The organism is Allobosea sp. CS1GBMeth4 (genome assembly GCF_900185715.1).
In the GTDB taxonomy this organism is placed as follows: domain Bacteria; phylum Pseudomonadota; class Alphaproteobacteria; order Rhizobiales; family Beijerinckiaceae; genus Allobosea.
On record NZ_FYAS01000055.1, the window covers coordinates 1 to 110,868 of the forward strand.

Annotated in this window: 107 protein-coding genes and 1 tRNA gene (1 of these 108 only partly in view); 54 read left to right on the forward strand and 54 right to left on the reverse strand. The window is 67.3% G+C overall.

Going from position 1 to position 110,868, the window contains the following annotated elements; all coding sequences use genetic code 11:
* The 6 genes from CS1GBM4_RS23725 to CS1GBM4_RS23750 form a co-directional block, all read right to left on the reverse strand.
* Positions 1-209: ATP-binding cassette domain-containing protein (locus CS1GBM4_RS23725; RefSeq protein ID WP_186421234.1), on the reverse strand; the 209-nt coding region annotated here is incomplete at its 3' end.
* 335 nt (positions 210-544) lie between these two features.
* Positions 545-823: a copper-binding protein gene (locus tag CS1GBM4_RS23730; RefSeq protein ID WP_186421235.1), complete on the reverse strand. Its 279-nt coding sequence runs from the start codon at positions 821-823 to the stop codon at positions 545-547.
* Positions 824-846: 23 nt separating this feature from the next.
* A complete protein-coding gene (locus CS1GBM4_RS23735; RefSeq protein ID WP_186421236.1) occupies positions 847-1,332 on the reverse strand; it encodes a cupredoxin family protein in 486 nt (161 codons plus the stop codon).
* Positions 1,333-1,359: 27 nt separating this feature from the next.
* Positions 1,360-2,796: a copper oxidase gene (locus tag CS1GBM4_RS23740; RefSeq protein ID WP_186421237.1), complete on the reverse strand. Its 1,437-nt coding sequence runs from the start codon at positions 2,794-2,796 to the stop codon at positions 1,360-1,362.
* A 15-nt stretch (positions 2,797-2,811) separates the two neighbouring features.
* The gene (locus tag CS1GBM4_RS23745) at positions 2,812-4,278 is read right to left on the reverse strand and encodes a TolC family protein (RefSeq protein WP_244607381.1); all 1,467 of its coding nucleotides are present in this window, start codon (positions 4,276-4,278) and stop codon (positions 2,812-2,814) included.
* Positions 4,279-4,331: 53 nt separating this feature from the next.
* Entirely contained in the window at positions 4,332-4,547 is a 216-nt protein-coding gene (locus tag CS1GBM4_RS23750; protein ID WP_186421238.1) for a hypothetical protein, read from the reverse strand.
* A 229-nt stretch (positions 4,548-4,776) separates the two neighbouring features.
* Here CS1GBM4_RS23750 and CS1GBM4_RS23755 point away from each other — a divergent pair, with 229 nt between their 5' ends.
* Complete coding sequence (locus CS1GBM4_RS23755; RefSeq protein WP_244607382.1) at positions 4,777-5,490, forward strand: response regulator; 714 nt, start codon at positions 4,777-4,779, stop codon at positions 5,488-5,490.
* Complete coding sequence (locus CS1GBM4_RS23760; protein WP_186421239.1) at positions 5,487-6,872, forward strand: ATP-binding protein; 1,386 nt, start codon at positions 5,487-5,489, stop codon at positions 6,870-6,872. Before CS1GBM4_RS23755 ends, CS1GBM4_RS23760 begins: the two co-directional genes overlap by 4 nt.
* On the opposite strand, the gene CS1GBM4_RS23765 is transcribed toward CS1GBM4_RS23760, so the two are convergent.
* Genes CS1GBM4_RS23765 through CS1GBM4_RS23780 form a run of 4 tightly spaced genes read right to left on the reverse strand, consistent with a single transcriptional unit; the run spans position 6,867 to position 11,024 of the window.
* Positions 6,867-7,619, reverse strand: coding sequence for an SDR family oxidoreductase (locus CS1GBM4_RS23765; RefSeq protein WP_186421240.1), 753 nt, complete (start codon positions 7,617-7,619; stop codon positions 6,867-6,869). The genes CS1GBM4_RS23760 and CS1GBM4_RS23765 overlap by 6 nt on opposite strands.
* Positions 7,619-8,908 (reverse strand): extracellular solute-binding protein, encoded by a 1,290-nt coding sequence (locus tag CS1GBM4_RS23770; RefSeq protein WP_186421241.1) that lies wholly within the window; start codon positions 8,906-8,908, stop codon positions 7,619-7,621. Before CS1GBM4_RS23770 ends, CS1GBM4_RS23765 begins: the two co-directional genes overlap by 1 nt.
* 51 nt (positions 8,909-8,959) lie before the next feature.
* On the reverse strand, positions 8,960-10,261 hold the full coding sequence (locus CS1GBM4_RS23775; RefSeq protein ID WP_186421242.1) for an extracellular solute-binding protein: 1,302 nt from the start codon (positions 10,259-10,261) through the stop codon (positions 8,960-8,962).
* Complete coding sequence (locus CS1GBM4_RS23780; protein WP_186421243.1) at positions 10,233-11,024, reverse strand: FadR/GntR family transcriptional regulator; 792 nt, start codon at positions 11,022-11,024, stop codon at positions 10,233-10,235. The genes CS1GBM4_RS23775 and CS1GBM4_RS23780 overlap by 29 nt, the downstream gene beginning before the upstream one ends.
* A gap of 97 nt (positions 11,025-11,121) precedes the next feature.
* Here CS1GBM4_RS23780 and CS1GBM4_RS23785 point away from each other — a divergent pair, with 97 nt between their 5' ends.
* From CS1GBM4_RS23785 to CS1GBM4_RS23805, 5 genes are all read left to right on the forward strand, one after another.
* Positions 11,122-12,246, forward strand: a complete 1,125-nt coding sequence (locus tag CS1GBM4_RS23785) for a mandelate racemase/muconate lactonizing enzyme family protein (RefSeq protein WP_244607383.1) — start codon at positions 11,122-11,124, stop codon at positions 12,244-12,246.
* Positions 12,247-12,343: 97 nt separating this feature from the next.
* Positions 12,344-13,219 (forward strand): sugar ABC transporter permease, encoded by an 876-nt coding sequence (locus CS1GBM4_RS23790; protein ID WP_186421245.1) that lies wholly within the window; start codon positions 12,344-12,346, stop codon positions 13,217-13,219.
* Complete coding sequence (locus CS1GBM4_RS23795) at positions 13,212-14,039, forward strand: carbohydrate ABC transporter permease (protein WP_186421246.1); 828 nt, start codon at positions 13,212-13,214, stop codon at positions 14,037-14,039. Before CS1GBM4_RS23790 ends, CS1GBM4_RS23795 begins: the two co-directional genes overlap by 8 nt.
* Before the next feature lie 5 nt (positions 14,040-14,044).
* Entirely contained in the window at positions 14,045-14,929 is an 885-nt protein-coding gene (locus tag CS1GBM4_RS23800; RefSeq protein ID WP_186421247.1) for a DUF6772 family protein, read from the forward strand.
* Positions 14,929-15,264, forward strand: a complete 336-nt coding sequence (locus CS1GBM4_RS23805; RefSeq protein ID WP_186421248.1) for a hypothetical protein — start codon at positions 14,929-14,931, stop codon at positions 15,262-15,264. The genes CS1GBM4_RS23800 and CS1GBM4_RS23805 overlap by 1 nt, the downstream gene beginning before the upstream one ends.
* A 39-nt stretch (positions 15,265-15,303) precedes the next feature.
* On the opposite strand, the gene CS1GBM4_RS23810 is transcribed toward CS1GBM4_RS23805, so the two are convergent.
* The 5 genes from CS1GBM4_RS23810 to CS1GBM4_RS23830 are packed head-to-tail and all read right to left on the reverse strand — an operon-like array spanning position 15,304 to position 21,109.
* Entirely contained in the window at positions 15,304-16,785 is a 1,482-nt protein-coding gene (locus CS1GBM4_RS23810) for a M81 family metallopeptidase (RefSeq protein WP_186421249.1), read from the reverse strand.
* A 23-nt stretch (positions 16,786-16,808) separates the two neighbouring features.
* Positions 16,809-17,654 carry an ABC transporter permease gene (locus tag CS1GBM4_RS23815; RefSeq protein ID WP_186421250.1) on the reverse strand — a complete coding sequence of 282 codons (846 nt, stop codon included), beginning with the start codon at positions 17,652-17,654 and terminating at the stop codon, positions 16,809-16,811.
* The gene (locus CS1GBM4_RS23820; protein ID WP_186421251.1) at positions 17,651-18,583 is read right to left on the reverse strand and encodes an ABC transporter permease; all 933 of its coding nucleotides are present in this window, start codon (positions 18,581-18,583) and stop codon (positions 17,651-17,653) included. Before CS1GBM4_RS23820 ends, CS1GBM4_RS23815 begins: the two co-directional genes overlap by 4 nt.
* 31 nt (positions 18,584-18,614) lie before the next feature.
* Entirely contained in the window at positions 18,615-20,183 is a 1,569-nt protein-coding gene (locus CS1GBM4_RS23825) for an ABC transporter substrate-binding protein (RefSeq protein WP_186421252.1), read from the reverse strand.
* Between the two features lie 47 nt (positions 20,184-20,230).
* Positions 20,231-21,109 (reverse strand): MurR/RpiR family transcriptional regulator, encoded by an 879-nt coding sequence (locus CS1GBM4_RS23830; protein ID WP_186421253.1) that lies wholly within the window; start codon positions 21,107-21,109, stop codon positions 20,231-20,233.
* Between the two features lie 147 nt (positions 21,110-21,256).
* On the opposite strand from CS1GBM4_RS23830, the gene CS1GBM4_RS23835 reads away from it, so the two are divergent.
* Positions 21,257-22,507, forward strand: a complete 1,251-nt coding sequence (locus CS1GBM4_RS23835) for an FAD-binding oxidoreductase (protein ID WP_186421254.1) — start codon at positions 21,257-21,259, stop codon at positions 22,505-22,507.
* A 217-nt stretch (positions 22,508-22,724) separates the two neighbouring features.
* Positions 22,725-24,392 carry a 2-isopropylmalate synthase gene (gene leuA, locus CS1GBM4_RS23840; RefSeq protein ID WP_210201631.1) on the forward strand — a complete coding sequence of 556 codons (1,668 nt, stop codon included), beginning with the start codon at positions 22,725-22,727 and terminating at the stop codon, positions 24,390-24,392.
* A 34-nt stretch (positions 24,393-24,426) separates the two neighbouring features.
* Here leuA and CS1GBM4_RS23845 read toward each other — a convergent pair whose 3' ends face one another.
* The 5 genes from CS1GBM4_RS23845 to CS1GBM4_RS23865 are packed head-to-tail and all read right to left on the reverse strand — an operon-like array spanning position 24,427 to position 29,820.
* A complete protein-coding gene (locus tag CS1GBM4_RS23845; RefSeq protein ID WP_186421256.1) occupies positions 24,427-25,923 on the reverse strand; it encodes a tripartite tricarboxylate transporter permease in 1,497 nt (498 codons plus the stop codon).
* Positions 25,920-26,423 (reverse strand): tripartite tricarboxylate transporter TctB family protein, encoded by a 504-nt coding sequence (locus tag CS1GBM4_RS23850; protein WP_186421257.1) that lies wholly within the window; start codon positions 26,421-26,423, stop codon positions 25,920-25,922. Before CS1GBM4_RS23850 ends, CS1GBM4_RS23845 begins: the two co-directional genes overlap by 4 nt.
* The gene (locus CS1GBM4_RS23855) at positions 26,414-27,376 is read right to left on the reverse strand and encodes a tripartite tricarboxylate transporter substrate binding protein (protein ID WP_186421258.1); all 963 of its coding nucleotides are present in this window, start codon (positions 27,374-27,376) and stop codon (positions 26,414-26,416) included. Before CS1GBM4_RS23855 ends, CS1GBM4_RS23850 begins: the two co-directional genes overlap by 10 nt.
* Positions 27,377-27,388: 12 nt before the next feature.
* Positions 27,389-28,852 carry an NAD(P)/FAD-dependent oxidoreductase gene (locus tag CS1GBM4_RS23860; RefSeq protein ID WP_186421259.1) on the reverse strand — a complete coding sequence of 488 codons (1,464 nt, stop codon included), beginning with the start codon at positions 28,850-28,852 and terminating at the stop codon, positions 27,389-27,391.
* The gene (locus CS1GBM4_RS23865; protein WP_186421260.1) at positions 28,849-29,820 is read right to left on the reverse strand and encodes a LysR family transcriptional regulator; all 972 of its coding nucleotides are present in this window, start codon (positions 29,818-29,820) and stop codon (positions 28,849-28,851) included. Before CS1GBM4_RS23865 ends, CS1GBM4_RS23860 begins: the two co-directional genes overlap by 4 nt.
* A 114-nt stretch (positions 29,821-29,934) precedes the next feature.
* Between CS1GBM4_RS23865 and CS1GBM4_RS23870 the strand changes: the two genes are divergently transcribed.
* Both CS1GBM4_RS23870 and CS1GBM4_RS23875 read left to right on the forward strand, forming a co-directional pair.
* Positions 29,935-30,438 carry a hypothetical protein gene (locus CS1GBM4_RS23870; RefSeq protein ID WP_186421261.1) on the forward strand — a complete coding sequence of 168 codons (504 nt, stop codon included), beginning with the start codon at positions 29,935-29,937 and terminating at the stop codon, positions 30,436-30,438.
* A complete protein-coding gene (locus CS1GBM4_RS23875; RefSeq protein WP_186421262.1) occupies positions 30,435-31,010 on the forward strand; it encodes a peroxidase-related enzyme in 576 nt (191 codons plus the stop codon). Before CS1GBM4_RS23870 ends, CS1GBM4_RS23875 begins: the two co-directional genes overlap by 4 nt.
* Positions 31,011-31,016: 6 nt before the next feature.
* On the opposite strand, the gene CS1GBM4_RS23880 is transcribed toward CS1GBM4_RS23875, so the two are convergent.
* Entirely contained in the window at positions 31,017-32,084 is a 1,068-nt protein-coding gene (locus CS1GBM4_RS23880; RefSeq protein WP_186421263.1) for an NAD/NADP octopine/nopaline dehydrogenase family protein, read from the reverse strand.
* Between the two features lie 330 nt (positions 32,085-32,414).
* Between CS1GBM4_RS23880 and CS1GBM4_RS23885 the strand changes: the two genes are divergently transcribed.
* From CS1GBM4_RS23885 to CS1GBM4_RS23910, 6 genes are all read left to right on the forward strand, one after another.
* Positions 32,415-33,290: a sugar phosphate isomerase/epimerase gene (locus tag CS1GBM4_RS23885; RefSeq protein WP_186421264.1), complete on the forward strand. Its 876-nt coding sequence runs from the start codon at positions 32,415-32,417 to the stop codon at positions 33,288-33,290.
* Positions 33,287-34,801: a sugar ABC transporter ATP-binding protein gene (locus tag CS1GBM4_RS23890; RefSeq protein WP_186421265.1), complete on the forward strand. Its 1,515-nt coding sequence runs from the start codon at positions 33,287-33,289 to the stop codon at positions 34,799-34,801. The genes CS1GBM4_RS23885 and CS1GBM4_RS23890 overlap by 4 nt, the downstream gene beginning before the upstream one ends.
* Entirely contained in the window at positions 34,798-35,778 is a 981-nt protein-coding gene (locus CS1GBM4_RS23895; RefSeq protein ID WP_186421266.1) for an ABC transporter permease, read from the forward strand. The genes CS1GBM4_RS23890 and CS1GBM4_RS23895 overlap by 4 nt, the downstream gene beginning before the upstream one ends.
* On the forward strand, positions 35,775-36,758 hold the full coding sequence (locus CS1GBM4_RS23900) for an ABC transporter permease (protein WP_186421267.1): 984 nt from the start codon (positions 35,775-35,777) through the stop codon (positions 36,756-36,758). The genes CS1GBM4_RS23895 and CS1GBM4_RS23900 overlap by 4 nt, the downstream gene beginning before the upstream one ends.
* Positions 36,759-36,839: 81 nt before the next feature.
* On the forward strand, positions 36,840-37,964 hold the full coding sequence (locus tag CS1GBM4_RS23905) for an ABC transporter substrate-binding protein (RefSeq protein WP_186421268.1): 1,125 nt from the start codon (positions 36,840-36,842) through the stop codon (positions 37,962-37,964).
* A 119-nt stretch (positions 37,965-38,083) separates the two neighbouring features.
* Complete coding sequence (locus tag CS1GBM4_RS23910) at positions 38,084-39,109, forward strand: LacI family DNA-binding transcriptional regulator (protein WP_244607384.1); 1,026 nt, start codon at positions 38,084-38,086, stop codon at positions 39,107-39,109.
* A 4-nt stretch (positions 39,110-39,113) separates the two neighbouring features.
* Here the strand turns inward: CS1GBM4_RS23910 and CS1GBM4_RS23915 are convergent, their stop codons facing one another.
* The 7 genes from CS1GBM4_RS23915 to CS1GBM4_RS23945 all read right to left on the reverse strand — a co-directional run bounded on the left by CS1GBM4_RS23915 (position 39,114) and on the right by CS1GBM4_RS23945 (position 48,821).
* Positions 39,114-41,045 carry a PAS domain S-box protein gene (locus CS1GBM4_RS23915; protein ID WP_280177747.1) on the reverse strand — a complete coding sequence of 644 codons (1,932 nt, stop codon included), beginning with the start codon at positions 41,043-41,045 and terminating at the stop codon, positions 39,114-39,116.
* A gap of 114 nt (positions 41,046-41,159) precedes the next feature.
* Positions 41,160-42,044 (reverse strand): EamA family transporter, encoded by an 885-nt coding sequence (locus CS1GBM4_RS23920; RefSeq protein WP_186421270.1) that lies wholly within the window; start codon positions 42,042-42,044, stop codon positions 41,160-41,162.
* A gap of 87 nt (positions 42,045-42,131) precedes the next feature.
* On the reverse strand, positions 42,132-43,421 hold the full coding sequence (locus tag CS1GBM4_RS23925) for an ArgE/DapE family deacylase (protein ID WP_186421271.1): 1,290 nt from the start codon (positions 43,419-43,421) through the stop codon (positions 42,132-42,134).
* A gap of 132 nt (positions 43,422-43,553) precedes the next feature.
* Positions 43,554-45,161 carry an ABC transporter ATP-binding protein gene (locus tag CS1GBM4_RS23930; protein WP_186421272.1) on the reverse strand — a complete coding sequence of 536 codons (1,608 nt, stop codon included), beginning with the start codon at positions 45,159-45,161 and terminating at the stop codon, positions 43,554-43,556.
* On the reverse strand, positions 45,161-45,997 hold the full coding sequence (locus CS1GBM4_RS23935) for an ABC transporter permease (RefSeq protein WP_186421273.1): 837 nt from the start codon (positions 45,995-45,997) through the stop codon (positions 45,161-45,163). Before CS1GBM4_RS23935 ends, CS1GBM4_RS23930 begins: the two co-directional genes overlap by 1 nt.
* 181 nt (positions 45,998-46,178) lie before the next feature.
* The gene (locus CS1GBM4_RS23940) at positions 46,179-47,156 is read right to left on the reverse strand and encodes an ABC transporter permease (RefSeq protein WP_186421274.1); all 978 of its coding nucleotides are present in this window, start codon (positions 47,154-47,156) and stop codon (positions 46,179-46,181) included.
* A gap of 108 nt (positions 47,157-47,264) precedes the next feature.
* Positions 47,265-48,821: an ABC transporter substrate-binding protein gene (locus tag CS1GBM4_RS23945; RefSeq protein ID WP_186421275.1), complete on the reverse strand. Its 1,557-nt coding sequence runs from the start codon at positions 48,819-48,821 to the stop codon at positions 47,265-47,267.
* Between the two features lie 220 nt (positions 48,822-49,041).
* Here CS1GBM4_RS23945 and CS1GBM4_RS23950 point away from each other — a divergent pair, with 220 nt between their 5' ends.
* Positions 49,042-49,845, forward strand: a complete 804-nt coding sequence (locus CS1GBM4_RS23950; RefSeq protein WP_186421276.1) for an IclR family transcriptional regulator — start codon at positions 49,042-49,044, stop codon at positions 49,843-49,845.
* Between the two features lies 1 nt (position 49,846).
* Here CS1GBM4_RS23950 and CS1GBM4_RS23955 read toward each other — a convergent pair whose 3' ends face one another.
* The gene (locus CS1GBM4_RS23955; RefSeq protein ID WP_186421277.1) at positions 49,847-50,278 is read right to left on the reverse strand and encodes an Lrp/AsnC family transcriptional regulator; all 432 of its coding nucleotides are present in this window, start codon (positions 50,276-50,278) and stop codon (positions 49,847-49,849) included.
* A 119-nt stretch (positions 50,279-50,397) separates the two neighbouring features.
* Here CS1GBM4_RS23955 and CS1GBM4_RS23960 point away from each other — a divergent pair, with 119 nt between their 5' ends.
* The 8 genes from CS1GBM4_RS23960 (at position 50,398) to aroQ (ending at position 60,088) form a co-directional block, all read left to right on the forward strand.
* A complete protein-coding gene (locus tag CS1GBM4_RS23960) occupies positions 50,398-51,525 on the forward strand; it encodes a saccharopine dehydrogenase family protein (protein ID WP_186421278.1) in 1,128 nt (375 codons plus the stop codon).
* A 146-nt stretch (positions 51,526-51,671) separates the two neighbouring features.
* A complete protein-coding gene (locus CS1GBM4_RS23965) occupies positions 51,672-53,159 on the forward strand; it encodes a M81 family metallopeptidase (protein WP_186421279.1) in 1,488 nt (495 codons plus the stop codon).
* A gap of 76 nt (positions 53,160-53,235) precedes the next feature.
* Positions 53,236-54,867, forward strand: a complete 1,632-nt coding sequence (locus tag CS1GBM4_RS23970) for an amidohydrolase (protein WP_186421280.1) — start codon at positions 53,236-53,238, stop codon at positions 54,865-54,867.
* 128 nt (positions 54,868-54,995) lie between these two features.
* Positions 54,996-56,585 (forward strand): ABC transporter substrate-binding protein, encoded by a 1,590-nt coding sequence (locus tag CS1GBM4_RS23975; RefSeq protein ID WP_244607389.1) that lies wholly within the window; start codon positions 54,996-54,998, stop codon positions 56,583-56,585.
* 221 nt (positions 56,586-56,806) lie between these two features.
* Positions 56,807-57,742, forward strand: coding sequence for an ABC transporter permease (locus tag CS1GBM4_RS23980; protein ID WP_186421282.1), 936 nt, complete (start codon positions 56,807-56,809; stop codon positions 57,740-57,742).
* 8 nt (positions 57,743-57,750) lie between these two features.
* Positions 57,751-58,572 carry an ABC transporter permease gene (locus tag CS1GBM4_RS23985; RefSeq protein WP_186421283.1) on the forward strand — a complete coding sequence of 274 codons (822 nt, stop codon included), beginning with the start codon at positions 57,751-57,753 and terminating at the stop codon, positions 58,570-58,572.
* A 28-nt stretch (positions 58,573-58,600) separates the two neighbouring features.
* The gene (locus tag CS1GBM4_RS23990; RefSeq protein WP_186421284.1) at positions 58,601-59,563 is read left to right on the forward strand and encodes a succinylglutamate desuccinylase/aspartoacylase family protein; all 963 of its coding nucleotides are present in this window, start codon (positions 58,601-58,603) and stop codon (positions 59,561-59,563) included.
* Between the two features lie 75 nt (positions 59,564-59,638).
* Complete coding sequence (gene aroQ / locus CS1GBM4_RS23995) at positions 59,639-60,088, forward strand: type II 3-dehydroquinate dehydratase (RefSeq protein ID WP_186421285.1); 450 nt, start codon at positions 59,639-59,641, stop codon at positions 60,086-60,088.
* Positions 60,089-60,105: 17 nt separating this feature from the next.
* Here the strand turns inward: aroQ and CS1GBM4_RS24000 are convergent, their stop codons facing one another.
* On the reverse strand, positions 60,106-60,978 hold the full coding sequence (locus tag CS1GBM4_RS24000; RefSeq protein WP_186421286.1) for a MurR/RpiR family transcriptional regulator: 873 nt from the start codon (positions 60,976-60,978) through the stop codon (positions 60,106-60,108).
* 97 nt (positions 60,979-61,075) lie between these two features.
* Between CS1GBM4_RS24000 and CS1GBM4_RS24005 the strand changes: the two genes are divergently transcribed.
* The 6 genes from CS1GBM4_RS24005 to CS1GBM4_RS24030 are packed head-to-tail and all read left to right on the forward strand — an operon-like array spanning position 61,076 to position 67,467.
* The gene (locus CS1GBM4_RS24005) at positions 61,076-62,701 is read left to right on the forward strand and encodes an ABC transporter substrate-binding protein (protein ID WP_186421287.1); all 1,626 of its coding nucleotides are present in this window, start codon (positions 61,076-61,078) and stop codon (positions 62,699-62,701) included.
* A 30-nt stretch (positions 62,702-62,731) separates the two neighbouring features.
* Positions 62,732-63,709 (forward strand): ABC transporter permease, encoded by a 978-nt coding sequence (locus CS1GBM4_RS24010; protein ID WP_186421288.1) that lies wholly within the window; start codon positions 62,732-62,734, stop codon positions 63,707-63,709.
* Positions 63,706-64,614 (forward strand): ABC transporter permease, encoded by a 909-nt coding sequence (locus CS1GBM4_RS24015; protein ID WP_186421289.1) that lies wholly within the window; start codon positions 63,706-63,708, stop codon positions 64,612-64,614. Before CS1GBM4_RS24010 ends, CS1GBM4_RS24015 begins: the two co-directional genes overlap by 4 nt.
* Positions 64,611-65,594, forward strand: coding sequence for an ABC transporter ATP-binding protein (locus CS1GBM4_RS24020; protein WP_186421290.1), 984 nt, complete (start codon positions 64,611-64,613; stop codon positions 65,592-65,594). The genes CS1GBM4_RS24015 and CS1GBM4_RS24020 overlap by 4 nt, the downstream gene beginning before the upstream one ends.
* Positions 65,591-66,598: an ABC transporter ATP-binding protein gene (locus tag CS1GBM4_RS24025; protein WP_186421291.1), complete on the forward strand. Its 1,008-nt coding sequence runs from the start codon at positions 65,591-65,593 to the stop codon at positions 66,596-66,598. Before CS1GBM4_RS24020 ends, CS1GBM4_RS24025 begins: the two co-directional genes overlap by 4 nt.
* Entirely contained in the window at positions 66,595-67,467 is an 873-nt protein-coding gene (locus CS1GBM4_RS24030; RefSeq protein ID WP_186421292.1) for an alpha/beta hydrolase, read from the forward strand. The genes CS1GBM4_RS24025 and CS1GBM4_RS24030 overlap by 4 nt, the downstream gene beginning before the upstream one ends.
* 434 nt (positions 67,468-67,901) lie before the next feature.
* On the opposite strand, the gene CS1GBM4_RS24035 is transcribed toward CS1GBM4_RS24030, so the two are convergent.
* From CS1GBM4_RS24035 to CS1GBM4_RS24045, 3 genes are all read right to left on the reverse strand, one after another.
* On the reverse strand, positions 67,902-68,831 hold the full coding sequence (locus tag CS1GBM4_RS24035) for a dihydrodipicolinate synthase family protein (protein WP_186421293.1): 930 nt from the start codon (positions 68,829-68,831) through the stop codon (positions 67,902-67,904).
* Positions 68,832-68,891: 60 nt separating this feature from the next.
* The gene (locus CS1GBM4_RS24040; RefSeq protein ID WP_186421294.1) at positions 68,892-69,578 is read right to left on the reverse strand and encodes a fumarylacetoacetate hydrolase family protein; all 687 of its coding nucleotides are present in this window, start codon (positions 69,576-69,578) and stop codon (positions 68,892-68,894) included.
* Between the two features lie 303 nt (positions 69,579-69,881).
* Positions 69,882-70,364, reverse strand: coding sequence for an Lrp/AsnC family transcriptional regulator (locus tag CS1GBM4_RS24045; protein ID WP_186421295.1), 483 nt, complete (start codon positions 70,362-70,364; stop codon positions 69,882-69,884).
* Positions 70,365-70,502: 138 nt separating this feature from the next.
* On the opposite strand from CS1GBM4_RS24045, the gene CS1GBM4_RS24050 reads away from it, so the two are divergent.
* The 5 genes from CS1GBM4_RS24050 to CS1GBM4_RS24070 all read left to right on the forward strand — a co-directional run bounded on the left by CS1GBM4_RS24050 (position 70,503) and on the right by CS1GBM4_RS24070 (position 74,929).
* A complete protein-coding gene (locus CS1GBM4_RS24050) occupies positions 70,503-71,531 on the forward strand; it encodes an ABC transporter substrate-binding protein (RefSeq protein WP_186421296.1) in 1,029 nt (342 codons plus the stop codon).
* A gap of 160 nt (positions 71,532-71,691) precedes the next feature.
* The gene (locus CS1GBM4_RS24055) at positions 71,692-72,444 is read left to right on the forward strand and encodes an ABC transporter permease (RefSeq protein ID WP_186421297.1); all 753 of its coding nucleotides are present in this window, start codon (positions 71,692-71,694) and stop codon (positions 72,442-72,444) included.
* Positions 72,420-73,196: an ABC transporter ATP-binding protein gene (locus CS1GBM4_RS24060; RefSeq protein ID WP_186421298.1), complete on the forward strand. Its 777-nt coding sequence runs from the start codon at positions 72,420-72,422 to the stop codon at positions 73,194-73,196. The genes CS1GBM4_RS24055 and CS1GBM4_RS24060 overlap by 25 nt, the downstream gene beginning before the upstream one ends.
* 99 nt (positions 73,197-73,295) lie before the next feature.
* Positions 73,296-74,489, forward strand: a complete 1,194-nt coding sequence (gene metZ, locus CS1GBM4_RS24065; protein WP_186421299.1) for an O-succinylhomoserine sulfhydrylase — start codon at positions 73,296-73,298, stop codon at positions 74,487-74,489.
* A gap of 74 nt (positions 74,490-74,563) precedes the next feature.
* Positions 74,564-74,929, forward strand: a complete 366-nt coding sequence (locus CS1GBM4_RS24070) for a hypothetical protein (protein WP_186421300.1) — start codon at positions 74,564-74,566, stop codon at positions 74,927-74,929.
* A 4-nt stretch (positions 74,930-74,933) separates the two neighbouring features.
* On the opposite strand, the gene CS1GBM4_RS24075 is transcribed toward CS1GBM4_RS24070, so the two are convergent.
* From CS1GBM4_RS24075 to fabA, 5 genes are all read right to left on the reverse strand, one after another.
* Positions 74,934-75,179: a DUF2188 domain-containing protein gene (locus CS1GBM4_RS24075; RefSeq protein ID WP_186421301.1), complete on the reverse strand. Its 246-nt coding sequence runs from the start codon at positions 75,177-75,179 to the stop codon at positions 74,934-74,936.
* Between the two features lie 105 nt (positions 75,180-75,284).
* Positions 75,285-76,118: an enoyl-ACP reductase FabI gene (gene fabI / locus CS1GBM4_RS24080; RefSeq protein WP_186421302.1), complete on the reverse strand. Its 834-nt coding sequence runs from the start codon at positions 76,116-76,118 to the stop codon at positions 75,285-75,287.
* 61 nt (positions 76,119-76,179) lie between these two features.
* Positions 76,180-76,452 carry a DUF3303 family protein gene (locus CS1GBM4_RS24085; protein WP_186421303.1) on the reverse strand — a complete coding sequence of 91 codons (273 nt, stop codon included), beginning with the start codon at positions 76,450-76,452 and terminating at the stop codon, positions 76,180-76,182.
* An 11-nt stretch (positions 76,453-76,463) separates the two neighbouring features.
* A complete protein-coding gene (gene fabB, locus CS1GBM4_RS24090) occupies positions 76,464-77,690 on the reverse strand; it encodes a beta-ketoacyl-ACP synthase I (RefSeq protein ID WP_186421304.1) in 1,227 nt (408 codons plus the stop codon).
* Between the two features lie 117 nt (positions 77,691-77,807).
* Positions 77,808-78,320 (reverse strand): 3-hydroxyacyl-[acyl-carrier-protein] dehydratase FabA, encoded by a 513-nt coding sequence (gene fabA / locus CS1GBM4_RS24095; RefSeq protein WP_186421305.1) that lies wholly within the window; start codon positions 78,318-78,320, stop codon positions 77,808-77,810.
* Between the two features lie 376 nt (positions 78,321-78,696).
* Here fabA and irrA point away from each other — a divergent pair, with 376 nt between their 5' ends.
* A complete protein-coding gene (gene irrA / locus CS1GBM4_RS24100) occupies positions 78,697-79,161 on the forward strand; it encodes an iron response transcriptional regulator IrrA (protein ID WP_186421306.1) in 465 nt (154 codons plus the stop codon).
* 28 nt (positions 79,162-79,189) lie between these two features.
* On the opposite strand, the gene CS1GBM4_RS24105 is transcribed toward irrA, so the two are convergent.
* On the reverse strand, positions 79,190-79,726 hold the full coding sequence (locus CS1GBM4_RS24105) for an SH3 domain-containing protein (RefSeq protein ID WP_186421307.1): 537 nt from the start codon (positions 79,724-79,726) through the stop codon (positions 79,190-79,192).
* A gap of 294 nt (positions 79,727-80,020) precedes the next feature.
* On the opposite strand from CS1GBM4_RS24105, the gene CS1GBM4_RS24110 reads away from it, so the two are divergent.
* Positions 80,021-81,016: a D-glycerate dehydrogenase gene (locus tag CS1GBM4_RS24110; protein WP_186421308.1), complete on the forward strand. Its 996-nt coding sequence runs from the start codon at positions 80,021-80,023 to the stop codon at positions 81,014-81,016.
* 27 nt (positions 81,017-81,043) lie between these two features.
* On the opposite strand, the gene CS1GBM4_RS24115 is transcribed toward CS1GBM4_RS24110, so the two are convergent.
* Entirely contained in the window at positions 81,044-81,430 is a 387-nt protein-coding gene (locus CS1GBM4_RS24115; protein ID WP_186421309.1) for a helix-turn-helix domain-containing protein, read from the reverse strand.
* Between the two features lie 102 nt (positions 81,431-81,532).
* Here CS1GBM4_RS24115 and CS1GBM4_RS24120 point away from each other — a divergent pair, with 102 nt between their 5' ends.
* Positions 81,533-82,522, forward strand: a complete 990-nt coding sequence (locus tag CS1GBM4_RS24120) for a zinc-binding dehydrogenase (RefSeq protein ID WP_186421310.1) — start codon at positions 81,533-81,535, stop codon at positions 82,520-82,522.
* Positions 82,523-82,525: 3 nt separating this feature from the next.
* On the opposite strand, the gene CS1GBM4_RS24125 is transcribed toward CS1GBM4_RS24120, so the two are convergent.
* On the reverse strand, positions 82,526-83,530 hold the full coding sequence (locus CS1GBM4_RS24125; protein ID WP_186421311.1) for a complex I NDUFA9 subunit family protein: 1,005 nt from the start codon (positions 83,528-83,530) through the stop codon (positions 82,526-82,528).
* 182 nt (positions 83,531-83,712) lie between these two features.
* Between CS1GBM4_RS24125 and CS1GBM4_RS24130 the strand changes: the two genes are divergently transcribed.
* Positions 83,713-83,799, forward strand: a tRNA-Leu gene (locus CS1GBM4_RS24130).
* Between the two features lie 231 nt (positions 83,800-84,030).
* Here CS1GBM4_RS24130 and CS1GBM4_RS24135 read toward each other — a convergent pair.
* From CS1GBM4_RS24135 to CS1GBM4_RS24150, 4 genes are all read right to left on the reverse strand, one after another.
* Positions 84,031-85,467 (reverse strand): serine protease, encoded by a 1,437-nt coding sequence (locus tag CS1GBM4_RS24135; RefSeq protein ID WP_186421312.1) that lies wholly within the window; start codon positions 85,465-85,467, stop codon positions 84,031-84,033.
* Between the two features lie 310 nt (positions 85,468-85,777).
* A complete protein-coding gene (locus tag CS1GBM4_RS24140) occupies positions 85,778-86,464 on the reverse strand; it encodes an ABC transporter ATP-binding protein (RefSeq protein WP_186421313.1) in 687 nt (228 codons plus the stop codon).
* On the reverse strand, positions 86,457-87,683 hold the full coding sequence (locus CS1GBM4_RS24145; RefSeq protein ID WP_186421314.1) for an FtsX-like permease family protein: 1,227 nt from the start codon (positions 87,681-87,683) through the stop codon (positions 86,457-86,459). Before CS1GBM4_RS24145 ends, CS1GBM4_RS24140 begins: the two co-directional genes overlap by 8 nt.
* Positions 87,680-88,960 carry an efflux RND transporter periplasmic adaptor subunit gene (locus tag CS1GBM4_RS24150; RefSeq protein ID WP_244607386.1) on the reverse strand — a complete coding sequence of 427 codons (1,281 nt, stop codon included), beginning with the start codon at positions 88,958-88,960 and terminating at the stop codon, positions 87,680-87,682. Before CS1GBM4_RS24150 ends, CS1GBM4_RS24145 begins: the two co-directional genes overlap by 4 nt.
* A 279-nt stretch (positions 88,961-89,239) precedes the next feature.
* On the opposite strand from CS1GBM4_RS24150, the gene CS1GBM4_RS24155 reads away from it, so the two are divergent.
* Together CS1GBM4_RS24155 and prs are read left to right on the forward strand one after the other, a co-directional pair.
* A complete protein-coding gene (locus CS1GBM4_RS24155) occupies positions 89,240-89,677 on the forward strand; it encodes a universal stress protein (RefSeq protein WP_186421316.1) in 438 nt (145 codons plus the stop codon).
* Positions 89,678-89,733: 56 nt separating this feature from the next.
* Positions 89,734-90,702, forward strand: a complete 969-nt coding sequence (gene prs, locus CS1GBM4_RS24160) for a ribose-phosphate diphosphokinase (RefSeq protein ID WP_186421317.1) — start codon at positions 89,734-89,736, stop codon at positions 90,700-90,702.
* Here the strand turns inward: prs and CS1GBM4_RS24165 are convergent.
* On the reverse strand, positions 90,689-91,687 hold the full coding sequence (locus CS1GBM4_RS24165; RefSeq protein ID WP_244607387.1) for a hypothetical protein: 999 nt from the start codon (positions 91,685-91,687) through the stop codon (positions 90,689-90,691). The genes prs and CS1GBM4_RS24165 overlap by 14 nt on opposite strands.
* Before the next feature lie 200 nt (positions 91,688-91,887).
* Here CS1GBM4_RS24165 and CS1GBM4_RS24170 point away from each other — a divergent pair, with 200 nt between their 5' ends.
* Positions 91,888-92,532 (forward strand): phosphoribosyltransferase family protein, encoded by a 645-nt coding sequence (locus CS1GBM4_RS24170; protein ID WP_186421318.1) that lies wholly within the window; start codon positions 91,888-91,890, stop codon positions 92,530-92,532.
* Between the two features lie 441 nt (positions 92,533-92,973).
* Here the strand turns inward: CS1GBM4_RS24170 and CS1GBM4_RS24175 are convergent, their stop codons facing one another.
* Positions 92,974-93,117 carry a hypothetical protein gene (locus CS1GBM4_RS24175; protein WP_186421319.1) on the reverse strand — a complete coding sequence of 48 codons (144 nt, stop codon included), beginning with the start codon at positions 93,115-93,117 and terminating at the stop codon, positions 92,974-92,976.
* Positions 93,118-93,471: 354 nt separating this feature from the next.
* Between CS1GBM4_RS24175 and CS1GBM4_RS24180 the strand changes: the two genes are divergently transcribed.
* Positions 93,472-94,248, forward strand: a complete 777-nt coding sequence (locus CS1GBM4_RS24180; RefSeq protein WP_210201626.1) for a hypothetical protein — start codon at positions 93,472-93,474, stop codon at positions 94,246-94,248.
* Between the two features lie 523 nt (positions 94,249-94,771).
* Here CS1GBM4_RS24180 and CS1GBM4_RS24185 read toward each other — a convergent pair.
* Genes CS1GBM4_RS24185 through CS1GBM4_RS24195 form a run of 3 tightly spaced genes read right to left on the reverse strand, consistent with a single transcriptional unit; the run spans position 94,772 to position 97,831 of the window.
* The gene (locus CS1GBM4_RS24185; RefSeq protein ID WP_186421320.1) at positions 94,772-96,064 is read right to left on the reverse strand and encodes a hypothetical protein; all 1,293 of its coding nucleotides are present in this window, start codon (positions 96,062-96,064) and stop codon (positions 94,772-94,774) included.
* Complete coding sequence (locus tag CS1GBM4_RS24190; protein ID WP_186421321.1) at positions 96,061-96,852, reverse strand: hypothetical protein; 792 nt, start codon at positions 96,850-96,852, stop codon at positions 96,061-96,063. The genes CS1GBM4_RS24185 and CS1GBM4_RS24190 overlap by 4 nt, the downstream gene beginning before the upstream one ends.
* Positions 96,853-96,871: 19 nt before the next feature.
* Positions 96,872-97,831, reverse strand: coding sequence for a putative phage abortive infection protein (locus CS1GBM4_RS24195; RefSeq protein ID WP_186421322.1), 960 nt, complete (start codon positions 97,829-97,831; stop codon positions 96,872-96,874).
* Between CS1GBM4_RS24195 and CS1GBM4_RS24200 the strand changes: the two genes are divergently transcribed.
* Positions 97,818-98,831: a DUF3800 domain-containing protein gene (locus CS1GBM4_RS24200; RefSeq protein WP_186421323.1), complete on the forward strand. Its 1,014-nt coding sequence runs from the start codon at positions 97,818-97,820 to the stop codon at positions 98,829-98,831. The two genes, CS1GBM4_RS24195 and CS1GBM4_RS24200, sit on opposite strands and share 14 nt — an antisense overlap.
* Here CS1GBM4_RS24200 and CS1GBM4_RS24205 read toward each other — a convergent pair.
* A complete protein-coding gene (locus CS1GBM4_RS24205) occupies positions 98,828-99,436 on the reverse strand; it encodes a hypothetical protein (protein WP_186421324.1) in 609 nt (202 codons plus the stop codon). The genes CS1GBM4_RS24200 and CS1GBM4_RS24205 overlap by 4 nt on opposite strands.
* A gap of 447 nt (positions 99,437-99,883) precedes the next feature.
* Here CS1GBM4_RS24205 and CS1GBM4_RS24210 point away from each other — a divergent pair, with 447 nt between their 5' ends.
* The 6 genes from CS1GBM4_RS24210 (at position 99,884) to CS1GBM4_RS24235 (ending at position 106,814) form a co-directional block, all read left to right on the forward strand.
* The gene (locus CS1GBM4_RS24210; RefSeq protein WP_186421325.1) at positions 99,884-100,735 is read left to right on the forward strand and encodes a hypothetical protein; all 852 of its coding nucleotides are present in this window, start codon (positions 99,884-99,886) and stop codon (positions 100,733-100,735) included.
* Positions 100,736-101,518: 783 nt separating this feature from the next.
* The gene (locus tag CS1GBM4_RS24215) at positions 101,519-101,761 is read left to right on the forward strand and encodes a hypothetical protein (RefSeq protein WP_186421326.1); all 243 of its coding nucleotides are present in this window, start codon (positions 101,519-101,521) and stop codon (positions 101,759-101,761) included.
* Complete coding sequence (gene hxsB / locus CS1GBM4_RS24220) at positions 101,758-103,167, forward strand: His-Xaa-Ser system radical SAM maturase HxsB (RefSeq protein WP_186421327.1); 1,410 nt, start codon at positions 101,758-101,760, stop codon at positions 103,165-103,167. The genes CS1GBM4_RS24215 and hxsB overlap by 4 nt, the downstream gene beginning before the upstream one ends.
* A complete protein-coding gene (hxsC, locus tag CS1GBM4_RS24225) occupies positions 103,164-104,270 on the forward strand; it encodes a His-Xaa-Ser system radical SAM maturase HxsC (protein WP_186421328.1) in 1,107 nt (368 codons plus the stop codon). The genes hxsB and hxsC overlap by 4 nt, the downstream gene beginning before the upstream one ends.
* Positions 104,267-104,890: a His-Xaa-Ser repeat protein HxsA gene (hxsA, locus tag CS1GBM4_RS24230; RefSeq protein WP_186421329.1), complete on the forward strand. Its 624-nt coding sequence runs from the start codon at positions 104,267-104,269 to the stop codon at positions 104,888-104,890. Before hxsC ends, hxsA begins: the two co-directional genes overlap by 4 nt.
* Before the next feature lie 55 nt (positions 104,891-104,945).
* On the forward strand, positions 104,946-106,814 hold the full coding sequence (locus CS1GBM4_RS24235) for a serine protease (protein WP_186421330.1): 1,869 nt from the start codon (positions 104,946-104,948) through the stop codon (positions 106,812-106,814).
* Between the two features lie 162 nt (positions 106,815-106,976).
* On the opposite strand, the gene CS1GBM4_RS24240 is transcribed toward CS1GBM4_RS24235, so the two are convergent.
* The 3 genes from CS1GBM4_RS24240 to CS1GBM4_RS24250 form a co-directional block, all read right to left on the reverse strand.
* The gene (locus CS1GBM4_RS24240) at positions 106,977-107,888 is read right to left on the reverse strand and encodes a GNAT family N-acetyltransferase (protein ID WP_186421331.1); all 912 of its coding nucleotides are present in this window, start codon (positions 107,886-107,888) and stop codon (positions 106,977-106,979) included.
* A 107-nt stretch (positions 107,889-107,995) separates the two neighbouring features.
* Positions 107,996-108,496, reverse strand: coding sequence for an SRPBCC family protein (locus CS1GBM4_RS24245; RefSeq protein ID WP_186421332.1), 501 nt, complete (start codon positions 108,494-108,496; stop codon positions 107,996-107,998).
* Complete coding sequence (locus CS1GBM4_RS24250) at positions 108,489-108,833, reverse strand: metalloregulator ArsR/SmtB family transcription factor (RefSeq protein WP_186421333.1); 345 nt, start codon at positions 108,831-108,833, stop codon at positions 108,489-108,491. The genes CS1GBM4_RS24245 and CS1GBM4_RS24250 overlap by 8 nt, the downstream gene beginning before the upstream one ends.
* A gap of 490 nt (positions 108,834-109,323) precedes the next feature.
* On the opposite strand from CS1GBM4_RS24250, the gene CS1GBM4_RS24255 reads away from it, so the two are divergent.
* Complete coding sequence (locus CS1GBM4_RS24255) at positions 109,324-109,872, forward strand: peptide deformylase (RefSeq protein ID WP_186421334.1); 549 nt, start codon at positions 109,324-109,326, stop codon at positions 109,870-109,872.
* Positions 109,869-110,868: the 5' portion of an acetylornithine deacetylase gene (gene argE / locus CS1GBM4_RS24260; protein WP_186421335.1), read on the forward strand. It continues 161 nt past the right edge of the window; the window shows 1,000 of its 1,161 coding nt (coding positions 1-1,000); it begins with the start codon at positions 109,869-109,871; its stop codon lies beyond the right edge, outside the window. The genes CS1GBM4_RS24255 and argE overlap by 4 nt, the downstream gene beginning before the upstream one ends.

Genomic DNA, 110,868 nt, shown 5'->3' on the forward strand with positions numbered 1-110,868 from the left:
ATCGAGCCCTCGATCCGGCTCGACCCGGGCGGCGTCAGACGCATGATCGACAACGCCGTCACGCTCTTGCCCGACCCAGACTCGCCCACGACCGCAACCGTCTCCTGCGGCTTGATGTCGAAGGACAGATCCCGAACCACCGAGCGCCACTGACCCTCAACACGGAAGGACGTCGTCAGCTTCGAAACCGAAAGGATCGGGGAGATCATGCAGGCTCCTTCACCACACCAGACGCAAAGGCCAAGCGAACCGACGCAGGACCAAAGCCCCGCACGCCCCACAAACCCGCGCCTCTCCAGACCACAATACCCAACCAAAAGCCCTTGTCAGCAAGGGCCGGCCCTGAATTTCGGCGTCCTTCTGCAACAAACTATCAAAATCGGCCGCCCGAACCCCATTGATCGCAGCGAAACGGGTCAACCGCCACGGCAGGCGCGCGGAGCGGAGCCCCTGGCCGGCGCGGGACTGCGCCTGCCTCGACGGCATCGCAACCGAGGGCGGCCGATCCGGAGTGAAGCGCGGATCAGCGCATTCCCCGGCCCGGTCAATTCGCCTTCTGGAGCTTGGTGACCGTGATCTGGCCGTTGACGCGGTCGGCGTCGAACTTGATCTTGTCGCCGGCCTTCAGCCCTTTCAGCATGGCCGGATCGCCGGCGCGGAACACCATGGTCATCGCGTCCATGTCGAGGTTCTTGATCGGGCCGTGATTGATGGTGAGCTTGCCCTGGTGCCCGTCGACCTTGGTGACGGTTCCGCTCACCGACTGCGCGGCGGCAGGCAGGGCGATGACGAGGGCAGCGAGGACGGTGGCGGTCTTCAGCATGGGATGCTCCTTTCGCCGGCAGCCTATTTGACGATGATCTTGCCGGTCATGCCCGCCTCGCGGTGACCGGGAATCAGGCAGGAGAAGTCGAACTCGCCCGCCTTGGTGAAGGCCCAGACGATCTCGCCGGTCTTCTTCGGCGCGAGGCGCCTGGCGTTCGGATCGTCGTGCTCCATGTCGGGGTTCTTCTGCATCTCGACAGCGTGCTTGAGGTTCTCCTCCAACGTCGCCAAGACCAGTTCGTGCTCGAGCTCGCCGTCGTTGCGCAGCCGGAAGCGGACCTGCTCGCCGCGCCGGACCTCGATCCGGTCCGGAATGAAGACCATCTTGCCGTCTCGCTCGCTCATCACGACCTGGACGATGCGCGCGGACTTCTTCGGGTCGCCCGGCTTGCCGTAGGCGGTCTCGCCGCCGTGGCCGTGGCCATGGCCGGCCGCGCCGGGCCCGGCGAGGGCCGTGCCGGCAGAGAGGAGGACCGCGAGCGCCGCGAGCTTGAATGCCGTCATCATGGGCTTCTCCGATCGATCATCGTCATCTCAATGGTTGGAGTGGGAGTTCTTCGCCGCAGGCCGCGGCTTGCCGTCCGGTCCGAGGCTCGGCTTGCGCGGGTCCTTGACCCGCCACTCGGCCGCCTCGACGCCGCTGTCGGGCGAACTCGCCCGCGGGGCTTCGCCCAGCTTCTGCCCCTTGTATTCGAAGGCGACCGTGCCTTGCGGATGCTTGAACCAGCCGGGATCCTTGTAGTCGTTCTTCGCCAGCCCTTCGCGGACCTTCACCACCGAGAACATGCCGCCCATCTCGACCGGCCCGAACTGGGCATAGCCGGTCATCATCGGCAGGGTGTTGTCCGGCAGCGGCATCTCCATCGCGCCCATCTCGCCCATGCCGTTCGAACCCATCGGCATGTAGCCCGGCGCGATCCTGGCGATGCGCTTGGCCAGGTCCTTCTTGCCGACGCCGATATAGGTCTTCACCGAATGGCCCATGGCATTCATGGTGTGGTGCGATTTGTGGCAATGGATGGCCCAGTCGCCCGGCTCGTCGGCGACGAAATCGAAGGCGCGCATCTGGCCGACGGCGCAGTCGATCGAGACCTCGTCCCAGGCCGCCGCCGGATCGACCCAGCCGCCATCGGTGCACGAGACCTTGAACTCGTAGCCGTGCATATGGATCGGGTGGTTGGTCATGGTGAGGTTGCCGAAGCGGACCCTGACCTTGTCGTTCTTGCCCACGACGAACGGATCGATGCCCGGAAAGACCCGGCTGTTCCAGCACCACAGGTTGAAATCGAGCATGGTGTTGACCTTCGGCACATAGGAGCCGGGCTCGATGTCGAAGGCGTTGAGCAGGAAGACGAAGTCGCGGTCGACGCGGCGGAAGGCCGGGTCCTTGGGATGGACGACGAAGAAGCCCATCATGCCCATCGCCATCTGGACCATCTCGTCGGAGTGCGGGTGGTACATGAAGGTGCCCGAGCGCCGGAGCTGGAACTCGTAGACGAAGGTTCTGCCCGGCGGGATGTGCGGCTGCGTCAGGCCGCCGACGCCGTCCATGCCGTTGGGCAGGCGCTGGCCGTGCCAGTGCACCGCCGTGTTCTCCGGCAGCTTGTTGGTGACGTAGATGCGGACGTTGTCGCCCTCGACCGCCTCGATGGTCGGCCCCGGCGACTGGCCGTTATAGCCCCAGAGATAGGCCTTCATGCCGGGGGCGAGCTCGCGCACCACCGGCTCGGCGACGAGGTGGAACTCCTTCCAGTCGCCGTTCATGCGCCAGGGCAGCGACCAGCCGTTCAGGGTCGCGACCGGCTGGTAGTCCGGCCCCGTGGTCGGGACGAGCGGCGCCTGCGTCGTCGCCTCGGCCATGGTCGGGGCCTCCGGCACGGCGGCGAAGGCCGAGCGGCCCGAGACCATGCCCGCCCCCGCGAGCACGAGGCCGGACGAGCCGATGAAGCCCCTGCGCGATAGCGTCGTCATGCTCGGCTCCTCCGTTCAGTGGCCGCCGCCGGAATCGCCGCCGCTCGCCGCCGCGACGGCCGACGGGCCGCCGCCTGCGCTGCCGCCGCCGATCAGCGCGTGCTTGAAGTCGGTATGCGCGATCCAGACATCGCGGCGCGCGTTGATCGCCGCGACATTCGACAGGATGCGGCTGCGGGCGTCGACGATGAGCTGTGTCACGTCGGTCAGCATGCCGTTGTAGTGCAGCAGCGACTCGTCCTGGATGATCTTGCGCAGCGGCAGCACGTTGTTCTGGTACTGGCGGGCGATGTCGTAGCTGGCGCGGTAGGAGGTATAGGCCTCGCGCGCCTCCGAGCGGGCATTGACCGCCTTCTCCGCCAGCCTGTTCGCGGCCTGCATGTAGCTCTGCTCGGCGAGAGCGACCCTGGACTGGCCGAAATCATAGATCGGGATCTCGAGCTCGAGCTCCAGCGTCCGGCTGCGCCCGGATTCGCGCTCGACATGGCCGTCGGCGGCGATGCTGCGGCCGCGATCGTAAGTGCGGCGCCCGAGCAGATCGACGTCGTTGACGAAGCGGGTCGCATTGGCGAGCCCGAGCGACTTCGCGAGCGTGTCGAGCTCCGCCCGCGCGATCTGGACGTCGATGCGCTTGCGCAGCGCCTCGGCCTCGACCGCTTTCACCGCTTGCAGCCGCGGCAAGGGCGGCAGGGTTCCGGGCAGCGCGAACTTGAGATCGTCGCCCCAGAGCCCGAGCTGACGGACGAGCCGTTCACGCTCCTGGCGCTGCTGCTGGCGCGCCTGGGCGAGCTGCACGGTCAGCTCGGCCTCGAAGGCGAATTCGCGGGCCTGGTCGAGCTTGTTGACGCCGCCGGATTCGCCCAGCCGCCTGAACAGCTCCGACGCGGCATCGGCGGAGTCCTTGGCCTGCTGATAGAAGGTGACCTGAGCGTTGGCGGCGACCGCGCGATAATACTGGCGCCGCGTATCGGCAGCGAGCTTCAGCACCGCCTCGGCCGCCCGCAACTGCGCGGTCCGGAAGCGGTCGCCGGCGATCTCGGCACGCACCGGCAAGGTGACCAGCGCGAGCAGGCTGCCGGCGATCTGGCGCTCGATCTCGATTTCGAAGCGCCCCGACAGCTTGGAGATGCCGAGGCGCGGATTGGGCGGCAGGCTCGCCGCGACCATCTGGGCCTCGGCGATGCCGAGCTCGTTGAAGGCGGCCTGCAGGCCGCGATTGTTGAGCAGCGCGACCTGCACGGCAGTGTCTGCGGTCAGCGGCTTGCGCAGGAGCTGGTCGACCCGCGCCTTCGCCGTGAGCGCGCCTGCGTCGTCGCCGATCTTGACGACGTCCTTGCCGATCTCGGCATAGGCGGCCATCTGGATTGGCGCCATGCCGCCATCGGCCGAGACGCCGACACAGCCGCCGAGCAGAGCCGCCGTGCCGGCAAGCAGGCTCCAGCGCAGCAGGCGGCGGGCATTCGGCTCAGTCGGAGCGGTCAAGGCTGGCCTGTGAGTCGATGGAGCGAACGAAACGGTGGAGCAGGCGGGCAGCATCATGACTTCGGCCCGACCTGGCGGTTGAGCTCGCGCCAATCCTTGGGCTCGGCCGGGCGCAGGGCGGTGGCCCCCGTCGTCACGCTGCGATAGGAGACGGCAGGGACGCGAGCGTTCGGATCAGCCGGCCGCGCCAGATGGTCTGGCACAGTGGCGGAGCAGGCGCCCAGTGCCACGCCCACCGCCATCAGCAACGGCACCTTCACGAACGGCACGATTCCGCTCCCCTGTCTCGATGCGACAGGGGTAGCAGCGCCGTTTCGCGGGCGTCCGTTACAAATTGTTTCAAAGCGGGCCGAGCGGCTGGGCCGCGAGCGCGCTAATGTGGCGGAGAGCAGATCGCAGCATCGCGTTTCGAGGGGCAGGACCATTCCGACGCAGGCACAACGAGAGACGAACCAGGCCCCTGCGGCAACCGCCGCCGACGACCATGGCCATGTCCTGGTGGTCGACGACGATCCGCAGATCAGGCTGCTCGTCGCGCGTTTCCTGCAGCGGCACGGCTACCAGGTCACCGGAGCGCCGGACGGGCGGGCGATGCTGGAAGCGCTGGCGCACAGCGCCATCGACCTGATCGTGCTCGACCTGATGCTGCCCGGGCGCTCGGGCGTCGAGCTCTGCCGCGAGGTGCGCGCGACCTCGCAGGTGCCGATCGTGATGCTGACCGCCCGGACCGAGGAGAGCGACCGCATCATCGGCCTCGAGGAGGGGGCGGACGATTACGTCACCAAGCCGTTCAGTCCGCGCGAGCTGCTGGCGCGGATCCGGGCGGTGTTGCGCCGGGCGCGGACGGAGCGCGGCTCTGCCGCCGCGCCGGCGGGCGCGATGGTGACCTTCGACGGCTGGCGCATGGACCTGCGGCGGCGCGAGCTCCAGTCGCCGGCCGGAACCTTGATCGACCTGTCGACCGGCGAGTTCGACCTGCTCGTCGCCTTCGTCGAGCATGCCAACCGGGTCCTCTCCCGCGAGGCGCTGATGCAGTTCGCCAAGGCGCGGACGAGCGACGATCCCTTCGACCGCACGATCGACGTCCAGATCAGCCGCCTGCGCCGCAAGCTCGAGGCCGATCCTCGTGGCGGCCAGCTGATCAAGACGGTCCGCGGCGCCGGCTATCTCTTCGCCTCGCAGGTCGACCACCGGCAGGAGCGGCCCGCTTGACGCCTCTGCTCAAACGGCTCTGGCCCGACACCGTCGCCAGCCGGGCCATCCTCGTCCTGGTCGCGGCGCTGCTCGCCTTCCACCTGCTCGGCTACTGGGCCTATCGGGTCGGCGTCGAGAGCCTCGCGACGGCCGGTCAGGACCGAGGCCTCGCCGAGCGCATCGTCTCGATCAAGCGGGCGATCGCGCGCCTGCCGCAGGCGCCGGAGCGCGACCGTGTCGCGCATGATCTGTCGAGCGCCAGCCTGGAGGTGCACTGGAGCAAGGTCAGCCTGGTCCTCGGCACGGCTCCGATGACCGAGCGGACCCGGGCGATGGAGGCGCGCCTCAAGGCGCTCGCTCCGGAGCTGGCCGCGGAATCCTTCCGGGTCGGCTTCGCCGACGATGGCGCGCTCGGCGCCGGCGAGACCGATGCCTACAAGCACATGATGCTGGTCTCGGTGCGGCTCGACGACGGCTCCTGGGTCAATTTCTCCTCCTCCGCCCTCGGGGCCTCGCAGCATCTCGACTGGGGGCTGACCGCGATCGTGATCTGCTTCGCCGTCGCCATCATCGTCGTCGCGCTGCTGCTGCTCCGCTGGGCGACGCGGCCGCTGCGCGATCTCGCCGAGGCGGCCGAGCGCTTCAGCCCCGACCAGGTCCCGCAACCGCTTCCCGAAACCGGCCCCGCCGAGGTGCGCCGGGCCGCGCGCGCCTTCAACGCGATGCGGGAGCGCATCCGGCACCTCGTCGCCGAGCGGATGCAGGCGATGGCCGCCGTCTCGCATGATCTGCGCACGCCGATCACGCGCCTGCGGCTCCGGTCCGAATTCCTGGAAGACGATGCGACCCGCGCCCTGATCGACGCCGACCTCGGCGAGATGGAGGCGATGATCGACTCGACGCTCGATTATCTGCGCGGCGGCACCTCGGGCGAGCCGCTGCGCGCGGTAGACCTCGCTTCGGTGGTCGAGACGATCGTCGACGAGCATGTCGACCAGGGCCACCCGGTGTCGCTGGTCGGGCTGAACTCCGCGCCGGTCAGGGGCAGGGTCCTCGCCCTGAAACGCGCCGCCTCCAACATCATCGGCAACGCCGTGAAATATGGCCGGGCGGCCAAGGTCAGCATCGCCGACGCCGGCGACAGCTTCGCCATCCTCGTCGAGGATGAGGGACCGGGCATCGCCGAGGCGGACAGGGAGCGGGTGTTCCACCCGTTCGTCCGGCTCGAGGAATCACGCGGGCGCCAGACCGGCGGTTCGGGGCTCGGCCTGACGATCGCGCTCGCCGTCGCCCGTTCGCATGACGGCTCGATCACGCTGGACAACCGGGCCGAAGGCGGCCTGCGCGTCACGCTGTCGCTACCGAAGCTGGAGCCCGCCGCGCCCGTGAGCGGCTCATAGCCGCATGCCGCCATCCACGGCGATCTCGGCGCCGTTGATGTAGGCGCCCGCGGGCGAACAGAGCAGCAGCGCGACGCCGGCGCAGTCCTCCGGCGTGCCGATCCGCCCGAGCGGAATGCGTGCGAGCACCTGCTCCTCGCGCCCGGGCTGCGCCAGGGCGGCGCGGTTGCGCTCGGTCCGGATCGCGCCGGGCTGGACGACGTTGCAGGTGACGCCCGGCACGCGCAGGGTCCGCGCCAGATTAAGGATCATGTTGGTCTGCGCGGCCTTGGTCGCCGCGTAATAGAAATGCGTCGGATTGGGGCGCGCCTCCTGCACGCTGCCGATGGCGATCACCCGGCCGAAGCCACGGGCCAGCATGCCCGGCAGGAAGGCCTGGAGCAGCCGCAGCGTGGCATGGAGATTGATTTGCGTCTGGGCGGCCATGGCGGCTTCGGAGACCGCGTCCCAGCTCTCGGGGACCTCCACCGACGCGCAGAGCACGAGAATGTCGGGCTCGGTCCGGTTCGCCGCCAGCTCCGCCGCCATGGCGGAAGGGGCCGCGACCTTCGCGAGATCGGCGACCAGGGGCGACGCGGCGAGATCGGCGCCTCGCAGATCGGCCGCGACGGCGCGGGCGGCCGCGGCGTCCCGATCATGGACGATCACATGCGCGCCGGCCTCGGCGAGCGTCGTCGCGATCGCGCGGCCGATGCCGCGTGCCGCGCCGGTGACGAGGGCGACGCGCCCTGAAAGCGGCTCCGGCATCAGCCGAGCAGCGGCTTCACGCGGGCGACTGCGTCGTCCATCGCCTGCTGCGGCGGCTTGCGGCCGAGCACCGCCGCTTGAGTCTCCTCGACGAAGATGTCGTGGGCGCGGGCCTGCTCGTCGAAGGCGGGCAGATGGATGCGCGAGGCTTTCAGCGCCGCGGCCTCGTCGGCCGCATAGGGCATCGCCGCCATCAGCTTGTCGTCGGCATAGGTCGAGATCCGCGTCGGGCCGTTGCCGTTGAGCGCCATCGCGGTGGCGCCGGCCTTCGAGGACAGCGCGCGGATCAGCTCCCAGGCGAGCGGCTTCTGCTTCGCGTTCCTCGGGATCATCAGCGACCAGAACTCGACCGTGGGCGCAAAGGCGAGCCTGCCGGCGAGGTCGGCCGCCATCGGCGGCAGCAACGACTTGAAGCGCCCGCCGTACTTGCCCTTGGCCGGATCATTGTAGGAGACGAGGCGGGCGAACGGGTTGATCGTCATCGCCGCCCGGCCCTGCTGCATCCAGGTGGTGATCTCCTCGTTGTTCACCGTGGCGAAGTTCCGCGGCAGCACGCCGGTCTTGTAGAGATCGGCGAGGATGGTCAGGGCCTTGACCATGGCCGGTTCGTTGGCGACGAGCTTGCCGTCGGCGGTCATGTAGTCGCCGCCGAGGCAACGGGCGAAGGTCAGGAAGTTCGAGGCGAAGACCGCGGTGAAGGCGAGGCCGTGGACCTGCGTGCCATCGTCGCGCTTGAAGGTGAGCTTGCGGGCGAGCTCGACCAGCTCCTCGAAGCTCGCCGGCAGCGTGCCGACGCCGCGCTCCTCCAGCAGGGCCTCGTTGTAGATCAGCGCATTGGTGGCGTGGCGGACCGGGATCCCGTGCAGCGCGCCATCGCGCTTGAGCGGGCCGATCAGGCCTGGCGCGAAATCGTCGAAGGCCTCGATCGGCGCCTCCTTCAGCAGCGCATCGAGCGGCTCGAACAGCCTGAGATTGCGCGGCACGGCGCGGCCGTTGACGAGGTAGGCGACGTCGATCGAGGTCTCGGCCAGCGAGGCCTCGCGCAGCAGGCGCTCGTGCACGGCGTTGACGTCGCCGAAGGTGACCCAGTTCAGACTCGCTCCGCTCGCCTTGCGGAAGGCTTCGGTGGCGTCGCCTCCCGGCCCGGTCGTGGCCGCGGTCTGATGGACGCGATGGCCGAGCACGGTCAGCGTCTGCGCCTGGGCGAAGACCCGGCCGGGCAGGGCCGCAGCGGCCACGGCCGCGCCTGCGAGAGCGCCGAAGCGGCGGCGCGAGATCGGAAAGGTCATGGCATCTCCTCCGGACGTCCAAGTCTTCGGCGCCATGGCCGCTGCGTGAGGTCAGGCCGGCAGCAGCGGCTGGACGCGCTTGACCAGCGAGGCCATCGCCTCCTCCGGCGTCTTCATGCCGAGCACCGCGGCCTCCGCCTCCTCCTTGAAGAGGTCGCCGGCACGCGCCGCCTCGTCGAAGGCCGGCAGCGGCACGCGTGCCACCTTCAGCACCTTCAGCTCCTCGGCCGCATAGGGCACGGTGCCGGCGAAGCTCGGGTCGGCATAGGTCGAGGCGCGCACCGGGCCGTTGCCGTTGAGCGCCGCCTTCAGCGTCGCCTCCTTCGAGGCCATCGCCTTGATGAAGCTCCAGGCAAGGTCCTTCCGCTTCGCGTTCTTCGGGATGACCATACCCCAGAACTCGACCTTGGCCGGGGCCGCGTCGTATTTCCCCGCCAGCGTCTTCGAGGCCGGCACGGCGACCGTCTTGATCCTGCCGGGGAATTTCGACTTCTGCGGATCGTTGTAGATGCGGTTGCGGCCCATGCTCTGCAGGCTCATCGCCGCCCGGCCCTGCTGCATCCAGACATTGACGTCCTCGGGCGAGAGCGTCGCGAAACTGCGTGGGAAGGCGTTGGCCTGGAACAGTTCGCGCAGGGTCCTGATCGCATTCAGCATCGGCGGCTGGTCGGCGGCGCATTTGAAGTCGGGCGTGATGAACTCGCCGTCCCAGGCGCGGGCGAGGTCGATGACGTTGGGATAGGTCACGCCCGGCGTGCACAGGCCGACGACCTGGGTGCCGTCGGCGCGGCGATAGCTGCAGGCCTTGGCGATCTCGATCATCTCCTCGATCGTCGCCGGCGGCCTGGAGAAACCCTTCTCGGCCAGGATCTCTTCGTTGTAGTGCAGCCCGGACGAGGCATGCCGGAACGGCACGGCGAGCTGCCTGCCGCCGACATTCATGCCCTTCATCAAGCCGGGGAAGATGTCGGCGAGGTCCTCGACCGGGTCCTTCTTCAGGTAATCGTCGAGCGGCTCGAACAGGCTGGCGGCGCGCGGCACGACCTGCGTGTTGACGACGAAGCCGACGTCGACCGAGGTCTCGCCGAGGCTCGCCTCGCGGAACAGGCGCTCCTGCAGCGGGCCGGTGTCGAAGGTTGTCCACTGGACGCTGACGCCGTTCCTGGCGGCCCAGTCCCTGGTGATGTCGCCGCCCTGCGCGCCGGTCGAGACCGTCTGCATGACGCGATGGGTGAAGACGTTGAACGGCCCGCCTTGCTGCGCACGCGCTGCCCCGCCCGCGAGCGCCGCGAAGCTCAACCCGAGAATGCCGGCGCCGAACTGCCTACGGCTCGGTCCCGTCTCCGTGCTCATGTTTTTCCTCCCGATGGCTCGCGAGTTCCGCGATGGCGGCTTCAGCCGCTTCGAAATGCTTGTTCATGGCAGCCGAGGCCGCGACCGGATCACCCTCGCGGATCGCCGCGACGACGCGCACGTGCCGCTCGAGAGTGCGGCGCCAATCGGCCCTGGTGCGCGTCCCGCGCGAGTTGAAGATCTCCATCACCTCGCGGATCACCGGCCGCAGGCCCCTGATCTGGAAATCGAGCAGGCGGTTGCCGGAGGAGGCGGCGATCGCCTCGTGGAAATCGAGATCGGCCTCGATCCAGCGCGGCACGCGGCCGAGCGCATCCTCCATGCGGGCGAGGATCAGGTCGAGCTTCTCGACATCCCCGGCCGAACGCCGCGCGGCGCTGTGGGCGGCGATCGGCGGCTCGAGGATACGGCGCAGCTCCACCGCCTCGGTCAGGCCGTTCGGGCGGCCGCGCACGGCGAAGCGATAGAAGCGATCGAGCGGGGCGGCATCGAGCGCCTGCACCCGGGTCGGCTTGCCCTGCTGGATATGGACGACGCCCATCGCCGCGAGCTGGCGGATCGCCTCGCGGGCGATCGGCTTGCTGACGCCGAAGGAGGCGGCGATCCGCGCTTCCGACGGCAAGGCGTCGCCGGGCTTGAGCCTGCCGTCCTGGATCGCCTGGGTGATGCGCTGGATGACGGCATCGCCGAGCCGCATCGGCACCACGTCGCCGCCGGCGAACGGGTCGTCCCCGTCCAGCAGGGATGAAGCGGCATCGCGCATCGGTCACCTCCGTTCGACGATCATTGACAGATGCCGCTCCACTTGGCAACTGTTCAACCTATCAGATAAGTTGAATGACATGGGAGGACGACGCCGCATGCCGGCCAGCCGCATCTCGAAGATCGTCGCGCACCCGCTGCGGGCGGCCCTGCCCAAGGTCCAGCGGACCTCGCAGGGCGACTATCCGGCGATCGAGATCGTCGTGGTCGAGGTCGAGACCGAAGACGGCACTGGCGGCTTCGGCGAAGGGCTCTGCCGCCGTGGCGCGGCAGGCTATGCCCGCTTCATCGAGGAGGCGCTGGCGCCGCGGCTCATCGGGCGCGATGCCGCCGATCGGCGCGCGCTCTGGAAGACGATGCGCGCCGCCTTGTCCGGGCGGCCGGGCGGCCAGATCGTCGAGGCGATCGCCGCCGTCGACATCGCGCTCTGGGACATCGCCGGCAAGCAGGCGGGCCAACCGGTCCACAAGCTGCTCGGCGGCATGGGGCGCAAGGAGGTCGCGGCCTATGCCTCCTCGATCAACTGGCTCGACGATGCCACCGTCGAGGCGGAGGTCGCCGCCGTGCTGGGAGCCGGCTTCCGCGAGGTCAAGGTCAAGCTCGGCCACCCGCTGCGCGACGCGATCGCCCGCGCGAAACTCGTCCGCAGGCTCGCCGGCGACGACATTGCTCTCTATGTCGATGCGAACTGGGCCTATGACGTCGACGATGCGCTGACCGTCGGGCGGGCCCTGGCCGATCTCGGCTATGGCTTCTTCGAGGAGCCGATCGCGCCGCAGGACCGCGAGGGCTATCGCCGCCTCGCCCGGCACCTGCCGATCAGGCTCGCGGCGGGCGAAAGCGACTTCGTCGCGACGGATGCGCTGGCCTCGCTGCAGGACCGCTCGCTCGGGCTGATCCAGCCCGACGTGACGCGCTCGGGCGGGATCAGCGAGACCTGGCGCATCTGCGAGCTCGCCGCCGCCTTCAACACTCCTTACGCCCCGCATGTCGGCTGGTCGGGCGCGATCTGCGTCGCCGCCAGCCTGCAGCTCGCCGCCGCGGCCGAGAGCTTCCGCACCTTCGAGTGCATGGTCTACCAGAACCCGCTGCGCGACGCCTTCACCCATCCGATCGTCGGCGAGGGTGCGCAGCTGGTCGACGGCAAGCTGTCCGTGCCGCAGGGGCCGGGTCTCGGCATCGAGATCGACCGCGACGCGCTGGCGCGCTTCAGGATCGCGTGACAATGCGCGTTGCTCTCGGCCTCCAATCCCTCGCGGCTCATCCCGGACAAGCGGCGAAGCCGCGCCGATCCGGGATGACCAGGGTGGAGGATCGGAGATGAGCCAGAGAACGCCCCTCTCCGCCATCGCGCTGGTCTCGCCGGTGCAGCTGATGATCGGCGGCATCATCTTCCTGCCGGCGATCTACGTCTTCTGGCTCAGCCTCAACCAGTCATCCTTCGGCCAGGCGGCGAGCTTCGTCGGCTTCGCCAACTACGCCAAGGTGCTGGGCGATCCCTATTTCTGGAAGGCGCTGCTCAACACGGTGATCGTGGTCGCCGTGGTGGTGCATGTCGAATTGCTGCTCGGGCTCGGCATGGCGCTGTTCTTCGCCTCGGGCGTGCCGTTCCGGCCGCTGCTGCTGGCGATCGTGCTCGCGCCCTATGCCGTCAGCGAGGTTTCCGCCGTCGTCATGTGGCGCTTCCTGTTCGAGCCCGATGTCGGGATGATGAGCCGGCTTCTGATGTCGCTCGGCCTGCCGCCGATCGAATGGGCGGTGAACCCGGGCCACGGCCTCGCCATGGTCAGCCTGCTCTCGATCTGGCTGCACCTGCCCTTCAGCTTCATCATCCTCTATGCGGCGCGGCTCTCGATCTCGAGCGATCTCTACGAGGCCGCGGCGATCGACGGCGCTTCGCCCTGGACCTCGTTCCGCCGGGTCACGCTGCCGCTCCTGATGCCGGCGCTGCTGATCGCGGCGCTGTTCCGCTACATCTTCGCCTTCCGCCTGTTCTCCGAGGTCTGGCTGATGACCGGCGGCGGCCCGGCGCGCTCGACCGAGGTGATGGCGGTCTACCTCTATCTCGAGGCCTTCCGCTACAACGCCTTCGGCCCGGCCGCCGCCACCGGCTGGCTGCTCGTGCTCGCCTCGCTCCTGCTCGCGCTGCTCTATCTGCGCCGGCTCTACAGGGAGATGTTCGGCAAGCATGCCTAAGCTTCTGCGCCATCTCCTCAAGCTCGTCGGCGTCGCCGCGATCGTCGCCTGGTCGCTGGTGCCGATCGGCCTGATCGCATTGTCGTCCTTCAAGGCCGACCGCGACATTTTTTCGACGACGGGCGCGCTGTCCTTTTCTCCGACGCTGGCGAACTACCAGGCTCTGTGGAGCCGCTGGGGCGACTTCTTCTTCGGCCTGTGGAACAGCTTCCTGGTCACGCTCGGCGCGACCGTGCTCGCCGTCGGCGTCTCCCTGCTCGCCGGCTTCGCCTATTCGCGCTTCGCCTCCAGGGGCCTGCAGGCTTCCGCTTTCTTCCTGATCTTCATCCGGCTGATCCCGCCGATCGTGATCACCCTGCCGCTGTTTCCGGTGGTGAACCGGCTCGGCCTCAACGACACCCATTTCGTGCTGATCGTGCTCTACGCCACCTTCTTCGTCTCGCTCGGGACGGTGGTGATGCGCACCTTCATCGACCAGATCCCGCGCGAGCTCGACGAGGCCGCGATGATGGACGGCGCCTCGCAGATCCAGATCATCGCCCGCGTGATCCTGCCGATGGCGGCGCAGGGCATGCTCGCGGTCTCGGTCTTCGTCATCGTCTATGCCTGGAACGAATTCCTCTTCGCCTTCATCTTCACCACGACCAAGGCCAAGACCGCGCCGCTGGTGATCTCCGAGATGATCGGCGCCGTCGAGGGCGTCGAATGGGGTGTGCTCTTCGCCGCCTCGACCGTGCAGCTCGTGCCGGTGCTCGCCTTCGTCGTCCTCATGCAGAAGCATCTCGTCGCCGGCCTGACCGCCGGCGCGGTGAAGGGGTAATCGCCATGACCGACATCGACACCCTGCGCCGCGCCATCCGCGAGGCCGATCCGCAGCTCAGCCGCTTCGATCCCCTGTCCCGGATCATCTGCCTCGACGATTTCGACCGCGGCATGTGCGGCTGGACCCAGCTCGTCGGCAATTACGAGGACAGTCTCGACGCGATGCTGCCGGGCTATGCCCAGCACAGCCACGCCATGCTCTCGACCCTGCCGAACTGGGATTTCGGCTCGCATGGCGGGGTCGACGGCTCCTATGCGCTGAAGATCGCGACGCGGCCGAGGAAGGGCGCGCAGAACGTCGCGATCAAGCGCCTGACCTTCCGCCGGGCGGGGCCGATCCGGCTCGAGGCCTATTTCACCTTCAAACCGGAGGCGACCGATCTGCTGCTGTCGGAGACCGACATCCGCTCCTTCGGCTTCCTCTACGATCTCCAGATCGGCGACGCGTCGGGACCGGGCGACCGGGTGATGCCGCATCTGCGCTTCCTCAACGCGCAGGACGGCGAGCATATCCAGAGATGGCAGTTCAAGCGCAGGACGACGCCGATCAAGCCGATCGGCACGGCCGGCAAGACCATCACCCACTATCATCTGTCGCCGGATGACTGGGAGAACCTGCCGGGCGGCGAGCAGCGGCTCTGCTACAACGAGATCCCGACCAAGGTGAACTGGCACTATCTGCGCTTCGACTTCGACCTCGCCTCGATGCAGGCGACCGGATTTCAGGTGAATGACCGCGTGTTCTCCCTGGAGAGCTTCGACTGCATCCGCATCCCGGCGATGAAGAACCTGTGGTGCATGCTCAACCTCGCCTTCTTCGCCGAGACCGATACCGACAAGCGCGCCTTCGCCTATCTCGATTCCGTATGCCTGTCGGGAGAGTTCTGATGCTGCCCGAGAATCTCACCGCCGTCGTCGCCCGCAACGAGACCTGGAGCGGCGCGAGCGCGACGGAGCCCTACGAGGCCGGCTGGGCCAGGGAGGCGATCGTCTTCGTGCGGGCGCTGAAGGAGCCGAAGGGGGCGCTGCCCAAGGCGCGGATCGAGATCTCGGCCGACGGCATGCACTGGTGCGCCGAGGGCTCGGAGTTCGCGCTGCCGGCAACCAGGGACGCGGTGACCTTCCAGCGCCTCACGCATTTCGGCAATTTCGTGCGCGTCGCCGCGACGCTGCCCGACGGCGCCGCGATCACCGTGCTGGTGACGCTGCACCTGAAGGCCTGAGGCGCGGCCTGCCCCGAAGGCGGGCCGGACGCCGCCGCCTTACCTGTCGAGCGGGAAGATCGGCCGGCGCACGCGGCGATAGGGCAGCCTGGTCAGATCCGGCGTGCAGAGCGCGCCGCTGTCGCAGACGATCACCTTGCCGGCGATCGGCTCGAAGGCGGCGCGGAAATGCTGCATCGATTTCAGGCCGACGACGCGCTTCGCGGCCGGATCGATGCCGAAGGCGCGGAACTGCTGCAGGTCGTTCATCTGGGCCCGGATGGTGGTGACGAGGATCTCGACGCCGCCGACGCGCAGGACGGCGCAGGGGCCCCAGCTGGCATGCAGGCCGCCGAGCATCGGGCCGTCCCCGACATAGTCGCCGTCGCTCGCGCTGACGAGCGTGCCGGTGAGGTCGAGCGGCGCCCCGCCGATCCCGGGATCGACCTTGCCGCCGAGCCTGACCGAGACCGTCGTACCCTGCTTCGCCCGACGCAGCTCGGCCGCCGCCTCCGGGTCGACGATCGGGCCGAAGCAGGCATCCTCGAGATCGGCGGCGAGCATGCCGCGCAGCAGGCCGGTCGCGTCGCCATAGCCGCCGCCGCCGGGATTGTCGGCGTAGTCGGCGATGATCAGCGGCCCCGAGGTCGCGACATGGGCGGCGGCCTCCGCGACCGCTTCCTCGACCGAGAGGAAGGACGTGATCGTCTCGAAGCGGCGCCGCCACATGTCCTCGGCCAGCGCGTCGGCGAAGGCGCGATGGCGCTCGAGGTCGCCCTGGCAGGTGACGAGCACGGTCGGCCCGACCTCGGCGATGTCGGCATTGCCGAAGCCGCCATTGACGCTGACGGCGAAGACGTCCGGCTCCTGCTCATAGGCCCTGGCCCTGGCGATGCGCTCGACCATCGGGCCGATATCGGTGCGCCCGCCATTGACCTCCTCCAGCATCGGCCGGTCGACGCGCAGCGTCACCGGCCTGATCTCGCCGGCGAGCGTGCGCTGCATGATCCGGGCCGCCAGCCGGCCGGTCTCGCGCATGTCGACATGAGGATAGGTCTTGTAGGAGGCGACGATCTCGGCGAGCTCGGTCATCTTGCGGGTGACGTTGGCGTGCGGATCGAGCGTGACCGCGACCGGCACCGCCTCGCCGAGAACGGCCCGCAGCCGCTCCAGCAGCTCGCCCTCGCCGTCCTCGCAGAACTCGGTGACCATGGCGCCGTGCAGGCCGAGCAGCACGCCGTCGATCGCTCCGGCATGGGCCTTCGCCGCCTCGACGATCACGCCGGCGATGCGGTCATAGGCGTCGCGCGTCACCGGGCCGGAGGGCTGGGCGGCGGCGCTGATCGCATGGAGGACGCGCCAGCCGGCCGGCCGGGCGATGTCGAGGAAGCCGGCGAGCGGCGTGTTGGCGTCGCCGCGCGCGGCGATGGCGGCCTCGCCGAGGGCGATGCCGCGATCCTGGAAGGCGGCATAGTCGGCCGGGCAGCGGCTGAAGGTGTTGCTCTCATGCGAGAACTCGGCGGTCAGCACGGTGAAGGTCATGGCGTTCTCTCGGGCAGGGAGGCTCAGCCGTCGCGCAGCGGCCGGCGGATATCGAGGGCCTCGATCAGCGCATCGCCGAACAGGTTGATGGCGATCACGGTCGTCGCGATGACGAGGCCGGGGAAGACGATGATCCAGGGTGCGATGAAGATCTGGGCCGTGCCCGAGCTCATCATCGCGCCCCAGGACGGGGTCGGCGGCTGGGCGCCGAGGCCGAAGAAGCCGAGCGTCGCCTCGAGCACGATGGCATCGCCCGTCGCCAGCATGCCGGCGACGATGACCGGCGTCATGGCGTTCGGGAGGAGATGCAGGAAGAGGATGCGCGCCGGGCTCGCGCCGGCCGTCACCGCGGCATCGACGAAGAGCTCGCCCCTGAGCGCCATCACCTGCGCCCGGGTGAGCCGGGTGAACTGGGCGAGATAGGCGATGGCGATCGCGATCGCGGTGGAGTGCAGCCCCGGGCCGAGGATCGCGATCAGGATCAGCGCCAGCAGGATCTCCGGAAAGGACCAGGTCAGATCGACCACGACGGTGACGATCCGGTCGAGAACCCCGCCGAAATAGCCGGCGGCAGCGCCGAGCGTCGCGCCAGCCAGCACCGAGAGCGCGATCGAGAGCACGCTGACGCTGAGCGAGGTGCGTGCCCCCTGGATGATGCGCGAGAGCAGGTCGCGGCCGAACTCGTCGGTGCCGAGCCAGTGCGCCGCCGAGGGCGGGGTGTTGGCGAGGCTGAGCTTCTGCGCCGCATAGTCGTAAGGCGCGATCCACGGTGCGAACAGGGCGCAGAACGCCAGCCCGGCGAGGAACAGGGCGCAGAGCACGCCGCGCGGGGAGCGCGCCAGGCGGGCAGCGAGCGAGGCGCGGCTCATCGGGCCCCCATGGTTTCACGCAGGCGCGGATCGAGCGCCACCTGGGCGAGGTCGCCGAGGAGCGTGCCGAGCATGACGGCGATGGCGAGCATCAGCAGGCAGCCCTGGACGAGCGGATAGTCGCGCTGTCCGAGCGCGGTGATCAGCAGCGAGCCGAGCCCCGGCCGAGCGAAGACGTATTCGACCGTGACCGCTCCGCCGAGGATCCAGCCGATGCGCAGGCCGAGGATGGTCATCACCGGCAGCAGCGCCTGCTGCAGGACATGGCGCAACTGGATGCGCCAGAAGGACAGGCCCTTCGCCTGGAGGACGCGCACGAAGTCGCGCCCGGCAATCTCGACCATGGCGGCGCGGGTGACGCGGGCGATCAACGCCGTGCCGCCGATGCCGATGGTCAGGGCCGGCAGGACGAGCGCGTCCCAGCTGCGTGCGCCCGAGACCGGGAACCACTCGAACTGCACCGCGAAGACGAGGATCATCAGCAGCGCCAGCCAGAAGCTCGGCAAGGTCGAGCCGAGCAGGATGAAGCCCATCACCGCCCGGTCGAACAGGCTGTCGCGGAAGGAGGCGGCGAGCACGCCGGTGACGATCCCGACCGTGGTCGAGAAGAGCAGCGCCGTGCCGCCCAGAGCGAGGCTGTGCGGCAGATTTTCGATGATGAGCTGCGCCACCGGCTGGCGCATCACGATGGCGTCGCCGAGATCGCCGCCGGCGACCTTGGCGAGCCAGCGGCCGTATTGCAGCAGCAGCGGCTGGTCGAGGCCGTAGCGGGCGATCATCTGCGCCCGCTGCTCGGGCGAGGAGCCGACCTGGACGAGATGCTCCAGCGGATCGCCCGGCACGAGATGGACGATCATGAAGATCACCAGCGAGACGGCGAGGAACACCGGCACGAGCATGGCGAGCCGCCGGATCGCGAAGCGCAGCACGGGCTGTCTCCCTTAAGCGGCGAGGCCGTGCTCAGTTCGCCGGCGCGATGTCGAGCAGGGTCGGGCTGTAGAGGCCCATGCCGCGGATCTTCTCCGGCATCACGATGCGCTTGCCATAGGCGAGGCTCTGGACCGGCTGGTAGATCGGCGCGAACGGGTACTGCGACAGCACGTACTCATGGTACCTGGTGAAGTTCGCGACGCGCTCGTCCCAGGTCTTCGACTTGTTCATGGCGATGTCGTTGAGGCGCTCAGCCTCGGGATCGTTGAACATCGAGACATTGGGATAGCCGGCCCGCTTGGCGGCGAAGAACCAGTCGACGATGTCGGCATTGGCCCATTGATAGGAGCGGATCGCGAGCTGGTGCTCGGTCTTCTTGCGGTACTGCGCGTTGATCGAGCCGGCATCGATGATGCTGATCTCGGCCTGCATGCCGACCGCCTTGAGCTGAGCCTGGACGATCTCGACGAGGCGCTTGAACTCGGTGCCGTTCTGGGTCCAGAGCTTGACGGCGAGGCGCTTGCCGTCCTTGACGCGGACGCCGTCGGGACCCGGCTTCCAGCCGGCTTCGTCGAACAGCCGCTTCGAGCGCTCGGGGTCGTAGGCGATCCTGAATTTCGGCTCGACCTGCGCCTCCTTCAGCGAGGAGATCAGGAAGGTGTCCGCGACCGCGCCATTGCCGCCATAGAGGCTGGCGAGGATCTCCTTCTGGTTGACGGCGAAGGCGGTGGCCTCGCGGACCTTCCTGTCGGTGAAAGGCTCGACGCTGGTGTTGATCGGCATGTAGACCAGCTCGTTGCCCGGGAAGGTCACGAGCTTGACCGCCTTGTCGGCCTGGATGCGCGGCAGGAAGTCGGTCGGGACGTTGACGAGCAGGTCGGCGCCGCCGGTCTTCAGCTCCAGATAGGCGGTCGATTCCTCGGCGATCTCGCGGAAGGTCAGCTTCTTGAACCTGGCCGGGCCCTGGTTCTTCGACAGGTCGGCGGCCCAGGCGTAATCGTCGTTGCGCACCAGCACGGTCTGCTGGCCGACGGTGAACTGCTGCATCCTGTAGGGGCCGGTCCCGATCGCCTCGGTCACGCCGAACTTGTCGCCGAGCGCCTCGTAGGCCTTGGGCTCGGGAATGCACATGAACGAGCTGGCGAGGTTGAACAGCAGGTTCGGATCGGGGTGCTTCATGTGGAAGCGCACCGTCAGATCGTCGACGACCTCGACCCGCTCGATCGCCTCGACTGTGAAGGCGTTCTCGCTGCCCTTGAACTGCGGCACCCACCAGGCGACGGTGCGGGCGTTGAACGGCTCGCCATTGTGGAACTTGACGCCGGGCTTGAGCCTGAAGGTCCATTGCAGGCCGTCGGGACTCGATTCCCACGAATGCGCGAGCTGGCCGTGGAAGCTCTGGTCGGCGTCCTGCACCACGAGCCGGTCGAAGATCAGCGTGGTCGCGGTGTTGAGCTTGGTGGCCTTGATCGGATTATAGGTCGGCGCGCCGACGAGGCGCGCCGTCATCACGAACGTCGCCTCCTGCGCCGGCGCCGTCGTGGCGGCCAGGGCGGCGAAGCCCAGCGCCAGCATGCTCCCCTTCAACATCGTCCTCATCTCGTTTCCCCTCTTGTTTCGAGATGCTGCGAAAGATCCCGGGCGGCTCAGCCCAGCGGCCCGGAGGCATCGCCGGCATGGCCGGTGAAGCGGCCGTAGAGCTCGGCCATCCGGTTCAGGCGCGGCTCGACCTGCGGACCGAGCTCGACGAAGACGGCGTTGATCAGAAGGTTGCTGAGGCTCGCCATCTGCGCGGTCGAGTCCCAGAACAGGTTGAACTCGGTCGAGACCACCAGCATCTCGTCGACGAGCCCCCGCCCCCAGTCGCAGAAGGCATCGGTGACGAGGGTGGTCGGAATGCCGGCCTCCTTCGCCTCCCGGGCCAGGAGCCTGGCCATGCGGGAATAGCGGCGCGCCTCGAAGATCACGAGGCAGCGCCCGGCTTCGCGCGAGAGCAGGAGCTCCGAGAAATTGCCGGCCGCGAGATCGACCAGATGCACGCCGTCGCGCAGGTACTGGAGCTGGTTGGCGAGGTATTGCGCGAGGCCGCGCTCGGTCTGGAAACCGGTGACGTAGACCGATGGCGCGCTCGCCAGCCGCTTGGCGACGCGCTTCCATTCCTCGCTCTGCGCGAGCTCGTAGAGCCTGACGAGGCCGGCGATCTCGAGCTGGAGGCTGCGCGCGAGCTGGTCGTCGCCGGCGAGGCTGCGCTGCTGGAAATCACGCAGGCGGTCGCTGATCAGCCAGGGCCTGTCGCCGATCTCCTCGGCGAGACTGCCCTTGAGGTCCTTGAGGCTCCTGTAGCCGAGCGTCCGGCAGAAACGCCCCACCGTCGGCTCGCTGACCGAGACCTTCTCCGCCAGGCTCGCGGCCGTCTCGAAGGGGAGGCTCGGCATCTGCGCCAGCATGTAGCTCGCCAGCGCCTTGTCAGCCTTGGAGCCGATGGCGAGGCAGGCCTGCAATCTCTGGCGAAGGGTCTGCGACATCGGAACTCCCTGCGGTGCCTTATCAAGAAATTTTTCTTTCATTGTGTCAAAGGATTTTTATTTTCTTGCAAATCATTGCGGACTGAGGCTGGCTGCGGCCATGCTCGTTTCGGGCTTTTTGGAGACGGGCTTGCCCAGGCGATGACGATGTCAGGACGACAGGCCGATGCGATCGTGCTCGGGGCCGGGATCATCGGCGTCAGCGTGGCCCTGCATCTGCAGGAACGCGGCCGCACCGTCCTGCTGGTCGAGCGCGGCGAGCCGGGCGCCGAAACCAGCCATGGCAATGCCGGGCTGATCGAGCGCTCCTCGGTCGTGCCCTATGCCTTCCCGCGCGACCTGCCGACGCTCGCCGCCCTCGCCTCGAACCGCTCGATCGCCGTGCGCTACCGGCCGGCGACCCTGCTGCGGATGGCGCCCTGGCTGGCGCGCTACTGGTGGAACTCGGCGCCCGGCCGCCTCGACAGGCTGGCGCGCGCGATCCTGCCGCTGATCGAGCGCTGCATCGACGAGCACCGGCACTGGACGCAAGCCGCCGGAACCGAGGCGCTGATGCGCGGCGAGGGCTGGATCGAGCTCTACCGCACGCGCCGCGCCCTGCAACAGGCGGGCAAGGCCGCGACGGAGCTCGCCGCCCATGGCCTCGCCTACGACCTGCTCGACGCGGCGGCGCTCGGAGCCCGTGAGCCGGGCCTGCTGCCGGGCGCGGTCGCCGGCGCCGTGCACTGGCGCGATCCCGTCACCGTCAGCGACCCGGGGGCGGTGACGCGCGCCTATGCCAGTCTCTTCACCGCGCGCGGAGGCCAGCTGCTGCGCGCCGATGCCACCGCCTTGCAGCAGGACGGCGAGGGATGGCGCCTGCCGGCGGGCAACGAGATCTGGCGCGCGCCCGAGGCCGTGGTCGCGCTGGGGCCGTGGTCGAACGATCTGTGCCGGCGGCTCGGCTATCGCTTTCCGCTCGGCTTCAAGCGCGGCTACCATATGCACTACGCGGCCGCGGACGGGGCGGTGCCGCGGCATCCGCTCTGCGACGCGCAGGCCGGCTTCGTGCTGACGAGCATGGAGCGCGGCATCCGCCTGACCACCGGCATCGAGCTCGCCGGGCGCGACGAGCCTTCGGATCCCTGGCAGCTCGACCAGGCCGAGCGCGTCGCCCGCCGGATCCTGCCGCTGGGGCGCCGCCTCGACGCCGAGCCATGGCGCGGCGCGCGCCCCTGCCTGCCCGACATGCTGCCGATCATCGGCCCGGCGCCGCGGCACCGCGGACTGTGGCTCGCCTTCGGCCACGCCCATCACGGCTTCACGCTCGGCCCGGCGACCGGCCGGCTGCTGGCGGAGATGATGTGCGGCCAGCCGAGCTTCTGCGATCCGGCGCCGTTCGCGGCCGCGCGCTTCTAGAGCCCGTTTGCAGCGGCATCGGCATTGATCTTCATCCCCGGGGATGGTTATGTCCCGGCATGCGATTTCGGTCCGCCAGCGGGGGCCTGACCCTTCGACTTAGCCGCCCGGCGCTGTGAGCGCGCCGGGTTCCAGAGGCTTGTCCATCGCATGACGGCGCAGCCGGGCCGAGCAGGCCGGCGCCCCGCATCCTTCGCAAGGGTTTCCCATGTCCACGATGCCGATTTCCAAATACCGCGCCTATGCGCCGGTCAACCTGCCCGACCGCCGCTGGCCCTCGCAGGTGCTCACCAAGGCGCCGATCTGGTGCTCGGTCGACCTGCGCGACGGCAACCAGGCGCTGATCGAGCCGATGGGCGTCGACCGCAAGAACCGCATGTTCAACCTCCTGGTGAAGATGGGTTTCAAGGAAATCGAGGTCGCCTTCCCGGCAGCGTCCCAGACCGATTTCGACTTCGTCCGTTCGATCGTCGAGAGCGGCGCGATCCCCGACGACGTCGCGATCCAGGTGCTGACCCAGTGCCGGCCGGAGCTGATCGAGCGCACCTTCGAGGCGGTGAAGGGCGCCAGGAACGTCATCCTGCACTTCTACAACTCGACCTCGACGCTGCAGCGCGAGGTGGTCTTCCGCTCCGACCGCCAGGGCATCGTGAAGATCGCGACCGACGCCGCCACCCAGATCAAGGCGCTCGCGGCGCAGGCGCCCGAAACCCACTTCACCTTCGAGTATTCGCCGGAGAGCTTCACCGGCACCGAGCTCGACTACGCGCTCGAGATCTGCGAGGCGGTCAAGGCGATCATCGCGCCGACGCCCCGGAACAAGCTGATCCTGAACCTGCCGGCGACCGTCGAGATGGCGACGCCGAACGTCTACGCCGACCAGTTCGAGTGGTTCGGACGCAACATCTCCGACCGCGACAGCGTGCTGCTCTCGATCCACCCGCACAACGACCGCGGCACGGCGGTGGCGGCCGCCGAGCTCGCGCTGATGGCCGGCGCCGACCGCGTCGAGGGCACGCTGTTCGGCAATGGCGAGCGCACCGGCAATGTCGACATCGTCACCATGGCGCTGAATCTGTTCACGCAGGGCATCGACCCCGAGCTCGACCTGCACGACGTCAACGAGATCCGCAGCGTCGCCGAATACTGCACGCAGTTGCCGGTGCACGAGCGGCACCCCTATGTCGGCGATCTCGTCTACACCGCCTTCTCCGGCTCGCACCAGGACGCGATCAAGAAGGGCTTCGACGCACAGGACAAGCGCAACGATCCGCTCTTCCAGGTGCCCTATCTGCCGATCGATCCCAAGGATGTCGGCCGCGACTACGAGGCGGTGATCCGGATCAACTCGCAATCCGGCAAGGGCGGCATCGCCTATATCCTGCAGGCCGATCACGGCCTCGACCTGCCGCGCCCGCTGCAGATCGAGTTCTCCAGGATCGCGCAGGAGCAGATGGACGAGGACGGCAAGGAGCTGACCAGCGCGGCGCTCTGGTCCCTGTTCAGCAAGACCTACCTGCTGAGCGACGCCCCGCTGGAGCTGATCTCGCACAAGACCTTCCCGACCGCCCAGGGCACGCGCACGCTGACGGCCGAGCTGAAGCAGGACGGTGCGATCCGCACCGTCGACGGCGTCGGCAACGGCCCGATCGACGCCTTCGTCGACGCGCTGAAGACGACCTACGGCGTCGAGTTCTCCTTCCTCGACTACCATGAGCACGCGGTCGGGCGCGGCGCCAATGCGACGGCCGCCTGCTATGTCCAGCTCCAGGATGCCGCCGGGCGGGTCGTCCATGGCGTCGGGATCGACCCCAACATCGTCATGGCCTCGCTCAAGGCGGTGCTCAGCGGCATGCAGCGGGTGATGGCCGGCCGGAAGGGCTGATTGTCCGCCGGCGAGACGCGGCGGCTTCGCCGCGTCAGGCCGGCGCGCCGCGACGCTGGCGCAGAAGGCGCCAGGCCGGCGTCAGCAGGATCGCCGCGCTGAGCAAAGCGAGCACGATCGCGATCGGCGTCGAGACCAGCGCCGCGGCATTGCCGCCCGAGATGGTCAGCGCGAGGCGCAGCTGGCTCTCCACCATCGGGCCGAGCAGCAGGCCGAGCACGATCGGCGCGCTCGGGTAATCGAGCCGCTCCAGCACGTAGCCGACGAGCCCGACGCCGAGCAGGACCCAGAGGTCGAACAGCGAATTGTTGACCGAATAGACGCCGATGGTGACGAAGAGCAAGATCACCGGGGCGAGCACGATGCGCGGCAGGCGCAGCACCTGGCCGAAGATCCGGGTCGCGGCCAGGCCGCCGACGATGGCGAGCAGGAAAGACGTCGCCAGGAACTGCAGCATGAAGCCGTAGACGATGTCCGGATGCTCGCGGAAGAGCTGCGGGCCGGGCCTGAGCCCGTGCACGAGCAGGCCGCCGAGGATGACCGCGGCGACGCCGGAGCCGGGAATGCCCAGCGCCAGCGCCGGGATCAGCGAGGCGGCGTTGTCGGCGCCGTTGCCGCATTCGGAGGCGGCGACGCCTTCCGGATTGCCGTGGCCGAAGGTCTCGGGATTGCGGGCGACCCGCCTGGCCTCGTTATAGGCGAGGAAGGAGGACATGCTGCCGCCCGCGCCCGGCAGGATGCCGATGACGATGCCGATGATCGAGGAGCGGATCCAGACGGGCGTGAAGAAGCGCCATTGGCTCAGCGCCGAGCCCTGGCGGTGCAGCTTCAGCTTGTCGCCGCTCATGCCGGTCTTCACCGCCTCCTCGACGATCTGCAGCACCGGCGGCACGGCGAAGAGCCCGGTCAGCAGCACGATCGCGCTGAAGCCGTCGAGCAGGTCGAGCTGGCCGAAGGTGAAGCGCTCGGTGCCGTTGGAGATGTCCTGGCCGACCGCGCCGATCAGGAGGCCGATGCCGCAGGCGATCAGCCCCTTCGGCAGATCGTCGCCGAGCAGGGAGGAGACGGTGGCGAGACCGAGGATGCCGAGCCAGAAATACTCGATCGGCCCGAAGAGCAGGCTGAACGAGACCAGCGGCGGCGAGAGCAGGATCAGCGCGACCGAGGACAGCACGGAGCCGATCACGCCCGAGAGCAGCGCGACCTGCAGCGCGTAGGCGGCCTTGCCCTGCTGGGTCATCTTGTAGCCGTCGAGCACCGTCGCGACCGAGGCCGGGGTACCGGGCACGCGCATCAGGATCGCCGGGATGGCGCCGCCATAGGAGCCGCCATTGTACATGCCGGCCATCATGCCGAGGGCGAAGAGCGGATCGAGCCCGAAGGTCAGCGGGATGAGCACGGCGAGGCCGGTGACGACGGTGAGGCCCGGCAGGCAGCCGACGATCAGCCCGGCGACCAGGCCGATGACCATGGCGAGGATGTTCATCGGCGCGAAGACGAGGGGGATGGCGTGCAGCAGGGCGTCGATCATCTGAGCTTCGCCAGCAATGGTGACAGGAGGTCGTCCGGGATCGGGCGGCCGAGCGCGTAGACGAAGATCAGGAGGATCGCGACGACGCAGACGATCCCGACCAGAGCCGACAGGCCCCAGCGCCGGAAACCTGCCGCGGCCGGCAGGAGGATGCAGAGCGCAAGGCTCGGCAGGATGAAACCGATCAGGCCGACCGCGGCGAAATAGACGACGAGCGCCGCGACGGCGACGACGAGGCGCGGAGCATGGTGAGCGAAGGCACCGGGCGTCGGAACGCCGTGCCGCCGGCGCAGCAGCTCGCGCAAGGCGATCCACAAGCCCAGCACCGCCGTGCCGGCGGCGATCGCGACCGGATAGGCGGCGCTCTCGACCGGGTAGCTCGACGCGATCGCGATCGCCCCGATGGAGACCGCGACGAGCGCGAGCGCGAAGGCGATCTCGACCGGGCTGCGCGAACCTCCCGCGCGGGCTGCCGGCGCAGCCTCTTCCGTCACTTCCACGGGGTCGCCTTCCAGGTCGCCTCGAGATCGGTGGTGGCGCGGTCGAGGAAGGCCTTGAAGTCGCTCGAGGCGAGGTACTGGAGCGGGATCTCGGCCTTCCTGGCGGCGTCGAGATATTCCGGATCCTTCAGCGCCTGGTCGATCGCCTTCTCGAGCCTGGCGACGATGTCGGCCGGAACGCCCTTCGGCGCGGCGATACCGCGCGAGGCGCCGACGACGACGTCATAGCCGGCCTCGCGGAAAGTCGGCGCGTCGGGGAGATAGGGCGAGCGCTCGGCGCTCATCACGCCGATCACCCTGATGTTGCCTTCGCGGGCGATCTGGAGGGCTTCGCTGAGATTCATCGTCGCGGCCGGGACGTGGCCGCCGAGCACGGCCTGCCGGACCGGGGCGGTGCCGCCGAAGAAGGCCGGGGTGAACCTGGTGCCGGCGAGGCGCTGGAAGTTCAGCAGCGCGATGTGCTCGGAGGAGCCGCTGGCGCCGGAGGTGCCGATCACGATCGGCGTCGAGGCCTCCTTGGCCGCGTCGATCAGGTCCTTCAGCGAGGCATAGGAGCTCGTCTTCGGCACGACCAGCACGCCGGGATCGTAGACCAGGTTGGCGATTGGCTGCAGGTCGGCCATCTTGAACTTGGTCTTGCCCTCGACCACCAGCGCGTTGATCGCCGGGGCGTTGATGAAGCCGATCGTGTAGCCGTCGGGCCTGGCCTGGGCGACGGCGGTCCAGCCGATCTCGCCGCCGGCGCCAGGCTTGTTGACCACGCCGATGCGGGCGTTGCCGCCGAGATATTTCTCCATGTAGCGGGCGATGGAGCGGGCGGCGACGTCGGTGCCGCCGCCGGGCGCGAAGGCGACGATCATCTCGATCGGCTTCTCGGGATATTCGGCGCGGGCGGCGCCGGCCATGAGGAGCGCGGCTCCGAGGGTCGCGGTGATCGACAGGCGCTTGAGCATCGGGACTCTCCTTCAGGAGGTGGGAGCGGGCAATTCGGCGGGCGCGGCGGCGTCGGACCATTCGTCGCCCAGGAGTTCGGGCGTGTCGTAGGCGACGAGCGAGCGGTAATGCGCCTCGCGATCGGCGACGAAGAGGGCACGGGCGATGCCGCGGCCGAGCCGGTCGGCGCCGGCGCTGACGGCCGGGATGTCGCCGGAGAGCTTGCCATGGCTCAGCATCGCCGGATAGTTGAAGCAGTGGATGCGCGCCAGCGCCGGGCAGCTGCCTTGCGCCTTCTCCTGGAATTCGAAGGACGGGCCGAGATCGGGCGCGTTCTCCAGTTCGGGATTGTCGATACCCTCAGGGACGTAGCGATCCTTCCAGAAGCGGATGAAGGGCGCGACGGCGGCGAGCTCGGGACGCTCGGCGAGATCGACCGAGAAACCGGTGGCGAAGATCAGGAAATCGAGCGCATAGGTGCCCTTCGGCGTCGTCAGCGCGAGCGCGCCGTCCTGTTCCTCCAATGCGAGGATCGGGCTCGCGAGATGCAGGCGGGCATTGGCATGGCGCGAGACGCGCAGGGTCGAGTCGCGCGGCGGCGGCGTCTGCGCCTTAAGCGCATAGTCGAAGAAGCGCCATTTCCAGGCGTCCGGCAGGCCGGCGACGCCGTGGACGACGCCCTGGCTGCCGATGCCGGTGAACTTGTTGATGCGCGGCAGCTCCTTGCGGCGCACGAACAGGTCGAGGCTGGCGGCGCCCTGCTCGAGCGCGGTCGCGGCATTGTCCATCGCCGAAGCACCGGCGCCGACCACGCCGACGCGCTTGCCGGCCAGCCCCGCAAAGTCGATCTCGTCGGCGCTGTGCGCCCAGAAGCGGCGGTCGACCGTCGCCGCGACCGGCGGCACCCAGGGGCCGCCGAGACCGTCGCGGCCGGTGGCGAGGACGAGATGGCGGGCGAAGACCGTGCGCGCGCCTTCCGCATCGGAGACCGTCAGCACCAGCAGATCGCCATGCGGCACGACCGCATCGAGGCGGGCGCCGTTCTCGACCGGCAGATCCAGCACCGTCCGGTACCAGGCGAGATAGTCCATCCACATCGTCCGCGGGATCTTGCCCAGCGCTTCCCAGGCGGCGCGGCCGTGCTGCGCCTCGTACCAGGCCCGGAAGGTCAGCGCCGGCAGGCCGAGCGCCGGGCCGGTGAGCTGCTTCGGCGAGCGCAGCGTCTCCATCCTCGCATAGGTGACCCAGGGTCCTTCGCGACCGGCGGGGGCACGGTCGAGGAGGACGATGTTGGAGAGGCCGAGCCCCTTCAGCGCCGCCCCGGCGGCGAGGCCGCACATGCCCGCCCCGACGATCACGACGTCGCGCACGCGCCGGCCCTCATGCTCGCGCGGCGGCACCCAGTCCCTGGCCGGCCATTCCAGCCATTCGAGATCCTGACGCAGGCGCTGCTCCAGGGCCGGCAGGCCGGTGGGGACGGAGCTGACGGCGTTCATGCGGCGCTCCGGCCCGGCCGAGGGCCGAACAAATCGGCCATCAGCCGCTCGCGAGCCGTCGGCGGATGCTTGACGAAGCCCGGCAGCGTCTCGCGCGAGACCGTCTCCAGCGCGGCGATCAACCCGTCGACCAGCGGCGTCGCCGGACGGCCATAGGGCGTGACCACGCCCCAGAGGAAGGAGATCGGCACGTCCAGCTTGCGAATGGCGACGCCTTCCAACGGCATGCCATAGGCGATGACCGGCTCGAGAATGGCGACGCCCAGCCCGGCGCGCGCCGCCATCAGCGCGGTGTTGGAGGTGTTGGCGTCGAGGATTCCGGCCGGCCGGACGCCGGCGCGCTCCAGCGCCGCATCGACGCGCCGGCGCCAGCGGAAGGGATTGGCCATGGCGATCAGCCGGCGGCCGGCGACCGCGGCGAGCGGGATCGTCTCGGCTTCGGCCAGCGGATCGTCGGCGCGCACCGCGACGACACAGGGCGCTTCGCCGATCCAGTGGAGCTCGAGGGCGGGGTGATCGACCGGCAGGCTGGTGACGCCGATCTCGGCGACATGGGTCGCGACCGACTGCACGACCTGCTCGGCCAGCGCCGCGCGGACATGCACCTGTTCGGGCAAGGCCGCCTCGCCGAGCCGGGCGAGGGCAGCCGGCAGCATGCCGGCGGCGAAGGAGGCGATCGAGGCGATCTCGAGGGAGCGCGGCCTCTCCGCCGCGATCGCCGCCGCCCGCTCGCGCAGCTGCCGAAGCCAGGCGATGACAGGCTCGACCTCCTGATGGAAGCGCAGGCCCTGCTCGGTCGGCGTCACGCGCGGACCGGCGCGGTGCAGCACGCTGAAGCCGAGCGTCTCCTCGAGCTCCTGGATCTGGCGGGTCAGCGTCGGCTGCGAACGCCCGAGCAGCTTCGCACCGCCGGTGATGCTGCCGGCGGAGAAGACTGCGGCAAAGGCTTCGAGCTGGCGCAAATCCATCAGTGAGCAAAACCGAACATTATTCCTTAAGCGGATGATACATGCTAGTTGATGCAGATCAAGTATGAAGCTTTCGCGCGGCACGCGGTGTCGCAGGCGGCCAAGGAGAAACGGGTGAGCGCTTCCCAACTCATCGAGACGCTGGCCGGCGCCGGCTCCGGCCTCTCGGACGCCCTCGCGGAACGGGCCGAGATCCTGCGCCTCAGCCAGGCTGCGCACGACGCGGTGCTGCTGCCGCGTGCGCCGGGCGGCCTCAGCCATGGCGAGCGCGCCGCGCTCGCCGCCCGCATCGCAAGCGCCAATACCGACGCGACGCTTGCCGGGCATTATCGCGCGCTTCTGCGCCGGGCCGGAGAAAGCCCGGCCCTCCTCGCCATCGCCGACGGCGCCGTCCCGGCGGCGGAGGTCGCGGGCGCCGATGGGCGGCTGCGGGCGATCGTCCGGCATGTCGACCTGGTGACGCTGTCGCCGAAGGACGCGACCAGAGCCGACATCGCCGCCCTGGTCGATGCCGGCCTGGCCGAGCCCGACATCGTCAGGCTGGCCGAGCTCATCGCCTTCGTGAACTACCAGGCCCGCGTCATCGCCGGCCTGCGGCTGCTGGGGAGCCTCGCATGAGCACAGTCGTCCACGATTTCACCGCCACGGTCCCGCGCTGGTCGCCCTTCGTCACCCCGGTCGCGCTCGCAGAGGCGACGCCGGAGCAGCTCGACGCGATGCAGGTGACGCCGTCGAACAAGAAGATCTCGGATTATGTGCTGACGCTGGCGCACGACCCGGAATCGCTCAAGGTGCGCTCGCCGCTGTTCAACGCCATCATGTACGGCAAGGGCGGGCTGTCCTCGGCCGAGCGCGAGCTCGGCGCGACCGCCGCCTCGATCGTCAACCGCTGCGTCTACTGCGCGGCGGTGCATGCCTCGCGCTTCATCGGCCTGACCAGGCGCGATGACGTGATCGCGGAGATCTTCGCCAGGGAGCTCGACGCCGAGCTGGAAGAGCACCAGCAGGCGATCTTCGACTTCGCGGCGAGGCTGTCGAAGACGCCATCGCAGGCCACTGAGGAAGACATCGCGAAACTTGCCGATCTCGGCCTTTCCAAGGTCGAGATCCTCGACCTCATTCTCTCGGCGTCGATCTTCGGCTGGGCCAACCGGCTGATGCACACGCTCGGCGAGCCGGTTCGGGACTGAGGCGCCTCAGCCCTCGCGCAGCTGGCGGTGCAATTCCGCGGGCGTGAGCCCGGCGAGCCCGAGCGCCGGGAGCAGGTCGTTCTCGGCGCGGAAATCCCGCGCGCAGATCGCGTCGAACAGGGCGATGCCGGCCCTGTGCAGCGGCAGCTCCATGCCGGCGATTGCGCCGAGCAGATCCAGCGGCACGAGGCCGAAGGGCACGTCCTCGGTGATGAACCGAGTGTCGAGCGATTTGGGACCGAGCAGTTCCGGGCGCTTGCGGTAGACCGCCGCCGCCATCTCGCCGACCGGCCCGGGCTCGACGCCGAAGGAGAGCCGGTAATGGTCCTGCACGCTGCGGACCTCGAGCCCGAAGGCGCGCGCCAGCGACAGCCGCTCGGCATCCATCGCGTCGATGATGCGGCCGACGCCCTGCGTGATCGAGCCGTAATTCGGCCAGTCCTCGCCTTGCTCCGCCCGGGTCAGGTTGCCGAGCATGGTCGCCATGTGGGCCGGCGGGTTGAGATTGCTCAGCATGATCGCGAGCACGTCAGGACGCGGCTCGAAACGGTCGCCGAACAGGGCCCGGCACAGCGCCAGCCCGGCCTCGGCATGGCGCTGCGGCAAGGTCGCGACGTCGAGCCGCGCGCGGATACCCGAGACATGGACGCCGCGCGGGCCGCTCTTGCGCGCCGTCAGCGCCGTCGTCGCCCAGGCGGCGATCGGCAGGTCGAGCCCGCGCGCGGCCAGCAGGCGATGCAGATGAAGCGCGGCGAAGGAGCAATGCGCGCTGACGATCACGCCCTGCCGGGCGCGCAGCTGCGGCGCCAGCGCCTCGAACACCGCCCGGAAGCCGTTGGCCTGCACCGCGACGATGACGGCGTCCGCGCCGTCGACCGCCTCGGCACAATCACGGGCGAGCGCGAGCGGCAGCGTGCCTTCGAGCGTGCCGGTGACGGTGAGCCCGGCGCCGCCGGCGAAATCGACGAGCGCCGCGCCGCTGGGCGACCAGAGGATCGGCTGGTGGCCCGCCGAGCTCAGATAGGCCGCATAGCCGCGACCGATGCCGCCCGAGCCGATGATCGCGACACGCATGAAGGATTCCCGCTCTCCTGGCCGTCATGCCGTCCGGTGCATCCTCGCAGCGCACCGGCGGCGGCAGAGGGTTTAGTGCTTCTCCGCGGCCCGTCGCAAGCCGGCGCGCCCTTCATGGCGTGCGGTCAGCCCCCGCGGCACGCGCCGAGAACTCGCCGGTTGACAGTTTTGCAATCGATTACATAATCCGTCCCGAAGCGGTTCCAGAGAATGAGCCGGCGGAGGGAGGAATGCCGCGCATGCGCATCAGCATCGTCGATTCGCCGGGCTCCTCCGGGCGTGGCCGCGCCGCGGCGCCGCGCTGACCGCAGCACCGCGAAGGCCCGCGCCATGGTCCAGATCGGCTTCAACCTGCTCACCGTCGGCGGCTTCATCGACGAGGCGCACCTTCCCTTGTGCGAGCGCATCCGTGAGATCGGCTATGACGGAGTCGAGGTTCCGGTCTTCGAGGGCGATATCGGCCATTACGAGCGGCTCGGCCGCCGCCTCGACACGATCGGCCTGCAGCGCACCATCGTCACCATCGTCGCGGAGGACAGCAACCCGCTTTCGCCCGATCCCGCCATCCGCCGGAAAGCGCGTGAGCGCCATCGCTGGGCGGTCGACTGCGCCGCGGCTCTGGGCGCGACCGTCATCGCCGGCCCCTATCACTCGCCGGTCGGCGTCTTCAGCGGCGAAGGCCCGCGCGAGGACGAGCTCGCTCATCTCGCCGAGGCGCTACACGCCATGGCGGATGATGCCGGCAGAGCCGGGATCGCGCTCTCGCTCGAGGCGATCAACCGCTTCGAATGCTACGTGCTGAACACGATGGAGGCGGCGAGCGCGCTGCATGCCCGGGTCGGGCACCCGAACTTCGGCTACATGTACGACACCTTCCACGCCAATATCGAGGAGCGCGACCCGGTCGGCGCCTATGGCCGCCATGCCGGCGAGATCAACCACATCCACCTCTCCGAGAACGACCGCGGCATCGTCGGGCGCGGCCATGTGCCGTGGGCGGAGACGTTCCGCGCCATCCGCGCCACCGGCTACGACGGCTGGCTCACGGTCGAGGCCTTCGGCCGGGCGCTGCCCGCGCTCGCGGCCGCGACGCGGGTCTGGCGCGATCTCTTCCCCGATCTCGATACGCTGCTGATCGAGAGTCACGGCTTCATCCGGCGCGGCTGGGCCGAGGCAGCCTCACCCGCCGAGGCAGGTGCCGCATGAGCCCGAGCCCGCCGGTCCTCTCGATGCACGGCATCGGCAAGAGCTTCACCGGCGTGCGGGCGCTCGACGATGTCAGTCTCGATTGCCAGGCCGGCGAAGTCCACGCCATCTGCGGCGAGAACGGCGCCGGCAAGTCGACGCTGATGAAGGTGCTGGGCGGCGTCTACCGTCCCGACGAGGGCGAGATCCTGCTCGGCGGGCAGCCGATCGCGTTCCGACATCCGGCCGAAGCGCGCCGGGCCGGGATCAGCATCATCCATCAGGAGCTCAGCCTGCTGCCGGAGCGCAGCGTCGCCGACAACATCTTCCTCGGGCTGGAGCCGACGCGTCGCGGCCTGCTCGACCGAGCCGCCATGCGCGAGGGCGCGCGCCGGCTGCTTCGGCGCGTCGGCGCCAGGGTGCCTCCCGACGCCTTGGTGAAATCGCTGTCGATCGCCGAGCAGCAGCTGGTCGAGATCGCCAAGGCGCTGGCGCTCGATGCGCGCATCATCGTGATGGACGAGCCGACCGCGGCGCTCGACGAGCGCGATGCCGGCCGGCTGCTGGAGCTGGTCGGAGCCCTCCGGCGCGAGGGCGCCTCGATCCTCTACATCTCGCACCGCATGGCCGAGCTGAAGGCGATCGCCGACCGGATCACCGTGCTGAAGGACGGCAGGCTGGTCGCGACGCGCCCCGCCGCCGCGCTGACGCCGGCGATGATCGTCGGGCTGATGGTCGGGCGCGAACTCTCCGACTTCTTTCCGGCGCCCGGCGATCCGGCACGCCGCGGCCCCGTCGCCCTGTCGTTGCGGGGCGCGGGCAACGCCGTGCTCTCCGACATCGCGCTCGACCTGCGTGCCGGCGAGATCGTCGGCGTCGCCGGGCTCGAAGGCTCCGGCAAGGGCGCGCTCGGGCGCGCCCTGTTCGGCGACGCGCCGTTCACCCGCGGTCGCATGGCCATCGACGGTCGCGACGGCCTGGTTTCTTCGCCACGGGCGGCCATCATAGCCGGCATCGGCTTCCTCTCCGACGACCGCAAGAAGGAGGGGATCGCGCCGCAGCAATCGTTGCGCGACAATGTCCTGATGACCCTGCGCGCCTTTGCGCAGCGCCTGCTGCCGCCGGGTTCCGGTGCAATGGCGCGCGCCGCCGCCGACCGGCAATTGACCGAGGTCGACGTCAGGGCGGCAGGGTTCGCGCAGGAAATCCGCGAGCTCTCCGGCGGCAACCAGCAGAAGGTCGTGATCGGCCGCTGGCTGGCGCGCGACCCCAGGGTGCTGATCTTCCTCGAGCCGACCCGCGGCATCGACGTCGCCGCCAAGGCGGCGATCTACCAATTGATGCGCGGCCTCGCCGACCGCGGACGCGCCATCCTGATGATCTCCTCCGACCTGCCGGAGATCGTCGGGGTCAGCGATCGCATCCTCGTCATGCACGAGGGCCGCATTGCCGGGGAGCTGAAGCGGGGCGCGAGCGAGGAGGAGGTGATGCACCTCGCCCTCGGCACCGGGGCGACGGAGGCCGCGGCATGAGCGCCGGCGCCGATGTCGCGGCCGCCCGCCCGGCGCGCGAATGGCCGGTGGCGCCGCTGCTCTTCGCCGGCTCGTTCGTGCTCTACGTCGCGACCGCGCTCGCGACCGGTCAGCACGCCTATCTCACCGGCGAGGGACTGATCGGCCTCGCCCAGCGCATGGTCGGCCTCGGCATCGTCGCGCTCGGCCAGACCCTGACCATCCTGGTCGGCTCGATCGATCTTTCGGTCGCGAACCTGATCAGCGTCGCCGCCGTGCTCGCCTCCTTCATCATGCAGGGCGAGCCGGCGATGATCGCCCCCGCCGTGCTGGCGGTGCTGGCCCTCTCCGCCGCTGTCGGCCTCGTCAACGGGCTGATCATCGCCAGGCTCGAGGTCAACCCGCTGATCGCGACGCTGGGCGTCGGCCTGATCCTGCAGGGCCTGCTCTCGGCCAGCTTCAGCAATTTCGCCGGCTCGGTCCCGAACGCCTTCCAGGCCTTCGCCTATGACCGGATCGGCCCGCTGCCCTGGTCGGTGCTGCTGCTCCTTCTGCTCGCCCTCTGCTTCTGGCTGCTTCTGACCCGCACGCGCTTCGGCGCGCATCTCTACGCCACCGGCGGCAATCGCGAGGGTGCCCGCCTCGCCGGCATCCGCACCGAGCGCGTCATCATCGGCGCGCATGTGCTGTGCTCGCTGATGGCCGGGCTGACCGGGCTCTATCTCGCCAGCCGGCTGCGCGCCGGGGCGCCCTGGGTCGGCCGCGACGGCATCTACGACCTGGAATCGATCGCCGTGGTGGTGATCGGCGGCACGCTGCTCGCCGGCGGGCGCGGCGGGGTCTGGGGCACGATGGCCGGCGTCCTTCTGTTCGCCACGCTCGACGCCGTCTTCAACATGACCGGCATCGACGCCTTCCCGAAGCAGGTGCTGCGCGGCGCCATCGTCATCCTCGCCGTCGCCATCTACGCGATGCGCAGCCGGGGGCACGTCGCATGAGCGTCGCGCCCGTCCATGTCGCCCCCTCGGCGGCGCTGCGCTTCGCCCGCGGCGTCAATGTCGGCGTCGTCATCTTCCTCGTGCTCTACGGCACGATCGCGATGCTGCAGCCGGGCTATTTCGAGGTCGCGGGCGTGCTCAACTTCCTGCGCCGGGCCGCGCCGCTGATCATCCTCGCCTGCGGCCAGCTCTTCGTCATCGCCGGCGGGGGGTTCGATCTGTCGATGGGCTCGCTGGTGACGCTCACCGTGCTCGGCGGCTCGATGCTGGCCGGCGGCGATCCCGGGAACACCTGGTGGACGATCGGCGTGCTCTATCTGATCGGGCTCGGGGTCGGACTGGTGAACGGGCTCGTCGTCACCCTGCTCAAGGTGCCCTCGATCATCGCGACGCTCGGCATGCTGCTCTCGCTCAACGGCGCGGCCCTGATGTGGTCGGGCGGGGCGCCGCGCGGCTACCTGCCGGAGAATTTCCGGGCGCTCGGCCGCCTCGTCTACCGCGACGTGCCGGTCACCGGAATCATGCCGCTGTCGGTGATCGTGCTCACCGTCTTCGTCGGGATCGCCGCCTGGCTGCTGCACGCGACCGTGTTCGGCCGGCAGGTGCTGGCGGTCGGCGACAATCCGCGCGCGGCGGAGCTCGCCGGCATGCCGGTCGGCACGACGCGCATCCTCACCTTCGTGATCTCCGCGCTGTCGGCCGTCACCGGCGGCATCCTGCTCGGCGGCTTCGCCGGGGTCTCGACCGCGGTCGGGCAGGGGCTGGAGCTGCAGGCGATCGCCGCCTGCGTCATCGGCGGGGCGCAACTGCTCGGCGGGCGCGCCAGCGTGACCGGCGCGGTCGCCGGGGCGCTCAGCCTGTTCGCGCTGTTCACCCTGCTCAACCTGATGGGCCTGCCACAGCCGCTGCGCGAGACCGTGCAGGGCCTGATCCTGATCGCGGCCGTGGCGTCGAGCGCCTGGCGGCGCAGGCGCGCATGATGAACGAATTTCCGGGGCCGTGATCCCACGTGCTCCGCCGAAGGCCGCCGGCAAGGCGGCGCGACAAGAGGGAGGTGACAGATGAAGACGCATATCGGCCTGGCCGCGCTGGTGGCGGGCCTGTCGAGCGCCGCGCTCGCCCAGAACTTCAATGATCCGGCCGAGTTCGAGCGCCAGAAGGCGTTGCTCACCGTCAGTCCGCAAGGCCCCGAGGGCAAGCCCTGGGAGCAGCATCTCGGCGGCGAGACGGTCGACACCGCCAGGTACAGGAAGCCGGGCCCTTACCGGCTCTGCTTCTCCAATGCCGGCGTGAACAACCCCTGGCGCGTCGTCGGCTTCACCAACATGCAGGCCGAGGTCGACGCCAACAAGGCCGACATCGCCTCGTTCACCCATGCCGACGCCGAGGGCAAGGACGACAAGCAGATCTCGGACATCAACGCCTTCGTCAACAGCGGCCAGTGCGACGCGCTGATCGTCTCGCCCAACACCACCGCGGCACTGACGCCGGCGGTCGAGGCCGCCGCCAAGAAGCTGCCCGTCGTGGTCTTCGACCGCGGCGTCGACACCAAGGCCCCCGTCACCTTCGTCAACCCGATCGGCGGCTACGGCTTCGGCATCCAGGGCGCGAGCTTCATCGCCGAGAAGATCCCCGCCGGCGGTTCGGTGCTGGCGCTGCGCATCCTGCCGGGCGTCGACGTGCTGGAGAATCGCTGGGCCGCCGCCGAGCGCATCTTCAAGGAGAAGGGCATCAAGATCGTCGGCACCGAGTTCACCGATGGCGACAACGCCAAGACCAAGGCGATCGTCGAGGATTATCTCAACCGCTTCGGCAAGATCGACGGGGTCTGGATGGATGCGGGGGCGACCGCGGTCGCGGCACTCGAGGCCTTCGAGGACGCCGGCAAGCCCTACCCGGTGATCAATGGCGAGGACCAGCAGGACTTCCTGCAGAAATGGAAGAAGAACAAGCTCACTGCGATCGCGCCGACCTATCCGACCTACCAGTGGCGTACCCCGGTGATCGCGGCGATCCGTATCCTCAAGGGCGAGCCGGTCATCGGCCCGACCTGGAAGCTGCCGCAGCCGGCGATCACCGCCGCGACGCTCGACAGATACGTCAACGACAAGATGCCGCCGCTGCATTACGCGCTGTGCGGCTGCGAGCAGATGGCGAACTATCCGGCCCGCTGGGGCGGCAAATAGCGACCACGGGGCGCCCGCATCGCGCGGGCGCCCACCCCTGCCCTGCCGGGAGTGATTGCGGCATGATGGGCGCTCTGCCCGCTCACGCCGATTCGCCGCCGCCCTTTCAGATCACTGCCTTGCACGACGGACCCTCTGCCGCCCCGACCATCGCCGAAGTCGCACGTCTCGCCGGCGTCTCGACGGCGACCGTGTCGCGCGCGCTGGCGCAGCCGGAGAAGGTCAAGGCGCGCACCCGCGAGCGCGTCCTCGCGGCGGTCGAGGCGACCGGCTTCATCCCCAACGCCCAGGCCCGCAATCTCAGGCTCCAGGCGACCCGCACCGTGATCCTGCTGGTGCGCGACATAAGCAACCCGTTCTATCTCGAAATCTACAAGGGCGTCGAAGAGGCGGCGATCGATGCCGGCTACAAGGTGCTGATGGGCGACGCCCGCGACGATGACGAGCGCATCCTGCGCTATGTCGACATGGTGCGCGAGCGCCACGCCGACGGGCTGATCCTGATGGTCGGGCGCTTTCCCATGGCGCTGGCCAGCCGGGGCCGGCTGCCGCCGATCGTGATCGCTCTGGAGACGCTGCCCGGGCTGACCCTGCCGACCGTCAGGGTCGACAACCACGCCGCGGCGCGCGCCGCGGTGGCGCATCTCGCCCGGCTCGGCCATCGGCGCATCGCCCACATCGCCGGACCGCTGCCCGACCCGATGAGTCTCGACCGCCGCGACGGCTATCTCGCCGGCCTCGCCGATGCCGGGATCCCGGCCGATCCGAGCCTCGTCGTCGCGGGTGATTTCGGGCTCGCCGCCGGCCGCGCCGCGATCCGGACGCTCGATGCCAGAGGGGCCGGCTACACCGCCGTCTTCGCCGCGAGCGACCAGATGGCCGTCGGCGCCATGGGCGAGCTGCGCGCCCGCGGCCGCAATGTCCCCGACGACGTCTCCGTCGTCGGCTTCGACGACATCGTGCTGGCGGAAGCGGTCGAGCCGCAGCTCACCACGGTGCATCAGCCGCGCCGCGAGATCGGCCAGGCGGCGATGAAGCTGCTGATCGAGCAGTTGTCGGGGCGCAGCGATCGCCCCGAGCTCGTCCTGCCGACGCGGCTGGTCGAGCGGGCCTCGGCAGCCCCGCCGCCGAAGCAGGCGCGGTAGCGGCTCAGGCCGCGGCCGCCGTGCCGCGGCGGGCCATGGCGGCGGCGACCGCCTTTTCCAGATCGGCCTGCCAGAACGGCTTGTTGAGGCGCAGCATGCCTGCTCCCGCGCCCGGGGGCAGGTCGGCATAGCCGGTGGCGAGGATGACCGGCAGCGCCGGCCAGCGCTCGCCGACCTCGGCGATCAGCTGCGCGCCGGTCATCTGCGGCATGGCATGGTCGGTGATCAGCAGATCGACCTCGCCATTGCTCTCCAGCACGGACAAGGCCTCCCGTCCGGAGCTCGCCTCGATCACCTTGTGGCCGAGATCCTCGAGCAGCGCGGTCGTGTTCATCAGCACGAGCGCGTCGTCGTCGACCGCGAGCACGGTGAGCGGCTGGGTCGCCGCTTCCGGCAGCGGCGTCGACGCCACGGACGACCGGGCCGGTCCGGCGGCGATGGCCGAAGCGGCGACGGGCAGCCACATCTCCACGGTCGTACCCTGTCCCGGACGGCTGTCGAGCAGCAGCCGGCCGCCGAGCTGCTCGGCCATCCCGTGCACCATGGACAGGCCCAGCCCCGTGCCCTTGCCGACCCCCTTCGTGGTGAAGAAGGGCTCGGTCGCCTGGGCGAGCGTCCTGGCGTCCATCCCGCAGCCGGTGTCGACCACCGAGAGACGGACATAGTCACCCGCCGGCAAGCCGGTGCGATGGCCGCTGCCGACATGCTCGTTGCCGGCGCCGATGCGCAGTCGCCCGCCTTCCGGCATGGCGTCGCGGGCGTTGACGGCCAGGTTGAGCACCGCGGTTTCGAGCTGGTTCGGATCGGCCGCAGCCATCGCGAGATCGGCGGGGGAATCCGTCTCGATCTCGATCAACGGGCCCAGGGAGCGCTGCAGCAGCTCGCCCATCTCGGCGACGAGCACGTCGACGGCGACCGGCTGCAGCGCGAGCTCCTGCTTGCGGGCGAAGGACAGCATGCGCTGCGTCAGCGAGACGCCGCGGCTTGCGCCCCGGATCGCATTGTCGATCAGGGTGAGCTGACGCTCGTCGCCGATCTGGCGGCGCACCAGCTCCAGGCTGCCGAGGATGGCGGTCAGCAGGTTGTTGAAGTCGTGCGCGACGCCGCCGGTGAGCTGCCCCAGCGCCTCGATCTTCTGCGACTGGAACAGCGCCTCGCGCGCCGCGTCGAGCTCGGCCTGGACCCTGCGGCGCTCGGTCAGATCGCGGGTAACCTTGGCGAAGCCGATGATCTCGCCGCTGTCGTCGCGGATGGGATCGATGACGATGCTGGCCCAGAAGCGCCGGCCGTCCTTGCGGACGCGCCAGCCTTCCTTCTCGGTGCTGCCGTTCTCCACCGCGGCCTGCAGCGTCTTCTGGGGCTCGCCGCGCTCCCGGTCCTCCGGCGTGTAGAACAGCGAGAAGTGCCGGCCGACGATCTCGTCCGGCGCATAGCCCTTGATCCGCTGCGCGCCGAGATTCCAGTTGGTGACGACGCCGTCGCGGTCGATCATGTAGATCGCGTAGTCGGTGACCCCCTGGACCAGCAGGCGGAACTTCTCTTCGCTGGCCCGCAGCGCCTGTTCGGACTCGCGCCGCTCGGTCAGATCGCGCGTCACCTTGGCATAGCCGAGCACGCGGCCGGTGGACGGGTTGAGGATCGGATCCACGACGGCATGGGCCCAGAAGCGCGTGCCGTCCTTGCGGACGCGCCAGCCCTCGCTCTCGAAGCGGCCTTCTTCCGCAGCGCGACGCAAGGCGCGCTGCGGCAGGCCGGCCGCCCGGTCCTCCTCGGTGTAGAACCGCGCGAAGGACTGGCCGATGATCTCATGATCCTCGTAGCCCTTGAAGCGACGGGCGCCCGGGTTCCAGCTGATCACCGTGCCCTGCGGATCGAGCATGTAGATGGCGTAGTCCGTCACGGACTCCACCAGCAGCCGATAACGCTCTGCGGTCACCGGACCTTCCGCAATCTCGTGCACGCTCGCGACCTTTGGTGACTGACATGTCGAAGGCCGATAACGCCGCCCGACAAGAAAGGTTCCCGATGGGACAAAGAAGTTGACGCATGGTCAATCCACGCGCTTGGGCGCCGCCAGGATCGCGCCGGAAGCGGCGACGACGAGGACGAGCCCGAGCCAGTCGCTCGCGGCGGGACGCTCGCCGAGGAGGAGGACCGAGCCGAGCGCGCCGACGGCCGGGACCATCAGCGTGCCGAGGCTGGCGATACCGGCCGGCAGCCGGGCGATCACCGTGAACCAGAGGAAATAGGCGAGCGCCTGCGCGCCGAGGATGTGGAAGGCGAGCGCCGCCGCGACGGGAGCGGACAAGGCTTTCGCGGCGGGCAGCCCCTCGAAGGCGAGCATGCCGATGCCCGCCGCCAGACCGCCGATCAGGAGCTGCCAGGCGGCGATCGTCAGCGCCGGCGCCGCGACCGGCCAGCGCTTGGTGACGATGGTGCCGAGCGCCCAGCTGAGGCTGGCGAACAGGGCGAGAGCGAGGCCCGGCGAGACCTGCCCCGCCCGGATCAGCGGCAGGCCAAGGCAGGCGAGCCCGGCGATGCCGAGGCCCAGGCCGAGCAGCCGCGGACGATCGAGACGCTCGCCCAGCGCCGGCCAGGCCATCAGCGTCGCCCAGACCGGCATGGTGAAGGTCAGGATCGCGGCGCGCGAGGTCGGCGCCAGCAATTGCGCGAAGGCGAGCAGGACGTTGAAGGCGGCGATCGAAAGGACGCCGGCGACGACGAGCCGCGGCCAGTGCTCTCTCGGCACCTCGAGGCTGACGCCGCGCCAGAGCGCGACCGCGACCAGAGCGAGGCCGGCGAAACTCATGCCGCCGGCGCGCAGGGTCCAGGGCGCGATCTCGGTCAGCGAGATCCTCACCGCCGGCCAGTTGAAGCCCCAGAGCAACCCGAGCAACGGGACGAGCAGGAGCGAGCGGACAGGCGCGGACGGCATCGGGCGACTATGCGCGTGCGCAGGCCCGCGCCGTCATGTCATTTCGGCGCAGGCTCGATGCATGCCAGGCGCGGATCGGCACCGGCCTCAGCCAGCGGCCGGCTCGACGCCGCACCATTCGGCGACGAAGAGCGCCATGGTGCCGGTGATGCGCTTCAACGAGGCGAGGCTGACGCGCTCGTCGAAGGCGTGGATGTTCTGCGAGATCGGGCCGTAGCAGAGCGCCGGCACCTTGTCGTAGAGCGCGTAGACGCGGGTATCGAGATAGCCCGGAGTCATGAAGCTCTTCAGCGGCTCGCCGGTCGAGCCCTGATGGGCGCGGCCGAGCACGGCCTCCGCCTCGCTGCCGGGCTCGAGCACATAGCCTTCCGACCAGAAGCCGTTGAAGACGACCTTGGGCGGGTTGTTCGAGAGGAAAGCGTCGGCCCGCGCGAAGGCGAGCACCTTCGCCTCGATGCGCCTGGCGAGCTCCTCCGCCGACATGCCGGGATAGAGGCCGATCCGGCAGTCGACCCTGCACCAGCACGGCACGGACGAGGCCCAGTCGCCGCCCTCGATCTTGCCGATGTTGAGGTTGATCGGATGGGCGATCTCCTCGAAATGCTCGCGCCCGGCCTTCTCGCGGTTGAGCTCCTCCTCCAGCCCGCGCAGCGCGCCGACGACGCGATAGGCGGCGTCGATCGCATTCGCGCCGGCCGCCATCTCGCGCACGTGCATCGGCACGCCGCGGACCTCGAACTGGAACCAGAGCACGCCGGTATTGGCGCGCACCAGCATCTCCTCCTCCGGCTCCGGGATCAGCACCGCGTCCGCACGATAGCCGCGCAGATGCGTCATCAGCGCGCCGTTCCCGGTCGATTCCTCCTCGACCACCGATTGCACATAGACGGTCGCCGCCGGCTGCAGGCCGATGCGCCGGAGCGCGTCGAGACAGAACAGGTTGGCGGCGCCTCCGGCCTTCATGTCGGCGCCGCCGCGGCCATAGAGCCAGTCGCCCTCGACGACGGGATCGAAGGGCGGATGCGTCCAGAGCTCGGCGGGGCCGGTCGGCACCACGTCGACATGGGCCTGGAGGATCAGCGAGCGCCCCTTCTCCTCGCGCGGATGGTGGATGCCGACGACGATGGGTGCGTCGGAGTGGCTGTCCGAGAATGGCGCGCCACCGGGATGGCGGCCGATCGCCTCGCGGTCCATGGCGAAGCGGTCCATGGTGAAGCCGCGCTGCTTCAAGGCACGGAAGATGAAGTCCTGGACGGTGTGCTCGTCGCCGCGCGTCGAGGGAAAGCGGATCATCTCCTGGGTGAAGGCAACCTGCTCGGCAAAACCTTCCTCGACGGCGGCGAGGATACGGTCACGCAAGGCGGGATCGAGCGGCATGGCGGGGTCTCCGGCAGTCTTGGGGCTAAGCCGTCATGCTCGCCCTTGTGGCGAGCATCCACGTCTTGGACCCGGCCTGCGCCCGGCGAAGACGTGGATGGTCGGGACAGGCCCGACGATGACGAGTGGGGCTCACCGCCCGAACCGCTCTCCGCCCGGGACGGCGGCGAGGAGCTGGCGGGTGTAGTCGTGCTGGGGTGCGGCGAAGAGCGCGGCGGTCGGGCCGCTCTCGACGATCTTGCCGCGCTGCATCACCGCGATCCTGTCGCAGATCTGCGCCGCGACGCGCAGGTCGTGGGTGACGAACAGGATGGCGAGGCCGAGCCGCTGCTGGACGTCCTTGATCAGCTTGAGGATCTGCGCCTGGACGGAGACGTCGAGCGCCGAGACCGCCTCGTCCGCGACGAGCACGTCGGGCTCGAGCGCGAGCGCGCGGGCGATGCCGATGCGCTGACGCTGGCCGCCGGAGAATTCGTGCGGGTAGCGGTCGATCGCATTGGCCGAGAGACCGACCAGTTCGAGCAGTTCCTTCGCGCGCGCCAGTGCGTCCTTGCGCGCGACGCCATGCGCCACCGGCCCGTCCGAGATGATCCGTCCGACCGTCTGTCGCGGGTTGAGCGAGGCGAACGGGTCCTGGAAGACCATCTGGATGCGCTTGCGATGCGGGCGCAGCGCCGCGACGCTGAGCTCGGTGATGGCGAGCTCCCCGAGGGTGATGCGGCCCGAATCCGGCTCGATCAGGCGCAGGCAGCAGCGCCCGACCGTCGACTTGCCCGAGCCGGATTCGCCGACCAGCCCGAGCGTCTCGCCCCGGCCGAGCGTGAAGCTGACATCATCGGCGGCCCTGACCTCGCGGCCGGGGCGGAAGAAGGCGCGCTTGCGGTAGACCTTGCCGAGCTTCTCGACCGTCAGCACCGGCTTGCCGTCCGGCAGCGCCGGCCGTTCCGGCGGCGTCAGCGACGGCACGGCGGCGAGCAGATTCTGCGTATAGGGATGGCGGGGCGAGCCGAGCACCTGGTCGACCGTGCCCTCCTCGACCAGGACGCCCTTCTCCAGCACGGCGATGCGATCGGCGATCTCGGCGACGACGCCCATGTCGTGGGTGATGAACAGCACCGCCGTGCCGTGCTTGTGGCGGAGATTGTCGAGCAGCTTGAGGATCTGCGCCTGCGTGGTCACGTCGAGCGCGGTGGTCGGCTCGTCGGCGATCAGCAGCTTCGGCTCGAGCGCGAGCGCCATCGCGATCATCACGCGCTGACGCTGGCCGCCGGAGAGCTCGTGCGGATAGGCGCGCGCCAGCCGCTCCGGCTCGGGCAGGCCGACCTCGGTCAGCAGCGCCAGCGCACGCGCATGGCGCTCGGGCTTGCTCAGCAGCCCATGCGCCTCGAAGGTCTCGACGATCTGGTCCGCCACCCGCATGACCGGGTTGAGCGAGGTCATCGGCTCCTGGAAGATCATGCCGACCTCGCGGCCGCGCACATCCTGCATCGCGTCCTCGGACAGCGCCAGCAGATCGCGGCCGGCGAGCCTGATCGCGCCGGCGACGGGCTTCACCGCCTTGGGGAGGAGGCCCATCACGGCATGGGCGATCATCGACTTGCCGGAGCCGGACTCGCCGACGACGCAGAGCGTCTCGCCGGGCTGGATCGCGAGCGTCACGCTCTCGACCGCATAGGGGCGGTCGGCCAGCGCCGGCAGGGCGAGCCTCAGGCCTTCGATCGACAGGACGGGAGCGGCCATCATTCCCTCCCCCGGGCGAGGCGCGGGTTCAGGGCATCGTTCAGCCCCTCGCCGGCGAGGTTGAGCGCCAGCACCGTCAGGAAGATCGCGACGCCCGGGAAGAAGCTGATCCACCAGGCATCGAGCAGGCGCGTGCGGCCGGCGCCGACCATGTAACCCCAGCTCATCAGATTGGGGTCGCCCAAGCCGAGGAAGGAGAGCGAGGATTCGAGCAGGATCGCCGAGCCGATCATCAGCGAGCCCATGACGATGATCGGCGCGATCGTGTTGGGCAGCACCTGGCTCCAGATGATGCGCGCGGTCGGCTGGCCGATGGTGATCGCGGCCTGGACGTATTCGCGGGTCTTCAGCGAGAGCACCTCGCCGCGCACCAGCCGCGCCACCGGCGGCCAGCTGACCACCCCGATGGCGAGGACGATCGAGCCGAGCTGCGGCTGCAGGATCGCGACCAGGACGATGGCCAGCGCGAAGGAGGGAATGGTCTGGAAGAATTCGGTGAAGCGCATCAACGCATCGTCGACGAACCCGCCGGCATAGCCGGCGACCGCGCCGAGCGGCACGCCGATCAATAGCGCGACAATCGTCGAGACCAGCCCGATCGTCAGCGAGACGCGGGCGCCGTGCGCGAGGCCGGACGCGATGTCGCGCCCGAGCGTGTCGGTGCCGAGCGGGAAGCGCTCCATCACGAAGGGCGCGAGGAAGGGCCGCGCCACCGTCCGCCAGGGCGATTGCGGGTAGAGCTGCGGGGCGATGACGGCAAAGAGCACCACCACGATCAGGATGGCGAGGCCGATCAGGGCGCCGCGATTGCGGGCGAAGCGCTTGAGGAAGCTCACGACACCGCCTCCGGCGCCTCGGCGTCATTCCAGGGCGGCCCGTAAGCGCCGAGCCCGGAACGCATGAACATTGTCCTATTCCAGACGTGTTCAAGGATGGCGCCCCAATTGGCCCCGGGAGCGCTCATGGGTTTCGGGCCCGCTGCTGCGCAGCGCCCCGGAAAGACGGTGTGGTTCATTCTCATGACACCGCCTCGATGCGCGGATCCGCCAGCCGATAGACGAGATCGGTCAGGATGTTGAAGCCGACGACCATGGCCGAGGACATGAAGAAGACGCCGAGCAGCACCGAATAGTCGCGCTGCACCAGCGCATCGAACATCAGGCGCCCGATGCCGGGCCAGGCAAAGACGGTCTCGGTCAGGACGGCGCCGCCGACCAGCTGGCCCGCCTGCAGGCCGGCCAGCGTGACCACCGGCAGGATGGCGTTGCGCGCGACATGGCGGCGCGAGATCACGCCGGGCGCCAGCCCCTTGGCGCGGGCGGTCTTGACGAAATCGGCGCCGGCGACCTCGAGCATCGAGGCCCGCATCATCCGTGCGTAGAGCGCCGTGAAGAACAGGCCGAGCGTCAGCGCCGGCAGGACGAGGTGGCTGGCGATGTCGAGCGCGCGGGCGAGCCCGCCATAGTTCGCGCCGATGGTCTCGTATCCGACATTGGGGACGAGGCCGAGCTTCAGCGAGAAGACGATCTGGCTCATCAGGGCGACCCAGAACAGCGGCGTGGCGTAGAAGACCAGCGCCAGCGTGGTGATGACGCTGTCCTGCCAGCGGCCGGCGCGACGGGCGGCGAGCGCCCCCATCAGCGTCCCCAGGCCGAGCGAGACCAGGAAGGCGGCGCCGGTCAGGAGCAAAGTAGCCGGCAAACGGTCGAGGATCAGGCTCAGCACCGGCTGCTGCTGGCGGTAGCTGAAGCCGAGATCGAAGCCGAGATAGCCCTTGAGATAGACCCAGAGCTGGGTCAGCAAGGGCTGATCGAGCCCAAAGCGCTCGCGCAGCTGCATCAGCAGCTGCTCGTCGGCGGCGCCCGCCTCGCCGGCCAGCACCTGCGCCGGATCGCCGGGCGCGGCCCGGATCAGGAAGAAGTTCAGCACCGCGATGGCGAAGAGGACGACGATCCCCTTCGCGAGCCGGCCGGCGAGAAATTGTGCGAGGTTCATTCAGGTTCCGCTGGCGTCATTCTCGGGCAAGCGCAGCGCAGACCCGAGAATCTCTTGCAGGAGATGCTCGGGTCGGGCCCGAGCATGACGTGATCCTATCGGATCACGTCACTCCTTCCAGGCATCCCGGAAGCCGTCGTCGACGCCGACGCCGGTGGTGACGAGGTTCTTGACGTTGCAGCGATAGATGGTGGGGAAGTCCATCTCGAGCAGCCAGAGCACCGGCAATTCCTCGGCGAGGAGCTTCTGCACTTTCGTATAGAGTTCCTGGCGCTCGCTGTCCGTCGGCGCGACCGCCGCGGCGGCGAAGAGCTTGTCGACCTCCGGATTGGAGTAGCCGCCGACATTGGCGAAGGGATTGCCCTTGGCGATGTTCGAGGAAATGTAGCTGCGCGCCACGCCCATGGCGGGGTCGCCGAGCTGGTAGAGGAAGTTGAAGTTGAGGTCGAAGTCCCAGTTGCTGGCCTTCTGCGTCCAGCCGGGCACGTCGGTGTTCTCGACCTGCACCTTGACGCCGACATCCTCGAGGTTCTGCTTGATCGCCTCGGTCCAGCGGGTCCAGGTCTCGCCATAGGGCAGGTTGAGCAGCCTGATCGTCTCGCCTTTGTAGCCGGAGGCCTTGATCAGCTCCTTGGCCTTCTTCGGGTCGAAGCTGTATTTCGGCACGTCGCCCGAATAGAATTTGGTCTTCGACGAGATCGGGCCGGTCGGCAGCTTGCCGAGCCCGCCCCAGACCACGTCCTTCCCGAACTCGCGGTCGATCGCGTACATCAGGCCCTGGCGGAACTGCTTGTTGCCCAGGATGCCGTTGCGGACGTTGACGGTGAGCCAGGCATGGGGCGCGAACATCTCCCAGCCCTTGGTGGTCATGCAGGTATTGGGCAGCTTGGAGAGGCGGGCGACGTCGTAGACGTCGACCGAGCCGCCGGTCAGCACGTCGACCTTGCCGGTCTCGTAGGCGACGGCGCGCGCCGCCGCGTCGGGGATGATCTGCCAGTAGATCTCGTCGAGGTTGGGCCTGCCCTTCAGCCAGTAGTTCTCGTTCTTGACGAGGTGGATATAGGAGCCCTTCTTCCACTCCTTCAGCTTGAACGGGCCGGTGCCGATCGGCGTGTTGTTGGCCGGGTTGGCGCGATAATCGGTGCCGTCATAGATGTGCTTGGGGATCATCGGCGCGGAGGCGACCTCCTGCGTCATGATCATCGGGCCGAAGGGCTGCTTCAGCGTGATCCTCACGGTGAGGTCGTCGACCTTCTCGATCTTCTCGACCTGGGCGTTGACGATCGGGCGCCAGCGCGGATGGACCTCGCGCAGGAACTTGTCGAGGGTGAAGACGACGTCGTCGGCGGTGAACGGCTTGCCGTCGTGCCAGGTCACGCCCTCCTGCAGCTTGAAGGTGTAGACCTTGGCGTCGGGGGAGATCTCCCAGCTCTTGGCGAGCGAAGGCTGCGGCTCGAGCTTCTCATTGTAGCGCAGCAGCGACTCGTAGATGTTGCCGGCGACCATGTTGGTCGGGCCGTTCTGGTTGAGCCCCTGCATCAGCATCGGCGGCTCGGGCTGCACGACGACATGCACCGTGCCACCCTTCTTCGGCTCCTGCGCCTGCGCCGCGCCGAGCGCCAGGATGGAAGCGGCGAGCGCCAGGCCAACTCTCAATCCGGTCATCGTCTTTCTCCGTTCCCAGCGCCAGGATCCGCAGCACGCAGCGGTCGAGGCGTCCCCATTCTTGGTTCGCCGGCCAGCCTTGCCGATCGCACCCGATCGGGCGTCCCTTGGCAAGCTCCGCCGCCATGAAAGCGAGAGACAAAATCCGTGTCAATCATTGACATGGCGTGTTATTAGGCGACACGCTCAGCAAACGAACACGATGCAGATCGCGCAGGCGATGACTCAGAATGACCTGAACAGGGCCGCGCAGCTGCCGCCGGGCGTGCCGATCGTCAGGGCGGTGGACCGTGCCGTCGCCCTGCTCAAGGCCTTCCGCCCCGAGCAGCCGCGGCTCGGCCTGAGCGAGCTGGCGCGGCTGGTCGGGCTCGACAAGGGCACGACCAGGCGCCTGCTGCTGACGCTCCAGCTCAACGAGCTCGTCGAATATGACGAGCGCTCGCAGAGCTATGCGCTGGCCGTCGGGCTGATCGAGCTCGGCAGCGCGGTCACGACCGGCCGCGAACTGCGCGACATCGCCGGGCCCTATCTGACCGAGATCGCGGAGAGGACCGGCGCGACCGCCTTCCTCTGGGTCCATATCGCCGGGCGCGGCCTCTGCGTCGACCGCGTTCGCGCCTCGCTGCCGCATGTCGACGCGACCTGGTTCGCGGTCGGCGCCCAGGCGCCGCTGAACTGCGGCGGCGGCCCGCGCGTGCTGCTCGCCTATCTCGACGAAGACCAGCGCCGGCTGGCGCTCTCGCTCGACCTTCCCAAGCGCGCGCCGGCGAGCCAGACCGATCCGGAGCTGCTCTGGCGCGAGGCCGACCGCATCCGCGCGCAGGGCTGGGAGCTGGCGGCCGACGATTTCTTCATCGGCCTGACCGGCGTCGGCGTGCCGATCTTCGACCGCTCGGGCGCGCTCGCCGGGGCGCTCAGCATCTCCTCGCTGACCTCGATCGTCGCCCCCGGGGGGCACCCGGTGCATCTCGACGCGCTGCGGGATGCCGCGGCGCGGATCGGGGCGCGGGTGCTGCCAGGGTGAGCTACCGCTCGATCCGGGTCGAGAGGATGATCGAGGACATGGTGCGCTCGACGCCTTCGAGCGCGCCGATCCGGTCGATCAGGCCGTCGAGCTCGCCGATCGAAGGGGCCACCACCACGGCGATCATGTCGAACTGGCCGCTGACCGAGTGCAGCGTCCTGATCTCGGGAATGCGGCGCAGCTCCGCCTCGACCCTCCCGGCGAGTTTCGGCAGGGCGGTGATCAGGACATGCGCCTTGACCTGGCCCCTCTCGTAATCCTCCGAAAGCCGCGCCGTGTAGCCGGCGATGACGCCGCGGCGCTCGAGCCGCTCGATCCGGCTCTGCACCGTGGTGCGCGACAGGCCGAGCTTGCGGCCGAGTTCGGCGACCGGCGCGCGGGCGTTCTCGGTGAGCAGCGTCAGAAGCTGGCGGTCGGTCGGGTCGATCGGCATAATGCCGAAGCCTTACGTCGTTTCGCTGAAAAATCCCATATGAATCGTCGCGTCGCCGGCTTCTAACCGACGAAGCCGTCGGTGAAGCTGACGCTGAAACCAGTTTCTGCGGGGGAATCATGAAGAACGTGGTCGTCATCGGCGCCGGCAAGATCGGCACGACCATCGCCGACCTGCTCGGCGCCACCGGGGATTACCGTGTGGTGATCGCCGACCGCTCCAACGAACAGCTCGCCGCGATCAAGACCGGCCCGACCATCTCCACCCGCCGGGTCGACATCACCGATGCGGGCGAGCTCGCCGAGGCTCTGAGCGGCGCCTTCGCCGTGCTGTCGGCCGCGCCCTACGACCTGACGACGCGGATCGCCGAAGCCGCCGCGGCGCAGGGCGTGCATTATCTCGACCTGACGGAGGACGTCGCCTCGACGCGCCGCGTCAAGGAGCTGGCGCTGACCGCACGAGCGGCCCTGATCCCGCAATGCGGGCTGGCTCCGGGCTTCATCTCGATCGTCGCCGCCGAGCTCGGCCGCGACTTCGACCAGCTGGACAGCCTGAAGCTGCGTGTCGGCGCGCTGCCGCAATACCCGTCGAACGCGCTGAACTACAACCTGACCTGGAGCACGGACGGGGTCATCAACGAGTATTGCGAGCCCTGTGAGGCGGTCGTCAACGGCGAGCGCGTGCTGGTGCCGGCGATGGAGGAGCGCGAGGAGTTCTCGCTCGACGGCATCACCTACGAGGCCTTCAACACCTCCGGCGGGCTCGGCACGCTCTGCGACACGCTCGCCGGCAAGGTGCGCGCACTCAACTACCGCACCATCCGCTATCCCGGCCATTGCGCGATCATGAAGGCGCTGCTGCAGGATCTGCGCCTGTCCGAGCGGCGCGACGTGCTGAAGGACATCTTCGAGAACGCCCTGCCGAGCACGCTGCAGGACGTGGTGGTGATCTTCGTCACCGCAAGCGGCCGGATGAACGGCCGGCTGACCCAGCGGACCTATGCCAACAAGGTCTACAGCGCCATGGTCGGCGGCGCGATGCGCAGCGCCATCCAGATCACCACCGCCTCGGGCATCTGCGCCGTGCTCGACCTGCTGGCGCAAGGCAAGCTGCCGCAGAAGGGCTTCGTCAAGCAGGAGGAGATCAGCCTCGACGTCTTCCTCGCCAACCGCTTCGGCCGCGCCTACGCCCGGCCGGAGGATCTCGGCCACGCGCCCGGCGAGAGCCACGCGGCCCGCGCCGCCTGATCCGGCGCCAAGCACAATCCTCCCCGGCCCGCAAGCGGGCGAACGCAGGGGGCGCATGAGCGGGTGCGGGCTGGCAGTGGCCCGCTCCCGCGCTAGAACAAGAAAAATGGTTCCAAAGGGAACGTTTCCGGGGGAACGACCGAACGATGGCCAAGCGCGTCCTGATCGCGGAATTCATGCACGAGACGAACACGTTCAGTGTTCAGCTCACCGATGAGGCCGTGTTCCGCCATCACGGCGTCTTCCGCGACAACGAGGTGCCGGCGGCCTTCCAGGGCACGCGGACCTCGATGGGCGCCGCCTTCGAGGCCGCCGAGAGATTCGGCTGGAGCCTGGTCCACCCGCTCGTGGCCGGCGCCAACCCCTCGGGCCGCGTCACCGATGCCGCTTTCGATACGTTCGCCGGAATGATCCTCGCCGCCTGCGAGCGGCTCGACGGCGTGCTGCTGCACCTGCACGGAGCGATGGCGACGGAAAGCTCGGACGATGGCGAGGGCGAATTGCTGAAGCGCATCCGCGCCAAGGTCGGGCCCGACGTGCCGATCGTCGCGATCCTCGACCTGCACGCGACGCTCACCCAGCTGATGGCCGACAACGCCAATGCGCTGATCTCCTACCGGACCTATCCGCATGTCGACCAGTACGAGCGGACCTGGCAGGGCGCCGAATTGCTGGAGCGGGCGATGCAGGGCGAGATCAGGCCGCGCGTCGCGGTGGCGCGGCGGCCGATCCTCTACGCGCTCGACGGCGGGCGCACGACCTCGCCGCCGTTCAGGGAGTTGCTGCGCCGCGGCGACGCGCTGGAGGCCGCGGGCGCTGCGCTCGTGGTCAGCGTCCAGGCCGGCTTCTCCTCGGCCGACGTGCACGATATCGGCCCCTCCATCGCCGTCACCCATGACGATCGCGGCAAGGCGCAGGCCATCGCCGAAGAGCTGATGGACTATGCCTGGGAGCAGCGGCATTTCTCGTCGATCCACTTCACCCCGCTGGCTGAGGCGATGGCCAGGGCGAAGGCGGGCGAAGGCACGCTCGGCCCCGAAGCCGGCGGCAAGCCGCTGCTGATCTCCGACTATTCCGACAACCCCGGTTCCGGCGCCTATGGCGACGCGACCAATCTGCTGCGCGCCGTGCTCGACGCCGGCCTGAAAAATGTCGGCTTCCACGCCATCCGCGATCCGGAGGCCGCGCTCGCGGCGCAGGCGGCCGGGGTCGGCAACCGCGTCAGGCTCGCGCTCGGCGGCAAGGTCGACCCGAACACGGGTGGCGGCCCGCTCGCGCTCGACGCCCATGTCGTGGCGCTCACCGACGGACATTTCATCTGCTATGGACCGATGGGGGGCGGCGTCTGGCGCAATTACGGACTCTCGGCGCTGCTGCGGGTCGACGATGTCGAGATCATCGTCATCACCCATAACGGCCAGGCGACGGACCTCGCCCAGTTCACCTCGCTCGGCGTCGATCCGACGCGGAAATCGACTCTCGTCGTCAAGTCGATGCAGCATTTCCGCGCCGCCTTCGAACCGATCGCACGCGAGGTGATCGAGGTCGACACCGGCGCGCTCTCGACCAGGAATTTCAGGGATCGGCCGTATCGCAAGGTGCGCCGGCCGATCTTCCCGCTCGACGACATCTGAGCGGAGTCAAAGACCACGACCGGCCGAAAGCGCTGGCGTCGACAAGACCCGAGGATGCAGGGATGGAGCAAGTGGCATGAGCGTCAAGGCCGATATCGTGCTGCGCGGCGGGCCGATCTGGTGCGGCCGCGAGGAAGGCGTGGTCGAGGCGCTGGCGCTCTGGGGCGACAAGGTGCTCGCCGCCGGCATGGACGCCGAGATCGCCGGGCTGATCGGGCCATCGACCCGGGTCATCGATCTCGCCGGCCGGCTGGCGACGCCGGGGCTGAACGATTCCCATCTGCATCTGATCTCGCTCGGCTTGACCATGGACTGGGTCGATGCCCGCCCGGCCGCGGCGCCGACGCTGGACGCTCTGCTCGGCCGGATCGCGGCCCGCGCGGCGCAGTCGAAACCCGGCGACTGGGTGCTGGCGCGCGGCTACGACCAGACCAAGCTCGACACCGGCCGCCACCCGCTGCGCGAGGAGCTCGACCGCGCCGCCCCGAACAATCCGGTGATGCTGGTGCGGACCTGCGGCCACGTCTCGATCTGCAATTCGAAGGCGCTGACGCTCGCCGGCATCGACGAGAGCTCGCCGACCCCGCCGGGCGGGCTGATCGAGCAGCAGAACGGCCGCCTCACCGGCCTTCTCGCCGAGAACGCGCGCGCGCCGGTCTGGGCCGCGATCCCCGACCCGACCGAGGACGACCTCGTCGCGGGAATCGAGCGCGGCGGCAACTATCTGCTCTCGCTCGGCATCACCAGCTGCATGGACGCGGCCGTCGGCCAGCGCGGCGGCTTCGGCGAGATCGCGGCCTATCACCGGGCGAAGCGTGACGGCCGCCTGCCGGTGCGCACCTGGCTCGCTCTGCTCGGCGACGCGGAGCGCTCGATCGTGCCGCAATGCCATGCCGCCGGGCTGATCTCCGGCACCGGCGACGCGATGCTGATGGTCGGCGCGGTCAAGATCTTCCTCGACGGCTCGGCCGGCGGGCGCACCGCCTGGATGAGCGAGCCCTATCTCGGCGAGGACAGGACCACCGGCGTGCAGATGCTCTCGAACGAGGATCTGGAACGGCAGGTGCTCGACGCCCATGCCAAGGGCTACCAGCTCGCCTGCCACGCCATCGGCGATGCCGCGATCGAGCAGTTGATCACCGCCTATGAGAAGGCGCTCGCCGCTCACCCCGATCCCGATCGGCGCCACCGCATCGAGCATTGCGGCTTCTCGACGCCGCAGCAGCACGAGCGGATGATCAAGGCCGGCATCTATCCCTGCCCGCAGCAGGTCTTCATCCACGATTTCGGCGACGCCTACATCAAGGTGCTGGGCGAGGAGCGGGCCCTGCCCAGCTACCCGTTCCGGACCTGGTTCGATCTCGGCCTGAAGCCGGCGACCGGCAGCGACGCGCCGGTCTGCGATCCCAACCCGTTTCCGAACTTCCACACCATGCTGACGCGCAAGACCTGGCGCGGCACGGTGATGGACGAACGCCAGCGCGTCTCGATCGAGGAGGCGCTGCAGGCCTATACCGAATACGGCGCCTTCTCGCAGAAGCAAGAGACGGTGAAGGGCAAGCTCAAGCCCGGCTTCCTCGCCGACGTCGCCGTATTCTCGCGCAACCTCCTCACGGCCTCGCCGGAGGAGATCCTGACGGATACGCGCTGCGACCTCACCATTCGCGGCGGCAGGACCGTCTATGAGCGCCCGGGAGCGGCCACCTGAGTACTTCGCCGAGGAAACAAGAAGACAGGGCGTGAAAGCCCGCTATGGTCTCAAATGGAACGAATACCGGCGCCGGCCAACGGCGCCGATCCGAAGGGTCCACGGACAAATTGGGAGGTTTCGACGTGTTGAAAAAGCTTGCCTTCACGACCGCGCTGACGCTCGCGACATTCACCCTGCAGGCGCAGGCCCAGGAGCCGCGCCGGGGCGGGACGATCCGGTTCACCGCGCCTTATGGCGCGTCCTTCGTCAGCAATGACAGCCACGTCTCGAACCAGATCCAGGACGAGATCTACACCTACGCGCTGCACAGCATGCTCTACAAATGGGATGCCAGGAACGGCAAGCCGGAGCTGGAGCTCGCCAAGAGCGTCCAGGTCTCGCCGGACGGCAAGACCTACACCTTCAAGCTGCGCGACGACGCCTTCTTCCACAACGGCCGCAAGATGACGGCCGACGATATCATCTGGTCCTACACCCGGATCATGGACGGAGCGAAGAACTATCCCGGCGCACGCTACATCGCCCGGATCAAGGGCGCGACCGAGGTCCAGAAGGGCCAGGCCAAGGAGATCTCCGGGCTGAAGAAGATCGACGACTTCACCCTCGAGATGACGCTGACCGACAAGGCCGATCCCGGATATTTCCTGTTCCAGGGCCAGACCGCGATCCTGCCGGGCAAGGAGGCGCAGCAGGCCGGCTTCTTCGACAAGCCGATCGGGCTCGGGCCGTTCAAGTTCGTCGAGCACGTGCCGGGCTCGCGCATGGCGTTCGAACGCTGGGACAAGTACTTCAAGGCCGGCAAGCCCTATGCCGACAAGCTCGTCATCTCGCCGATGGGCGAGGCGGCGGCGCGCGACGTCGCCTTCCGCAACAAGGAGATCGACGTCTCGATCCTCGGCTCGACGCAGTATGTCGCCTACAAGGCCGACCCGAACCTGTCCAAGGGCATCCTCGAGGTCGCCGAGGTCTTCACCCGCAACATGGGCATGAACCCGGCGTTCAAGCCCTTCTCCGACAAGCGCGTGCGCCAGGCGATCAACCACGCGATCGACGCCGACCTGATCATCAAGCGCCTGGTCCGCGACAAGGCCTACCGCGCGGTGAGCTGGCTGCCGCTGTCCTCGCCGGCCTTCGACAAGGACGCCAAGCCCTATGCCTTCGACCCGGAGAAGGCGAAGAAGCTGCTGGCCGAGGCCGGCTATCCCGACGGCTTCGAGTTCGAATGGGTCGCGACCCCGAACGAGAGCTGGGGCGTGCCGATCGTCGAGGCCGTGATCCCGATGCTCGCCAAGGTCGGCGTCAAGGTGAAGATCAAGCCGGTCGAGACCTCGGCGCTCGGCGGCGTCGTGGTGGGCGGCGACTTCCAGGCCTATATCTGGTCGAACACGTCGGGGCCCGACACGCTGACGGCCCTGAAGTGCTTCCATTCCGCGACGCCGCGCTCGTCCTGCAACTACACCACCTTCAAGAACGCGGCCTACGACAAGCTGCTCGACGACGCTTCGGCCGAGGCCGATCCGGCCAAGCAGCTCGAGCTGCTGAAGAAGGCCAACGCCCTGCTGCAGGAGGAGGCGCCGGTCTGGTTCTTCAACTACAACAAGGCGGTAATGGCCTATCAGCCCTGGCTGCACGGGCTCCAGCCCAACGCGACCGAGCTCGCGCTGCAGCGCTATGAGGACCTCTGGGTCGACACCACCTCGCCGGCGGCGAAATGAATCATCCTGAGCCCTCGCCCGTCGCATGGCGGCGGGGGCTCGTCTTCATCCCGAACATGGTCTGGTCAGGCTGAAGCGTCATTGCGAACGAAGCGAAGCAATCCAGGGAGCGCAGAGCTCCGCCGCCCCTGGATTGCTTCGTTGCTCCGCTCCTCGCAATGACGGGCAGCGATCCGGCCTGAAACCTGACATAGCCCCAGCGGCGGCCAGGAGCCCTGTTCATGTTGCCCTATGTCTTTCGCCGGCTCCTGCAGGCCATCCCGATCCTGCTGGCGGTCGCGGCGCTGATCTTCGTGCTATTCAGCGTCATTCCCGGCAATTTCGCCACCAGCCAGATCGCCGACGGGCGCAGCAACATCGACGCCGCCACCATCGCGCGGATGAACGAGCAATTCGGCCTCAACGATCCGCTGCCGCTGCGCTTCGCGAAATATGTCGGCGGGCTCGCGACCTTCGATCTCGGCGATTCCTTTCGCACGCGCCAGCCGGTCACCAACCTGATCGGCGAACGGCTCTGGCCAAGCCTGCAGCTCGCGCTCGCCGCCATGCTCTTCGCCATCGTCATCGGCGTACCGCTCGGCTTCCTCGCGGCGCTGAAGCCGGGCAGCTGGATCGACATGTTCTCGATGATCTTCGCCGTCTCGGGCCTGTCGCTGCCGATGTTCTGGCTCGGCCTGCTCCTGATGTACGCCTTCGCGCTGACGCTGAACTGGTTCCCGAGCTTCGGCTATGGCGACGGCGACCCGCGCTACATCGTCCTGCCGGCGATCGCGCTCGGCGTCTCGCCGCTGGCGCTGCTCGCCCGCACCGCACGCGCCGCCGTGCTCGAGGTGATGCATGCCGATTTCGTCCGCACCGCCCGGGCCAAGGGCGCCGGCGCCTACCGCGTCATGCGCTGGCACGTCGCGCGCAACGCGCTCGTCATCGTGCTGACCACGCTCGGCCTGCAGTTCGGCTCGGTGCTGGGGCAAGCCGTGGTCGTCGAGAAGCTCTTCGCCTGGCCAGGGCTCGGCTCCCTGCTGGTCGACAGCGTCACCTGGCGCGATATCCCGGCGGTGCAGGGCTGCATCCTGACGATCGTGCTGTTCTTCCTCGTCGTGAACATCGCCGTCGACGTGCTCTGCGCCATCGTCGACCCGCGCATCAAGTACAGCTAGGCCTCAGCATGAAGTTCCGTGCCAACCTCTGGATCGGCGCCACCTGCTTCGCGCTCGTCGTCGCAGGCGGCGTCCTCGCCCCCTGGCTCGCCCATACCGACCCGGTGATGGACGCCAATCTGATGAACGCCGAGATCCCGCCGGGTTCGGAGTTCTGGTTCGGCACCGATGCGCAGGGCCGCGACATCTACAGCCGCGTGCTCCACGGCGCGCGCATCTCCCTGACTGTCGGCGTCGTCTCGCAGCTGATCAACACGATGATCGGCGTCGCGCTCGGCCTCTCGGCCGGTTACTGGGGCGGCTGGTGGGACGATTTCGTCAACGGCCTGACAAACATGATGCTCGCCATTCCCTCGCTGATCTTCGCGCTGGCGATCATGGCGATCCTCAATCCCGGCCTGACCAGCCTGCTGATCGCGCTCGGCCTGACCAACTGGTCCTTCACCTGCCGGCTGACCCGCGCGGCGACGCTCTCGGTCAAGGCGCTCGGCTATATCGAGGCGGCGAAGTCGCTCGGCTACGGCACCTTCCGGATCATGCTGACCCAGATCCTGCCGAACATCGCCGGCCCGATCATCGTGATCGGCACGCTCGGCATGGGCGGGGCGGTGCTGGCCGAGGCCTCGCTCTCCTTCCTCGGGCTCGGCATTCGCCCGCCCTTCCCGAGCTGGGGCTCGATGCTCTCCGACGCGCGCGACCAGATCTCGACCGCGCCCTGGATCTCGATCTTCCCGGGCCTCGCCATCTTCCTGACGGTGCTGGGGCTCAATCTGCTCGGCGACGGCCTGCGCGACATCCTCGACCCGCACTCGCAGAGCCGCAGGGCCTGAGCCTTCCTTCCCGACGAGAGACTGAACCGTGACCGCCACCGACCTCGACGACGGCCCGCTCGAAGCCGTCCGCTTCATCGGGCTCAGGCCCGGCCCCAGGCTGATCGTGACCGGCGCGGTGCACGGCAACGAGCCCTGCGGACCGGCCGCGATCCGTCGCGCCATCGAGGAGTGCCGGACCGGGACGATCCGAATCCTGCGCGGCGAGGTCACCTTCCTGCCCGTCACCAATCCGAAGGCCTTCCGCCAGAAGACGCGCGAGGGCGACCGCAACCTCAACCGCGACCTGCGCGAGCGGCCTCTGCCGGGCGACTTCGAGGACCGGATCGGCAACCCGATCTGCGCGCTGCTGCGCCAGCACGACGCGCTGCTCGACATCCATTCCTTCCGCCAGGAGGGCGAGCCCTTCGTCTTCTTCGGCCCTGCGAACAACCGCGGCGCGCTCGAGCCCTTCGCCCGGGCGGAGGAGGAGTTGGCGCTCGCCGCCTGCCTCGGCGTCTCGACCGCGATCCATGGCTGGCTCGACAACTACGCCAGGCTGCTCGACATCCGCGCGCGCCTGCCGGTGCCGAGGCTCAACGTCACCGAGGGCTATGGCACCACCGAGTTCATGCGCTTCTGCGGCGGCTATGCGGTGACTCTGGAGTGCGGCCAGCATGACGATCCCAGGGCCGCCGATGTCGGCTATGCCGCCATCCGCAACACGCTGGCGCAGCTACAGCTGGTCGATGCGCCCTTGCCGCCCCCCGCGCTCCGCGACGTGATCGAGATGGTCGAGGTGCTGCTCTGCGAGACGGAGGGCGACCGCGCCGAGGCCGGCTGGCGCACCGGCGATGCGGTCAGGGCCGGCGCCGTCCTCGCCCGCCGCGCCGACGGCGCCAAGGTGACGGCGCCCAGCGACGGCTACATCATCTTCCCGAATGTCGCGCCCAGGCTCGGCGAGGCGATCTGCCATTTCGGCGTGGCGAGCAGCCGGCGGATCGCCGGCTGAGATCCTCTCCCGGCACCCGATCTTGCGCCGCGCCGCGATAGCGGCAACATGCCGCCGCAATCCCAGGAGCCCGTCATGTCCCGCCTCGTCTACGTCCTCAACGGTCCGAACCTGAACCTGCTCGGCAAGCGCCAGCCGCACATCTACGGCTCGGAGACGCTGGCCGATGTCGAGGATGCCTGCCGGGCGCTGGCGAAGGAGCTCGACCTCGAGATCCGCTTCCACCAGTCGAACCGCGAATACGAGATCATCGACTGGATCCACGAGGCACGCGAGCAGGCGGCCGGCATCGTCATCAACCCCGGCGCCTTCACCCACACCTCGGTCGCGATCCTCGACGCGCTCAACGCCTTCGACGGCACGGTGATCGAGTGCCACATCTCGAACGTGCACAAGCGCGAGAGCTTCCGGCACCATTCCTACGTCTCGCTGCGCGCAGACGGGGTGATCGCCGGCTTCGGCACGCAGGGCTATCTGCTCTCATTGCGCCGGATCGCCAGGCTCGCCGACGAGACGAGGATCTGAGCCGCTCTCCTCGGCATTCAGTAGTGGAAGGTCCAGAGCAGGCTTTCGCTCAGCCCCTTCAGCGCCTCGACCGCGTCCGGCCGCTCGCGGGCCAGCGTCGTGATCAGCGCATCCGCCACCGCGAAGGCGGCGGTCGGCGAGTTGGGCAGGAAGCTGTTGCGGGCGGGGGCGAACAGCGTCATGTCGGCCAGCGGCACGAGCGGCGAGGCCGGCCCGTCGGTGATCGCGAGCAGGACCGCGCCGCGCTTCTTGCTGAATCTGGCGAGCTCCAGCGTGGCGCGGGAATAGCGCGGCAGCGAGATCGCCACGACGATGTCTTCCGGCCCGGCCGAGAGCATGTGGCGGACGGCACGCTCCGGCCCGCCCCGCGACGAGGCGAAGACGACATCGGTGTCGAGATAGAGCGCGAGCCCATCCTCGAGGAAAGCGCCGACGTAATGGCTCGCGCCGGAGCCGACGATGAAGATGCGGCGCGCCTTCAGAAGCACGGCGATGGCGCGGTTGACCGTCTCCTCCTCCAGAGTCGCGATCGCTTCCTCGAGATTGGCGGCCTCGCTCTTCAGCGTCGCCGCCATGGTGGCGAAGACCGAGCCGGCCGCGGCGCGGGCGCCGGCGAGCCCCTCGACCGGCGCGAGCGCGACCTTGAGCGCCGTCGACAGGGCCGTACGGAAATCGCCGTAATTGCGGTAGCCCAGCGCTCTGACGAAGCGCGTGACGGTCGCGGTCGAGGTCCCGCTCTTCTCGGCCAGCCCGTCGATCGTCGCCATCGCGGAATCGAGCGGGCTCTGCAGCACGAAATCCGCCGCCTTGCGGTGCCCTTCGCTCAGCGAGGGGTAGATCCGGGCGATGCGGTTGGCGAGATCCGTCGTCGGCTTCAAGGCGCGTGACATGGCTTTCCCGCTGATTGACGTCGGATCATTTTCATGTTTGCTAGCGCGTGAAAATAAAGCTGTCAAAACGACCAGCTACGGGAACGGAGGCAGACCGATGCGTCAACGCGCGCTCATCACCACCCTGCTCGGCGCCAGCATGCTCAGCGCCAGTCTGCTCGGCACCTCTGCGATGGCGCAGACCTTGCGCATCGCACTCGCCTCCGAACCGACGGCGGTCGATCCGCACTATCACGATCTCACCCCCAACAACGCGCTCGCCCAGCATATCTTCGACAGCCTCGTGCGGCAGGACGAGAAGCAGGCGCTGCAGCCCGGCCTCGCCACCACCTGGGAGAACGACGGCAAGAACCGCTGGACCTTCAAGCTGCGCCAGGGCGTCAAGTTCAGCAACGGCCAGCCCTTCGGCGCGCAGGACGTGGTCTTCACCTTCTGCCGCACGCTGAAGAACGAGACGAAGGTCTCCGATTCCTTCGCCGACATCACCGGCAACTTCGCCAAGGTCGAGACGCCGGACGCGGGCACCCTGGTCATCGAGACCAAGGAGCCGGAGCCGCTGCTGCCGACGCTGCTCTCCGGCCTGCCGATCCTGTCCGCCTCGATCGTCCAGCACGGCGAGATCAAATACGACATCGCCAGCAATTGCGGCGTCACCGGCCCCTGGCCGGCGGTCAACAACTTCAACGACGGCACGATGGCGATCGGCACCGGGCCGTACAAGCTGAAATCCTATGTCCGCGGCTCGGCGATCGAGCTCGAGCGCAACCCCGACCATTGGGGCGGCCAGCAGCCCTGGGCGAGCGTGCGCTTCCTGCCGGTGACCAATGCCGGCCCGCGCCTCGCCGGCCTGCTCGCCGGCGACTACGACGTGATCGAGAATCCGGCGGCGCGCGATCTCGGCCGCATCAAGGGCGACAAGCGCTTCGGCCACGTCATCACGCCCTCGACCCGGGTGATCTATTTCCAGCTCGACGTCGCGCGCGACCAGAGCCCCTTCGTCAAGGCGCCGGACGGCAAGAACCCGTTGAAGGATGCGCGCGTGCGCAAGGCGATGTCGCTCGCCATCGACCGCGAGGCGATCGTCAAGCGGATCATGGACGGTGCCGCCGAGCCGGCCTACCAGTACCTGCCGACCGGCATGTTCGGCACGCTGCCGAACCCGCCCAAGCTCGCCTACGACCCGGCGGCGGCGAAGAAGCTGCTGGCCGAGGCCGGCTATCCCGACGGCTTCCAGCTGACCCTCTCGGCGACGAACGATCGCTATATCAACGACAGCCAGATCACCCAGGCGGTCGCGCAGTATCTGACCCAGATCGGCATCAAGGCCGAGGTCGACGCCATGACGCGGGCGATCTACTTCCCGCGCCGCGCCAAGAAGGAGTTCAGCGTCGCGCTCGGCGGCTGGGGTTCGGCGACCGGCGAGGCCGCCTCCTTCCTGCGGCAATGGCCGCCGACCCCGAACGAGACCAAGACGCTCGGCGGCTCGAACTATGGCGGCTACAAGAACGAGGAATTCGACAAGGTGATCCGTGCCGCCGTCACGACGCTCGACGACAAGAAGCGCGCCGAGTTGCTGCAGCAGGCGATGACGCTCGTCCTCGCCGACGGCGCCTTCATTCCGCTGCACTTCGAGAGCGGCATCTGGGCCTTCAAGTCGGAGCTTTCGGTCGCGGGCCGCGCCGACCAATACATGCTCGCCATGTCGGTGAAGCCGGCGAAGTAAGCCGGCGATCATCTCACCGAGGTTCGGCGCATGACCGCCTATGTCCTGCAGCGGCTGATCCAGAGCGTCTTCGTGCTGCTCGCGGTCTCGGTCGTGGTCTTCTTCGCCGTCTACGGCATCGGCGACCCGATCGAGCTCCTCGTCTCGCCGCAGGTGAGCGAGGCCGAGCGCCAGGCGCTGATCCGGCGGCTCGGGCTCGACCTGCCGGTCTGGCAGCAATACCTGACCTTCATGGCCAATGCGCTGAAGGGCGATCTCGGCCGCTCCTTCGTGCATGGCGTGCCGGCGGTGCAGTTGATCCTGGCGCGCCTGCCCGCGACCTTCGAGCTCGTGCTGCTGGCGATGACGCTGGCGCTCGCCGCCGGCATCCCGCTCGGGCTGATGGCGGGGCTCGATCCCGACAGCCGGCGCGCCCGCATCGTCATGGCCGGCACCGTGCTCGGCTTTTCGCTGCCGAGCTTCTGGAAGGGCATGATGCTGATCCTGCTCTTCGCCGTGCTGCTCGGCTGGCTGCCGACCGCGGGGCGCGGCGAGACGGTTTCGGTGCTCGGCATCCAGACCAGCCTGCTGACCTTCGACGGGCTGCAGCACATCGCCCTGCCCGCCCTCAACCTCGCCATCCCCAATCTCGCGCTGATCGTGCGCCTCGTCGCCGCCGGCACCACCGAGACCATGACGCAGGACTATGTGAAATACGCCCGCGCCAAGGGGGTGCGGCCCCGCCGCGTCGTCAACCGGCATGTGCTGCGCAACATCCTGATCCCGGTCGTCACCGTGGTCGGCGTCGAATTCGGCAGCCTCGTCGCCTTCTCGACCATCACCGAGACCGTCTTCGCCTGGCCCGGCATGGGCAAGCTGCTGATCGACTCGGTCTACCAGCTCGACCGCCCGGTGGTCGTCGCCTACGTCCTGCTGGCGACGCTGCTCTTCGTCGGCGTCAATTTCCTGGTGGACGTGCTCTATGCCGCGCTCGACCCGCGGGTGAAGCTCGCCGGAGAGAAGGCATGAGCCTCGACGCCTCCCGCCTCGCCGGTCCCGCCGAGGCCGACACGCCCCTGCGCGAGAAGGTGCTGCGCCGCCTGCGCAACCGCCCGACGACGCGCGGCGCCGCGATCCTGCTCGGCATCATGGTGCTGCTCGCGCTGCTCGCCCCGGTGATCGCGCCGCAGAACCCGCATGATCTCGGCGCGCTCAGCGTGATGGACAACCGGCTGGCGCCGGGCGAGCGCGGCATGAGCGGCTTCACCTACTGGCTCGGCAGCGACGCGCAGGGGCGCGACATGCTGAGCGCCATCCTCTACGGGCTGCGCACCAGCCTGCTCGTCGGGCTCGCCTCGACGCTCGGCGCGCTCGCCATCGGCATCATGGCCGGGCTCGCGGCGGCGCAGTTCGGCGGCGCGGTCGACGCGGTGCTGATGCGGATCGTCGACTTCATGCTCGGCTTCCCCTCGATCCTGGTGGCGCTGGTGCTGCTCGCCTCGATCGGGCGCGGCGTCGACAAGGTCATCCTCGCCATCGTGCTGGTGCAATGGGCCCAGTACGCCCGCCTGATGCGGGCCGCGGCCCTGGTCGAGCGGCGCAAGGAGTATATCGAGGCGGCGGTGAATTTCGGCCTGCCGACCCGGCACATCATGCTGGCGCATCTCTTGCCGAACTCGGTCGGCGCCGTGCTCGTCGTTGCCACGATCAGCATCGCCTCGGCGATCACGCTGGAGGCGACGCTCTCCTTCCTCGGCGTCGGCGTGCCGGTGACGCAGCCCTCGCTCGGCCTGCTCATCGCCAACGGCTTCGAGTTCCTGCTCTCGGGCGAATACTGGATCGCCGTCTTCCCCGGCATCGCGCTGGTGCTCCTGATCATGTCGCTCAATCTCGTCGGCGACCGCCTGCGCCGCAGCTTCAACGTGCGCGCATGAGCGAGGCTCCCCTTCTTTCCGTGCGCGGCCTCAGGACCGTGTTCCATGCGCAGGACGGCGCCTGGCCGGCGGTCGACGGCGTCGATTTCGGCGTCGCCAAGGGCGAGGTGCTCGGCCTCGTCGGCGAGTCCGGCTCAGGCAAATCGGTGACCGGGTTCTCGCTGGTGCAGCTCGTCGACCCGCCGGGCGAGGTCGTCGCCGGCGAGGTGCTGTTCGGCGGCGAAGACCTGCGCGCCGCCTCGCAGGAGCGCCTGCGCCAGTTGCGGGGCGACCGGATCGCGATGATCTTCCAGGACCCGCTGATGACGCTGAACCCGGTGCTCAGCATCGGCGAGCAGATGAGCGAGGCGATCCTCGAGCATCGTCCCTGCAGCCGGCAGGAGGCTCTCGACAAGGCGGCCAAGGCGCTGGCCCGCGTCGGCATCTCCTCGCCGGAGGCCCGCCTCAAGCAATACCCGCACGAATTCTCCGGCGGCATGCGCCAGCGCGTCGCGATCGCGACAGCGCTCCTGAACGATCCCGACCTGATCATCGCGGACGAGCCGACCACGGCGCTCGACGTCACCATCCAGGCGCAGATCCTCTACGAGATGCAGAAGCTCGCGCGCGAGAGCGGCGCCGCGGTGATCTGGATCACGCACGACCTCGCCGTGGTCGCCGAGCTCGCCGACCGGGTGGCGGTGATGTATGCCGGCCGCATCGTCGAGATCGGCGATGTCGAGACCGTGCTCGACCGGCCGCGCCATCCCTATACGCTCGGCCTGCTCAGCTCCTCGGCGGCCATGGTCGAGCCGGGCGAGCGCCTGCATCAGATCGACGGCATCGCGCCGCGCATCGACTCGCGCCCCTCCGGCTGCCCGTTCCGGCCGCGCTGCGAGCGGGCGCTGCCGGTCTGCGCCGAGAGCGACCCGCAGCCCCAGGCCCATGACCGCCGCACGCTGCGCTGCCACAACCCCGTGCCCGATCAGGTGGCCGCATGAGCGAGACCCTGTTCGAGCTGCGCGGCATCCGCAAATATTTCCGCGGCAAGGCCAATCTGGCCGAGCGCCTCCTGAGCGCGATCGGCCGGCATCCGCCGCCGGCGACCCTGAAGGCGGTCGACGGCGTCGATCTCAGCGTCCGGAAGGGCGAGGTGCTCGGCCTCGTCGGCGAATCCGGCTGCGGGAAGTCGACGCTGGCGCGGATCGCCACCGGCATCCTGCCGCCGACCGAGGGCGAGGTGTTCTACAAGGGCCGCGCGGCGGCGGCGCTGAAGGGCAAGGACCGGCTCGATTATCTGCTGAAGGTGCAGATGATCTTCCAGGACCCTTACGCCTCGCTCGACCCGCGCATGCGGGTCGCGCGTATCGTCGGCGAGGCGCTCTCTGTCCACAAGCTCGTGCCGAAGGCGGTGATCGACGGCACCGTCGATCGCGCGCTCGCCGAGGTCGGGCTCGATCTCGCCTATCGCGAGCGCTACCCGCACCAGTTCTCCGGCGGCCAGCGCCAGCGCATCGGCATCGCGCGCGCGCTCGCGGTGAAGCCCGAGTTCCTCGTCTGCGACGAGCCGGTCTCGGCGCTCGACGTCTCGATCCAGGCGCAGGTGATCAACCTGTTCATGGACGTGCGCGAGCGGCACGGGCTGACCTATCTCTTCGTCAGCCACGATCTCGGCCTGGTCCGCCACATCAGCGACCGCGTCGCCATCATGTATCTCGGCCGCATCGTCGAGATCGGCAGCGCGGCGGCGATCTTCGCCGAGCCGGCGCATCCCTACAGCGCCGCCCTGATCAAGGCGATTCCCTCGGCGGCGCGGCGCAGGAGCAGCTTCCAGCCGCTCAAGGGGGAACTGCCCTCGCCGCTGTCGCCGCCGCCCGGCTGCCCCTTCCACCCGCGCTGCGAGCACGCCATGGCTGTCTGCCGCGAGGTCCGCCCGGACCTTCGGGAGATCGCGCCCGGCCGCAGCGCCGCCTGCCACCTGCACACGACAGACAAAGCCGCATGACCACGCTCGCTCTCGACCCGCCGCAAGGCCGCAGCACCCTGCCCTTCCTCGACGCACGCCATCCCCAGCGCCCGCTGGAGGTGAATGTCTACCGGCCCGCGCGGCATCGACCGGATGACGAGGTCGTCTTCGTCCAGCACGGCATGCTGCGCAATGGCGACGACTACCGCGACTTCTGGATCGAGGCCGCCGAGAGGCACAATCTGCTGATCGTCGCGCCGACCTTCGGCAACGCACATTTCCCGCAGGCCGAGGGCTACAATAACGGCCTCGTCGTCGGTGAGGACGGCGCCATCGCCGCTTCCGACGACTGGCTCTATGCCGTGCCCACCCGCGTGCTGGCGGCGCTGCGCGAAGCCGGCGTCACCAGGCGCGAGACGGTCAAGCTGTTCGGCCATTCCGCCGGCGGCCAGTTCGTCCACCGCCTGCTGGCGACACAGAGCGAGACGCCGTTCGAGGCCGCCTTCGCCGCCAATTCCGGCTGGTACACGCTGCCGACGCTGGAGCGGCGCTTCCCGGAGGGGCTCGGCGGGCTGGGCTTAAGCGAGGCCGAGCTGGCGCGCTGGCTCGCCTGGCCGATGGTGATCTTCGCCGGCGACCGGGACATCGTCACGGATGACCCCAACCTGCCGGCGCAGCCCGAAGCGCTGGCGCAGGGGCCGATGCGCTATGCCCGCGCCCGGTTCATGCTCGACTTCGCCAAAGCCGAGGCGGCGCGGCGCGGCCTGCCCTGCAACTGGACGCTGATCACCGTGCCCGGCATCGGCCATGACGGGGCGGCGATGTCGCGCGCCGCCGCTTCCTGGTGGTTCGAGGGTCGCATGCCCTCGGTCGAGGAGCTGAGACCGGAGGCGAGCGCAGTCGCCTGAGCCGACGCGCTCAAGGAGCGACCCCAGGCGGCGGCCCCGCCGCGGGCATGACCGCGCCGGAGGGCGCGGGGTCTATCGCCCCGAGCCGTTGCTGCAATTCATGAACGCCATGTGCGCGGCCGAGCCGACCTTGGCCGACCGCCAGGCCTTCCGGCCGGGACGGGCGGGGTCATCGATGACCCGCCCGCCATTGCTGAGCGCGCAGGTGCAGGAGCGCTGGTCCCTCATGCCACGGCATTCCGGATGACCCCCGCCTTGCGCCGAGACCGGCCCCGATGACGCAAGCGCGATCAGCGCGGCACCGCGGAGCAGAAGAGTCAAACGCAAATCAAATCCCCCGGCCGCAGCCCAAGGTTGATGGCCTGGGGCCGTGCGTCCACGGCTTTCGAGAGCCGCGCCTGCGAATGCGCGGCCTCGCGTGTCCGTGCGGCCGCTCAGAGCTCGGCGCGCGGATCGTGCTTCGCCAGGCGGCCGAGCAGGTAATCGACCTCGGCCCTGGCGGCAGCAGTGAGGCCGGGGCCCGGCTTGCGCTGCGCGTCGCTCGCCAGGATGCCGCGCCGCATCATCACATATTTGCGCACGGCGAGGCCGACGCCCTGCTGCTGCTCGTAGCGCAGCAGCGGCAGATGCGCGTCGAAGATGTCATGCGCATCGTCGCGGCGGCCGGCCTTGCTCGCCTTGACCACGTCGATCAGCAATTCGGGGAAGGCGTAGCCGGTGTTGGCCCCGTCGGCGCCACGCTCCATCTCGAAATCGAGGAAGAGGCCGCCATTGCCGGTGAGGATGGCGACCCGCCGCAGCGATCCCTCGGCCTCGAACCTGCGCAGCGTCGCGATCTTCTCGAGTCCCGGCCAGTCCTCGTGCTTCAGCATCACGCAGGACGGATTGTCCGTGATGATCTTGCGGATCACCGCCGGCGTCATCACCACCGAGAGCGTCAGCGGATAATCCTGGATGACGAAGGGGATGTCGCTGCCGATCGCCTCGACCGCCTGGGCGTAATAGCCGGTGATCTGGTCGTCGGTGCGCAGATTCGTCGGCGGCGCGATCATCACGCCGCCGGCGCCGAGATCCATCACCTGGCGCGCCAGCGAGCGCATCGCCGCGAAGCCGGGGGCGGAGACGCCGACGATGATCGGTTTGCCCCCCATCTTCGCCACCGCGCGCTTGACCAGCTCGACCGACTCCTCCGGCTCGAGCTTGGGCGCCTCGCCCATGATGCCGAGCACGGTGACGCCGTCGGAGCCGATGCCGGCGTAGAAATCGAAGAGCCGGTCGGCCGAGGTCCAGTCGACCGTGCCGTCGGGATTGAACGGGGTCGGGGCGATCGGGAAGACGCCGGAGGCTTCGGTGGTCAGGCGCATGGGTTGGTCCTAGCTGTTCATGACATTGACGCGGCGGGCGGGCGGCGAGTGGGGCCGCCCTCAGACGATCCGCGTCCGAACGGTGCCGACGCCGGCGATCACGCCTTCGAGCAGATCGCCCCTGACCACGGCGGCGACGCCTTCGGGCGTGCCGGTCATGATCAGGTCGCCCGGCGCCAGCGCGACGAAGCGCGAGAGGTAGGAGACCGTCTCCGGCACGTTCCAGATCATCTTGGCGAGATCGGAGCTCTGGCGGACCGCGCCGTTGACCTTGAGCTCGATCAGTCCCTTGTCGGGATGGCCGGCCGTGGCCGCCGGGACGAGCTCGCCGATCGGCGCCGAGGCGTCGAAGCCCTTGCCCATGTCCCAGGGCTTGCCCGCCTTCTTGGCCGCGGCCTGCAGGTCGCGCCGGGTCATGTCGAGCCCGGCGGCATAGCCGAAGACATGGGAGAGCGCGTCGGCTTCGGTGATGTCCTTGCCGCCCTTCCCGATCGCCACGACGAGCTCCATCTCATGGTGCAAATCGGCGGTCTTGGGTGGATAGGGCATGTCGGCGCCGCCGGTCAGCACGGCGTCGGACGGCTTGGTGAAGAAGAACGGCTCCTCGCGATCGGGATCGCCGCCCATCTCGCGGGTGTGCTCGGCGTAATTGCGGCCGACGCAGAAGATCCGACGCACCGGGAACAGGCCACCGCCGGCCACCGGGATGGCGGCGATCTTCGGCGGATCGATGACATAGCTGGACATGGCGGCGCCCCGTTCGAGAAATGCGGGAGCGTTCATGCGGGAGCGCGCCCGCTTCGGCAAGGGTCTTGCGCCGCTCAGCCGAGCTGCGTTGCGCTCATCCGCGGCGACCGGATGGAAGCGCGAAAACCCCTCCCCCTTGCGGGGAGGGGCAGGGGTGGGGGCGCAAAGTCGGAACGAAGTCGCCGGGAAGATGGTTGGCTCGCTCCTACAAGCAGCCTTGCACCCGGTCGTTCGCCCCCCATCCCATGCCCTTCCCCACAGGGGGAAGGGAGGAGTCGAGGCGACCAGCGCTTTACAAAGGAATTACGGCGCCTTCGGCAGGTCCGGCACCTTGTAGGCCGTCGTCGCCTTGATCCGCTCCATGGCGAAGCGCGAGGTGACGTTCTTGAGCGGGATCGTCTCGATCAGCTTCTTGTAGAAGGTGTCGTAGGCGGCCATGTCGGCGACGACGACGCGCAGCATGTAGTCGACATCGCCCGCCATCCGGTAGAACTCGATCACCTCCGGCATCGCCGCGACGCTCTGCGCGAACTTCTCCAGCCAGGGGCCGGAATGGTCGGCCGTCTCGATCTGGACGAAGACGGTGAGCCCCAACCCGATCTTCTCAGGCGCGACCAGCGCGACGCGCTTGAGGATGACGCCGGCCTGCTCGAGCTTCTGGATGCGCTTCCAGCACGGGGTCTGCGACAGCCCGACCCGATCGGCGAGCTCCGCGATCGAGATATTGGCGTCAGCCTGCAGCACGGTCAGAATCTTGCGGTCGATGGCGTCCATCTCTCGATCCATGGCAACAGAGAAGAATTTTCGTATCTGACTACGTTATATAGCCTATTTTTCTTTTTGACCTCGGCAACTTGTATTCACATAGAAAATCCTTTTATCAGCCGTCAATAGGATCACAAATTTCGCCGCCCGAGGATCACGATGAAGGACCGCCGCCAGTTCCTGTTCGCAGGCTCCTCGTTCGCCGCCGCGCTGGCCACTCCCTTCGCCAGCGCCGCCGCTCAGGACTCGATTCCCGCCCGCATCGGCTACATCCCGATCATCGGCACGGCGCCGGTCTTCGTCGCCAATGGCGAGGGCTGGCTGAAGCAGGCCAGCATCGCGCCGAGCTTTACTGTGTTCGAATCGGGCCCGAACATGATCCAGGCGCTCGCCTCCGGCACGATCGACCTCTATGTCGCCGGCGTCGCCCCGCTCGCCGTCGCCCGCTCACGCGGCGTCGACATCCGCGTCGTCGCCTCGACGGCGACGGGCGAGAACGTCTTCGTCGCCGCCCCCGCTCTGGCGAAATTCTTCGCGGCGGGCGCGAGCGCCGCGGTCGCGTTCAAGGCGCACAGGAGCGCGACCGGCAAGCCGGCCCGACTCGCCACCCAGCCGCCCGGCTCGGTGCCCAACACGGTGCTGCAATACTGGCTCTGGGAGGTGGCGAAGGCCGACAAGGCCGATATCGAGATCGTGCCGATGGGCATCGACGCGACGCAGCAGGCGGTGCTCGCCGGTGCCGTCGAGGGCGCGATCGTGCGTGAGCCGGCCCTGACCATCATCCAGACCCGCAATCCCGGCATCAAGTTGATCGCCGGCGGCGAGGAGGTCTTCCCCGGCCAGCCCGGCACCGTCGTCGCCGTCTCCGGCGCCTTCGCCACCAGGAACCCCGACGCCGTGCAGAAGCTGGTCTCCAGCCTCGCCAAGGCGGCCGAGGTCCTGGTCAAGACGCCCGCCAAGGCCGCTCCCCATGTCGGCGCGGCGCTCGGCAAGGGCATCGTCGACCCCGCCCTGATCGAGAAGGCGCTGACCTCGCCGGCAACGCATTTCGAGATCGACCCGCGCAAGATCATCGAGCCGGCCCGTGCCATGCAGGCCTACCAGGTCAAGCTCGGCTCGCTGGAGAAGGAGCTTCCCTTCGACGGCCTGTTCGAGACGCAGTATTACGAGCGCGCCATCAAGGGCTGACGGCAAGGCGAGAACGATCAACCCGCCCTCTTGCATAGCGCGACGCAATCCCACACACGCGTGTCATCCCGGGCGACCGGAGGGAGACCCGGGATCGGCGCCGCTGCGCGACTTGTCCGGGATGACCCGCGCTGGTGGTCGAAGGCTGAGTGAATTGACGGTGCAGTCTCTTCGGGCCCCTGCCCTCGCCCTCACCGGCCTCGCCGCGTTCCTCCTGCTCTGGGAGGCGATCCCCTATTTCGGCATCGTCAATCCGGCCTTCCTGCCGGGGCCGAGCGCCCTGCCGAGCGTCTTCCTGCGCGAGGTGAGGTCGGGCGCCTGGCTCGCGGCGATCCTCGGCTCGCTCGGCCATTACTTCATCGGCCTTGCCACAGGCGCGGGGCTCGGCATCGCCCTCGGCGTCGTCACCGGCATGTCGAAGCTCGCCGAGGAGGCGACCGCCTGGGTGGTCCGGCTGCTGCGGCCGATCCCCGGCCTCGCCTGGGTGCCGTTCGCGATCATCTGGTTCGGCGTCAATCCGCAGGCGGCGGTGTTCATCATCGCGATCGGCGTGTTCTGGATCGTCTTCTTCGCGGCGCAGGGCGCGATCCGCGGCGTCGACCGCGAGCTGATCGAGGTCGCGGACGCCTTCGGCTTCCGCTCCCCGGCGCAGAAACTCGCCAAGATCCTGCTGCCGGCGGCGATGCCCGGCATCCTCGTCGGCGTGCGCACCGCGCTCGGCCAGGCCTGGATGGCGGTGGTCGCGGCCGAGATCTTCGGCGTCGCCGGCGTCGGTCAGCGCATGATGCAGGCCTCCAGCCTGCTCGCGACCGACCTCGTCGTGATCTACATGCTGACCATGGCGGCGCTCTACGGCCTGCTCGATACGCTGTTCGTCGCCGTCCAGGGATGGGTGCTGCGTTGGAAAGCGTGATCGACATCAGGGAGCTGTCGCTCAGCTTCACCCGCGACGGCGAGACGACGGAAGTGCTGCACAAGCTCGACCTCTCCGTCGCTCCAGGCGAGTTCCTCGCCATTGTCGGCCCCTCCGGCGTCGGCAAGTCGACCTTGCTGCGCGTCATCGCCGGGCTCGCCCGGCCGAGCGGCGGCGAGGTCGCGATCAATGCCAGGGACAACACCCGCCGGCCGGTCGCGCTGGTGTTCCAGGATTCGCGGCTGCTGCCCTGGCGCAGCGTGATCGCCAATGTCGGCTTCGGCCTCGAAGGGCAGAAACCCAGGGCCGAACGCCTCGCCCGAGCGCAGGCGATGCTCGATCTCGTCGGCCTCGGTCATCTCGCCCGGCGCTGGCCGCATCAGCTCTCCGGCGGCCAGCGCCAGCGCGTCTCGCTGGCGCGGGCGCTGGCGGTCGAGCCCGAGATCCTGCTGATGGACGAGCCTTTCTCGGCGCTGGACGCGCTGACGCGCGAGACCTTGCAGGACGAGCTGATCGAGGTTCGCCGCCGCACCGGCAAGACGGTGCTGTTCGTCACCCACGACATCGACGAGGCCGCCTATCTCGCCGACCGGGTCGTGGTGCTCTCCGGCGCGCCCGGGCGGATCGTCGCCGAGCACCGGATCGCGGCCGCCCATCCGCGGAGACGGGGGGCGGAGGCGGAGGCCGAGATCGTGCGGGCCGTGCGAGGCGATCTCGGGGCGGATGTCGTGAGCGACGGCGCGGCGATCTGACAAGACGTCCGTGGACAGGAAAATTCGTTCGCCTTTACGAACACAGGCGACGGTGATATTCCCTTCGTCCGTTATATCGAACGGATCGGACGACATATCATGGCGATCAAAGCAGCGGACACGGCAGCGCTCCACCCCGAGACCCGGCTGGTCCATGCCGGCACGCTGCGCTCGCAGTTCGGCGAGACCTCCGAAGCGCTGTTCCTGACGCAAGGCCATGTCTATGACAGCGCCGAGCAGGCCGAAGGCCGCTTCCTCAACACCGATCCGGGCTTCCAATACGGGCGCCTCTCCAATCCCACCGTCGCCATGCTGGAGCAGCGCATGGCCGCCTTCGAGGGCGCCGAGGCCTGCCGCGCCACCGCGACCGGCATGGCGGCCGTCACCGCCGCCGTGATGGCGCCGGTGCGGGCCGGCGACCATGTCGTCGCGGCGCGCGCGCTGTTCGGCTCCTGTCGCTACGTCATCGAGGACCACCTGCCGCGTTATGGAGTCGAGTCGACGCTGGTCGACGGCACCGACCTCGCCGCCTGGCGCGCCGCGATCAGGCCGAACACCAAGCTGTTCTTCCTGGAGAGCCCGGCCAATCCGACGCTGGAGGTGATCGACATCGCGGCCGTCGCGGCGATCGCCAGGGAGGCCGGCGTTCTCCTCGTGGTCGACAATGTCTTCGCGACGCCGCTCTTCCAGCGCCCGCTCGCGCTCGGCGCCGATCTCGTCGTCTATTCCGCCACGAAGCACATCGACGGCCAGGGCCGCTGCCTCGGCGGGCTCATCCTCGGCTCGAAGGCGCTGATCGAGGCCGACGTCCAGACCTATCTGCGCCAGACCGGCCCGTCCCTGTCGCCCTTCAACGCCTGGGTGATGCTGAAATCGCTGGAGACGCTCCCCTTGCGCATCCGCCAGCAGGCGCAGAACGCGACTGTGGTGGCGCAATGGCTGAAGGGCCGCAAGGACCTGCCGCATGTCGCCTTCATCGGCGACCCCGACCATCCGCAGGCCGAGATCATCGCCAGGCAGATGACCGGCCCCTCGACGCTGATCGCCTTCGAGGTCGCGGGCGGCAAGGACGGCGCCTTCCGCTTCCTCAACAAGCTCCGGCTGATCCGCATCTCCAACAATCTCGGCGACGCCAAGAGCCTGATCGTGCATCCGGCGACGACGACGCATCAGCGTTTCACGCCGGAGGTCCGCGCCGGCATGGGCGTCGGCGACGGGCTGATCCGCCTCTCGATCGGGCTGGAGCATCCCGACGACCTGATAGCCGATCTGAAGCAGGCGCTGCAGGGCTGAGCGCGACGGCGGCGCCGGCACCGAAACCCGAGCGGGCCAACCGCGTTGAACCTCGGCAACGACAGAGGTTCACAATGCCCAGCAAGATCGCCTGCACGGCGGCGCTGCTCGCCAGCCTCGCGGCTCCCACGCTCGCCCAGAATGCTTCGCCAGCCTCACCGGCGACGCCGGAAAAGCCGTCCTCGCCCGAGCTCGCCGCCTGCAAATCGACGGCGATGGCGGCGCTGACGGCGCGCGAGCCCGAGATCAAGGACATCTACATCGACGAGGACGGGCTGACGGTCGCGGTGGCGGAGACCAGGATCGAGGATATCCCGGTCACGCGCATCCTGATGGGCGAGGCCTATCTGAAGACCGACAGATCCGACAAGCCGCGCCGCTTCCTCTGCCTGGTCGGCGAGAAGGGCAAGGTGCTGCTGACCTTCTTCACGCAGCGATGACGGCTCAGCCGCCGTCGACGATGCGGGTATTCGGCCGGTCGCGGCCGTCGGCCAGTTCCTCGTGCCATTCGCCGCGAGCGTCCTGGTAGACGATGCCGTCGGTGACGCCCGGCCGCTTCTGGCGGGCCGCGGCCTTCTCCGCCGCCTTCAGCGCCGCGTCATGCGAGCGGAAGGTCTCCGAGAGCACGTCGCCGACCTTGTAGGCCCAGCCGCCGTCGTGCTCGACGATCTGGTACTTCACCGTGACCATGAGCATCCTCCATGGCTCACTGGTCGAACCGTCGCAGCGCGCTCCGGGTTCCACCAGGACGGAGGATAGCCTCGGCCCGGCGACGGCGGAAGAGGCCTGCCGGCCTCAGTCGCCATTGCCGGTGTCGGCGGCGCGCAGGCCTTCCAGCACCGGCATCTGGGTGATGTGGTAGCCCGCGTCGATGTGGTGGACCTCGCCAGTCACCCCGCCGGAAAGATCGGAGAGGTAGTAGAGCGCCGAGCCGCCGATCTCTTCCAGCGTCACCGATTTGCGCAGCGGCGAATTGGCTCGCTGCCAGGAATACATGGCGCGCGCATCGGAGATGCCGGCGCCGGCGAGGGTGCGCACCGGCCCGGGCGAAAGCGCATTCACGCGGATGCCCTTCGGGCCGTAATCGGCGGCGAGATAGCGCATGCTCGCCTCCAGCGCCGCCTTGGCGACGCCCATGACGTTGTAGTTCGGCATCACGCGCGACGAGCCGCTATAGGTCAGCGTGATCATGCTGCCGCCCTTCGGCATGCGCTCGGCGGCGCGCCTGGCGGCTTCCGTGAAGGAGAAGCAGGAGATCACCATGGTGCGCGAGAAGTTCTCGCGGCTGGTGTCGGCATAAAGCCCCTTGAGCTCGTTCTTGTCGGAGAAGCCGATGGCATGGATCAGGAAATCGAGCGTGTTGCGCTCGGGATCGCCGCCCCAGGCCTCGTCGATCGCGGCGAAGGCGGCATCGACGGTCGCGACGTCCTCGACATCGCAGGGGATGACCAGCTTCGAGCCGATGCTCTCGGCGAGCGGCTTGACGCGCTTGCCGAGCGCCTCGCCCTGATAGGTGAAGGCCATCTGCGCGCCGTGCGCATGCAGGGTCCGGGCGATGCCCCAGGCGATCGAGTTCTGATTGGCGACGCCCATGACGAGGCCGCGCTTGTTGTGCATCAGGGGGAGCATGATCGGACTATCCGTATTGGCGCGGGCTTCAGGAGGCAGCGAGGGCGTCGGCGCCTGTCACTCAGAGATGCTTCCTGACCGCCGCGGCGGTGTCCTTCGAGCTCGCCAGCGGCACGATCTCGAAACGGGCGAGATCGCCCCAGGCCAGCACCCATTCCTGCAGCTTGGTGACGTCGTCGCACTGCATCACCTGGAAACAGCGGGCGAAGTCGGCCGAGATCCAGCTGTCGATATAGGTGAGGCCGTCCGGCATCATGCGGCCGCGCTCGTCGAAGCGCCGGTAGATCTCCTTCACCCGGGCCTGGTCGAAATGCTCGATCACCATGAACAGCATGGCCGGTCTCCTCAGGCTTCGAGCCGCTTCATCACGATGGTGGCGTTGGTGCCGCCGAAGCCGAAGGAGTTGGAGAGCACGCAGCCGAGGTCGGCATTGTCGATGCGCTTGCGCACGATCGGCATGTCGGCGAAAGCCGGGTCGAGCTCCTCGATATGGGCGCTTTCGGCGATGAAATCGTTGTTCAGCATGAGCAGCGAATAGATCGCCTCCTGCACGCCGGTGGCGCCGAGCGAATGGCCGGTCAGCGACTTGGTCGCCGAGATCGGCGGGCTCTTTTCGCCGGCGCCGAAGACCGTACGGATCGCCTCGATCTCCTTGGCGTCTCCGACCGGGGTCGAGGTACCGTGCGGATTGATGTAGTCGACCTTGGCCGTCACGCCCTGCAGCGCCATGCGCATGCAGCGCTCGGCGCCCTCGCCGGAGGGAGCGACCATGTCGTAGCCGTCCGAGGTCGCGCCATAACCGACGATTTCGCCATAGATCTTGGCGCCGCGGGCCTTGGCGTGCTCGAGCTCCTCGAGCACGACGACGCCGGCGCCGCCGGCGATGACGAAGCCGTCGCGGCGCACGTCATAGGCGCGCGAGGCGATGGCGGGGGTCTCGTTGAAATCGGAGGACATCGCGCCCATGGCGTCGAACAGCACCGAGAGCGTCCAGTCGAGCTCCTCGCAGCCGCCGGCGAAGATCACGTCCTGCTTGCCCCATTGGATCAGCTCGTAGGCGTTGCCGATGCAATGGTTCGAGGTCGCGCAGGCCGAGGAGATCGAGTAGTTGACGCCCTTGATCTTGAACCAGGTGGCGAGCGTCGCCGAGGCGGTCGAGGACATGCCCTTGGGCACGGCGAAAGGGCCGACCTTCTTCGAGGAGCCGCTCTCGCGCGCCTTGTCGTAGGCGTCGATCAGGGCGCGGGTCGAGGGGCCGCCGGAGCCCATGACGATGCCGGTGCGCTCATGGCTGACCTCGTGCGGCTCCAGCCCCGCATCGACGATCGCCTGGTCCATGGCGACATGGTTCCAGGCCGAGCCGCCGCCATGGAAGCGCATGGCGCGGCGGTCGACGACCTCGGACGCGACCAGCGAGGGCACGCCCGCGACCCGGCTGCGGAAGCCGTGCTCGGCGAAATCCGGCACATAGGAGATGCCGGACTTGGCCTCGCGCAGCGAGGCCAGCACTTCCTGCGTATTGTTGCCGATGGACGAGACGATGCCCATCCCGGTGACCACCACGCGTCTCATGCTGCTTCTCCGGCTCTTGGTGCGGGCCGGGATGCCAGCTCCGGACCTTTCGCTTGATCGACTACCGCGCAAATGGACCGCGCGGAGGACGAAGGCAAGGCGTCGGGATGATTTTGCTCAGGCCGCCTCGGGCTTGAACAGGCCGACGCGCATGTCGCTCGTCGTATAGATACGCTTCCCGTCCGCCTCGAGCCAGCCATCGGCGATGCCGAGGACGAGCTTGGACTTGAAGACGCGCTTGAAGTCGACGCCGTAGACGACCCGCTTGACCGAGGGCAGCACCTGGTCGGCGAACTTGACTTCGCCGACGCCGAGCGCCCGGCCGCGGCCGGGCAGGCCGAGCCAGCCGAGAAAGAAGCCGGTGAGCTGCCAGAGCGCATCGAGACCGAGGCAGCCCGGCATCACCGGGTCGCCCTTGAAATGACAGTCGAAGAACCAGAGGTCGGGCCTGACGTCGAGCTCGGCGCGGACCAGGCCCTTGCCGTGTTCGCCGCCGTCCTCGCTGATCTCGGTGATCCGGTCGAACATCAGCATCGGAGGCAGCGGCAGCTGCGCATTGCCCGGCCCGAAGAGCTCACCGCGCCCGCAAGCGAGGATCTCCTCGTAGCTGAATGACGATTGCCGCTCCATATCCAACTTCACTCCATTCAGGCCGCCGGGCCATCCCTGCCGGCCAATTCGCGATGAAACCGTGCCTAACACGGTGTCGCCGCGGAACGGAAGGGCGCAAGCCGGGCTCGCCCGTGGATGATCGGCCGGCGAAGCCGCGCCGAGCCCTGCTACCACGACCCGGCGGCCGTGGCATAAGGTCCCAGCCATGGCCCTCGGTGGCCGCTTTCGCGGCACGGAAGCCGGCGCCATGCCCGAGGCAGCGCGACGATGCTCCACGGCTGGAGCCCGGCCCCGGCGGGGCCCGATGCTTGCGAGCCGGCGCCCGAAGCCTTACATCGACTCTAAACTGCCGCGCTTCCGAACCCGGAAGCCGATCACCGGAGCACATGCAAGGATGGACGGTCTGAACCCGCAGGACCAGAGCGACCGGTCGAACGCGCGGCAAGGCTGCCCCTTCCACGACGTGCGCCAGAAGCTGCGCCGCGTCGGGCTGCGGCCGACGCGCCAGCGCGTCTCGCTCGGCTGGCTCCTGTTCGCCAAGGGCGACCGGCATGTCAGCGCCGAAATGCTCTATGAAGAGGCGATGAGGGCGCGCGTGCCGGTCTCGCTCGCCACCGTCTACAACACGCTGCACCAGTTCACCGAGGCCGGCCTGCTGCGCGAGCTGGCGATCGACGGCGCCAAGACCTTCTTCGACACCGACAACAGCGACCATCACCATTTCGTCGTCGACGGCGAGGACAAGGTGATCGACATCCCGGCTTCGGCGGTCGATGTCGCCGAGCTGCCGCCGCCGCCCGAAGGCTACGAGATCAGCCGGGTCGACGTGGTGGTCAGGCTGCGCAAGGCCGCCGGCTGAGCCCGCGCCGGCCCGCGCTCGGCGCCGCCTACTGCACGGTCTCGTTGGGATAGACGCCCCAGAGCCGATCCTGCCTGATATAACCGGAAATCTTGCTGACCGTGACCCGGCACCAGGCGTTCTGGCAGGATTGCACATTGGCGATGACGCCCGGCTCGAGCGTCGCGACCACGGCAGCGCCCTCGCTCGCGGAATCGCGCAGGGCGAAGGTCTCGCCCTTGTTCTTCGACCAGGGCGAGACCAGGACCGTGCGCCGCCCCGAGAGCAGGCTGTGCAGGACCCAGCCCTCGGTGCCGTCGGCGTCGCGCACGCGTCGCCAGGTCTCGAATTCGGCCGTGACCTCGACCGGCAGGCCGGCGCGCTGGAACACCCAGCTGGTGCGATGCTCCTTCGACGGGCCCTCGCGCAGATTGACCCTGTCCGACTTCAGGCTGACATAGCGCGGCAGCGGCAGGCCGGAGACGGGACCGTTGGCGACATCCTGGGCCGCGCTCCCCGTCGCCAGCATGGCGAGGCCCGCCGCGAGCAGGAGGCCGAGCGCGCCGCGCATCCTCTGAACCGTCATTCCAATCCACTCCTCGACCCGCCCCTCCGGGCGCGCTCGCGCCGAAAGGTCAGGTTGTGTTCCGCCGCAACGCTGCTAGACAACGAAACGGCCGCCGACCGTCGAAACTGTCCGACTCAATTCCTGATGCGCCTCGGTTAATGGGGGGTTGAGGCGGAAAGGCGACGCTGCGGCCACCAGAGCCCGTTCCGATCGCTCCGCGCTCGCGAGCTGATCAGACCCGGCCCTGGTCGCGCCCGGCCGGGCGCGACGACGGACGCATCGGAGCCCGACGGGCCTGCAACGGAGCCGCGCATGTCGAAGAAGAAGCCGCTGGTGGTCGTCACGCGCAAGCTGCCGACCGTGGTCGAGACGCGGATGCGCGAGCTTTTCGACGCCAGGCTGAATCTCGACGACATGCCGATGAGCCAGGCCGCCCTGGTCGAGGCGGTGAAGACCGCCGACGTGCTGGTCCCGACCGTGACCGACAAGATCGACGCCGCGCTGATCGCCCAGGCCGGCGACCAGCTGCGCCTGATCGCCAATTTCGGCAACGGCGTCGACAATATCGACGTCGTCAGCGCGGTGCAGCGCGGCATCACCGTGACCAACACGCCGGGCGTGCTGACCGACGACACCGCCGACATGACCATGGCGCTGATCCTCGCCGTGGCCCGGCGCATCGCCGAGGGCGCGCGCATCATCACCGACGACGAATGGGCCGGCTGGTCGCCGACCTGGATGCTGGGGCGGCGCATCACCGGCAAGCGCCTCGGCATCGTCGGCATGGGGCGGATCGGCCAGGCCCTCGCCCGGCGCGCCGCGGCCTTCGGCCTGTCGATTCATTACCACAACCGCCGCCGGCTCGACGCGCGCATCGAAGAGGCGCTCGACGCGACCTATTGGGACTCGCTCGACCAGATGCTGGCGCGGATGGACGTCGTCTCGGTCAACTGCCCGCACACCCCGGCGACCTATCATCTGCTTTCGGCCCGCCGGCTCAAATTGATGAAGCCCGACGCCATCCTGGTGAACACGGCGCGCGGGGAGATCGTCGACGAGACGGCTCTGGCCCGCATGCTGGAGGCGGGCGAGCTCGCCGGCGCCGGCCTCGACGTGTTCGAGCACGAGCCGGCGGTCAATCCGCGCCTGCTCAAGCTCGCCCGCCAGCACCGCGTCGTGGTGCTGCCGCATATGGGCTCGGCCACCCATGAGGGCCGCGCCGACATGGGCGAGAAGGTCATCGTCAACATCAAGACCTTCATGGACGGGCACAAGCCGCCGGATCGCGTCCTGCCCAGCATGCTCTGAGATTTCCGCCGGGCCGAGGCGGCCCGCTCAGGCCGCCTCGGGCTGCGCACCGGGGCGGTATCGGCATTCCGACAGGGCGTCGAGTTCGCCGAGATCGGCAGCATGGCGGCGGCCCCAGTCGCACAGCATCGCGATCACCGGAGCCAGGCTCCGGCCGAGCGGCGTCGCGGCATAGTCGACGCGCGCCGGCACCTGCGGGAACACCTCGCGGCTGACCAGCCCGTGTTCCTCCATCTCGCGCAATTGCTGGATCAGCACTTTCTGGGTGATGGCCGGAATGCGCCGCTGCAGTTGCGACAGGCGCCTGGGACCGTCGAAGAGCTGGTAGAGGATCACGGCCTTCCAGCGGCCGGAGATCACCTTGAGCGCCCGTTCGACCGGCAGCATCGGCAAGCGCTTCATCGGATCGGCCATGCTCACCTCGTGGTCTGCTGCGGAGAAATCGGTGTGTAGTCGGCGGCCGGCATCCTAGCCCAGAACGCGCCTCACGCTCATCCCCTTCCCGCGAGGCATGCCATGAAAGCCGTCCAGTACAGCCGCTTCGGCGGCCCCGAAGTGCTTGAGACCGTCGAGGTCGAGACGCCGTCGCCCGAGCCGGGCGAGGTGCTGATCGCGGTCCGCGCCGCCGGCGTCAACTTCTTCGAGGTGATGATGCGGCAGGACCGCGATGTGACGACGCCTGCCCTGCCCTTCATCCCGGGCGTCGAGGTCGCCGGCACGATCGCGGCGCTGGGCGCGGGCGTCGCGGGTTTCGCGATCGGCGAACGCGTCGCCGCTTCGCTCTTCGCCGCAGGCGTCCAGAGCGGCGGCTATGCCGACCACGTCGCCGCCAGCGCGGATGTCGTCGTGCGCCTGCCGGAGGCGCTTTCCTTCGCTGCGGCCGCCGCGCTGCAGGTGCAGGGCCTGACCGCGCTGCACCTGCTGCGGAGCCATCCGGCGGAGGCGCGCACCGTCCTGATCAGCGCCGCGGCCGGCGGTGTCGGCAGCCTGCTGGTCCAGCTCGCGAAGCGCCATGGCGCAAGACGGGTCATCGCCATGGCGAGCTCGGCCGAGAAGCTCGCCATGGCGCATGAGCTCGGCGCCGATGCCGGCGTCGACTACACCCGTCCCGACTGGCCCGGGCAGGTCCGCGCAGCGAGCGACGGCGCCGGCCCGGACCTGATCTTCGATGCGTCCGGCGGCGACGTCCCGGCGCAGTGCCTCGCCCTGCTCGCCCCGTTCGGGCGGCTGGTGCTCTACGGCCCCCTCTCGATCGCCGGTTTCCGGCCCGACGCCGAGACCCTGAAGACGCTGGTCGTCGGCAATCGCACGGTCGCCGGCTTCTCCCTCCTGCCGCATCTCGCGCCGGCCCGCCTCGCCGGCGACCTCGGCGAGCTGTTCGAACTGGCGGCGGCGGGCGAGCTCAGGCTCCTGCCGGGCGGTCGCTTCCCGCTGGCACAGGCGAGCGCCGCCCATGCGGCGCTGGAAAGCCGGCGAACCGCCGGCAAGCTCGTGCTGGAACCGTGAGCGTCAGCCGCCGGCGCGGGCTGTGTCGAACTGCCCGGACTTGCGGAAGCGCCAGAGATAGCCGGGCACCTCGGCCTCGGCCGAGACCGGCGCGATGCCGAGCCCGCGCAGGGTCCGGCCTTCCGCCTCGGCCGCCGCGGAGACGACATTATCGCTCTCCAGCAGGGCGACCTGGTCGCGCGTCAGGACGAGTTCGTCCGGCAGGAGGCCCAGCGTCAGCGCGTCGACGATCTCGAGGACCCGCCCCTGCAGACGCGCGAGGCCGAAGGGCACCGGCGCCAGCAGGCATTTGCGGCCGGTGACCTCGCAGACATAGTCGACCAGCTCGCGCAGCGTCTTCACCTCGGGCCCGCCGAGCTCGTAGACCTTGCCGCCCTCGACCTTGCCGTCGACGGCGCGCGCGATCGCCTCGGCGACGTCGCCGACGAAGACCGGCTGGAACTTCGTCTGCGCCCCGGCGAGCGGCAGCACCGGCAGCATCCGCACCAGCGCGGCGAAGCGGTTGAAGAAGGTGTCCTCCGGCCCGAACATCACCGAGGGGCGCAGCACGACCGGCTGCCTGACCGAGGCCTGGGCCGCCGCCTCGCCCTCCGCCTTGCTGCGGGCATAGAGGGATTTCGAATCGGCTGCCGCGCCGAGCGCCGAAACGTGTACCAGCCGCTCGACGCCGGCCTGCGCGCAGGCCTGCGCCACGGCCCGCGCGCCCTGCGCCTGCACGGAGGAGAAGTTCTGCCGGCCCTGCTCCTGCATGATGCCGACGAGATTGACCACGGCGTCGGCGCCCTGCACGGCCGCGGCGACCGAATCGGGGTAGCGCAGATTGGCCTGCACCGCAGTGACCTGGCCGACGATGCCGAGCGGCTGGAGGAAGCCGGCGAGATCAGGACGGCGGACCGCGGCCCGGACGCGATAGCCGCGCCGCGCCAGCGCCCGCACGACATGGCGCCCGAGGAAACCCGAGCCGCCGAAGACCGTGACGAGTTGCGAAGCGGGAGGCAGAACCGTCATGATGACGCGAAGCTCCGTTTGGAAGCGCTGAAAACTGGTGCCGTCGCGCCTGTTCCTAGTGCATCGGATCGCGGCTGTGAAGGCGGCGCGAAGCCGCCCTCGGCCGAGCCGGCAGCGTCTCGTCAAAAAGCCGGCTTCGCCCGTTGACAGGCGCGCGCCGCCCCCGTAAACGAACCGCCGTTGCCCAGGTGGCGGAATTGGTAGACGCACCAGCTTCAGGTGCTGGCGCTCGCAAGGGCGTGGAGGTTCGAGTCCTCTCCTGGGCACCAACATCTCTTGAGGACTACCAACCTCAAGGGCTTAAGCCAGAACAGAGTGTTGCGCGTGGCCGATTGTGCTACAAAGGTGCGCAGCAATACTTCGAAGAGCCGTAGCCCGTTCGATCGGTATGAGGCTTCAGATCTTCGATACGGCGGGAACCCCGCCGATGTCGCGAAGCCGAGTAAGGGAACGACGGAGCGGGTGCGTTCCGTGCCAACCCTCGCCCTTCACCCAACAAGCTACCGACACGCGATGAACACGCTCGCCTTCTTCGCCTTGTCGGCCAAGTCTGCGGGGTCGAGCTTATCGCCCAACGTCCCTGTCTCGTAGGTGATCTGATTGGCGTCGAGGAAACTGATCGCGAGCGATGCCTTAACAGCGAAGTTGACGTTCTGCGGGAGGTCTCCTTGCTCTCCAGCAACCTTGATGGCGTTCAGCTTCGATGTCACGACGCCGACGACATTCCCTGAGGTGTCCAAGAGTGGACCGCCAGAGTTACCAGCCTGCACCGGAGCGGAAATCTGAAGGTGCCGGCTGTCGTCCCGCAAGCCGGCCAGCGCGGTAACATTGCCGAGCGTGAAGTTGCCGGTCGTTGCCAAGATGTCGGTATGTGGGAAGCCAAACGCGGCAATTCCTTCGCCCAACCGAACGCTCGACCGGAGCGACAACGTTTTTTCCACCGGCCCGGCGACCTTAAGGACCACCAAGTCATTGATGACATCTCTAGCGACAATCCGAGCAGGAAGCGCGGTGGCCCCATCCGGCCGCACCGTGATCGTAGCGCAGTCCTTCACCACATGGGCGTTCGTCATGACATGTCCAGCCTTCGACACGAAGAAGCCCGAGCCCGTAGAGAAGGTCGTCTTCGGCGGCTCGGTCGGCCTCGATGTGGGCGTAGTCGGAGGCGGAGCGGATGGAGGAGCATTTGCGACCTCGGGCTCATTGCGGCCCCAAGGGTAACTTGCGCGTTGAGTCGTTGGGAATGGCGCACCGGTCATACTGGCCCATAGTGAGCCCGAAATGATCGTAACCAGCCGGTTTCCGTAAACCGGAGCGTCGTCGCTGGACCATCCCATGTCGAAGCCGAGGATGCCGTCGCCATCGGTGTGATAGCGGACATATCGATTGTAGCGGCCCTGATTGCCGGTGATGACGAAGAAGTCTCCCTTGAGCACCTTGTAATTGATGCGGTCGCCGCTTCCGACCATCTCGCGAAGGGTGGTGTCGTAGGCAGTGCGCACGTCGGCGGCGGCAATGTAGTTGAACTTCATGCGGAACCGATTGGCCGGCTCCTTCATCTCGACCCCGAGGTCGGTTCTCCTCACTTCAAGGTTAAGCCCCATCGGCACCCAAAGTTGCCGACCGCGTACCGGATGTGGCACCCAACGCAGGCGCCATCCGTCGAGAACGGACCTTGCTGAAGCGAGCATGCTGTTGACCTGGGCTTCGGTCAGGACGCCCGTGGGCAACTCCCCGCGCGAAAGCTGATACTGTTTCGTCGCCTCGAATAGCCGTCGCGAGTAACCAACATTGGGCACCGCGGGCCAATGGCCGGAGCTCGTCAGGACGATCTGAAACCAAAGCCGCGTGTCAGGCTTCAAGCTGAGGAAGGCTTCCTGCGCGGACTGAAAGTACGGATCAGAAGATTGCGCATGCACAGCGACAGGTGCCAGCAACAAAGACAGCCCTAAAGCGGCTGCTCGCAGGCGCATAACTTCCCCCAACGCGACAACTTCAGGGTCACTCTACGGAGACGGCCTGCCAAGTCAATGAGGAGCAAAGTATGAGGTTACCGCCGGCTGCGGGCGAAAATCAGGTTTGAATCGCAGCGATCCTGGCTGTTCTGCTCTGCTTCAACAAATGACAATGTCGAAGCACGCCTCTCCTGGGGACATTTTTCTCAAGGCCTCCGCGAGCCTTGATCTGGTTGCTCGCCATTGAACGTTCTGAACCGACCGCCGCCTCCTGGATTGGACGGCGAATGGTTCATGCCGTCCGGACGCGGCCGTCGACGACCTCGATGATCCCGTCGCAGCGGCGGGCGAGATCCATGTTGTGGGTGACGATCAGGAAGGACGTGCCCGACAGCCTGTTCTCCTCGCGCAACAGCGCGAAGACGTCCTGCGCCGATTTGCTGTCGAGATTGCCCGTCGGCTCGTCGGCGAGGACGAGATCGGGCCGCATCGCCAGCGCCCGTGCGATCGCGACGCGCTGCTGCTGGCCGCCGGACATGTTCAGCGCGTTGTTGTCCGCCACCGCCGAGAGGCCGACGCGATCGAGCAGGTCGCGGGCGCGTGCCTCGATCCGCGGGCTGGACCGGCCATTCGCGATGACCATCGGCATCATCACGTTCTCGCAGGCGGTGAAGGCCGAGACCAGCAGATGCGCCTGGAAGACGAAGCCGATCCTGTGACCGCGCAGATGGGTGAGTTCGGCATCGCCGAGCCGGCTGGTCGCCTCGCCAGCGATCAGCAATTCGCCGCGGGTCGGCCGGTCGAGCAGGCCGATGATGTTGAGAAGCGTGCTCTTGCCCGAGCCCGAGGGGCCGACGAGAGCGACGAAGCCGCCGCGCTCGAGCTCGAGATCGATGCCGTGCAGCACCTCGGTCTCCGCCGGGAGCCCGATCGCATAGGATTTGCTCACCCGCTCCAGCCTGACGATCGCCTCAGCCACGGATCGCCTCCACCGGATCGAGCCGCGAGGCGCGCAGCGCCGGCGCCATGGCCGCGACGACGCCCGTCGCGGTGGCGAGGAGCGCGCTCGCCACGAACAGGCCGGGCGCGATGATCAGCGGAAAGAGCTCGCTGCCGTCGGCCTGGCGCGCCACGCTGTGCCAATAGGCCAGTGCGCCGGCGCCGAGCATCGAACCGGTGACGGAGCCGGCGAAGCCGAGCAGCCCGCCCTGCAGCAGGAACAGCTGCAGGATCTGGCCGCGGGTCGCGCCCATCGCCCGCAGGATGCCGATATCCTTCGAGCGCTGGATCACCGAGACGACGAGGACGGCGGCGATGCCGAAGGCCACGGACAGGCCGACGAAGAGGCGGATCAGCGTATTGGTGTTCTTCTGGGCCCGGACGGCCGTGAAGAACTGGGCATTGGTCTTGATCCAGCTGTCGGCCTCGACGACGTTGGAGGCCGCGATCTCGCGGGCGATCGTCTCGGCGGCGTAGATGTCGCGCACCGACAGCCCGATCTCGGTGACGCCGCCGATGACGCCGAGCAGCGACTGGGCGGTGCGCAACGCGACATAGGTGTTGCGCAGGTTGGCGCCCTTGTTGCCGAGGTCGAACAGGCCGGCGACGGTCAGCGTTCTGCTCGCCCCGCCCATCCCGTTCAGCAGCAGCTTGTCGCCGACGGTGGCGCCGAGATCGCGCGCGAGCTCGATGCCGATGAGGATGTCGTCGCTCGCCAGCCGCAGGCGGCCGGCGACCATGTAGTCGGTCAGCCGGACGATCCTGAGATAGCGCTCCGGCTCGATCCCGGCGACGGAGACCGAACGGCTCGCCGCCCCGCGCACGGCGAGAGCGGAGCCGGTCATGCTCGCAGCGACCGCGGTGACTTCCGGCAGCGCCTCCATCCGCCTGACGATCGTCTGCCATTGGTCGATCGAGATGACGCGCTGGCTCGGGCGCTGAACGATCGCCTCCTCGATCTCGTCCGGGCGGTTGCGCAGGGGACGCGCGACCTGCTCCGGCGGCAGCAGCTGGATCTGGGCCTGGGACGTCAGGACCCGCCTGAGGAAGTTCGCCTCGAGGCCGGCGAGCATCGCCGACATGAAGACGATCACGGCGACGCCGATCGTGATGCCGCCGACGATGAAGCCGGTCTGCAGCCGGCCCTCGCCGAGGAAGCGCAACGCTCCGGTCATAACGAAGGGCAGCCAGCGCATCATGGCCGCACCGCCCTGATCCTCTGCCCGGTCACGACACCGGAATTGGCCGGAACGAGTTCGTCGCCCTCGGCGACTCCGTCGAGGATCTCGATGTTGCTGGCGCCGCGCAGGCCGAGCCTGACCGGCTGACGGCTGGCGCGTCCCTGCCGCAGGCGCATCACCCAGGGAGCCGGGGAGACGGCGTCGCGGACGCTGCGCGCCGGCACCACGAGCGTTCGGGAGCGGCGTGCCGTCTCGATGTCGACGGAGACGGTCATGTCCTGGCGCAGATAGGCCGGCGGCTCGGCGACGCGCAGCTTCACCTCCACGGCGGCGCGGGCGATGTCGATGCCGGGGTTGATGTAGACGAGGACCGCCTCCATCCGCTCGTTCGGGAATGCGTCCGCCGAAGCCAGCGCCGGCTGGCCGGGCGCGACGAGGCCGAGATTGCGCTCGTCGAGCTGGATCACCAGCTGCGTCTCGCCGCGCGGCGCCAGCACCAGCAGCGCCTTTCCGGGCTGGGCGACCGTGCCCCGCTCGACCGCGCGCGAGATCAGGATGCCGTCGCGGGGGGCCGAGATCGTGGCATAGCCGAGCCGCGAGGAGGCCGTCTCGAGATTGGCGCGGGCCTGGTCGAGCTGCGCCTGCGCCATGATGGCGTCGCTGCCGCCGGGGCTGGCGGTGAAGACCTGAAGCTCGGCGCTGCGCGCCTGCGTACGGGCGACGTTGAGCGCCCGCACGGCCTCGTCGAGCGCCGCGCGCGTCGCGGAGCCCGTCCGGGCGAGCTCGACGGTGCGGTCATGGCTCTGCTGGGCATTGAGCAACACGGCCTGCGTCTGGGTGAGCGCCTCCCTGGCCGCCGGCAGGACGAGCTCCTGCATCTGGCGCAGCCGCGCTTCGGCCTGCGCCACCGCTCCCTGGGCCTGGACGAGCGCCGCCCTGAGCTCGCGGTTGTCGAGCAGGATCAGCGGCTGCCCCTTGGCGACCGTCTGGCCCTCCTCGACCAGCACCTCCTCGACCGTACCGGTGATCTGGCTGCCGATCTCGACGCGATAGGGCGTCTCGACATGTCCGCTGGCAACGACGGTCTGGATCAGGTCGCCGCGCCGGACGACGTCGACGACGACGGCGGGTCCGATCAGGGCCCGGCTCGCCTGCCAGGCGGCGACGCCGGCCGCGACAGCGAGGGCCAGCCCGAACCAGCGATAGGCCCAGAGGCGGCGCAGGAGATGCGCGGATCGGAATCCACCCCCGCTCTCCGCCGGCTCTCCGGTCGCGACAGCAGCAGATTGTGGCAAACGCCGGTCCATGTCAGACGCCCTGCATCACCTCGCCCCTGGCTCCAATGTCGAGTCTTGCCGCACCACGTCGTTGATTCAGCGCAAGAGGCAGGCGAGGGCCGAGGCGGACGATCGCCCGGGTCCGGACATGGAAGGCGGCTCGCTCGAGCAATAGCGGGGCTCGCCGCCGCGTCCTTTGCGTTCGATCAATGTACCGGGGCCGAGGCAATGGAATCCTCGACAGATCCGAGCGCCTCGGCCGGACGCCGGCGACGAGGCGAGACTGCGGGAGGGGCCATGTACAGCCACATACTGATCCCCATCGACGGGTCGCCGCTCTCGATGGAAGCGATGCGGACGGCGATGGCGTTCGCGCGCGATGCGGGCGCGAAAGCGACCGTCCTCATGGTGGTGGAGCCGTTTCATCTCTTCACCGTTTCGCCCGAGCAGCTGCCGGCGAGACGTGCCGAATACGAGAGGGATGCGAAGACGCATGCCGCCGACATCCTCGCGGCGGCGGAGCGCGAGGCGAAGCTGCTCGGCGTGCACTGCGAGGTCGTCCAGACGGAAGGCGACGATCCACATCGCGTGATCATCGAGACGGGTGCGCAGCGCGGATGCGATCTCATCGCCATGGCCTCGCATGGACGGCGCGGCATCGCCGCGCTGCTTCTCGGCAGCGTGACGCTGAAAGTGCTGACCCATTCGAAGATCCCGGTCCTGGTCTACAGGTGAGGACGCTTCATCGGGCCAGCCGGCAAGCGGCGGCCGCCGGCGCACCGCCCGGTCCCATGCTCTTCGCGCTGGCGGGTAGCGACGAGCTCGGCCGCTCGGTCGCCGCGAAGCTCGACATGGCGCTCGCAGCCCATGAGGAGCGCGAGTTCGAGGACGGCGAGCACAAGATCCGGCCGCTCGATCCCGTCGCCGGGGCCGACGTCTACGTCCTCCACAGCCTGCATGGCGGGCCCCGCGCCAGCGCCAACGACAAGCTCTGCCGGCTGCTGTTCTTCATCGCGGCGCTGAGGGACGCGGGCGCGGCGCGTGTCACTGCGATCGCTCCCTATCTCTGCTATGCGCGCAAGGATCGCCGCACCAAGCCCAACGACCCCGTCACCACGCGCTATGTCGCCGCGCTGTTCGAGGCGATGGGAACGGACATCGTCGTCACATTGGAGGTCCACAACGAGGCGGCGTTCGAGAACGCCTTCCGTTGCCGCACGGTGGCGCTCTCCGCCGCGCCCGTCCTCGTCGAGCGCGTCCTGCAACTGGTCGGCGACGAGCCGCTCTGCGTCGTCTCCCCCGATCTCGGCGGCGGCAAGCGTGCCGAGCTCTTCCGCGAGGCGCTCGAAGCAGCGGTCGGCCGGCCCGTCGGCAAGGCTTTCGCCGAGAAGCATCGCAGCGCCGGCATCGTCTCCGGCGATCTCTTCGTCGGCGAGGTCGCAGGTGCCACCTGCATCGTGGTCGACGACCTCGTCAGCACCGGCGGAACGCTGGTGCGCGCCGCCCGCGCGGCGCTGGTGGGTGGCGGACGGCGTGTGATCGCCTGCGTCGCGCACGGGCTGTTCATGGCGGGCGCTTCCGAGATCCTCGCCGACCCCGCCATCGAGCGTATCGTCGCCACCGACACCGTGCCGCCGTTCCGGCTCGGGAGCGGCGCCGTCCGCGACAAGCTCGACCTGGTGAGCGCCGCGCCCCTGATCGCGGCGGCGATCGGCAGGCTGCACGACAACCGGCCGCTGACGGACCTCATGGTCTCCTGAGCAGGCGCTCGAGCTGCATCGCATCCCTGGCCGCCAGCTGCAGATAATGGCGCGCCTGCCTCGGCCATTTCTCCGGCGTTCTCGGCACGGGATCGAGCAGATGCGCGATCGACAGCCGCGCCCGGAGCATGGCGCGCTGGCTGCGGTAGAAGGAGAACAGGCCGGAGGCGCGATCCTCGCCGAGCGCCGCGGCCAGGTTCCGGCGGATGCGCTCGCCGGCCCAGCGGGCGCCGAGGCGCTCGCATTCCAGATGCAGGAAGGCGACCTCGTCGAGCGGGTCGAGCGCGCGCAGGCGCGGATCGAACTCGAGGCGATCGATGATCCTCACCGGATCTGTCAGCCAGAGGTGCTCGGGGCGCAGGTCGCCATGCGCGTCGACGATGCGGCCCGCCCTGGCGCGGACGGCCAGGGTCTGCGCCCGCCGGCTCAGGAAGCGGTGCTGCACCGTGGCGATCCAGCCGATGCGGGCCACGGGCAGGCGAAAGCGCGGATCGCAGAGCACGCTCCTGTTGGTGTCGATGGCGCATCGCCAGCCGGCCAGAAGGCGCTCGGCCGGCATGAGCACGGGCCGGGCATGCCGATAGAACGCCGCCAATGCCAGGGCGACGCGCCGGGCCTCCACCGGCCGCAGGCGGCGCGTCAGCAGGGCCGTCTCCAGACTCAGTTCAGAGGGGAGCCGGCGCATGACCACGAGCCAGTCGGCGGCGGGGCCGGCACCGGCGACGGCGAGGCCCGCGGACGCCAGCGTCAACGGCACCACGGCGAGGTAGATATCCGGCGCGAGACGTCGGTTGAGTTCATATTCGGCGCGGCAGGCGGCAGCCCGCCGTTCGAGCGTCGAGAAGTCGAGATAGCGAAAGCGCACCGGCTTCTTCAGCTTGTAGACCCGGTCCTCGGTCAGGAAGACCCAGGACATGTGGGTCTCGCGCGCCTCCACCGTCCCGGCCACTCCGGGCAGATGCCGCGGGTCGCTCAGGAATCGCACCTTGTCCTCGAGCGGGACAGCCGGCCGAGGCGCCGAGGTCCGGGAGGCGGAGTCGAGGGCGCGGTCCATGATTGCATGATAGGACGGAGACAGGCGCCGGATTTGACGCCGATCAATGCCGGAGCGCGCGGCGCTGATGGGATCGGCTGCCGGGAGAGCATGGCCTTGGCCGTGCTCCGCGGTAAGGATGGAACAGGACGATGCGCTTTTCGGACCGGACCGAGGCGGGGCGCAGATTGGCTGCAGCGCTCGCATCCTACCGCGATCGGCATCCCGTCGTGCTGGCGCTACCCCGCGGCGGCGTGCCCGTTGCCGCGGCGATCGCGGAGGCGCTGTCGGCGCCGCTCGACCTCCTTCTCGTCCGCAAGATCGGCCTTCCCGGGCAGCCGGAACTGGCGATCGGCGCGATCGTCGACGGGGCGGAGCCGGTCGTCGTCCGCAACGAGGCGCTGATCGCCCTCGCGGGCGTCCGGGACGAGGCGTTCGAGGAAATCCGCCGCGGCGAGCTCGCCGAGATCGCGCGCAGGCGGGCACGCTACATCGGCTCTCGCAGGCGCGCGCCGATCGCCGGCCGGACCGTGATCGTGGTCGATGACGGGATGGCGACCGGCGCGACGGCAAGGGCCGCGCTGCAGGCGATCCGCAAGCACGGGCCGGGGAGGCTCGTGCTGGCCGTCCCGGTGGCCTCGGCCGAGGCCGTCGCGGCGGTGCGCGGCGCAGTCGACGATCTCGTCTGCCTCGAAGTCCCCGAGGCCTTCCTCGCGATCGGCAGTTTCTATCGGGATTTCGGCCAGGTCAGCGACGAGGAGGTGGTCTCGATCCTGGCGCGCTTTCCGGCCACGTGATCGCCGCCGGCGGTCGCCCCGATCCGGTCGTGACCCGGCTCGCACGCCTTGCCTCCGATGCCGGCAGTACTGCTGGTCGACCACGGGTCGTGGCCGGGTCCCCGGCCGCGCATCACGGATCGCGTCGACCGGCGTCCATTCCGCCTGCAGGCTGCCTGAAACGCGAAAGCCCCGTCTCGGGGAGAGACGGGGCATTGGTTATCGTTGGTTGCGGGGGCCTGAAACCACCGAGAGCGTTTATGAGAATGTGCCGCTCCTGGCCCTATGCAGACCCTGGGAGCGTCCGGTTTCGGGCAGTGTGATGAGCTCCGCAGTCGAAGGGCTGGAACTGGCCAGAGCGGACATTGAATTGATCTGGCGGAGTTTCCCGACAGCTAAAGTTTGGGCCGCTGGTAGACGAACTCCCGCAATCACGGAGCCGCCCCTAGGAATTGTCGATCTTCACCGTGAAGATGACGGGCGCGTCCTCATCGCCTTATGCGTCATTTCGATCGAGGCGCCGGGCTTGCCCCAGCCATGCTCGGCGAGGGCTTTGAAGAAGGTGGAATCGCCTTCCAAGGATCTGATATCGGCGACGACGATCATTGCATCGATTGCCGCCCACCCAACTTTTCACGTATAAGATCCAGCAAAACCTTCGGAGGCTTATCCTCTTCCAAGAGGCGCTTTACGCGAGCGTTGATCGAAATCAATCCCTCCTTTGATTCAGCCGGGCTGCCCGACTGCCCCTTCTTCCAAGAGTTTAGATTTTCGAGAGGTGGATTTTTATTTGCCAATCATTGCTATTTCACTGCGAATATTATGAGAATGAAAGGGCGATCGCTCAAGGCTGATTGGTTAACGCCGCTAGATTTGCTTGTAACAAAATTTTAAGTGATAAGAGCGGATGCTCGCGCCCAAGCCGTACCGGCTACATGAGAAGGGTGCGAGGGCCTGAGCATGATCGAGCCGAGCAATTTTTTCAAAGCTGTCAGAACACAGCCCGAACGCTTCTATATCATCCATTATTCGTCCCAGGCGCTCTACGATGAGGGGATCGAAGCCTTTTCGCCGCGGATTACGTCGGTGGTCGTTATGCAGTTTCAGCTGCGCCAGACCCAAACTTTCTGCCTGCATTCAATCGCTGAAGAGTTAGGCATAGGACGAGATGACGTTGAAGCCCGCTATGATGATATCGAGCGAGAGCTACTGTCGCGCTTTTTCTCGTTCGTGAAAAACAACCAAGACAAGTACTTTGTCCACTGGAATATGCGGAACCAAGTTTTTGGCTTCGAGCACCTCGAACATCGCTTCAGGGTGCTCACCGGCGAAGAGCCGCCGCGCGTGCCAATAGAGTTCCGGCTGAACCTGAATGACATTCTGAAAGTCAAGTACGGGGCGGATTATGCGGCCGATCCCAGAATGGCGAGCCTGATGCTGCTCAATGGCAAGCCGCCCAGGGGATTTCTCACCGGAGAGCAGGAAGCCGAGGCGTTCAAACGGAAAGAGTTCATCCGTATGAACAGCTCCACGATTTGCAAGGTGGAGTTCTTCCGACACGTTATCGTCGCCGCACAGCAGGGCAAACTGCGAACTGCCGGCCGCGGCTGGGTTCATCGAATTGACCGCTTGTTGGAGAATCGCTGGGCCAGAGCCGCAGCGCTTTTCGGATCGCTTGTGGGCGTCGGCGCGATTCTGGTGAATGCCTATCGCTTCGTCGCAAGCCTGAGTCTCTGAGACAGGGCAAGAAAAGCTGACCATCGCCTATTGCCAATTCTCCCCGGCCATCCCATCTCGGGCAAGCGAGGTTGAATCTGATCAATTCAACCGACCCCATTTGATGAAAAAGCTCTAGCTCACGTTCTCTGTTAAACGCCGCAAACGCTCTCTCGCAAACGACACACCGCAAAACGCACCAGCTCATCAACGCACGCAACGCACCACAGAACCCAACGCATCAAAGCACAGCTCGCAAAGCGACACTCCCCAAAGCATCCAACGCAAAACTCGCAAGCTCGAAATACCGGCGGCGCCCGCAATGCGCATTGCATCGCTGCCGATGAACAGCACTGGTGTCCGGATGCCGATCCTCAATCCTTTTTAGGGTTCTGTCGGCCGGCGAACCTTGGAGTCCCAACAATGGGTTTCAGGTTCGCGTTTGAAGTGCAAATGAGTGAAGCTATGGCGACACGGCTTCTCGTCATCATCATCGCGCTGCTCACGTAGTGGCGAGGAGAGGGGGACCGAGAGGTCCCCTTTTCTAGCCTTTGAACCATGTATCGTGCCAATCTTCCGGCTCGTTGCGTTCCCGCCTCCAAGTCAGATAGTACTCGTCTGAGCGAAGGTGCTCGATATAAGCCGACTCCAGGCCGAGTATCTTCATTTTAGGCTCTTTTACCAGTCGCGTATTGGCGTAATCGATGCCTTCAAGGTATTTCAGGCGGTCAAAGGCGCTTAGAACCCGGTCCACCTGCTGAAGATATTCGTCTCGATGCAAGTCCCAACCCGTTCTCAGGCTCTCAATTTCTCGCATGCGCTCCCGCCCTTCCAGCAGCTCACGCTGGGCGGCCCGTCGGAACGGGTACAAGCTTTGGCTGAAGTCGAGCGGGGCATCTTTCCTTCCGAAATAGAGGTAGGCGACCCCGCGTAGTGCAGCCAGCATTTCCGGATTCTCGTGATTGTCCCGGACGGCCGCCAGCAGCGGATCGGTCAGTACCTTCGGCCTACGATACTCGAATGGCGTGTTTGGCCACTGATTGAACCGATGGAACTCAAAGATCCCCGCCGGAAATAGCGAGGCGAAGCCCGGGTCTTTGAGAAACCCGCGCGCAGCCTCCGCAAGTTTCCCGCGAGAGATCAGGTCGATGATGTACGCGAAATAGAGGTTCTTCACCTCCTGATCTGAGAAGACGCCCGCGTGCCCCGCATCGACAAGTCCCTTGAAGCGGGCTGTGTCGGTCTTGGAGGCGAACCGATCTAACCACTGTCTTCCGATACTCCGCAGCCTTTGAGAAAGGTCTTCCGACCGCGAGCCAGGTACGGTCTCGGCTGCTGCCAGTCGAAAGCGAGAAACCCAATATCTCGAATGGACCGGCACTTCCTCGAAAACGTCCGGGAAGGCGTCGATAATGCGCTCCGCTTCATCCCGTTGAAGCCGCGCTTTGAAGCGCCCGTTCCGCGCATCATCGAGGAGGCGCCGCACATCATCGACGACTTCGGCGGCCTCCGGGCTTTGCGTCGCAATGTCCGGCACGTCCTCGGGGTAGGCGTTCCCGTTGACATGGTGGAGCTTGCCATTGACCCAGAACGGCACCGGCGCATATTCGCCGATCATCATCCGTCGCCGAGTGACGCCGGGCGGGATCTGCTGGACAAGCCGGTATGGCGCATCGGGCGGGAGCAGTAGGAAACGGGTGATCCGAAAGTCACCGTCTGTCTCGGATACCCAGAGCGAATTACTGTTGCTAACCGAGAAAAGCGGGATGCCGATCGAGTCCGGCACATCAACCAGCCGGATGGAGCCCCACAGATCGGCCCGCGACCGGCGGCTCATAGGCGTATCCCCGCCTTTCGGTAGATCGTGTTCACGGCACTGTAGATGGCGGAAAAATAGCTGTTGCCGCTAATCGGGTGGCATTCATAGAATTCAATGCGCGGCGTGATCGACTTGACGATTTTCACCATTTCGCGGTCGCGCTTGTACTCCTCAGGCATCACCACCCCGAGCAGATTTTCGGGGGTGAGGTCGATGTCCGTTTCAAGCTGAAGCTCAATCGCTGCCGCCCGATCGTCAAATCCCTCTGCGGATTTCTCCGCGTAGAGTCGGTTGATGGCCTTTACTGCCGCATGCCTTGGCGTGAGGCTGTATTCATCATCGAGTTTCTCGGCAGGACGCGGGTTGCGCTTCACATAGCTCTGATCGTCGCCGAAGAACGCGGACACGACCCTCCCAATGGATTCTCGTTCGGGCGCCAGCTCGAAAGTCTCCCTGCCGAAGAAGGTGACATACTCCGGCAGCCGCTTGTTCACGAAGGCGCCGCTATCGAAGGGAAAGAGGCGCTTGATCTTTGGGTCCGTCTGGAAGCGGACAACGAAGACGGTCGGAAGCAGCCAGTACGGTGTCTCCCCCGCCTCCAGCTGGTACTTGTACGCGGGCCGTCCCACGAACAGGTACGTCAGCTTTTCGCCCCGGAAGACATTGCATGGCATCGCCGCGATGCGGCCGGTCCCGAGGATCGCCGGCAGATGCCCGGCCTGAGTCGTATGCAGCCACGGCAGTTTAGAAGCCGTCCCAACCTGGGCCTTCTCCAGAAATTCCTTCAAAGAGAAGTTCTTCAGCATCAGATGCACCGATCCACGTTCACGCGGGCTGCTCCTCGTTCACTTCGGTCTGCGGGGGCAGGCCAAGTGCCGGGAAGTCATCCAGCGGGCCCATCCCGGCCCGCAGACCGACGTGTGTCCCATGCAGAAGCAGGCCGCTTTGGAGGTTGTCCAAAAGCTCGTACTTCTTGGAATAGTGCCGGAAGCGATATCCAGGCGATGACAGCATGTTGTAAAATAGCATGACCAGCTCGCCATCGGACAGCTGGGCGCGCAGGATTTTCATATATTTCTGCTTGGGATCGCCCTTTTCACCATCGAGCAGCGGCAAATGCGCGCCATCAACAAAGCGGATGAGATTGAAGAGGAACCGGAAGTAGTGCCCGAGATCGTGACGGTTGCGTCTCCAGAACTCCGCATACGCCTCGTTGATGCTTTTCGATAGGTTTTCGGGCGGATACACGATGCTCGCTCGCAGCTCCTTACGGAGCTTTTCAACGAAGAGGCGAAAGCAATCGCGGCCGGTAGCCTTCTCGTCACCGCTCTCCTTATCCCGAAGGTCCATCCTGCTCACGATGTCGTTGTGCAGGGTCAGCATTCGGAAGAACGTTGCCTCGAAACTCTGCCGTATTTGAGCGGCCTGAAGCTTGCGGGATTCCGCCTGCGCTTCCTCTAATCCCTTTTGCTGCAGGTACAGCGTGAAGAGCACGCCGCCGAAGCCGAGCAAGCTGAGGAGCGGCCCTGCAATACCAGCGAACAGATCGGCGCGGGCTCCGAGGTTCTGCCATTGACTGCCTTCGGCGCTCCAGATGTGGTGCATGTTTGCAGCCACCAGCAGCACCAGGACGCCGAAAATGCCGAGCAACACGAGGAATGGGTGCAGCCGGTACGGCTTTGGATTTTCCATGTCTCCCCCCAGGAGCTTTGACTGAGGATAATCCGATTCTTGCGGCAGCTTCCGCAACTGTCCCCGGTAAATTGGTAGGATGCTGATCTTCATCGATGAGACCGGGTCCATCGGCGAAATGGGAGGGCCGACCAGCATCTTCGCTGTCGGCGCCCTGATCGTCCCCGAAAGCAAGTGGGATAAGCTGCGCAACGCCTATCTGCGCATGCGCAAATCCCTTCCGCAGAACAAGGGCGAGGTAAAAGGACGCCTGCTCGATGAGGCGCGGGTGGCGCAGGTGGCTCAGCTCTTGCGCCGACACGAGGCGCTGTTCGAGTGCACCGTCATCGACCTCGGAATGCACAACGCGGAGATTGTCGCCCAGCACCAGGCACGACAAGCCGAGGGGATGACGAACACGCTGACGGATGCCCATCATCAGACGGTCGTGGACGCGATAGCGAAGGCTCGGCGGCAGTCGGAAGGCTTCAGCCTGCCCCTTTACGTCCAAACGATGCTCACCTTCCTACTGGTCCGGGACGTGCTGGATATTGCACCCAACTACTACGCTCAGAGGCGCCCGCGGGAGCTGGCGGCGTTCAAATGGGTGATCGATGCCAAGGACAAGCTTCCCAACCCCACGCCCTGGGAAGTGTGGTGGTCCACCTTCATCATGCCGTGGATGCAGACGGATACGCTCCGCACGCCGATTGCTTGGGTCAGAGCTCCTGACTTCAATTTCCGGTTTGCCAAGCGCTTCGAGGCAAAGGCGAGCGAGTGGTACCAGGAACTCCTCGCCAACGAGTCGAGCCAGAAGAATGACGGCGACAATTTCCCGCTCGACCTCCGGCTGATCATGAACGAGCATTTTCGGTTCTCGTCAGAGCCGGAGCCGGGTCTTGAGCTGGTCGATATCGTCACCTCGACCGTCCGTCGCGCTCTGGTCGGGAATATCCGTCCCGAGGGGTGGCGGAGCGTCCGCGATCTCATCGTCAACCGCACCGGCGAGAACCTGCATATCCTCGCCCTAACAGGAGCCAGGCGCCCTAAGAATCTCCCATACGGCGACGTGGTGAAGGCGTTCCGGAACTCACGGCGGACGATGTTCGCCTAAGGGCGAGAATTTTGGATGTGGTCCAGATAGCCTTCGCAACCGCTGAAGTAGACCTCCAGCGCTTCCATCACGTTTGCCATCTCCGCCAGATCCACTTCGCTCTGGGGCAATGACACCGGGTTGCCTTTCGTATCGCGTGGATACCGGAAGGAGAATGAACCGGGATCGATGACCGCGAACTCTTTGATGACGCTCTCAACCGCGGTATCTTCATCGTTGCGTTCGACGATGCCGTAGATCTCATAGATCCGCTTCAGGGCTTCCCAAAGGACGATCAGGTCGTGGGTTTTCCAGTTCGCCGGCACACCCACTTCCGGGCCGAACTCATCAATGAGCGACTTCAGCGACAACTCAATGAAGTGGCGGTAGTTGAACAGGATCGGGTAAACCAGATGCTCCCGCTCATGCCAATTCGCGTTGGCCAGTTTCACCAGATGATCGGCAGCCCGCTTATACCCGTCTGTCATCCTCCAGGTTTTGCCGTGGCCACTCGTGTTGATGACCACGTTATCGATCGGCCGGGCAGCGCTGGAGAATGCCTTGTCGCCGAGCTTGGGCCACGGGAATCCTAGATCCTGGCTTTTGCCTTCCTCCTCTTCACTCATCGTTCACTTCCACATCATTTTCCGCGAATATCTCTCGTCCGGGCCGGAAAGGACGGCATAGATGGCCGTCGTGCGCATTGATGCATGGCCCATCCACTTTGCACCAGGTGCGGCGGCACGCCGGCGCGGTGACGCAGCCTCGTTGGCGCATGGTCACGCCATTCTGCGTCGCAGAGGTCTGCTTTTGGGCGGAGGCCTAAGTTCCGCTTATGGCGCCCCTCAACAGTCCATCGCATCATGATAATTCTGCTCAAAGACGGCCTTGGGAATCGCGAACCTCGAGCCGATTAGGGATTGGACATCAGTTAATCGATCGACTTCGCGTCGTGGCCCCGGCAAAACAGAAACAACCCATACGCACAACTCCGCCTTGCAATACACCAAAGCGCGTGTTCCCTTAGGGAGCCACGCCGCGGGGGCGAAATGAAACGAAAATCGACGTACCTCATGTGCTGTATTTCCTTCATGCTGGCGGCATGCGGAGTAACAGCCCCGCGATTGGATCTCAGCGACGACTCTGCCGAAGCGGCAGCACTTTTTGCCCAGAGCGTCACCGTTCACGTACACTGCGAGCTTAGAAATGCAGTTGTCTTCACCTATGACAAATTACGCCCCGAACAAGATGTCGAATGGCTGAAAGAATGGGCCGCTAAGATTACCTTGACGATCAATGTTGACGAGAAGATTGGTCTTAGTCCTGGCTTAGCTTTAACAAAATTCTTCAGAAGCTACAGCAATACACTTCGCGGCGGCGAGCTTATTACGGCGTCACGCTCCGCTGAACTAGGAATAGGCGGGGGGTTGTCGTCAACCGCCACCCGCGAACAGGAAATCACTTGGTTCCTGGTATTCCGTGACCTGCTCGACGAACGACAATACGCCAACGCAAAATGCGACCAGAAGCATCCCTTCTTGATGGAAGGCGACCTGAAGATAAAGGAAACGCTGTTCTCAGGCGTTTTCGCTGGCAGCTTGGCCCGGAACACGTCCGATCCCTTCGAGAGAGGGGGGCGGCTACAGGTGGTTCAGCATCTAGTGTCCTTCTTCATCGAGGCTTCCGGCAATGTCACTCCGTCCTGGCGCTTTGTCGATGTGACCGCGAACGGAGGCGGCTCCTTCTTCAGCCTCAATCGAAACCGAAAGGACACGCTCCTTATAACGATGGGGCCTACTCAGCTCGCTGACAGCGGTCGCAAACTCCGCGAAACGCGCGTCATACCTTCGCAATCTGTCGACAGCTCACACCTGGCCAGGCAGATCGGCACCAGCGTCGGAGCAAACCTGATCGGAATCAGATAATGGAGGATGACATGCAGCCTGAAAGTATCGATGCCGCAAGACGACTTGGTTGGGTCGAGATGACACTGGACGAGATCAAGGTGCTGCGCGATCTTCATTCCAGCTCATCGGCTGATTTCATAGGAGGCTCGGTCGATTGCAACGGTAAGCCAGAGGGGACGCGCTGCGGCGGATTTGGCGTGAGCCTGAGCGGCTCTGTCGCGTGCTTTTGCCGGCAAGGTCTCTGTGTGTGCTTCCGAGCCCCTCTTTTTGCAGTACCGCCTCCCTAAGATCAGCATCGCGGTGATCATAACGACGAGAGAAGCGTGATGGCCTGCAGGCATTTCAGCCACTGACGCGTCTCGGCGGCGCATTTGGGCTGGCATACTAGGAGCGCCCGATGATCTGGATCCGCGCAGAAGTTGCGATTCAGTTGAGGTCGGATGGGCTGATCCGATGTCACGACACATAGCGGCGCTTCGGCCCGATCTCGTATGGATTGTCAGCAGGCAGAACACTGCGGCCTGGTTACGATCTGCTGGTCGGACCCACCGTAACGTCCGCTGCAGGGCAACCACTCAATGTCCGCAGTTGGCGCTTTCGACTATCTCATTGTTTTCAATCGCTTCACCGCAACGGCGGGCGTGGAGCGGTCGTTTCTCATCCAGTGTCTGTTGAATGCCGGATCGAGGCGATCGCTCGAAAACCTCTTGCAAAAAAACCGCCGCGACTTTCGAGCTATTGCAAGGCGCGCGGCCACACGCAAAGGTAGTCTAGCCTCTCACCTTCAGCCGGCCAATCGCCATGACTTGCCATATCTCAATCCCGGCGTCCTTTCACGGTTATCTGGACTCAGCGATCGTGCGCTTCGAGAGCCGACATGCCGGCATCCGTGTCGTCTCAGGTGAAGCGGGCGTCGACCTCGAAGGCGAGCAAGCTGCAGATCCTGAACTGCGGGCTGATTTTCTGCATATCCTGTATCGCGAGAAGATCTATGCCGAGACTCTCTCGATGCGCCAGGCGCTTTTGCGCGTCGTGCTGCGATGAAGATTTGGCCGCTAAGATTTCGAGGAGGGGCGGCGGACGGCTATCTCTTCACCGACGACGCCGGAGGGTTTTTCCGCGCTGACGCCACCTTCCTGGATCGGTACGTTTCGGGCGGGTTGACGGCACGGGACAAGGCTTTCCTTCACCTCGGCGGCCACGGTTTCGAAGAGGCCGGTGATTTGGCTCACACGAGCTTCGCGTACCGCTGGAGCCAACGGCAAGCCATCCGAACCGAACTTGGCTATGTGATCCTGGTGCCGACGCTCAGGTGCAACCTGACCTGCACGTACTGTCAGGTCTCTCGCGCGGCCGAAAACGCTCGCGGGTACGATTGGAGCGAGGACACGACCGAGGCCGTGCTGCGCTATCTCGATGGATTGACGACGAGTGACGTCAAGATCGAGTTCCAGGGCGGTGAACCACTGCTGCGCCTGGATTTGCTCGAAGAGGTACGTTCGTTCTGTCGCCGGCGGTTCACGTCGTCCAAGTTCGTGGTCTGCACCAACCTCCAAAGGCTGGGATCCGAGGAATGGTCCTTCCTCGACGCCCCGGACACTTTCGTCAGCACTTCCCTCGATGGCGATCTCGCCACCCATACCCGGCAGCGAACGCGGTCGACTTCGGCCACCGAAGGGTTCCTAAGCAACCTGGATCAGGTACTGGAGCGGCTGGGAGCCGACAAGGTTTCGGCACTGCCCACGATCGACATCGACGATCCCCCCGACTTCGATGAGTTGATCGAAGCCTACAGCTCTCGCGGCATGCGCTCGATCTATCTGCGGCCGATCAATCACCAGGGCTTCGCGCGGCGCGCTCGGTCCGTCGACGCCGATATCGAGCGATGGAACATGCTCCACCGCGAATTCGTGGAGCACCTAGTCGACCTCAACTACCGAACAGGCGCCGGGCTGGAGGAATACTATTTCTCCCAGTGTCTGCGACGCGCGCTGCGTCCGGGCGCCGACGATCACGTCGATTTAAGGAATCCCAATTTCTTCGGCTCTGATTACGTGGTCATCGACCACGATGGAAAACTGTACCCGACGGACGAGGCGAGGATGCTGTCTCGGATCGGTCGCATCGACCTGTCCATCGGGGACGTCTTCACCGGCATCGCGGCGGAGAAACGGGACATCCTGAATGCGGCGTCGCTCAACAGCTTCGATCCCGACTGCATTCACTGTGCCTTCCAGCCCTATTGCGGATCGGACCTGATCGATGACCTCTCGCGGTACGGTCGCAGCGACCATGCGCGAAGCAACACCTGGTTCTGCAGACGGCACACCAGTGTTTTCGATCATGTCTTCGAACTGATGTACCGGGGTGATGCGGCCGCCGATCATTCCCTGGCTCAGTGGTCAGGCATCGCGAACTGGGGTGCGCACCTAGCGCCCAAGCTATCATGATCCCCCTTCAGATCGCCGCGAGCACCTCAAGCGCCGGTCCGTTTATTGCGCGCCTCAATTCCGAAGGCCGCGCTTTCGAGCTGGAACGGACGCAGGGACGAACCCCGTTCGATGTCGATCTTGAGTTCGTCGGATCGGGGAGGCTGGTTTATCGCTCCGCCTCGATCGAGCTTGAGCTCAAAAGCGTCGATGCCGACGATGTCGACGGAGACGTGGTCTTCGTGAACCCGGCGCGTGGTATCGCTCATCGCCTGGTTCGCGCAGGGTCGGCCCACAACACGTTCCTCATCACGGAGCGCTGCGACCAGCTCTGCGTGATGTGCTCGCAGCCGCCGAAGCGGGGTCATGTCGACATGTTCCCGTATTTCGAGGCCGCCGCTCTGCTCGCGCCAAAGGGTGCCGTTCTAGGCGTCTCTGGTGGCGAGCCGACGCTCTTCAAAGGTCAACTGCTCCCATTTCTTGAACGAGTGCTGGGACAGCGGCCGGACCTCAGCTTCCATGTCCTGACGAACGCGCAGCATTTCGATGTCGATGATGTGAGTGCCTTGTGGCGGCTGCCCCGCGATCGCGTGACCTGGGGCGTCCCGCTCTATTCGAGCGACAGCGAGGTCCACGATGGAATCGTGGGAAAGGTCGGTGCCTTCCACAAACTCGCTGAAGGGCTGGCAATCCTGGCGAGATCGGGAGCTACGCTTGAGCTCCGGACCGTACTGATGACCCGGAATGTCGAGGCGTTGCCCGCGCTGGCGCGCTTCGTCGCTTCGCACGTTCCGTTCGCCACGAGCTGGGCGATCATGCAGCTCGAAAACATTGGGTACGGTCGGCTCAATTGGGCCGAGCTGTTCCACGACCACTCCCAGCGGTTCGAGCCCGTCGGTGAGGCGATCGACCTCGCGCGAAGCCGCGGCCTGGACGTCTGGCTCTATAATTTCCCCCGCTGCACGGTTCCGAGTGACTACCGGCAGCTCGCGCCTCCAACGATCTCGGATTGGAAGCGTCGCTATCCCGCGGCTTGCGATGGCTGCGCGGAGAAGGCGGAATGTAGCGGACTCTTCGAGTGGCAGACCGATGATCGCGGCTTCACGAGGTTTGGGTTGCTATGAAGCGTAGGCTGTTCGCCATCCCGTCGCTGCTAGCGGCAGGCCTCATGCCAATGAAGACCGACGCGGCGTCGTTACCCGATGGGGTCTCCGGCGCCGCAAGGCCGGATTCTGACAAGTCGTTGTTCGACGTATTCAGGCTTCCGCACAAATACATCCTGGCGCGGCACCGGAGCCATAGCTCCCATCGCAGTCATAGCTCGCATCGATCGTCGTCGGGCGGAAGCTATTACAGGTCGCCGAGCTATTCGTCCCCGTCTCCCTCCTACTCGGCGCCGCTGTATACGCCCCCGGCTTCGTCGGCCGTCCCGTCCCCATCCGTTCGATCGCCGGATGCCGGTTCCGCGCCGTCCGTCGGCGGTGGCGCCGGAAGGCCCGCTAGTGGCTCGCCGGCCCGTGGCAACCCCGTCATCTTGCCGGGGAACACCGACAGGTTCGCGGCCATCGTCAAGCAGGTTCAGATGGCGATGCTGGCGTTCGGATATTACAGCGGGCCGATCAACGGCACCGTGAGCCAGGACACGCGCGATGCGCTGACCCGGCTGCAAACCGATTACGGCCTGAAGCCGACTGGCACCATTACCCCGCAAACCCTGGATGCGTTGAGGATCAGGGCTGATTAAAGCAGCGGTTACGCGGGGTGAGTAGTTTGGTCGGAGCTGTCGGGTGAGTGGTTCGATGCGTTTCGCGATGGTTCTGGCGGTTGTGTTCGGGGTCGGTGGTCCGTGCCTGGCACAGCAATCGAGTTTCTCACAGAAGGGCGATTATCGATGGATTGCCTTGGCCAGTCGTCAGGCGGAGGACGAGGCCATCGGCGTCGCCAGGGCCTACCGCTACCTGCTGCCCACCGTGCGCGTCGTGCAGGCGACGAATGGTTGGTTCGCCATCGTCGCCGGGCCCGAGAGGGTGGCGAATGCAAAGGCCCGTAAGGAACAACTGGTTCGGGAGGGCAACGCACCGAGCGATATGCTATTCAGCCGCGGCGACGGCTATGTGCGTGAGGTGTGGGTCCCGACGTCACCCAAGTTCGAGTTCCAGCTGGAGTATGACGGCAAGCGCCCCCTGTCAGCCCAACTCGGAGAGGCTCGGTTCGTCGTCGCCAGTCGCAAGGTCGATGGAAGCAACATCGCCGGTGTAACCATCTCGCAGCCCGACCGACAGCCGCTCAAGTTCGAGCTGGACGAGGCGACCGCTTCCTTCCCGAATGCCAAGCTGGTGGCGCTCCGCCTCGACCCCGCATCGGACGACCACCAGCTGATGTTCTCGTCCTTCTGGGGCGGTGCGCATTGCTGCACCGTCACGAAGTTCATCGTACCGCAGAGCGGCTCCTGGCAGGCTGTTTCCGGCAAGACTGCCGATGGGGACGTCGGCTACTCCTTCGAGGATGTCGATGGCGATGGGGTCGCCGAGCTCATCCACAGCGACAACACATTTCTTTATCGGTACACCTACTATGCAGCCTCGATCGCGCCGACGAGGGTATCGCGGCTGAGCGGTACGAGGGTGGTCGACATTACGCTTGCGCCCTCGTCGCAACGGTACATGCGACAAAGCCTGTACAAAATGGAGCACTGGGCAGCGAAGAGCCCGGAGATGTGGCGGTCGAACGGCTTCCTGTCGGCATGGGTCGCGATCAAAGCCGTCGTCGGCGAGTTCGACGACGCATGGAGCCGGATGCTGCCGCTCTACGATCGCGGCTCCGATTGGCCGCTGACCGAATGTGCCGTCGAGAAGGTCAAGGACGCGTGCCCACCCGGGCGAGAGATCACGGTGGATTTCCCGACGGCTTTGAGGAAGCATCTGGAAGACGAGCGCTACATCCCGCGGGGATCCGGCAGCGCGTCTGCCTCGACGGAGGTAGCAGCCCTTCCGAGTCCCTCGGCCGCGGCTCCATCATCCCCTCAGCCGCCGCCGGTGGCGCGGACCTCGTCAGGGACCGGCTTCTTCGTCGGTAGCTCGGGGCACCTCGTCACGAATGCGCATGTTGTCGAAAGCTGCCTCGACGCAAAGGTCCGCGGGCGGTCTCTTCCGGAGGCGAGCGCTAGGATCGTCGCCCGCGACCCGATCAACGACTTGGCCCTGCTGGTCTCGGAACGTCGGAGCGAGAAGACGTCCTCGATCCGGATGACCGCGCGTCTGGGCGAGACCGTCGCCGCCTTTGGCTTCCCGCTCACGCAGGTTCTGGCTACCAGCGGCAACTTCACTCTGGGCAACATCACTGCCTTGGCGGGGATCGGCGACGATACCCGTTACATCCAGATCTCAGCGCCGATTCAACCGGGCAATAGCGGCGGGCCATTGCTCGACGAGCAAGGTAACGTGGTCGGCGTCGTCACCTCGAAGCTGAATGCGCTCAAAACGCTCGTAGCGTCTGGCGATGTGCCTCAAAACGTGAATTTCGCCATCCGAGCTACGGGGTTGATCGCCTTCCTCCAAAGCAACGGAGTTAGTGTCGATCCCATCCCGAAAGGCGCAAAACTATCGCCTCCGGATCTGGCTGACGAGGCCGGGAGCATAAGCGTCCAGGTAAGCTGCAACGCTCGCTGAAGCCGAGGCCTCGATCGCGGCACGGCGATTTCAGAAGGTCTGCTTTCAGGCAAAGGCCCAATGTCCGGAAGTGGCGCATTTCGCCAATAAAAGCAGAGGGCCCTTCTGGCGCAAGCTTACCCTCAGCTTCTGCAGGCCGCACCGCGACGTGATTTGTCTTGATCACGCCAATTCCAACAACTTGCGCAATTCGACGCTACCGGGAATGCGGTGGAAGCCCAAAGCCTCGTTGAGGCGTAATGCCGAGATGTTGGTATCAAGGTTCGTCGACCTCATCGTAGGGACCCCGCAGCGTCGCGCGCTCTCGATCAGACGCGACTTGAGCTCTCGCCCCAGTCCACGCCCGCGCCACCTGCTCACGACGCCAGTGAAGTAACTATAGATCGCATCCTCCATGCTATGCCCGATCGTCAGGCCGACCAGATTGCCATCCTCCCTCGCGGTGATCACCCAATCCGGACGCGCAGCCGGACCGTCGCGAATAATCGAAAGGCACCGCGTGATCGTCCACGGCGGCAAGCCATCCATATCGGGTGCATCGGCTACCAGTGTCTGCAACAGCTGCGCCGCCTCAAGCCAATCAGCAGTTTGCGCGCCGGTCATGTCGGAAAACGAGACGCCTGTCGGAACCCACTTCCGTCGCTCGAACCCATGCAAATCCAGCAGCCAGTCGCAGTGGAGGGCGTGATGTCTGAAGCCACGCTCCTGCGCCCATCTTCGGGCTTCTCTCCCTGCCTCCGGCAGTGTGGCGACAAGTCCTAGCAAGCCGGAGGCTTTCATCTCGGCCTCAAGCAGGGCCAGCATCGCACCACCTCTCCCCTCGCATCGCCAGTGTCGATCGACAATGATGGCGACGCTGAGGTGGTCCTGGGGAACGTAAGGTGAGTAGGCGATCTGGCCGAAGGCCACCGCGCACTCATTCTCAAATCCAAGCCATCGCAGGCGAAGATCGCTAGTGGGCCATCGGGCCTCCCGCTCCAAAAACTCAGGAAGCGAAACTGGCATCTGCCGATGCTGATTGGTCAGCCGCCAAGCGTCCTCAGCAAACCCTCTTTCAAAAGGGACCATCTTCATGGACCCTTCTCCTCAAATCGCTGATGTTGCCAGCATCCTGATGATTTGGTTGGGAGACGCACATCTCGCCGGCAGCTGCACAACAGATACAGCGCGCTCTGAACCCTCTATTCCGCTGCAGGCGACAGGTGTTCGGCCAGTTTATCAAGCGTCTGATTACCGAACTCGACAGCTCCGAAACCGATTGTCGCATCACGCTGGGCACGCGAAGGATGGAGCTGCCGCAGCGTGAGAACCGTCTTGCCGTCCGACTGCTCGTCGAATGCCACAAGCATCCTGAACCGACCCGGGTCATTGTCCCTGTCCGCTCCGTGCTCGACTTCGATGAACAGGGGTCGGGTGATAGCGAGGAATTTCATCCGGTTGCCGAAGCGAACCCCATTCTCGCCGACCATGTCGAACCGCCAGATCCCGCCCTCCCGCAGATCGAGCTCGTGGGTCACGATTGTTAGGCCCTTGGGGCCAAACCACAGCGGAAGCTGTGCGGGGTCCGCCCAAGCCTCAAAAACCTTGTCGCGAGGCGCGTTGATCACCCTGGCCAGAACGATCTCTCGATCGAGCGGCCAAGCGGCCCAGGCAGAACCGGAATGGGGCGTGCCATCAGTCATTGTCGCGATCTTTCTCACTCAGATGGGCAAGATGCGCTTCCAACTGGTCGAGGCGCTCTTCCCATGTTGCGATATGGAGTTGAAGCCAGGTGTCCGCGCTCCTTAGAGCGCCTGGCGTCAGGTTACAGGTGCGGACACGTCCGGCTTTCGTGGTGGAAACCAACCCGCCCTCCTCAAGCACCCGAATATGCTTCAGGAAGGTCGGAAGTCCGATTTCGAAGGGCTCTGCCAGTTCGCTCACGGAAGCAGGGCCGTTGGTCAACCGACCGATGATCGCCCTGCGGGTGGGATCCGCGAGCGCGTTGAAAACCAAGTCCAGAGAGAAAAAGTTTGCCATATGGCAAACTAACGCCCCCGCCGACCTGTGTCAATGATAGTTTCCCGCCCGGAACACTATCGCTCGCCGACATTGCGCCTGTCAGCGGTAAGGACAAGGCTGCCCTGCACTGAATGGAAGCTAAAGTTCGAGGAAGCTCGGTCGCGCTTGGTGCTGATCGAGCCTGACAGCCGCTGTGGGTAGGGAAGGGACGCTACCTGTCGGTGACGAAAGTCTGGTTTGAGGCATCGCCCCAATGTCAGCCTGTGGCGCCAGCTCGCCACTGGTCGAGCAATGTGGCTATCGGAGACCCGGCGTGGAAATCGAGTTCGTGAAGGTGCCAAAGCACCTGATCGGGCGATATGAACTACGCGGATCACGGATCCGCACAATATGATGTGATTGCACCAGATCGCACGGCGAATTGGCGCAAATGTTTCCCGCCGCTCTCTATTCTTCATAGCAGAAGCAATAACCCTTCTAGTGAACAGAGGGGCGTGGGGAATAATACATGCCGGTTCGCGACATAGTAATGTTCGGTGACGAAAGGTTGCGTCACCATGCAATCCCCGTCGACGTCCGAACTTCCGAATGGAAAAGCGATGCCGACGACCTGGTTGATACGCTCGTCAGCCTGAAAAAGCGCTTTGGCTTTGGCAATGCTCTGGCGGCGCCGCAAATCGGCTCTCCCTATCGAATGATCGCTTTCGACGGTTCCATGGGCCGATTTATCGCGATCAACCCGCGCATCACCTGGCTATCAGAGGAGATGTTCCCGCTCTGGGACGATTGCTTCAGCCTGCCTTCAGTCTGCGCTGCCGTGATGCGTCACAGGGAGATCTCGTTCGAGTGCCTTGATGTTTCCGGACAACTCATCTCCTTTCCGAAGCTGGAAGGCGCGCAGGCTGAGCTGGTCCAACATGAAGTCGATCACCTCGACGGCGTCTTGATGGTGGACAGGCTCGTGAAGCCCGGCGCGATCATCGCGCGCGAAATGCTCGACCGTGCAATCCATCCCGCGCTGACCAAGTCCGGCGACGACGATCGGCCGAGCAGATGATCGAGGAAACCCAGGAGATTCTCGCCCGGCTTATCGGCTTCAAGACGGTATCGTCGGAGTCGAACCTGCCGCTGATTGAATTCTGCCGGGATCTGTTGAGTGCGCATGGCATAGACAGCGCAATCTATCCGTCCGCGGAGGGGGACAAGGCCAGCCTGCACGCTAGGATCGGTCCCGATGTGGCGGGCGGCGTCGTTCTGTCGGGGCACACCGATGTCGTGCCGGCCGACGGGCAGCACTGGGCATCGGACCCTTGGGTTCTCACCAAAAGGGAAATGAAGCTCTTCGGGCGCGGCACGTCGGACATGCTCGGCTTCGTGGCGATGGTGCTGGCGTCGGTTCCGATGTTCTGCGCTGCCGGGCTCCGTCGGCCCGTGCACATCGCCTTGTCCTATGACGAAGAGGTTGGCTGCAAAGGCGGGCGCATCCTTGCTGATACCTTAAGCAGATCGCTGCCGCCGCCACTGGGCGTCATCGTTGGCGAACCGACGGGCAATGAACTCGTCGAAGGGCACAAGGCCTATATGGAGCTTGCGGGCCGGGTGAGGGGCCATGCCGTCCACTCGTCGAGGCCCGACCTCGGAGCGAGCGCGCTGACCGCGGCAGCCCGGCTCGTCTGCTGGCTGGACGAGTCACAGCGCGCTAACGCTCTCGATCAGGCATCGCAGGATGAGCGCTTCGAGCCTCCATACACCACCCTGCACTGCGGTGTGCTGCAAGCCGGCAGCTCTCCCACAGCTGTCGCCGACGCGGCCACGCTCTCCGTCGATATCCGGACGATCCCCTCCGAAGACCACGGCACCTATCTGAGGCGGTTGCGGGCGTTTGCCCAGGAGCTGGAGCAGTGTCCGGTGACGGCTGGCGCCCCGCGCTGCGATATCGATATCGAGGTCGTCACGGATATTCCGGGCCTCTTGCCCGAAGAGAACGGCTCGGCGCAGGCCTTTATGCGATCCATCGGCCTGGCCCGCGGCCGAAAGACCTTCTCCGGCGGTA

Bases quoted from the DNA above. Each gene is read 5' to 3' on its own strand.
- CS1GBM4_RS24125 (WP_186421311.1), bottom strand. From the start codon at position 83,530: ATGACGGTTCTGCCTCCCGCTTCGCAACTCGTCACGGTCTTCGGCGGC.
- metZ (WP_186421299.1), top strand. From the start codon at position 73,296: ATGGCGATCAAAGCAGCGGACACGGCAGCGCTCCACCCCGAGACCCGG.
- CS1GBM4_RS24005 (WP_186421287.1), top strand. From the start codon at position 61,076: ATGCGTCAACGCGCGCTCATCACCACCCTGCTCGGCGCCAGCATGCTC.
- CS1GBM4_RS24115 (WP_186421309.1), bottom strand. From the start codon at position 81,430: ATGGCCGATCCGATGAAGCGCTTGCCGATGCTGCCGGTCGAACGGGCG.
- CS1GBM4_RS24070 (WP_186421300.1), top strand. From the start codon at position 74,564: ATGCCCAGCAAGATCGCCTGCACGGCGGCGCTGCTCGCCAGCCTCGCG.
- CS1GBM4_RS24040 (WP_186421294.1), bottom strand. From the start codon at position 69,578: ATGTCCAGCTATGTCATCGATCCGCCGAAGATCGCCGCCATCCCGGTG.
- CS1GBM4_RS24085 (WP_186421303.1), bottom strand. From the start codon at position 76,452: ATGCTGTTCATGGTGATCGAGCATTTCGACCAGGCCCGGGTGAAGGAG.
- leuA (WP_210201631.1), top strand. From the start codon at position 22,725: ATGCCGATTTCCAAATACCGCGCCTATGCGCCGGTCAACCTGCCCGAC.
- CS1GBM4_RS23960 (WP_186421278.1), top strand. From the start codon at position 50,398: ATGAAGAACGTGGTCGTCATCGGCGCCGGCAAGATCGGCACGACCATC.
- CS1GBM4_RS23980 (WP_186421282.1), top strand. From the start codon at position 56,807: ATGTTGCCCTATGTCTTTCGCCGGCTCCTGCAGGCCATCCCGATCCTG.
- CS1GBM4_RS23795 (WP_186421246.1), top strand. From the start codon at position 13,212: ATGCCTAAGCTTCTGCGCCATCTCCTCAAGCTCGTCGGCGTCGCCGCG.
- CS1GBM4_RS24010 (WP_186421288.1), top strand. From the start codon at position 62,732: ATGACCGCCTATGTCCTGCAGCGGCTGATCCAGAGCGTCTTCGTGCTG.
- CS1GBM4_RS24255 (WP_186421334.1), top strand. From the start codon at position 109,324: ATGCCGGTTCGCGACATAGTAATGTTCGGTGACGAAAGGTTGCGTCAC.
- CS1GBM4_RS23925 (WP_186421271.1), bottom strand. From the start codon at position 43,421: ATGCCGCTCGATCCCGCCTTGCGTGACCGTATCCTCGCCGCCGTCGAG.
- CS1GBM4_RS23785 (WP_244607383.1), top strand. From the start codon at position 11,122: ATGCCGGCCAGCCGCATCTCGAAGATCGTCGCGCACCCGCTGCGGGCG.
- CS1GBM4_RS24180 (WP_210201626.1), top strand. From the start codon at position 93,472: ATGATCGAGCCGAGCAATTTTTTCAAAGCTGTCAGAACACAGCCCGAA.
- CS1GBM4_RS24120 (WP_186421310.1), top strand. From the start codon at position 81,533: ATGAAAGCCGTCCAGTACAGCCGCTTCGGCGGCCCCGAAGTGCTTGAG.
- CS1GBM4_RS24245 (WP_186421332.1), bottom strand. From the start codon at position 108,496: ATGACTGATGGCACGCCCCATTCCGGTTCTGCCTGGGCCGCTTGGCCG.
- CS1GBM4_RS23880 (WP_186421263.1), bottom strand. From the start codon at position 32,084: ATGCGTGTCGCGATCATCGGCTCGGGCGGCATCGGTCGCGGCTATGCG.
- CS1GBM4_RS24075 (WP_186421301.1), bottom strand. From the start codon at position 75,179: ATGGTCACGGTGAAGTACCAGATCGTCGAGCACGACGGCGGCTGGGCC.
- CS1GBM4_RS23860 (WP_186421259.1), bottom strand. From the start codon at position 28,852: ATGAACGCCGTCAGCTCCGTCCCCACCGGCCTGCCGGCCCTGGAGCAG.
- CS1GBM4_RS24000 (WP_186421286.1), bottom strand. From the start codon at position 60,978: ATGTCACGCGCCTTGAAGCCGACGACGGATCTCGCCAACCGCATCGCC.
- prs (WP_186421317.1), top strand. From the start codon at position 89,734: ATGCTCTTCGCGCTGGCGGGTAGCGACGAGCTCGGCCGCTCGGTCGCC.
- CS1GBM4_RS24170 (WP_186421318.1), top strand. From the start codon at position 91,888: ATGCGCTTTTCGGACCGGACCGAGGCGGGGCGCAGATTGGCTGCAGCG.
- CS1GBM4_RS23770 (WP_186421241.1), bottom strand. From the start codon at position 8,908: ATGACCTTTCCGATCTCGCGCCGCCGCTTCGGCGCTCTCGCAGGCGCG.
- CS1GBM4_RS24190 (WP_186421321.1), bottom strand. From the start codon at position 96,852: ATGCTGAAGAACTTCTCTTTGAAGGAATTTCTGGAGAAGGCCCAGGTT.
- CS1GBM4_RS23845 (WP_186421256.1), bottom strand. From the start codon at position 25,923: ATGATCGACGCCCTGCTGCACGCCATCCCCCTCGTCTTCGCGCCGATG.
- CS1GBM4_RS23800 (WP_186421247.1), top strand. From the start codon at position 14,045: ATGACCGACATCGACACCCTGCGCCGCGCCATCCGCGAGGCCGATCCG.
- CS1GBM4_RS23955 (WP_186421277.1), bottom strand. From the start codon at position 50,278: ATGCCGATCGACCCGACCGACCGCCAGCTTCTGACGCTGCTCACCGAG.
- fabA (WP_186421305.1), bottom strand. From the start codon at position 78,320: ATGGAGCGGCAATCGTCATTCAGCTACGAGGAGATCCTCGCTTGCGGG.
- CS1GBM4_RS24205 (WP_186421324.1), bottom strand. From the start codon at position 99,436: ATGAGTGAAGAGGAGGAAGGCAAAAGCCAGGATCTAGGATTCCCGTGG.
- CS1GBM4_RS24030 (WP_186421292.1), top strand. From the start codon at position 66,595: ATGACCACGCTCGCTCTCGACCCGCCGCAAGGCCGCAGCACCCTGCCC.
- fabI (WP_186421302.1), bottom strand. From the start codon at position 76,118: ATGCTCCCCCTGATGCACAACAAGCGCGGCCTCGTCATGGGCGTCGCC.
- CS1GBM4_RS24210 (WP_186421325.1), top strand. From the start codon at position 99,884: ATGTGCTGTATTTCCTTCATGCTGGCGGCATGCGGAGTAACAGCCCCG.
- CS1GBM4_RS23865 (WP_186421260.1), bottom strand. From the start codon at position 29,820: ATGGATTTGCGCCAGCTCGAAGCCTTTGCCGCAGTCTTCTCCGCCGGC.
- CS1GBM4_RS24035 (WP_186421293.1), bottom strand. From the start codon at position 68,831: ATGCGCCTGACCACCGAAGCCTCCGGCGTCTTCCCGATCGCCCCGACC.
- CS1GBM4_RS23730 (WP_186421235.1), bottom strand. From the start codon at position 823: ATGCTGAAGACCGCCACCGTCCTCGCTGCCCTCGTCATCGCCCTGCCT.
- CS1GBM4_RS23855 (WP_186421258.1), bottom strand. From the start codon at position 27,376: ATGCTCAAGCGCCTGTCGATCACCGCGACCCTCGGAGCCGCGCTCCTC.
- CS1GBM4_RS23970 (WP_186421280.1), top strand. From the start codon at position 53,236: ATGAGCGTCAAGGCCGATATCGTGCTGCGCGGCGGGCCGATCTGGTGC.
- CS1GBM4_RS23735 (WP_186421236.1), bottom strand. From the start codon at position 1,332: ATGATGACGGCATTCAAGCTCGCGGCGCTCGCGGTCCTCCTCTCTGCC.
- CS1GBM4_RS24240 (WP_186421331.1), bottom strand. From the start codon at position 107,888: ATGAAGATGGTCCCTTTTGAAAGAGGGTTTGCTGAGGACGCTTGGCGG.
- CS1GBM4_RS23950 (WP_186421276.1), top strand. From the start codon at position 49,042: ATGACTCAGAATGACCTGAACAGGGCCGCGCAGCTGCCGCCGGGCGTG.
- fabB (WP_186421304.1), bottom strand. From the start codon at position 77,690: ATGAGACGCGTGGTGGTCACCGGGATGGGCATCGTCTCGTCCATCGGC.
- CS1GBM4_RS24185 (WP_186421320.1), bottom strand. From the start codon at position 96,064: ATGAGCCGCCGGTCGCGGGCCGATCTGTGGGGCTCCATCCGGCTGGTT.
- aroQ (WP_186421285.1), top strand. From the start codon at position 59,639: ATGTCCCGCCTCGTCTACGTCCTCAACGGTCCGAACCTGAACCTGCTC.
- CS1GBM4_RS23965 (WP_186421279.1), top strand. From the start codon at position 51,672: ATGGCCAAGCGCGTCCTGATCGCGGAATTCATGCACGAGACGAACACG.
- CS1GBM4_RS23740 (WP_186421237.1), bottom strand. From the start codon at position 2,796: ATGACGACGCTATCGCGCAGGGGCTTCATCGGCTCGTCCGGCCTCGTG.
- CS1GBM4_RS23890 (WP_186421265.1), top strand. From the start codon at position 33,287: ATGAGCCCGAGCCCGCCGGTCCTCTCGATGCACGGCATCGGCAAGAGC.
- hxsB (WP_186421327.1), top strand. From the start codon at position 101,758: ATGAAGATTTGGCCGCTAAGATTTCGAGGAGGGGCGGCGGACGGCTAT.
- CS1GBM4_RS24145 (WP_186421314.1), bottom strand. From the start codon at position 87,683: ATGATGCGCTGGCTGCCCTTCGTTATGACCGGAGCGTTGCGCTTCCTC.
- CS1GBM4_RS24105 (WP_186421307.1), bottom strand. From the start codon at position 79,726: ATGACGGTTCAGAGGATGCGCGGCGCGCTCGGCCTCCTGCTCGCGGCG.
- CS1GBM4_RS24175 (WP_186421319.1), bottom strand. From the start codon at position 93,117: ATGATCGTCGTCGCCGATATCAGATCCTTGGAAGGCGATTCCACCTTC.
- irrA (WP_186421306.1), top strand. From the start codon at position 78,697: ATGGACGGTCTGAACCCGCAGGACCAGAGCGACCGGTCGAACGCGCGG.
- CS1GBM4_RS23895 (WP_186421266.1), top strand. From the start codon at position 34,798: ATGAGCGCCGGCGCCGATGTCGCGGCCGCCCGCCCGGCGCGCGAATGG.
- CS1GBM4_RS23765 (WP_186421240.1), bottom strand. From the start codon at position 7,619: ATGCCGGAGCCGCTTTCAGGGCGCGTCGCCCTCGTCACCGGCGCGGCA.
- CS1GBM4_RS23780 (WP_186421243.1), bottom strand. From the start codon at position 11,024: ATGCGCGATGCCGCTTCATCCCTGCTGGACGGGGACGACCCGTTCGCC.
- CS1GBM4_RS24025 (WP_186421291.1), top strand. From the start codon at position 65,591: ATGAGCGAGACCCTGTTCGAGCTGCGCGGCATCCGCAAATATTTCCGC.
- hxsA (WP_186421329.1), top strand. From the start codon at position 104,267: ATGAAGCGTAGGCTGTTCGCCATCCCGTCGCTGCTAGCGGCAGGCCTC.
- CS1GBM4_RS24215 (WP_186421326.1), top strand. From the start codon at position 101,519: ATGACTTGCCATATCTCAATCCCGGCGTCCTTTCACGGTTATCTGGAC.
- CS1GBM4_RS24020 (WP_186421290.1), top strand. From the start codon at position 64,611: ATGAGCGAGGCTCCCCTTCTTTCCGTGCGCGGCCTCAGGACCGTGTTC.
- CS1GBM4_RS24195 (WP_186421322.1), bottom strand. From the start codon at position 97,831: ATGAAGATCAGCATCCTACCAATTTACCGGGGACAGTTGCGGAAGCTG.
- CS1GBM4_RS23815 (WP_186421250.1), bottom strand. From the start codon at position 17,654: ATGAGCCGCGCCTCGCTCGCTGCCCGCCTGGCGCGCTCCCCGCGCGGC.
- CS1GBM4_RS24015 (WP_186421289.1), top strand. From the start codon at position 63,706: ATGAGCCTCGACGCCTCCCGCCTCGCCGGTCCCGCCGAGGCCGACACG.
- CS1GBM4_RS24200 (WP_186421323.1), top strand. From the start codon at position 97,818: ATGCTGATCTTCATCGATGAGACCGGGTCCATCGGCGAAATGGGAGGG.
- CS1GBM4_RS23830 (WP_186421253.1), bottom strand. From the start codon at position 21,109: ATGTCGCAGACCCTTCGCCAGAGATTGCAGGCCTGCCTCGCCATCGGC.
- CS1GBM4_RS23905 (WP_186421268.1), top strand. From the start codon at position 36,840: ATGAAGACGCATATCGGCCTGGCCGCGCTGGTGGCGGGCCTGTCGAGC.
- CS1GBM4_RS24110 (WP_186421308.1), top strand. From the start codon at position 80,021: ATGTCGAAGAAGAAGCCGCTGGTGGTCGTCACGCGCAAGCTGCCGACC.
- CS1GBM4_RS23900 (WP_186421267.1), top strand. From the start codon at position 35,775: ATGAGCGTCGCGCCCGTCCATGTCGCCCCCTCGGCGGCGCTGCGCTTC.
- CS1GBM4_RS24050 (WP_186421296.1), top strand. From the start codon at position 70,503: ATGAAGGACCGCCGCCAGTTCCTGTTCGCAGGCTCCTCGTTCGCCGCC.
- CS1GBM4_RS23790 (WP_186421245.1), top strand. From the start codon at position 12,344: ATGAGCCAGAGAACGCCCCTCTCCGCCATCGCGCTGGTCTCGCCGGTG.
- CS1GBM4_RS24045 (WP_186421295.1), bottom strand. From the start codon at position 70,364: ATGGATCGAGAGATGGACGCCATCGACCGCAAGATTCTGACCGTGCTG.
- CS1GBM4_RS23945 (WP_186421275.1), bottom strand. From the start codon at position 48,821: ATGACCGGATTGAGAGTTGGCCTGGCGCTCGCCGCTTCCATCCTGGCG.
- CS1GBM4_RS23775 (WP_186421242.1), bottom strand. From the start codon at position 10,261: ATGAGCACGGAGACGGGACCGAGCCGTAGGCAGTTCGGCGCCGGCATT.
- CS1GBM4_RS23805 (WP_186421248.1), top strand. From the start codon at position 14,929: ATGCTGCCCGAGAATCTCACCGCCGTCGTCGCCCGCAACGAGACCTGG.
- CS1GBM4_RS23985 (WP_186421283.1), top strand. From the start codon at position 57,751: ATGAAGTTCCGTGCCAACCTCTGGATCGGCGCCACCTGCTTCGCGCTC.
- CS1GBM4_RS24060 (WP_186421298.1), top strand. From the start codon at position 72,420: ATGGGTGCTGCGTTGGAAAGCGTGATCGACATCAGGGAGCTGTCGCTC.
- hxsC (WP_186421328.1), top strand. From the start codon at position 103,164: ATGATCCCCCTTCAGATCGCCGCGAGCACCTCAAGCGCCGGTCCGTTT.
- CS1GBM4_RS24155 (WP_186421316.1), top strand. From the start codon at position 89,240: ATGTACAGCCACATACTGATCCCCATCGACGGGTCGCCGCTCTCGATG.
- CS1GBM4_RS23810 (WP_186421249.1), bottom strand. From the start codon at position 16,785: ATGACCTTCACCGTGCTGACCGCCGAGTTCTCGCATGAGAGCAACACC.
- CS1GBM4_RS23940 (WP_186421274.1), bottom strand. From the start codon at position 47,156: ATGAACCTCGCACAATTTCTCGCCGGCCGGCTCGCGAAGGGGATCGTC.
- CS1GBM4_RS23835 (WP_186421254.1), top strand. From the start codon at position 21,257: ATGTCAGGACGACAGGCCGATGCGATCGTGCTCGGGGCCGGGATCATC.
- CS1GBM4_RS23875 (WP_186421262.1), top strand. From the start codon at position 30,435: ATGAGCACAGTCGTCCACGATTTCACCGCCACGGTCCCGCGCTGGTCG.
- CS1GBM4_RS23825 (WP_186421252.1), bottom strand. From the start codon at position 20,183: ATGAGGACGATGTTGAAGGGGAGCATGCTGGCGCTGGGCTTCGCCGCC.
- CS1GBM4_RS23930 (WP_186421272.1), bottom strand. From the start codon at position 45,161: ATGGCCGCTCCCGTCCTGTCGATCGAAGGCCTGAGGCTCGCCCTGCCG.
- CS1GBM4_RS24235 (WP_186421330.1), top strand. From the start codon at position 104,946: ATGCGTTTCGCGATGGTTCTGGCGGTTGTGTTCGGGGTCGGTGGTCCG.
- CS1GBM4_RS23885 (WP_186421264.1), top strand. From the start codon at position 32,415: ATGGTCCAGATCGGCTTCAACCTGCTCACCGTCGGCGGCTTCATCGAC.
- CS1GBM4_RS23920 (WP_186421270.1), bottom strand. From the start codon at position 42,044: ATGCCGTCCGCGCCTGTCCGCTCGCTCCTGCTCGTCCCGTTGCTCGGG.
- CS1GBM4_RS24250 (WP_186421333.1), bottom strand. From the start codon at position 108,833: ATGGCAAACTTTTTCTCTCTGGACTTGGTTTTCAACGCGCTCGCGGAT.